Below are 113,957 nucleotides of genomic sequence, written 5' to 3'. Positions count from 1 at the left end.
TGCAGATGGTCAGCGCTTTTGCACCGAACTCCGCCGCCACGCCGTAGATACCGGCCGCTTCCATTTCCACGCCCAGAATGCCGTATTTTTCCATCACGTCAAACATCGACGGGTCCGGCGTATAGAACAGGTCGGCGGAGAAGATGTTGCCGACGCGCGCGTCAACGCCCAGCGCTTTTGCGGCATCAACGGCGTTGCGCACCATGCCGAAGTCGGCGATAGCGGCAAAGTCATGGTCTTTAAAACGCAGACGGTTCACTTTGGAATCGGTGCAGGCACCCATACCAATAACCACGTCACGCAGCTTCACGTCAGCGCGCACCGCGCCGCAGGAGCCGACGCGAATGATTTTCTTCACGCCGAAATCGGTGATCAGCTCTTTGGTATAGATGGAGCAGGATGGGATACCCATACCGTGGCCCATAACGGAGATTTTGCGGCCTTTGTAGGTCCCGGTGAAGCCCAGCATGCCGCGCACGTTGTTCACTTCACGCACATCTTCAAGGAAAGTTTCCGCAATGTGCTTCGCGCGCAGCGGGTCGCCCGGCATCAGCACGACGTCAGCGAAATCACCCATCTCGGCGTTAATATGTGGAGTTGCCATCGTTTTATCCTTTTATATTTGAATGCATGAAGGGCGGGAAACTCCCGCCCAAATCCATCAGAACATGGCTTTGCCGTAGTCCATCGCGGAAGTCCCGAAGTAGCTCGCCAGCGTTTGGCCGATGTCCGCGAAGGTTTCACGGTGGCCAAGCGAACCGGGTTTAACCTTCGGCCCGTAGACCAGTACCGGAATATGTTCCCGGGTATGGTCGGTGCCCTGCCAGCTTGGGTCACAGCCGTGATCGGCGGTCAGGATCAGAATGTCATCTTCCCCGACCAGCGCCATCAGCTCAGGCAGGCGGCGGTCGAACAGCTCCAGACCCGCGGCGTAGCCGGCGATATCGCGACGGTGGCCCCATGAAGAGTCGAAATCGACGAAGTTGGTGAAGACGATAGTCTTGTCGCCAGCCTCTTTCATCTCTTTGATGGTCGCGTCAAACAGCGCGTCCAGGCCGGTCGCCTTCACTTTTTTGGTGATCCCGCAGTTCGCGTAGATATCGGCAATTTTACCCACCGACACCACGTGGCCATCTTTCTCATCCACCAGCTTCTGCAGCACGGTGGCGGCAGGCGGCTCAACGGCGAGGTCATGGCGGTTACCGGTGCGCTGGAAGTTACCCGCCTTGTCGCCGATAAACGGACGCGCAATGACGCGGCCGATGTTGTAGCCGCCTTCGGTCAGCTCTTCGCGCGCGATTTCGCACAGCTCATACAGCTTATCGAGACCGTAGGTCTCTTCGTGACAGGCAATCTGGAACACCGAGTCAGCGGAGGTGTAGAAAATCGGCTTGCCGGTTTTCATATGCTCTTCGCCGAGCTGATCCAGAATGACGGTACCGGAAGAGTGGCAGTTGCCGAGGTAGCCCGGCAGGTTTGCACGCTTAACCAGCTTGTCCAGCAACTCCTGCGGGAAGCTGTTCTCGTGTTCCGGGAAGTAGCCCCAGTCGAACAGCACCGGCACGCCAGCGATTTCCCAGTGGCCTGACGGCGTGTCTTTACCGGAAGAGAGTTCGTGTGCCCACGCATAGGCACCGACAACTTCCGCATTTCCATCCATTCCAGCCGCGATGGAACCCGTAGAACCTTCATGCGCTTTTACCAGACCGAGACGGGTCAGGTTTGGCAAATTCAGCGGGCCTTTACGGCCGATGTCGGCTTCCCCTTTGGCACAGGCTTGCGCAATGTGTCCGAGGGTATCTGCGCCAACGTCGCCAAAGCGAGCAGCATCTTCAGTCGCACCGATGCCGAAGGAGTCCAGCACCATAATAAATGCACGTTTCATATTATTCTCCGTACCTTTTGCGCTGCAAAAAAGCGATCAGATCAGTATACAGCTATTCAGTAATGCGACGATAGACCGTCGGCGTTTCTTTCGCTGCGGTATCGCCCAGTTTTATTGCCGCCTTCACGGCTTTGGCGGCCTCCTGCCAGCTGGATTCATCTTTCGCGTGAATCACCGCCAGCGGCCGCTGCCCGTCAACGCTATCGCCCAGGCGGGCCATATCGGTAAAGCCGACGCTGTAGTCAATCGGGTCGGATGCCTGACGACGACCGCCGCCCATCGACACCACCGCCATGCCCAGCGCGCGGGTGTCCATTTCAGCGACAAACCCTTCACCATCGGCATAGACCGCCTTGCTCAGCATCGCGGTCGGCAGATATTTATCATAGTTTTCAACGAAATCGTTCGGGCCTTTCTGCGCAGCCACCATTCGGCCAAAGACCTCGGCCGCTTTACCGTTATCCAGCACCGCCTGCAGCTTCGCGCGCGCGTCGGCATCGTTCTGGGCCAGCCTGCCGGAAATCAGCATTTCGACGCACAGCGCCATGGTTACGTCAAACAGACGCGGATTGCGATATTCGCCGGTCAGGAACTGCACCGCTTCGCGGACTTCGACGGCGTTACCGGCGCTGGAGGCCAGCACCTGATTCATATCGGTCAGCAGCGCGGTGGTGCGCACGCCCGCGCCGTTGGAGACGCCAACGATCGCTTCGGCCAGCGCCGCAGAGAGTTCGTAAGTCGGCATAAAGGCGCCGCTGCCCACCTTCACGTCCATCACCAGCGCATCCAGGCCTTCAGCCAGCTTTTTCGCCAGAATAGAGGCGGTGATCAGCGGAATCGAGTCCACCGTCGCGGTAATATCGCGAGTGGCGTAGAAGCGCTTGTCGGCAGGCGCCAGCGAGCTGGTCTGCCCGATGATAGCCACGCCAACATCCTTAATGATGTCGCGGAAACGGCCGTCGTCCGGGAAAATATCAAAACCGGGGATCGCTTCCAGCTTGTCGAGCGTTCCGCCGGTATGCCCCAGTCCACGACCGGAGATCATCGGCACGTAGCCGCCGCAGGCGGCAACCATCGGGCCAAGCATCAGCGACGTGACATCGCCCACGCCGCCGGTGGAGTGCTTATCCACGATCGGCCCGTTAAGATTGAGGCTTTTCCAGTTCAGTACGGTTCCTGAATCCCGCATCGCCATGGTCAGCGAAACGCGTTCTGGCATAGTCATATCGTGGAAAAAAATGGTCATCGCCAGCGCGGCTATCTGCCCTTCGGAGACGGTGTTATCGCGGATCCCGTTGATGAAGAAGCGAATTTCATCATCGCTCAGCGCATGACCATCACGTTTTTTACGAATAATTTCTTGTGCGAGAAACAAGGTAACCCCCTGAGGAATAAGGTCAAACACGACGGGCGGCGTTATCTGCGCCCGTGCTAAAATCCTGAAGCCCGGCCGCACGTTGCGCCGCCGGGGATCTCCCGGCCTCGGCGCTAGCGCGCCTCGTCCGGGATACGGTTATGTCACCGTTACGCCTTAGTAGCTGCTGGCGCTCTTACCATCGCCGTGGCCCAGCGCTTTCAGCAGGCTAGCCAGCAGGCTGGAGGCGCCGAAGCGGTAGTGGCGCGAGTCGGCCCACTCTGCGCCGAACAGCTCATCGGCAATCGCCAGGAACTGCTGCGCGTCTTCCGCGCTGCGTACGCCGCCCGCTGGCTTAAAGCCTACGGTTTCCTGAACGCCCATATCGCGGATAACTTCCAGCATGATGCGCGCGCTTTCCGGCGTGGCGTTTACCGGCACTTTACCGGTAGAGGTTTTGATGAAATCCGCGCCCGCTTTGATGGAAATTTCGGAAGCTTTGCGGATCAGCGCTTCTTCTTTCAGCTCGCCGGTTTCGATGATCACTTTGAGCAGAACGTTAGCCGCCGCACAGGCCTCTTTACAGGCTTTAACCAGGTCGAATCCAACCTGCTCGTTGCCGGCAATCAGCGCGCGGTACGGGAATACCACGTCAACTTCATCGGCGCCGTAGGCGATCGCGGCGCGGGTTTCCGCCAGGGCGATATCGATATCGTCATTACCGTGCGGGAAGTTGGTCACCGTGGCGATATGAATATCCGGCGTGCCCTGCTCATTCAAGGTTTTACGAGCAATCGGGATAAAGCGTGGATAGATGCAGACTGCCGCCGTGTTACCGACCGCCGTTTTCGCCTGATGACACAGCGCGATCACCTTCTCATTGGTGTCGTCGTCATTCAGGGTGGTCAGGTCCATCAGCTTCAATGCGCGCAGGCTGCTTGCAGATAAATCAGTCATTTCATACTCCGACGGCGTATTGCCGGTTCAATAGTTTGTCACCTTGCGAGTCTGTTACTATTGTAACATCACCTCGCCGCTACACTTCGACACCCATCACAGTTAATGAAAACTAATTACTAACTTGCATAACCATAATGAGATGTAAATCACATAAAAATGCCAGTACCCACCATCTCAGCGACAAGTTTTCTTTAAGCATAATCAGAATTCCTCATCGCGCGACAATGTTATTATTATAACATACAAGCAGCCTGAAACTCGACACCAGCGCGCACATATTGTGCTAAAGAAAGAGGGGTTACGTGATTATAGATTGAAAAACAACGATTTTAATCAAAACCGGGAAATGATGGAATTCTAACAAACACAGGAACCGTAGCGTGAGTTTTGCCGCCGCGACGGCCGAGAGGGCGGGTTTCGCTTGTTAAGCGAGATGTTATAGCGTGCCGAACAGCGCTTCGGTGTTGCTCAGGAGAGCCTGGGCGATAACATCTGCCGGCTCCTGGCGCAGCTCGCACAGGGTGGTAAAGACCCGAGCCGCCTGCTCCGGGCGGTTTGGCTCTCCCTGAAAGCCGTTTAGCGGCATATCCGGCGCGTCCGTTTCCAGCAGCAGAGCCGACAGCGGCAGACGCGACATGACCTCGCGCGTTTTACTGGCGCGGGGATAGGTAATGGTGCCGCCAACGCCAATTTTGTATCCTGACTGCACGAAACGCTCCGCCTGCTGCAGGCTGCCGGCAAAGCCATGCACCACCCCGGTACGCGCCAGAGCGTGCTTTTTCAGCAGCATCGCCAGCTTATCGTGGGTGCGTCGCGAATGAAGGATAACCGGCAAATCATAGCGCTTTGCCAGCCGCAGCTGCGCCTCAAGCACCGCCTGCTGGCGATCAAACTGCGGATCCTCACGATAGAGATCGAGGCCAATTTCCCCAATCGCCACCACCTTTGCGCTGCGCTGCTGCAGGCACGCCTCAAGCCGCTGAAGGCTGCTCTCATCATGACGCTCAATCACTATCGGATGTAGGCCCAGCGCGGCATACAGCGCATCATGCTGCGCAGCCAGGGCCAGCACGCGGGGAAAATTGTCCGCCTCGGTGGCGGGAACAATAATCCGCATCACTCCTTCACGCGCGGCCCGGGCGATGCTGTCCGTTTCATCATCGGCAAACGGCGGGAAATCGAAATGACAGTGGGTATCGATAAATTGTCGCATCACGCCAGATCCTCATTATCGAAGCTGGCATCGTTGGCCTGCGCGGCGTCAATCAGGGTTGCCTGGTGCGCATCGTTGGCCACGGAAGCCGGCGGCACCACCACCGGCGCGGGCACCGCGAGACGCGGCATATGCCGCAGCAGCGGCGGACGGTCGGCCAGCAGCTTGCCCACCGTTGCCAGGAAATAGCGGCCGCACTGACGGCCGGTTTTATAGTCCTCAAGCAGCGCCGGCAGCCGGCTCCCCAGGGCCATACTCTTTAACGGCTTCTGCGGGTAGATTTCGAGGATCCGCAGCTTATCCGGCGGCTTGTCAATAAACTGCTGGGTGGCGCGGTAGGTGGCCTCATGGTGCTGGACCAGATTGACAAACGGCTGCAGGCTGCTTTCGCCGAGCCAGCGCTCCATACGTTTAAACCACTGCGGGGTATAGTACATCTGCGACGGAACCGTGCGGATCACCACAATCGTCTGCGCGCCGCGTTTTGCGGCCTCCTGCACCGGGATAGCGTCGCTGACGCCGCCGTCGAGATAGCTGATACCGTCAAGCATCACGCCGCTGCGATAAAAACCGGGGATCGCGCTGGAGGCGCGGATCTGATCGAGCCACGTGGACTGCGTCGGGGAAAAGTAGTTAGGGGTATAGTCATCACCGCGGCAGGCGCACATCCACAGCTCTTTGCCCTGCGCAAACCGATCTTCGGCGTAGCTCATCGCCAGAGGCATTTTTTGCGCCGTGGTCCCCACCAGCCAGTCGAGGTCGATAAGATTTCCGCCGCGCACGAAGCGCATCGGGTCAAAAAACTCGCGGGCGGTGGTGTAACGCGTGATGACCTTGCGCGCGTAGCCCTGCTGGTTGCACATATAGGCTGACAGATTTTGCGCCCCGGCAGAGGTGCCGAGCATAATGTCAAAAGGGTTGAATCCGGCGCGCATGAACTCATCCAGCACACCGGCAGTAAAAATCCCCCGTTGCCCTCCCCCCTCACACACCAGGCCAAGCTTGCCCGGGTGAAAAGGTTTAACCGATAATGGCGCAATGTTGCCAAGCGTGACGGGAATTCGATGCCCCACTCTGTCTTCCTGTTTGCTTATTCTATCGCCTCAAAGTAACGCAATTTTTAACCCCCTGATACAGCAAAAGCCAGTCATATAGACTGGCTTTATGTAAAACACTATTTCATCAATACGCTTAATGCCACTCTGGCCTTAGCATCTACGGGCGCCGGCGCCCGGTAAACAGGCTGACCAGGAACAGAATAATACCGACGACAAAGACAATTTTTGCCGCCCAGGCTGCCGTACCCGCCAGGCTACCGAATCCTAAAGCGGCGGCAATTAAGGCGATGACCAGAAAAATAATGCCCCATCGAAACATAATGCTCTCCTTACCATAGTGGATAACGGTCGCTTTTCTACGCGCTCAGGTCGCGCAGGCACCAACCCTGTCGTGCTCTGATTAAACGGCAGTCGCCGAAAAATTTATTTAGTGAACGGTGTTATTGGACGCTGAGGTCATTTTTCACGGTTTTTACGCCGGTGACGGCTTTAGCTATCTCAACGGCGCGTTCTGCCTGCTGACGAGACGCCACCGTCCCTGACAGACGCACGGTACCGGCGCTGGTTTCAACCGTCACCTTCCGCGAAGGGACAATATCGTCGGCCAGCAGCTTTGCTTTGATTTCACTGGTAATCGCCGTATCGCCAGCGTAGCCCTTCAGGCTTGCAGGCTGCTCGTTGGCGACGCTCAGCTTGTCGTTGACCGTCGAGACGCCCTTAACCTCTTTCGCTATTTTGACCGCCTGCTCTTTCTGCTCGGTACTCTCTACCGAGCCGCTCAGGGTGACCGCTTTATTCTCGGTTTTCACCGAGATATCCGTGCTGCGGATGCTTTTATCATCGATCAGCGCCGCCTTAACTCTGGCGGTAATGGTGCTGTCGTCCATAAAGTCGCCGACTTTATTCATCGAGCTATCGACAGCCTGCCCGGCGCTGTTGGCAACGGACTTTGCGCTGTCCGTCGTTGAGTTGTCCGCATATGCCGAGGCGCTGATCATAGCCGAGCCCAAGAAGAGCGCCAGCATCTTGCTGGTATTCTTTCGTCTTGTCATGGTGATCTCCTCGTTATTTCTATATCGGTAAAGCTAAATAAGTAGTTTATTAAGCCAGCATTTTGAAAATTGCTTATTAAATATAGTAGAAGGTCGCAAGGAAGGAGGGAAATATGCATAAAAAAATGGGCGAACGGAAAAAATTAAGAACTTTCTTTAGCGGCGGGGACGGCGGGAAAATCGAGCAGAGCGCGGCACAGGCCGCGCTCCAGAAGGGATTAGTGCTCGCGCGTTTTGCGGAACATCACTTCAGGGTAACGCTCCTGAGTCAGGTTAAGGTTCACCATCGTCGGCGCAATATAGGTCAAGTTATCGCCGCCATCGAGAGCCAGCTGAATTTCGTTTTTACGTTTAAACTCTTCGAATTTCTTCACGTCGGTCGATTCGACCCAGCGGGCGGTCGCCACGTTGACCGATTCGTAAATCGCTTCCACGTTATATTCGCTCTTCAGGCGCGCAACCACCACGTCAAACTGCAGCACCCCGACGGCCCCGACGATCAGATCGTTATTGGCGATCGGACGGAAGACCTGTACCGCACCCTCTTCAGAGAGCTGAACCAGCCCTTTGAGCAGCTGTTTCTGCTTCAGCGGATCCTTCAGACGAATACGACGGAACAGCTCCGGCGCGAAGTTCGGAATGCCGGTGAACTTCATCATCTCGCCCTGGGTGAAGGTATCGCCAATCTGAATGGTGCCGTGGTTATGTAAGCCGATAATATCGCCAGGGTAGGCTTCTTCAACGTGCGAGCGATCGCCTGCCATAAAGGTTAGCGCGTCGGAAATCACCACGTCTTTGCCAATACGCACCTGACGCAGCTTCATGCCCTTTTCGTACTGCCCGGAAACCACGCGCATAAAGGCGACGCGGTCGCGGTGTTTCGGGTCCATGTTGGCCTGAATTTTAAACACAAAGCCGGTGAACTTCTCTTCTTCCGCGCGGACTTCGCGCGTATCGGTCTTACGCGGCATCGGCGCGGGCGCCCAATCCACCAGGCCATCCAGCATATGATCGACGCCGAAGTTACCTAAAGCCGTCCCGAAGAAGACCGGGGTGATTTCCCCTGCCAGGAACAGCTCTTTATCAAATTCGTTGGAAGCGCCCTGCACCAGCTCCAGCTCATCGCGCAGCTGCTGCGCGAGGTCTTCACCGACCGCGCTGTCGAGATCCGGGTTATTCAGGCCCTTAATAATGCGGACTTCCTGAATAGTGTGGCCCTTACCGGTCTGATAAAGATACGTTTCATCTTTATAGAGATGGTACACGCCCTTAAACAGCTTCCCGCAGCCAATCGGCCAGGTGATCGGCGCGCAGGCGATGCGCAGCTCGTTTTCAACTTCGTCCAGCAGCTCCATCGGATCGCGGATATCGCGATCGAGCTTGTTCATGAACGTCAGGATCGGCGTGTCGCGCAGACGGGTCACTTCCATCAGCTTACGGGTGCGATCTTCGACACCTTTGGCCGCATCGATAACCATCAGGCAGCAGTCCACCGCCGTCAGCGTACGATAGGTATCTTCAGAGAAGTCTTCGTGGCCCGGGGTATCCAACAGGTTAACCAGGCTACCGTGATATGGGAACTGCATCACCGACGTGGTAATAGAGATACCACGCTGCTTTTCCATCTCCATCCAGTCCGATTTCGCGTGCTGGTTGGAGCCGCGGCCTTTAACGGTACCGGCGGTTTGAATCGCCTGTCCGAACAGCAGCACCTTTTCGGTGATGGTAGTTTTACCGGCATCCGGGTGAGAAATAATGGCAAAAGTGCGGCGCTTGGCCACCTCCTGCAGATAAGGAGACAACGTCATAATTGAATCTTCTTAGTAAACGCGGCAACCGGCCACGCATGTTAAATACGAAAAATTGCGGCTATTTTACCCATCAACGGGGGGGAGGCAATCAGTGTTTACACAGGAGCTGCTCCAGTTCGCTTAACGAGGTTACCGTCCAGTCCGGGCGGAGACCCTCAGGCAGCTCGCGCTGATGGGCGTTGAGCCAGCAGGTCGCGAGGCCGGCGTTGACGCCGCCGCGAATATCAGACTCTGCGGTATCCCCTACCATCAGCACGCGGGAACGATCCGGGAAGCCCGCCTGCGCCAGGGCGTAGTCAAAGATCCGCGCATCCGGCTTTGCGACGCCGACTTGTTCAGAAATAATCAATAAATCAAAGTGATCGCGCAAACCGGTGCGTTCCAGACGGATCTGCTGCAGCGAGGTGAAGCCGTTGGTAATAATCCCCATTTTCACCTTACCCTGCAGCGCGTTCAGCAGCGATACCGCCCCGGGAAGCGGCGAGCAAATCTCGGCCATGGCGTTCATAAACGCGTCGTTAAGCTCGCCCGGCGGTACGCTCAGGCGGCTGGCCCAGCTATCAAAACGCTGATGCTGCAGCTGAAGCGAAGTGATGGCGCCGTTTTGGTAGTCCACCCACAGCGGCTTATTCACGGCCTGATAGTCCTGAAAATCTTCAGCGGTAAACGTCACGCTATAGTCGAGGAACATCCGCTGTAAACCGGTGAAGGAGTCAAACGTAAACAGCGTTTCATCGGCATCAAAGAAAATCCAGTCCCACTTCATCGTATCACCTTGTCTTACATGCTTAGCGGTAGAGCCATAATGAGTGCATCCTCACGGCCGTCGGCGGTGGGGTAGTAGTTGCGGCGGATGGTCGCCTCGTTGAAGCCCAGGCTTTCATACAGCGCAATGGCCGTAGCGTTAGAGGCGCGAACCTCCAGCCACAGCGTGGCGACGCCGCGTTTTTCGACCTCATCAATCACCCGCTCCAGCAGCTCTCGGCCGAGGCCGCGCCGCTGGAAGGCCGGATCGACGGCGATGTTAAACAGGGTCGCCTCGTCCAGCACAATTTGCGTAATGGCAAAGGCCGCCATTTCACCATCGACCGCCAGCTGGAGATTCAGGTAGCGTTCTCCCTGATTGCTGGCGAAGGTTTGCTCGCTCCACGGAAAAGCGTGGGCGCGGGATTCTATTTGCCAGGCTCGGGGCAAATCAGCCGTGTTGAGGGTAGAAATCGTGTTCATGTGCGCAGATTTGTTGCCAGAGCGCCATACGGGCAGGCGCGCTGGTCTGGAGTTCATCAAAAGCGGGCGAGGTTACCTGTGCGCCCGCCAGCAGCAACGGTGCGTCCGTGCCTAACCGCCAGCTGTTACAGCGGCCGTTCTGTGGCAGCATGGCCACGCGGTCTGGCGTCAGCTGCAGCACCTGATCCGGCGTCAGCGCCAGCGCCCGTAGAACATCGCCGATTAGCGGTTCGCTGAGCGACGGCGGATTTTCCGCCACCATCACCAGACGAATATGCCCAGCCAGTGAGATAGCGATTTCGCCCTGCAACGCCCCGGGGCGACGCAGCGACCACTGGGTAATGCCCAGCTGCTGTAATTGCCAGTCTCGTCGGGATGTCATAGCGAAACACTCCTGTTAATCAAGCGCGCAATATAGCAAATCCGTCGTATTTGCGCCAACAAACTCCGCCCCCGTCGGCGGCAGAATACGGCGATGCTCGCAGGGACAGCCAACAAAGAGGCAGCGCTAAGGATAACGTGTATAATCGGCGCCAGTCTTAATGAAGGAGTGTTTCATGTCTGCTTTTACCCCGGCAAGTGAAGTCTTGCTGCGCCACAGTGATGATTTCGAGTCCGCCCGCGTTCTGTTTGCCGGTGACCTGCAGGATGACCTGCCCGCACGTCTGGACACCGCCGCCAGCCGCGTCCACACCCAGCAGTTTCACCACTGGCAGGTGCTGAGCCGCCAGATGGGCGAGAGCGCCAGCTTTGGCCTGGTGGCGCAGGCCAGCGACGTCGCCGATTGCGATACGCTGATTTACTACTGGCCGAAGAACAAGCCGGAAGCCCAATTCCAACTGATGAACCTGCTGTCGCTGCTGCCGACCGGTATCGATATTTTCGTGGTCGGTGAAAACCGCAGCGGCGTGCGCAGCGCCGAGCAGATGCTGGCCGACTATGCGCCGCTGACCAAAATTGACAGCGCCCGCCGCTGTGGGCTGTATCATGGTCGTCTGGAAAAACAGCCAACCTTCGATCCTGAGCAGTACTGGGGCGAATATCCGCTCGACAACCTGACGATTAAAACCCTGCCGGGCGTATTCAGCCGCGACGGGCTGGACGTCGGTAGCCAGCTGCTGCTCTCAACGCTGACGCCGCATACCAAAGGTAAAGTGCTCGACGTCGGCTGCGGAGCGGGCGTGCTGGCGACCGTACTGGCAAGCCATTCGCCGAAGGTCCGGTTAACCCTTTGTGACGTCAGCGCGCCAGCGGTAGAAGCCAGCCGCGCCACCCTCGCCGCCAACGGCATTGAAGGTGAAGTCTTCGCCAGCAACGTCTTCTCCGAAGTTAACGGCCGGTTTGACATGATCATTTCCAACCCGCCGTTCCATGACGGCCTGCAGACCAGCCAGGAAGCGGCGCAAACCCTGATTCGCGGGGCGGTACGCCACCTCGGCAGCGGCGGCGAGCTGCGCATTGTCGCTAACGCCTTCCTGCCTTATCCGGACGTGCTTGACGAAATCTTCGGCTTCCACGAAGTTCTCGCGCAGACCGGCCGCTTTAAGGTCTACCGCACCGTGATGACCCGCCAGGCGAAGAAATAACGCCTTGCTACCGTCCGGCGACGTCACCGCGCGTCGCCGGCCTTTTACCGCCTCCCGCCGCGCCTTTTTGCAACAATCAATTCCGCCAGCACAATTAACTATTGACGAATAGCTGAAAACCACTAGAATGCGCCTCCGTGGTAACGATACTTTCATAGTGTCGATGGTATGCGAAGGTGGCGGAATTGGTAGACGCGCTAGCTTCAGGTGTTAGTGTCCTTAGGATGTGGGGGTTCGAGTCCCCCCCCTCGCACCATCATCCACGTAGATATCGCTCGCACTGTGCGAAGGTGGCGGAATTGGTAGACGCGCTAGCTTCAGGTGTTAGTGTCCTTAGGATGTGGGGGTTCGAGTCCCCCCCCTCGCACCAACGAAGCGATATCGAAATTAAGAATACTGTGCGAAGGTGGCGGAATTGGTAGACGCGCTAGCTTCAGGTGTTAGTGTCCTTAGGATGTGGGGGTTCGAGTCCCCCCCCTCGCACCAATATTCTTACTCTCCCCTGAATTACCCCATCAGCCTTAAATTCAACGTCATCAGCATAATCCCGCTGACCAACGCCACGCATGACGGTAGCAACACGAAATGACGCAGCTGTCGGTGCCAGATCATCACGGCAGACATCAGCAGTCCCAGGGTTACCAACCCGCGCCAGGCATCCAGCGACAAATCAGCAAATCCAAGAGCAGCAATGACTGCGCCCGGAAGCAGCACGCCCCACCCGCTGCCTAAAGTCCGCTGCAACATGTTTTCACCTCTCATAACGATAATGATAACCAATATCATATGATAGCTTTTATCATTTGTCATGTTAACCAGAACGGATACTTTATTCTTTACGTTTGCGGTAATGACATACATTCATGAAGGTGATAAATTAAGCGCGAAACGCTTATATATTAAAACATTTGATTATTTCGCAAAAACCTTATATTGCGCATTGCTTTTTATTGTTCATTTTTGGCAGCCATCATTTTGAAATTTAACGACTAATAATGATATCCCCCATATGACTGCACAATCCTGGCGAGCTCATTACGAAAAAAAATATCAGTATTCCTTACGGCTTTTTTTAGTCCTCAATTTGATTTCAGCACTCTTATCCCTGGCCAGCCCGCTCTTTACCGTCGTGAGCTTTACCCTGCCCTGCACCCTGATTTTTGCCTGCAGCGCCGGTTTATTGTTATGGCACTGGAAATTCACCCAGCGCAGAATAAATATTTCCTTTATTTCTCTGATATTTGGTCTGCTGTGGGCCTGGCACGTTTGCGAAAAATCATCAATGATGCCGCCACCGCATTTTAACTTTCTGGTGATCGCCCTGTTAAGCGTCCTGTTTATTGGCGCAATCGCTTTTTCCAATAATATCATTGCGTTTACCCTGCACTCCTTACCCACTTTTATTGCCTGTCTGATCCTTGCGGAAGGCGAGCAGTGGCTGCGCATGCTCTACTGCTTTATGCTGCCCATTGCCGGCATCACGATGCAAAACCTGATTCAGAAACGCAGCGATACCTTTACCCAGGGGCTGATGGATAAGCTGCTGAAGGAACGTAATACGCTGAATGACCTGAGCATGCTCGACCCGCTTACCGGGCTGTACAATCGCCGCGGTTTGCAAAACCGGCTGGATACCCTCCTGGCCCTGGATGGGAATAGCCATCATGTGCTGCTGCTGGATATCGATCACTTTAAAGCCTACAACGATCACTACGGGCATATGATGGGCGACCAGGCGCTGATTCAGGTCTCCGCCGCGATCCGTAACGCCGTTCGTTCACGGGATATTGTGGCCCGTTTCGGCGGGGAGGAGTTTATGGTGCTGCTGACCAACAGCACGGCGGAAACCGCTCAGCAGGCAGCGGAACGGATCCGCCAGCGGGTCTACGATTTGAAAATCGCCCACATGTTTAATGAAAGCGTCGCCACCAACGTTACCATCAGCATCGGGTTGACGCCGCTCGTCGATGCCGATATCGACGGCGCCCTGAAACGAGCGGACAGCGCGCTCTACGAAGCCAAAAACCTGGGCCGTAATATTATTCTCGCCAGCTAACCCCACCTCCGCGCCGCCAGGGAAGCGCCGCGCGGACAAAGATCTTGCCATCCTTTACGCAAGCAACTAGTATCAGCAATCATTATCATTTAGATTTGTATCTGGCGATCTGATGGCTTACCGTTCAATTCCATTCAGCAACGACATTATCTGGCAGGCCCCGTTTCAGCCGGCTGAGCATGCGCTGGCGGACGCCATACGGGAAAAAATCACCGCCTTGCGCCCGCATCTGCTGGATTTTCTCCGTCTGGATGAAGAGGCCCCGTCCTGCGCGCTGACGCTTGCAGAGTGGTCCTCACCGGTTACCCTGAGCTCCCTGCTCGCCACCTACTCCGATCATATCTATCGCAATCAGCCAACGCTGCCGCGGGAGCAAAAACCGCTGCTCTCGCTGTGGGCGCAATGGTATATCGGTCTGCTGGTGCCGCCGCTGATGCTGGCCGTGTTAAGCGAAGAGCAAACCATCAGCCTGGCGCCGGAACATTTCCGCGTCGAGTTCCATGAAACCGGCCGGGCAGCCTGCTTTTGGATCGACGTCCACTCCGCAACCATCGGTAGCGGGCAGTCGCCGCAGTCGCGGATGGAAACGCTGGTCAATGACGCCCTGCAGCCGGTGATTCAGGCGCTGGAAGCGACCGGAGATATCAACGCGAAGCTTATCTGGAGCAATACCGGCTATTTGATTAACTGGTATCTGGGTGAGATGAAGACGCTGCTGGGAGAGGAGCGGGTAGCGGCTCTGCGCCAGCACTGCTTCTTTGAAAAGCAGTTTGCCGATGGCCGCGATAACCCGCTATGGCGTACGGTCGATATCCGTGAAGGCGCGCTGGTACGGCGTACCTGCTGCCAGCGCTACCGCCTGCCGGACGTCCAGCAGTGCGGAGACTGTACGCTAAAATAATCCGCTTTTTCACGCGGGCGGCCTTAGCGCCGCCCGCCTGCTTTTATGCCGTTTGCTGGCTCTCTTCCGCCACGCGCTGGGCCTCTTCCGCCTCCTGCTCTAACAGCTGTTTCTCGTATACCTTAAAGAACGGGAAGTAGATGATGGCTGAAACGCAGGCCAGAAGAATCACCAGGACCGCCGCGCGGAAATCCCAGCCCAGCGCCCATGCTGCGCCAATCGGCGCCGGGGCAGTCCAGGGGACAACCGAAATAACCCGGCCGATCAGATCCAGCTTCATTGCCGCCCAGGCGAGCACGGCGTTCACCATCGGCGACAGCAGGAACGGAATAAAGAACACCGGGTTCATGACGATGGGCGTGCCGAAAATAACCGGTTCGTTAATGTTAAACAGGCTCGGTACCACGCTCAGACGGCCAATAGACCGCAGATGGGCCGAGCGGCTGCGCAGATAGCAGATAACCAGCCCCATGGTGGCGCCAGAGCCACCTATCACAATGAAGAACGTCCAGAACGCCTCCATAAAGATGTGCGGTAACGGCGCGCCCTGTGCCAGAGCCTGCTGGTTCATACCCAGGTTGGTCAGCCAGAACATCTGCAGCATACCGGAGACAATGGCCGCCCCGTGGATCCCTGCAAACCACAGCAGATGACCGATCAGCACCGCCAGTAAAATTGCCGGCAATGAATCCGCGGCGGAAACCAGCGGTTTAAAGACGGACATAATGGCCTGCGGAATAAGCATGTCAAACTGATGCTGAATAAACAGGCTGAGCGGATAGAGCGTCAGCACCACCACCAGCACCGGGATCAGCAGGTCAAACGAGTTTTTAATCATCGGTGGAACCTGATCCGGCAGGCGGATCCCGATGTTATGCGCCTTCAGAAAGCGCATCATCTCAACGCAATAGATCGCGACCAGGATCGCGGTAAAGATCCCCGTTCCGCCGAGGCTATCCACCGGTAAAGTGCCGCTCGTTTTCGGTGCCGCAACCAGCAGGAATGCCATAATTGACAGCATGCTGCACATAAAGGGATCGAGCTGGTGAGATTTTACGTAATGCTTGCCGAGATTATAAGAAATCGCCGCGCAGATGTAGATAGACATAATGCCCATCGTCATATCGAACGGCGTCAGAATGCGTCCTTCAAACTCTTTTGCCAAATCCAGCCAGGCGCGCGCGAAGCCCCAGGTGGTATCAGGGGAAAACGGCGGATAGGCAAACACCAGCAGAAATGAACCGACGATCATAAACGGCATGGCCGAGATGAAGCCGTCACGGATAGCCATCACGTGGCGCTGCGACGAGATTCGCCCGGCGACAGGGCTAATATAATTTTCTACAAAGCGGAATATCAGATTAAACGCAGCATGGTTAGCAGACATAGCAGCCCTCCTGACAGGCTATAGAAACAGGCCCAACAACGATTATCCTGCCGTTGTGATGAAACATGTTCTGTGAGCGAAAAAGCACATTAGCCATTCGCCCAGCTATACTGCTCAAGTCAGTACGATTCATACACGGCTCTTTGTTATAAGTGACGCAGGGAAGTTACCCATTCAGTATTCATCTGAGCGACCATAACCGCAACCGGTTACAGTAACCGGTTGCGGTGATTGTGAAGAAGATCCAGAAATTGGAAAAATTCTCGATTATCAGCCGGCAATATTTACACTCCACGAGGCTTATGCCAGATTAAAATGGGCATTAATCAGGAGATCCTAATGAGTCTGCAGTCCGTACGGCAGTTTTTTGCCGAACACGCCCCCGATATCGAAATCATCGAGCTCACGCAAAGCACCGCGACCGTGGCCCTCGCCGCTGCCGCGCATCACGTTGAGCCGGGACAAATCGCCAGGACCCTGTCGTTAAAGGTGAAAGACCGGGTGATACTCGTCGTCTCTCGCGGCGACGTGCGTCTGGATAATAAAAAGCTGAAGGACGCGTTTGGGGCGAAGGCCCGCATGCTGAGCAGCGATGAGGTCGTCACGCTAACCGGCCATCCCGTTGGCGGCGTATGCCCTTTCGGCCTGGAAAATCCGCTGACGGTCTATTGCGATATTTCGCTGAAGCAGTATCAGGAAGTCCTGCCCGCGGCCGGCGCCATCCACAGCGCGGTACGCATTTCTCCTGACCGGATGGCCCAGCTCACCGGCGCGACCTGGGTTGACGTTTGCCTGTAAAAACGGGCGGAGGGTTACCCGAGGCACTCCTCCGCCGCGTCCTCGTCGAGGGCCGATAAATGCATCAGGATATCGGCCGCGCTCAGCAGGCCGAGATCTGAACTGACGCCGAGCTTATTCATGGCGTTGAACTTATGGGCGCGGATGGTTTTGATATTACGATCCAGCCGGGCCGCTATTTCTGGCAACGAATAGCCGTAGGTCATATAGCGAAGAATATGCTGTTCCGTTGGGCTCAGAATTTGGCTGCCGAGGCCCGGTCCTGGGCTAATCAGCACCTCGTCCGCCTGCGGCGTCGGGTTAATCAGCTGAATAAGCTGCTCCTGCAAGCGCAGGCGGCAGATCGATTTATTCAGCACGCCGTGCAGCATGGAGGGCGTCAGCTGGCAGACTAAACGCGCTTCAGCGCTATCATGCGCTAAAACGATGCGCCGTATTTCAGGACTGGAACTGGCGATTTCATGAAGAAAAAGCAGGCTCTCCATGCGGAAGAGGCGATTGCTGAAAAGTGAAAAAATAACGGCGATAGCGTTTGTCGACTGCAGCGTCCGGCGCAGCGATTGGGTATCTTTAAAAAATCGCACAATATAATTACCCGACCCCGCGCCGGTTAATATATGGCGCAGCGCCAGTTTGGTCAGCATGCATTTTTCTACGACAGCGACATATCGAGGTGAGGTGTTTTTTTCCATTGCTTTTGTTCTCCAAAAGCGGCGTAGATATTCAGCTCCTTCATTCCCTGAGCGCTATTAATCCAGGCATACATCTGCGCATTGCTGCGCAAAGAGAGGCGGCGCATAGCGCTATTTTTCTGCGCGCTAATCGTTTTATTACTCTTTTTCAACAGCGCGGCAATTTGATTAATTCCCCAGCCTTTCGCCAGCAAACGTAAAACCTTACGTTCAGAAAGCGTCAGAAAAACTGCCGTTGGCCGATTTTCTTCACTATTTCCTGACGCGGCGGATAAGAGCGTCTGGCTGATTCTCTCCCGCGTCGTGCCATCCGCGTGAATAACCTCAAGCAGATGTTTTACGGAGTCGTGGCTGGAAACGAGGGTGCTTTGCGCGCAGACTAATATCTCCATGGCCTGGAGATCGCAGGCATGGCCAATCATATAGACCCAATGAATATCGCTATATTGGGTCATCAATGAGTGATACTCCCCGCACACCTCGCGGAGCTGATGGCTTTCACCTGATAAATCAGCGATAACCAGCGCTGCCTGCCGTAGCTGAAGCAGAGTCAGCTCCTCCGGAGAGCCGCAAACGCCGAAGGCGTATTCGGGAAGGTGCTCCCCGGCAATTGCCTTCAGCCCACGCTGCATAACCGGTATTTTACTGATAATAATGCCGTATTTACCCTGTCCCGGTAACATAAACCCTCCGCTTCCCATCGAAGACTCGCGCCTTTAACAATAAAGATAAATAATTTGGCGGCCGTTGTATTACTGTGCCAGATAGATCTTTATTAGTCTGGCGAGGAATTGAGTCTGACCTTGCCAACCATCAACGCTAACACAGGCAATAACGCTCAATAAGTTAGAAAAATTTAAAATCAAAGTTAGAAAAAGTAATTTATTGCGGGGCAGAATAACGCTATTTCATTTGATGCTATTTCTGAAGGCCTTTGGCGACACGCCGCTGTAGCGTCGGAAAAAACGAGAGAAGTAGGTTGAGTCGGAAAATCCTAGGTAATCAGACAGTTGAGCTATCGTCATCCCGGTATACTGCAGATTACGCCGCGCTTCAAGCATTAGCCGATGGTGCAAAACCTCCAGCGCGCTGCGGCCATGAAATTCACGGCACAAATAATTAAGGTGCGTCGCCGATATACCCACCCGCCTGGCGTACTCTGCCAGCGGGAGATGTTCGCGATAGTGGCTCTCAATCAGACGAGAAAAGTGACGCATGGCGCTGCGTTTCTTCTCCGCTCTGTCTGCCGTTACCGGAGCCGGGAGGCAGCGTCGGTTCAGCCACACCAGCAGCGCGCCGAGCAGCGAATGGAGCATCATTTCACGCGCATCAAGCTCTTCACAGTACTCCTCGCGCAGCGCCGTAAACAGCGCCCGAACGTGGCCTCGGGAGCGCCTGACCGGCACGCACTGCGGCTGGCTAAGCACATCGAGCTGGCGGCCAAACTGGTTTTCAAAACGGCTGAGCAGCGGCAGCGCCAGCGAGAGCACGAATCCCTGGGTGCCAGGTGAAAAGCGAAATCCGTGAACGCACAGCGCCGGTACCACCTGGATGCAGGCTTCCGTCATCACGGTGGTCACGCCCTCAATCTCAATCTCAGCGCTTCCCTTATGGAGATACAGCAGCTGCACCAGCTCGGCGTGCTGATGCATGCGGATATGCCATTCGTACAGGCTGCTGCGCTGCAAAATAGACTCGCAGTGCAGGAGATCCGGCGTCGGCCAGTCTCGTTCTTCCCCATACAGCTTAAATACGGGAACGCTATTCGCTGCCTGCATCACGACTCCTGCCCTTTTCAACGCTACGCCACGCGCTCCATTGGCAGACCGACATAGTTTTCCGCAATGGTGGTCAGCCCGGCCCGTGAGCCAAAATAATAGCGGCGATCGGCCGCCTGCATTTTTTTATCAAACTCGCTCTGCTGCGGGAAATCATGCAGCAGGCGGGTCATAAACCAGCTGAATCGCTCGCCTTTCCACACGCGATCCAGCGCAAAACGCGAGTAGCTCGCCAGCAGGTCGTCACGACCGTGGTGATAGTATTCGCGCAGGATCCGCCACAAATAGTTGACGTCTGAGGCGGCGAGATTCAGCCCTTTCGCCCCGGTTGGCGGCACGATATGCGCCGCATCCCCGACGAGGAAAAGCCTGCCGTACTGCATCGGCTCCACCACGTAGCTGCGCAACGGCGCGATGCTCTTCTCAAGTGAGTGACCAGTCACTAACTTTGTAGAGAGCTCGTCCGGCAGGCGGTTCTTCAGCTCTTCCCAGAAGCGTGCGTCCGACCACTGCTCCACCTTATCGCTGAGCGGTACCTGTAAATAGTAGCGGCTACGAGTTAGTGAGCGCTGACTACATAGTACAAATCCGCGTTCATGATGAGCATAAATCAGCTCGGGGTTCACCGGCGGCGTATCGGCCAGCATCCCCAGCCAGCCAAACGGCCAGACGCTTTCATACTCTTTAAGGAGCTCACGCGGAATGCTTTGCCGCGACACGCCGTGAAAACCATCGCAGCCGGCGATGAAATCACAGCTCAGCCGGTGCGTTTCCCCGCCGCTGACGAAGGTGATGGCCGGCCGATCGCTTTTCGCATCCTGAATCACCACATCGCTGACGCCATAAACGATCGGCGCCCCGCAGTCGGCACGGGCCGCCATTAAATCCCGGGTCACCTCGGTCTGGCCGTACACCATCACGCTTTTCCCACCGCTGAGCGCCGTCAGGTCGAGCGGAACGCGCTGCCCCTCAAACAAAAACTCAACCCCGTGATGCACCAGCCCTTCCGCGTCCATCCGCTGCGCCACACCTGCTTCACGGAGCAGATCGACGGTGCCGCTTTCGAGGATACCTGCCCGGATCCGCCCGAGGACGTATTCAGGCGTCTGCCGTTCGAGGATAACGGTTCGAATCCCCGCATTATGCAACAGCTGCCCCAGCAGCAGCCCGGAGGGGCCGGCACCGATTATCGCGATCTGAGTTTTCATAGGGGTATCTCGCTCTCGAATGGTTAATTATTTGTTTGTTTTTTGTTTATTAAAAGTTTTCATGTGCATTTTTGATAAGTCAGGTGGGAAAAAGAAGGCAATAACGGCGGTAAAAACTGCACTTTTCAACAGTTTTAGCAAAGTGTGGTGCAGTTCAAAATTTATCCATACCGCCGGGAGCCGGCTTTTTGCACATTGTTTGATCCCGACCCCCTCAGGCAAAGCGAGAGTTCAGGTTAAAGTAGCGACGGACACTACGGCATCGGGCGTTACTGACGGCAGGTATTTATGCAAGCAGATCGGACAGTTCAGCGCACAATTACGCGATTGTGCATTCAGTGTGGTCTTTTCTTACTGCAACACGGGGCGGAGAGCGCGCTGGTTGAGGAGCTTTCTACTCGCCTGGGGCGGGCGTTAGGCATGGACAGCGTCGAGAGCGCCATTTCCTCGAATGCGATTGTCCTCACCACCATCAAAGACGGCGAATGCCTGACCTCAACGCGCAAGAATGTCGATCGCGGTATTAATATGCACGTAGTGACCGAAGTGCAGCATATTGTGATCCTTGCCGAGCATAAGCTGCTGGATTATAAAGATGTGGAAAAGCGCTTCACCCAGATAAAACCGCTGCGCTACCCGCGCTGGCTGCTGGTGCTGATGGTCGGGCTCTCCTGCGCGTGCTTCTGCAAATTAAACAACGGCGGCTGGGACGGGGCACTGGTCACCTTCTGCGCCAGCACTATCGCCATGTATATCCGCCAGCTGCTGACCCACCGCTCGATGCATCCGCAGATTAACTTTTGCATCACCGCCTTTGTGGCCACCACTATCTCCGGGCTGATGCTACGCCTGCCGACGTTTGCCAGCACGCCCACCGTGGCGATGGCCGCCAGCGTGCTGCTGCTGGTGCCCGGCTTTCCGCTGATCAACGCCGTGGCGGATATGTTCAAAGGGCATATCAACACCGGCCTTGCGCGCTGGGCGCTCGCCAGCCTGCTGACCCTTGCCACCTGCATTGGCGTGGTGATGGCGATGACCATGTGGGGGCTGCGCGGATGGGCATAATCACATATCTGTTTGCGCTGGCTCAGGACATGGCGCTGGCGGCCATCCCTGCCGTTGGCTTCGCGATGGTCTTTAACGTCCCGCAGCGGGCGCTGCGCTGGTGCGCGCTGTTGGGCGCCATTGGCCACGGTTCACGAATGGTGATGATGACGGCGGGCTTTAACATCGAGTGGGCCACCTTCCTTGCCGCCCTACTGATTGGCTGTATCGGCATTCAGTGGTCGCGCTGGTACCTGGCCCACCCGAAGATCTTTACCGTTGCCGCGGTGATCCCGATGTTCCCCGGCATATCCGCCTATACGGCGATGATCTCGGCGGTCAAAATCAGTCATTTTGGTTATTCTGAAGAGATGATGATTATGCTGTTAAGCAACTTTTTAAAGGCATCGTCTATCGTTGGTGCGCTCTCTATTGGCCTTTCTATTCCTGGCCTGTGGCTGTACCGCAAGCGTCCGCGGGTATAGCAAGCGGAGCCGCCGGGATGGCTCAGCCGCTCCATCCCGGCCGGGCGCTGTGCTACTATGTGTGCTATTCCCCCTCTCTATCGTTGTTCAGAGTTGAGATAGTGTTATGTCTTCGCGAATTTTAACTACCGATTTTAGCGGCCTGGATGATTTCATTCAGGATCCTGCGGCCATTCTCGCAAAATCGGCCGGCGGTGCCGTTGCCGTTTTTGCCAACAATACTCCCGCCTTCTACGCGCTGACGCCGGAACGCCTGGCCCAGCTGCTTGAACTGGAGAGTAAGCTGGCACGCCCTGGCAGCGATATCGCGCTTGATACGCAGTTCTTTGACGAGCCGACCGCCGCGCCGGCCGCGATCCCTATGGGGAAATTCGCCATGTACGCCGACTGGCAGCCGGACGCCGATTTTCAGCGCCTCGCGGCGCTGTGGGGTATCGCCCTCAGCCAGCCGGTGACGCCGGAAGAGCTGGCGGCATTCGTTGCCTACTGGCAGGCGGAAGGCAAAGTTTTTCATCACGTGCAGTGGCAGCAGAAGCTGGCGCGTAGCGTGCAAATCGGTCGTGCCGGCAACGGCGGCCAGCCGCGTCGTGATGTGAATACGGTCAGCGAGCCGGATAACCATATTCCACGAGGGTTCCGAGGATGAGCATGAAAAACGTTGGCGAACTGATGAAGCGCCTGCAAAAAATGATGCCTGCTCATGTCGAACCGGCGTTTAAAACCGGCGAAGAGCTGCTGGCGTGGCAGAAAGAGCAGGGCAAGCTGCGTTCTGAAGCCCTCGAGCGGGAGAACCGGGCGATGAAAATGCAGCGGACGTTTAACCGCTCCGGCATCCGCCCGCTGCACCAGAACTGTTCGTTTGAGAACTACCGGGTTGAATGCGAAGGCCAGATGAACGCGCTCTCCAGAGCGCGCCAGTACGTTGAAGAGTTCGACGGCAACATCGCCAGCTTTATCTTTTCCGGCAAGCCCGGCACCGGTAAAAACCACCTTGCGGCCGCCATTTGTAACGAGCTGCTGCTGCGCGGTAAATCGGTGCTGATCATTACCGTCGCCGACATCATGTCGGCAATGAAGGACACCTTCGGCAACCGGGAGATCAGTGAGGAGCAGCTGCTGAACGATCTCAGCCGGGTCGATCTGCTGGTGATCGATGAGATCGGCATGCAAACCGAATCGCGCTATGAAAAGGTGATCATCAATCAGATCGTCGATCGCCGCTCCTCATCAAAGCGCCCGACCGGGATGCTAACCAACAGCAACATGGACGAGATGAACAAGCTGCTCGGCGAGCGCGTGATGGACCGCATGCGCCTCGGCAACAGCCTGTGGGTGATTTTCAACTGGGATAGCTATCGTCACCGGGTCACCGGCAAAGAGTATTAAGACATTTCCGATCTCAGGCGGCGTTATACTCAAGAAATTCTTATATAACGACGAAGAGTACCGTTTATGAAATCTGCTAAATCCCTGTTCCGCTGCAGCGTCGCTGCCGCGGCATTTCTTGTCACCGGCGCGCAGGCTGCCTCGTGGCAGGACTCTCTCTCCAGCGCCGCCAGCGAGCTCAGCAGCCAAAGCGGCTCGCAGCAAAGCGGCGCGCTGTCGATGTCCTCGCTGACCGGCCTGCTGAACGGCGGGAGCCAGTCGCTGACCGCCAGCAGCATGAATAATGCCGCCGGCATTATGTCGTACTGCGCGAAGCAGAAGCTCTCCTCGGTGACCAACACCGAAAACGTCAAAAACCAGGTGCTGGATAAGCTCGGCCTCGCCACCCCGGAAAAACAGAAACAGGACACCGGTTATCTTGAAGGTTTGCAGGGTCTGCTGAACAGCAATAACGGCCAGCAGCTGAACCTGAGCACCCTCGGCAGCAGCCCGCTGGCGGAAAAAGTCAAAACGCAGGCCTGCGATCTGGTTCTCAAACAGGGCGCGAAATTCCTCTCCTGATCCTTTCCCCAGATGCCGCGTTTGGCGCCTTTGCCTGGCCAACGCGGCCGCAGCCCCATTTTTTAACATTGATGGCCTCATTTTCCCCCGTAGGGAAGGATGAGACGTCGCTCAAAAATACCAATTTATAAACCAATTCTGAACCACAGCACAGTTTCATGACTCTACAATTGCAGCAATATGGCGCTGCCATTACAGTATATCGTGGAAAGTGATCTATTCGGCTAGCGGTCAGCTGGCGCTAATGAGGGTAAGCTGTGTCAGAGTTGTTATCCATCGCCCTGTTTCTCACCTCGGTGGTGATTTATGCCTTGAAGGCCGGTCGCAATACCTGGTGGTTTGCCGCTACGCTAACGGTGCTGGGCCTGTTTGTGGTCCTCAACATCACCCTCTACGCCAGCGATTATTTCACCGGCGACGGCATTAATGACGCGGTGCTTTATACCCTGACCAACAGCCTGACCGGCGCGGGCGTCGGCAAATATATCCTTCCCGGCGCCGGGATTGTCGTGGCGCTGGTGAGCGTTTTCAGCGCCCTGGGCTGGATACTCCGTCGACGCCGTCATCATCCTCACCACTTCGGCTATAGCCTGCTGGCGCTGGTCCTCGCGCTGGCCTCCGTTGACGCCAGCCCGGCGTTCCGCCAGATTAGCGAGCTGGTGAAATCCCAGTCCCGCGACGGCGATCCGGATTTTGTCGCCTACTATAAAGAGCCGTCGAAAAGCATCGCCAACCCCCAGCTCAACCTGGTCTATATCTACGGCGAAAGCCTTGAGCGCACCTATTTTGATAACGACGCGTTTCCCGACCTGACGCCCGAGCTCGGCAAACTGAAAAGCGAAGGCCTCGATTTCAGCAACACCGTGCAGCTGCCTGGCACCGACTACACTATCGCCGGGATGGTCGCCTCGCAGTGCGGCATCCCGCTGTTTGCGCCGTTTGAAGGCAACGCCTCGGCCTCGGTCTCCAGCTTCTTCCCGCAGAATATCTGCCTCGGCGATATTCTGAAAAACTCCGGCTACGAAAACTATTTTGTGCAGGGTGCCAACCTGCGTTTCGCCGGAAAAGACGTGTTCCTCAAGTCTCACGGCTTCGATCATCTGTACGGCGCTGAAGAGCTGAAAACCACCGTTGCCGACCCCGCCTACCGCAACGACTGGGGCTTCTACGACGACACCGTGCTGGATGAAACCTGGAAAAAATTCGAGCAGCTTTCGCAGTCCGGTAAACGCTTCTCGCTCTTTGCGCTAACGGTGGACACCCACCATCCTGACGGTTTTATTTCCCGCACCTGCCAGCGAAAAAGCTATGAAATGGGCGGTAAAAAGAACCTCTCCTTCAGCGCGGTAAGCTGCAGCCAGGAACACATCGCGGCGCTTATCGAGAAGATCAAAGCCTCGCCCTATTTCAAAAACACGGTGATTGTGGTCTCTTCCGATCACCTGGCGATGAAAAACAGCGCCTGGGAATACCTGAACAAGCAGGATCGCAGCAACCTGTTCTTCGTACTGCGCGGCGACCAGCCGCAGCAGGATACGCTGGCGGTGAAGCGTAATACCATGGACAACGGCGCCACGGTGCTGGATATCCTCGGCGGCGATAACTACATCGGCCTTGGCCGCAGCAGCCTCTCCGGGCAGTCGCTTTCCGGCATCTTCCTCAATATGAAAGATAAGGTGCTGGCCTGGAAGCCGGACGTCATCCGCCTGTGGAACTTCCCGAAAGAGATGAAAAACTTCACCGTCGACGCGCAGAAAAGCATGGTCTCCTTCTCCGGCAGCCACTTCCGTCTGCCGCTGCTGCTGCGGGTCTCCGATAAACGCGTCGAGCCGCTGCCGGAGAGCGAATACTCCGCGCCGCTGCGCTATCAGCTGGCCGATTTTGCCCCGCGCGATAACTTTGTCTGGATCGACCGCTGCTACAAGATGGGCCAGCTGTGGTCCAGCGAGCTGGCGCTCTCGACCGACTGGTGCGTATCGCAGGGCCAGCTCGGCGGCGAGCAGACCGTCCAGCGCGTCGATAAGGCCCAGTGGCAGGGGAAAACGGCGTTTAAAGATACCCTTATCGATATGGAGCGCTACAAAGGCAACGTCGATACGCTGAAAATTGTCGATAACGATATTCGCTATAAGGCCGATAGCTTCGTGTTTAACGTCGCCGGCGCGCCGGAAGAGGTGAGGCAGTTTAGCGGCATCTCCCGGCCGGAATCCTGGGGCCGCTGGTCCAACGCGCAGCTCGGCGGCGAAGTCAAAATCGAGTTTAAGAACCCGCTGCCGGAGAAATTCGATCTGGTGATCACCGCCAAAGCCTACGGACCCAACGCCAATAAGCCGATCCCGGTTCGCGTCGGGGATAGCGAACAAACGCTGACGCTGGCCAATGACGTCTCCACCACCACGCTGCATTTCGACAACCCGTCGCGCAGCGATACGCTGATCATCGTCCCGCCTGACCCGCAGTCCACCAACGAAGGCAATATTCTCGGCCACGCGCCGCGCCAGTTGGGCATCGGCATGGTGGATATAAAAATCGTCAAGCGCGAAGGCTAAGCCCGTCCGTCCGGCTCTCTGCGGGCCGGACGGCGCGGCGTAAAACCGCCGGCGACCCCGTTTTATTACCGCCCGGCAGAAGCCTCGCCGGGGAACTCCACGCTCATCTCATACTGCTGCAGCGCCATGGCCGCATATCCCGCCGCGCTAAACAGCGGCGTAAACGACTGCGGAACGCTGACCGAGGTGCCAAGACCGGGGAACTGCCGGGCAAGGGCAATAAGCAGCTCGCGCGCCAGGCCGCGGCCGCGGGCGGCAGGTTCGACCCACAGCAGCTGGAGCTGCGGCTTAGCGGTGAGCGTCGCCAGCACCGCGAACGCCTGCTGATTAAGCGTCAACGCGCGGCACGGCAGCGTATTGAAGGTCATCGGGTCTATCAGCCACGGCAGCCGGCCGTTGATTTCCGCCCCCGCCCTGCGCGTCAGCGCCAGCACATCGTACGGCTGCAGCAGCGGCGCGCCCTCGCCCTCCGGCTGCGCGCTCAGATAGCCGCAAAGCCCGTGACGAACGCGAAAGCCCAGCGATTGATACAGCGCAACCGCGGCGTGATTATTACGGATCACCTCCAGCCACATCCGCCGCACGCCCCGGGCCTGTAACGAGGCCATCAGCGACACCATCAGCGCGCGGCCGGTTCCTTTTCCCCGCCAGGCCGGCCGCACGGCAAAGGCCGCCAGCCTGGCCGCATCGCCACGGCGGGTGATAATGGCGATTGCCGCCGGCGTATCCCCCGCCAGCCAGACGCAGGAATCCAGCAGGCTCAGCCCTTCAGCGCTGAAGCGCTGCACAAACACCTCGACCGACAGCGAAACGGGCACCAGATAATCTTCAAAACAGTCGCTAAGGATCGTCGTCAGCTGTTCGCTGCTAAAGCAGGTGGCGGGAACGGCGGTCAACTCCATACGTTTCTCCCAAAGGTGCTATGCTGAGGCAATGAAAACTAACACTATAACTGCCGAAGTGACATTGCGCCTGACCGGGGAAAGCGATATTCCCCGGCTGCCCGCTATTGAGCGCTCGGCAGCGCAGGCTTTTCGTCAGATCCCCGCTCTCGCCTGGCTGGCAGACAGCGCGGTCATCAGCGCCCGGGAGCATTATCAGTATCTCGAAACGGACCACAGCCTGCTGGCCATCGGCGGCGGCGAGCCCGTTGGCTTTCTGCTGAGCGAGCCGCTCGATGATGCGCTGTTTATCGTGGAGATCGCCGTCCATCAGCAGTGGCAGGGGCGCGGCATTGGCCGGATGATGCTGACGCGGGTCGCTGACACCGCCCGCGCTATGGGCTATCCGGCGCTGACGCTGACCACCTTCCGCGAGGTCCCGTGGAACGCCCCGTTCTACACCCGCCTGGGATTCTGCATGCTCGATGAGCAGCACCTGCCGTCCGGGCTGGCGGCCAAAAGGCAGCGGGAAACGGACCACGGCCTGCTGCCGGAGACCCGCTGCACCATGCGCCTGGCGCTGTAGCCCACATTGCCGCTCCGGCGCTGCTTTTTCCACCCTGAATATGGTACAAAGTATCATTACACATTTAGCGACTGATACCCGTATGGCCTACTCGATCGATATCATCTCCTGCATCACCGATCGCTTTCTCGAGCTGACCGTTACCGAAAAGCGGATTGCCCAGTTTATTCTCGACGACGTCGCCGCCGCGGCTGAGCTGCCGATTGCCGAAATTGCCCGCCTGACCAGCACCAGCCAGGCCTCCGTCACCCGCTTTGCGCGGGCGCTGGGGTGCAAGGACGTCCGCGAGCTGAAAATGAAGCTCGCGCAGTCGCTGGCGGTCGGGCAGCGCTTTATCCTGGATGTCCCGGATCTGGAGGGCGTACAGGGGATCTACGAGTCAATCATTGGCGTCCTCGAGACCAACCGCCGGGCGCTGGATATTAACGCGCTGAAGCGCGCCGTCTCCTGGCTTAGCGACGCCCGGCAAATACTGGCGCTCGGGATGGGCGGCGGCTCGACCATCTGCGCGCAGGAGATCCAGTATCGCCTGTTCCGCCTCGGCCTGCCGGTCGTCAGCCAGAACGACGGCCTGCTGGTGCGCATGATGAGCTCGGCGGTAACGCCGAAGGACGTGGTTATCGTGCTGTCGCTGGGGGGCTATACCAAAGAGATCATTGAAAGCGCGGCTATCGCCAGGCAGTACGGGGCGAAGGTGATTGCCATCACTCCGGCGGATACGCCGCTGGCGGAGCAGGCCGATCTGCTGCTGCCGCTGCTGGTGCGCGAAAACGACTATATTTTCAAACCCAGCACCTCGCGCTACGCCATGCTGGCGATGGTCGACGTACTGGCTACCGAGCTGGCGATGGCCAACAAGCCGCAGGCAAAAGACCGCCTGCGGCGCATCAAGCTGGCGCTCGACAGCCACCGCGGCGGCGTCGACCGTCAGCCGCTAGGCGACTAGCTCCCGGCCGGCGGCAATAAAGCGCTGCGCCTGCTCGCGGGTGCGCGCTGCCGGCTGCCCGGCGCGGTAGAGATCGCTCCCCAACCCCGCGCCGGCGCATCCGGCCTGCACCCAGGCGGCGAGGTTATCCGGCGTCACGCCCCCCACCGCCAGCACCGGCACCTCCGGGGGCAGCACCGCCTTCAGCGCCCGAATATAGTCGGGACCAAACGCGGAAGAGGGAAAAATTTTCAGCCACTGCGCGCCAGCGTCCAGGGCGTTAAACGCCTCGGTCGCGGTAGCGCACCCGGCGCAGACCAGCATCCCCTGCGCCACCGCCCGGCGGATCACTGCCGGCTGCGTATTCGGCGTCACCACCAGCTTCGCCCCCGCCGCGGCGAGAAAATCCACCTGCTCGACGTTAAGTACCGTCCCCGCGCCAATCACCGCCCGCTCGGCAAAGCGGCCGACCGTCTGCGGAATACTCTGCTGCCAGTCAGGTGAATTCAGCGGGATTTCAATATAGCGAAAACCGGCGTCCACCAGCGTCTCAACGTGTTCCGCCGCCTCTGCGGGGCCAATACCGCGCAAAATCGCGACCAGCTTAACTGCGTTCATCCATTATCCTCGCCATACCGCTCAAAAATGCCTCATCGCCGCTGCAGCTCTGTACGACCCGACCTTGCGCCGACATTGCCCGCCGGTAGCGGGCAGTCAGCGCCGGATCGCCCACCAGGGTGACGGCGGCGCTGCGGTAGCGCTCGCCAAAGGCCGCCACCTCGGCGCCAATCAGCAGCCCGGAGAGATAGTCGCTGACCGAAGCCGGCGCCAGCGCCCCCAGCAGTCGGGCGGCGCGAGCGGTAAACAGCTCGCCCGCCAGCGCTGAGGTCATGCCTTTTTCCAGCCCCTGCTCAAAAGCGGCGTCGTCCGGCCGCTGCTCGGGAAGCTGCCTGCCAATCAGCGACTGGCTCAGCAGCAGATGATGCAGCTCCCCGGTCATGGCGGTGGAGAAATGCTGCACGACTCCGCGCTCTACCTGCACCCACTTGCTGTGGGTGCCCGGCATAATATAACAATCGGCGGGGGCGATTTGCCCGGCGCCCAGCAGCTGGGTCTCTTCACCGCGCATCACGCCGTACTCCCCGGCCTGCTCGACCTTGAGACCAGGTACAATCCACACCTTTTCGGCGACGCCGAACAGCCGGCGTCCCGGCGCGTCGATGGCGGCGGGACAGGCCAGGTACGGGACCGGGCACCAGCCGGCGTCGCTGCCGACCATCCCGGCCATTAATACCGGCAGCGCCCGTTCGCCGCGCCAGGGCGCCAGGTGCTGGCGGAATATCTCCGCCGGCGCCTCGCCGTTAAGCCGGGAGATCCCCAACGGCAGCTGTTTCGTTGCCACGCATTTCCCGTCGCGTATCAGCCAGCCGCGCAGCTGGGTGGAGCCCCAGTCGACGGCAATATAGTCCTGCATTCGCGCCCCCTTAGCCCTGCGACGTATTGCGTTTGCCGATCGCCAGCGGCGGTGCCGCCGGGGTGCTTTCCCGCTCGCGAGTGATCATCTCCAGCGCCTCTTCGCGGCTCATGCTGCTCGCCGGCGTCAGCAGCGTAACGACCACCGAAGCCACCAGGCTGGTGAGCACCGACGGAATACACGGGTTGCCCCAGAACGCCAGCCAGTCGCTGTCCATCAGCACGGCGACCGATGCGCCGGCGCCGCCGGCCAGCGCGGCAACCGCTCCCTGCCAGTTAAAGCGCGTCCAGAAGCGGCCGAGCATGGTGCAGATAAACATCCCGGACATAATCATCGAGATCATTTTGGTGATGTAGCTAATGATGTCGTTGGAGGTCAGGGCGAACACCAGTGCCAGGGCAATAACCAGCACGAGGAACATCCGCGACAGGCGAATCGCCCTTTCCGGCGCGGGCATATGGCCGGTCACCAGGGTGTAAAGGTCGCGCAGCATAATCGAGACGGCGGCGATGGCGTCAGAGCTGCCGGAGGACATGTTGGCCGACATCCCGGCGATCAGAATCGCCATCGCCAGCACCGGCGGCAGGACCTGGGTGGCAAACAGGAAGGCAAAGCCGCTGTTTTCGAGATTAGCGTTCATCGTCCATACCGCCATGCCGATAATCGCCGGCAGGAACGAAAAGCCGAGATAGAGCAGGCCGGTGATGGTGAACGACTGGCGCACGGAGGAGACGGTTTTTGCCGAGTAGATACGCTGGCGGTAGGACGGCGTTGCCAGAACCCCCACGCCAATCACCACCGCCAGAGAGAGCGCGGGCAGCACGCCGAGCTTATCGACGGCAAACAGGCTCTGGGCCGCCGGATCAACCGCCTGCTGAATATGGCTCCAGCCGCCGACGTGATGGACCGCGAGGATCGCCATTAAAATAAAGCCGACGAACAGGACAATCGATTGAATGGTGTCGATCCACACCACCGCCGAGTAGCCGCCGATACCGACGTAAACCACAAAGGCCAGCGCAATAATAACTTTGGCGACGTTGATATCAATGCCGCTGGCCCACGCGAGGTACAGACCGCCGCCCAATATATGGGCGCCGAGCCAGCCGATCGAGGCAATAAAAATAAGGATCGCCACCAGGTTTTTAATAATTTTGCTGCCGCCGGTGTAATACGACATCTCTTCGCTCATGGTCATAAAGCGAAATTTACGCACCGGGGCAAAGAGCCACGCCACTAGCAAAATGCCGACCGCGCCGCCGAGGCCGTACAGCATCCCCGCCCAGCCGTTGCTGTAGCCAAAGCCTACGGCACCGACGCTGGAGCCGGTTCCGACCATGGTGCCGACCGTCGACCCCAGCGTCAGGAACATCGGCAGGGAGCGCCCGCCCAGCAGAAAGTCGTCGCCGTTCTTTTGCTTGCGCGAAACGTACCAGCCTAAGGCGATCATCGCGCAGGCATAAACGGAAAACCAAATCAGGAATGACATATTATTCATTGCTCACATCCAGGCGTAATAAATAATATTCGTACCGCTGAATATTATGAGTTAATAGTAACGATGCCGAAAAAAGGCAAAGCAATCCTGGTCGCGCCGGCCGATGTATTCGACCTGGCGCTACTCTCACATTGTTATGGGCTGCTCCCCGGCCAGCGGCGGGGAGCTATTATTTACACGCGGGCAGCGTTATAGCAGGTCACATCCACTTCAACTTTGCAGTCCACCACCAGATCGGCCACGCAGCAGATCCGCGCCGGCGGATTATCGCCAAAGAACTCGCGGAACACTTTGTTGAAAGACTGGAAATAACGCGAGTCGGTGAGGATCACCTTCACGTGCACCACGTCGGCAAGGGTATAGCCCGCTTCGCTCATGATATCGACGCAGTTCTGAATCGCCAGTCGGGACTGATCGACAATGCCGCCCTCCACCACTTCGCCGTTTTTCATCGGCGTCTGGCCGGAGACATACAGCCAGCCGCCCGCTTCTACCGCGCGGGCAAACGGCAGATGCTGCCCGCCGGTGCCGGTTCCACCTTCCACGCCGTAACGTTTAATGCTCATATTCAACTCCTTAGTCCATCCGGCGGCGCAGGAAACGCCCCGCGCGCCCGGTAATTTTCTTATCGCTGCCGTAGCTCATGACGCCGTTGACCATCACCGCCTCAATGCCGTCTGCCGGCTGCTTGGGGTCGGCAAAGCTGGCCACGTCGCGCACCGTCTGTGGGTCAAACAATACCAGATCGGCAAAGTAACCGATTTTAACCAGCCCACGTTCCGGCAGTTGGAAGCGCGCCGCCGACAGCCCGGTCATTTTGTGAATGGCGGTGGTCAGCGGGAAAAGCTGCTCGTCGCGGCTGTAGTGCCCCAACACCCGCGGGAAAGCGCCCCACAGCCGCGGATGCGGCATCGGATCGTTCGGCAGGCCGTCGGAGCCGATCATGGTCACCGGATAGCGCATCACCCGCCGCACGTCCTGTTCGTCCATGTTGTAGTAGATAGCGCCCGCCGGCATCAGCTGCGCCGCGGCGTCGTGCAGGCTCACCTGCCACTCGTCGGCGATCTGCCGGAGCGTTTTTCCCGCCTGCTCCGGCCGGGACTCTGACCAGGTGATCACGATGTCGAATTCATCGGTCACCTGCTTCATATCCAGCGTCGAGGAGCTGGCGGAATAGGGATAGCAGTCGCAGGCGATCTCCTGGCGCTGGCGCATTTCATCGAAGAAGGCCAGCGTCTCGCGCGTGCGCCCCCAGTTCTTCGCCCCGGCGCACTTGTGATGAGACACCACCACCGGAACGTTGCCGTGACGGCCGATGCGAAACGCTTCGTCGAGAGCCTCGAGGATAGGCTCAAACTCAGAGCGCAGATGTGTGGTGTAGATCCCCTTCTCCGCCGCCAGCTCTTCCGCCAGCGCCATCACCTCTTCGGTGGTGGAGTGGAACGCGCTGGCGTAGGCCAGGCCGGTGCTCAGGCCCAGCGCCCCTTCACGTAGCGCGTCGCGCAGCTGGACGCGCATGCCAGCAATCTCCGTCTCCGTCGCCGGGCGGAACAGATCGTCCATATGGTTATTACGCAGCGCGGTATGACCAATCAGCGTGCCGACGTTGAGCGAAGGCCTGGCCACTTCCACCGCGTGGGCATAGGCCTGCACGGTGGGATAGATAAACTGCGCCTGCTCGCCCAGCAGGTTCATCGGGTCAGGCACCGCGCCGCGCATGGTCGCCATTGCCGCGCTGATCCCGCAGTTGCCGACGATCACCGTCGTCACGCCCTGGCTGAGCTTCGGCAGATATTCCGGCATCCGGATGACGTTAATATCGTCATGGGTATGCACATCGATAAAGCCGGGCGCCAGCACGCGCCCCTGGCCTTCGATTTCGCGCTCTGCCGCCACCTGCAGCGCCGGAGCGATAGCCACAATACGATCGCCCTTCACCGCCACGTCGCCGCGATACTGCGGCCCGCCGCTGCCGTCAATGACCGTGACGTTCTTAAAAAGCCAGTCAACCTTCATAGCAATTACTCCCTTTCGACTATGCCGACAAGTTAACCATTTACACGGCGTAAAAACAGTGGAAAACTACGCAAAATCCAGATCGTTTTGTGATACTTTTATTCACAACGAATAATGATTAAGTATTAAAATAATATTTATCAAACAGTTATAAATGATACCCATTCCAAATTCGAACGTAAAACCTGAAAGGATAGTGTTATGAAATACCACCACACAACGCTTGTCCCGCATAAATCAGCGCCGATGAAATCGCCGGCAAACCTGCTGGCGGAAGAGGTCTGCCTTCCCGCCGCGCTGCTGAAAAAAAGCGCGCTGGAAAACAATATTGCCTGGATGCAGCGCTACGCCGACGCCCGCGGCGTCTCGCTGGCGCCGCACGGCAAAACGACGATGACGCCGTGGATTTTTCAGGCCCAGCAGCGGGCCGGCGCCTGGGGTATCGGGGTCGGCAGCGCCTGGCAGGCCGCCGCGGCGATGGCCAGCGGCGTTCAGCGCGTGTTGATGGTTAATCAGCTGGTCGGCAAGGCCAACATGCAGACCGTTTCGCAGCTGAAAACCCACTACCGCAGCGTCGATTTCATCTGCTGCATCGATAGCCTCGCTAACGCCCGCGCGCTGTCGGCCTTTTTTGCCGAACGCCGGCAAACCCTGGACGTGCTGATTGAGCTTGGGGTGCCCGGCGGGCGCTGCGGCTGTCGCAGCGTAGAGGACGCGCTGGCGCTGGCACAGGCCGCGGCCGATCTGCCGGGCCTGAAGCTGCGCGGGCTGGAGCTGTATGAAGGGGTGCTGCACGGGGACGATCCGCAGCCGCAGGTTGAAGCGCTGCTGCGCCAGGCCGCCGACCTCGCCTGCCGGATGGAGCCGCTGGTTAACGGCGAGTTTATCCTCACCGGCGCCGGCACCGTGTGGTATGACGTGGTGTGCAACATCTGGCTGGCGGCCAAAAAGCCGGCGCGCTGCCGGATTGCGATCCGCCCCGGCTGCTACATCACGCACGACAGGGGGATCTACGATGACGCTCAGCAGGCGCTGATCGCCCGAGATCCGATCGCCTGCGATCTGGCCGGCGATCTGACCTCAGCCCTCGAGCTGATGGCGATGGTGCAGTCGGTTCCGGAAGCGGATCGCGCGGTGGTTAACTTCGGCAAGCGCGACTGCGCTTTCGATGCCGGGCTGCCGCAGCCCATCGCCCACTATCGCGACGGCGAGCCGCTGGCGCTGCGCGCGGAGGAGATCGTCAGCGTCGGGATCATGGATCAGCACTGCATGCTGCGCCTGGCGCCGGGCAGCGATGTGCAGGTTGGCGATATCCTGGTCTTCGGCACCTCGCATCCGTGTCTGACCTTCGACAAATGGAAGACGCTGCTGCTGGTCGACGACGACTACAACCTGCTGGAAGAGCTGGATACGCTGTTCTGATTCAGTCCGAATGACGGCCCGCGCCGTCTCCGGGAAACCGGGCCCCCTGCGAGCGCATGGCGCTAAACAGCCTCTCCGCTCGCGCCAGGTGCTCGTCTGCCTGCGGCCCGAGAAAGCGCTGCGGCAAGCGCTGATTTACTCCTCCTGCCGATCGTCGCGCGCGGCGCCGTTACGGTTGCCGAGCGCGATAAACTCCTCCAGCAGCGCGGTCAGCTGCTGCATTTTTTCGCTGGTAAACTCTTCTTCGATCAGCCGATAGGCCTCTTCAACCTGGGCCTGGGCGCTTTGATACAGCCGGGTCCCTTCCGCCGTCAGCGAAACGTACAGCTTGCGCTGGTCGTTGACCGGCTTTAAGCGCAGCACCAGGCCGTCGCGCTCCATGCGGGTCAAAATACCGGTCAGGCTCGGGCGCAGAATGCAGGCGCGGAAGGCGAGATCGTGGAAATCCATCGACGGGCTTTCGGCAAGGATGCGCACAATACGCCACTGCTGCTCGGTGAGATTATGGCGTTTGACGATCGGCCGGAAATGGCCCATCGCCGCTTCCCGCGCCTGCAACAGCGCAATGGTTAACGAATCATGCATCACATACCCTCTACATCATATTTCAGAATCTATTAACAAGTTAATAATTAGCGTTTATTTGCCGATGGCGCAACCGGTTTCTGCTGCTGAAAAGTACCAGTCCTTTTATGATTTAAAACTAATACATTGATTATAAACAATTAAATATTAAAAGTGTAAATTTATTGTTAATCAGATCACAAAACATTCACTTCTGTTTGCCAAACCCGTTCGCAAGGAATAAAAGGTAATCATTAACATATTAATGAAATCCCTTAAGCTTCAGAAATCAGTACCAGAGGAGTGGTGAATGAAAGGTACCATCTTCGCCGTTGCGCTTAACCACGGCAGCCAGCTCGACGCCTGGCGCGAAGCGTTCCAACAGGCCCCGTACAAAACGCCGCCGAAAACTGCGGTATGGTTTATCAAACCGCGCAACACCGCGATCGGCAGCGGCGACGCAATCCCTCATCCGCAGGGCGAAACCGTGCAGAGCGGCGCCACCGTAGCGCTGATCGTCGGTAAAACCGCCCGTGGCGTCTCCGTCGAAGAGGCCGCCTCCTGCATCGCCGGCTACGCGCTGGCCAACGACGTCAGCCTGCCGGAAGAGAGCTTTTACCGCCCGGCGATCAAGGCGAAATGCCGCGACGGTTTCTGCCCGCTGGGTGACCTCGTCCCGCTACGGAGCGTCGATAACCTGACCATCATCACCGAGATCAACGGCCGCGAAGCGGATAGCTGGAACACCGCCGACCTGCAGCGCGGCGCCGCCGAGCTGCTGAGCGCCCTGAGCGAGTTCGCCACCCTCAGCCCCGGCGACGCCATTCTGATCGGCACTCCGCACGCCCGCGTCACGCTGCGCCCCGGCGATCGCGTACGCATTCTCGCCGAGGGTTTCCCGGCGCTGGAAAACCCGGTCGTCGCAGAAGGAGAGCAGGTATGAAACAGGCACGTATTGAGTGGCAGGGCCAGGTACGCAGCGCGCAGGTCGACGATTGCGAGCAGGTCATTCTCGATGACGGCACCCGGCTGCAGGAGGGCCAATTCCGCTGGCTGCCGCCCGCCGAGGGCACCCTGTTCGCGCTGGGGCTGAACTACGCCGACCACGCCAGCGAGCTGGAATTCAAGCCGCCGGAAGAGCCGCTGGTGTTTATCAAAGCGCCGAACACCTTCCTCGGCCACCGCCAGGAGTCGGTGCGTCCGGATAACGTCGAATATATGCACTACGAAGCCGAGCTGGTGGTGGTGATTGGCAAAACCGCGCGCAGGGTCAGCGAGGCCGACGCCCTGGACTACGTCGCCGGCTATACCGTTTGCAACGACTACGCCATTCGCGACTATCTCGAGAACTACTACCGGCCGAATCTGCGGGTAAAAAGCCGCGACACCCTGACCCCCATCGGCCCGTGGATCGTCAGCAAAGAGACGGTTCCGGACCCGCACAACCTGACCCTAAGCACCTGGGTCAACGGCGAGCTGCGCCAGCAGGGCACCACCGCCGATCTGATCTTCAGCATCCCGTTCCTGATCGCGTATTTGAGCGAGTTTATGACCCTGCAGCCCGGCGACATGATCGCCACCGGCACGCCGAAGGGGCTGTCTGACGTGGTGCCGGGTGACGAAGTGATCGTCGAAGTCGAGGGCGTGGGCCGCCTGGTCAACCGCATCATCAGCCAGCAGGCGTATGAGGAGAAGCTGTCATGAAAAAAATTAACCACTGGATCAACGGCGAAAGCGTGGCAAGCGCGGAGTACTTCCACACCACCAACCCGGCCACCGGCGAAGTGCTGGCAGAAGTCGCTTCCGGCGGTGAAGCCGAAGTGAATCAGGCGGTCGCGGCGGCCAAAGCGGCGTTCCCGAAATGGGCCAACCTACCGATGAAGGAGCGCGCGCGCCTGATGCGCCGACTGGGGGATCTGATCGACCAGAACGTTCCGCAGATCGCAGCGATGGAGACCGCCGATACCGGCCTGCCGATCCACCAGACCAAAAACGTGCTGATCCCGCGCGCCTCGCACAACTTCGAGTTCTTCGCCGAAGTGTGCCAGCAGATGAACGGCAAGACCTATCCGGTTGACGACAAGATGCTCAACTACACCCTCGTGCAGCCGGTCGGCGTCTGCGCGCTGGTGTCGCCGTGGAACGTGCCGTTTATGACCGCCACCTGGAAGGTGGCGCCGTGCCTGGCGCTGGGCAACACCGCGGTGCTGAAAATGTCCGAGCTGTCGCCGCTCACCGCCGACCGCCTCGGCGAGCTGGCGCTGGAAGCCGGTATTCCGCCGGGCGTGCTGAACGTGGTGCAGGGCTACGGCGCGAACGCCGGCGACGCGCTGGTGCGTCATCACGACGTGCGCGCGGTCTCGTTTACCGGCGGCACCGCCACCGGGCGCAACATCATGAAAAACGCCGGGCTGAAGAAGTACTCGATGGAGCTGGGCGGCAAATCGCCGGTGCTGATTTTTGAAGATGCCGATATCGAGCGCGCGCTGGATGCCGCCCTGTTCACCATCTTCTCAATCAACGGCGAACGCTGCACCGCCGGCTCGCGCATCTTCATTCAGCAGAGCATTTACCCGGAGTTCGTCAAGCGCTTCGCTGAACGCGCCAACCGCCTGCGCGTCGGCGACCCGACCGACCCCAACACCCAGGTCGGGGCGCTGATAAGCCAGCAGCACTGGGAAAAAGTCTCCGGCTATATCCGCCTCGGCATCGAAGAAGGCGCCACGCTGCTGGCCGGCGGCCCGGATAAGCCCGCCGACCTGCCCGCGCATCTTCGCGGCGGCAACTTCCTGCGCCCGACGGTGCTGGCGGACGTTGATAACCGCATGCGGGTTGCCCAGGAAGAGATTTTTGGCCCGGTGGCCTGCCTGCTGCCGTTTAAAGACGAAGCCGAAGGCCTGCGCCTCGCCAACGATATCGAATACGGCCTGGCCTCCTATATCTGGACCCAGGACATCAGCAAGGTCCTGCGCCTCGCGCGCGGGATTGAAGCCGGCATGGTCTTCGTCAATACCCAGAACGTCCGCGACCTGCGCCAGCCGTTCGGCGGCGTGAAGGCCTCCGGTACCGGCCGCGAAGGCGGTGAGTACAGCTTCGAGGTGTTCGCCGAAATGAAAAACGTCTGTATTTCCATGGGTGACCATCCGATCCCGAAATGGGGCTTATAAGGAGCACAAAATGGGCAAATTAGCGTTAGCCGCCAAGATTACTCACGTACCGTCCATGTATCTCTCCGAGCTGCCGGGGAAAAACCACGGCTGCCGCCAGTCGGCGATCGACGGCCATAAGGAGATCGGTAAACGGTGCCGGGAGATGGGCGTCGATACGATTATCGTCTTTGATACCCACTGGCTGGTGAACAGCGCCTACCACATTAACTGCGCCGACCATTTTAAAGGGGTCTATACCAGCAACGAGCTGCCGCACTTTATTCGTGACATGACCTACGACTACGACGGCAACCCGGAGCTGGGCCACCTGATTGCCGACGAAGCGGTCAAGCTCGGCGTGCGCGCCAAGGCGCACAACATCCCGAGCCTCAAGCTGGAGTACGGCACCCTGGTGCCGATGCGCTATATGAACAGCGATAAGCATTTCAAAGTGGTGTCGATCTCCGCTTTTTGCACCGTTCACGACTTCGCCGACAGCCGCAGGCTGGGGGAAGCCATCGTCAAGGCCATTGAGAAATATGACGGTACCGTGGCGGTCCTCGCCAGCGGCTCGCTGTCGCACCGCTTTATCGACGACCAGCGCGCCGAAGAGGGGATGAACAGCTACACCCGCGAGTTTGACCATCAGATGGATGAGCGGGTGGTGAAGCTGTGGCGCGAAGGCAAATTCAAAGAGTTCTGCACCATGCTGCCGGAGTACGCCGACTACTGCTACGGCGAAGGCAATATGCACGATACGGTAATGCTGCTCGGGGTCCTCGGCTGGGATAAATACGACGGCAAGGTCGAGTTTATTACCGACCTGTTCGCCAGCTCCGGGACCGGCCAGGTTAACGCCGTCTTCCCGCTGCCGGCTCAGGCTCAAGGGGTCCGCGATGCCACATTTTATCGCCGAGTGTACCAGCAACATCCGCGAGCTGGCCGACCTGCCGGGCCTGTTCGCCGAGGTTAATCAGGCGCTGGCCGCCACCGGGATTTTCCCGATCGGCGGCATCCGCAGCCGCGCCATCTGGCTGGATACCTGGCAGATGGCCGACGGCAGGCACGATTATGCCTTCGTGCATATGACGCTGAAAATCGGCAGCGGGCGCAGCCTCGAAAGCCGCCAGCAAACGGGAGAGATGCTCTTTGCCCTGATCCAGGCGCATTTCGCCGCGCTGATGGAGAGCCGCTACCTCGCGCTGTCGTTCGAGATTGAGGAGCTGCACCCGACCCTGAACTACAAGCAGAACAACGTCCACGCGCTGTTTAAATAATTAACGTCATCCGGCAGGCGTAGCGCTGACGCGGGCTTCCCGACGTCGGCGCTCTCGTCCGGTGCCCGGGAGACCCGATGGTACCCATTTGCAGGCAATGTCACAGGAAGCCCTATGCTCGATAAACAGACCCGCACCCTGATCGCCCAGCGGCTGAACCAGGCCGAAAAGCAGCGTGAACAGATCCGTGCCATCTCGCTCGATTATCCCTCAATCACCATTGAGGATGCCTACGCCGTCCAGCGCGAGTGGGTCGAGCTGAAAATTGCCGAAGGCCGGGTGCTGAAGGGCCATAAGATTGGCCTGACCTCGAAGGCGATGCAGGCCAGCTCGCAGATTAGCGAGCCAGACTACGGCGCGCTGCTCGACGATATGTTTTTCCACGACGGCGGCGATATTCCCACCGACCGCTTTATCGTTCCACGCATCGAGGTCGAGCTGGCCTTCGTGCTGGCGAAACCGCTGCGCGGCCCGAACTGTACGCTGTTCGACGTCTATAACGCCACCGACTACGTGATCCCGGCGCTCGAGCTGATCGATGCCCGCTGCCACAACGTCGACCCTGAAACCCAGCGCCCGCGTAAGGTGTTCGACACCATCTCCGATAACGCCGCCAACGCCGGGGTGATCCTCGGCGGCCGGCCGGTTAAGCCTGACGAGCTGGATCTGCGCTGGATCTCCGCCCTGCTGTACCGCAACGGGGTCATCGAAGAGACCGGCGTCGCCGCCGGCGTGCTGAATCACCCGGCCAACGGCGTAGCCTGGCTGGCGAACAAGCTGGCGGCGCACGATGTGCAGCTGGAGGCCGGGCAAATTATCCTCGGCGGCTCGTTTACTCGTCCGGTGGCGGCGCGCAAAGGCGATACCTTCCACGTCGATTACGGCAACATGGGCGCGATTAGCTGCCGCTTTGTGTAGGGGAAAGAAGATGAATAATGCGTTTAAAGATGCGCTGCAGGCCGGGCGCCCGCAAATCGGCCTGTGGCTGGGACTCTGCAGCAGCTACAGCGCCGAGCTGCTGGCCGGCGCCGGATTCGACTGGCTGCTGATTGACGGCGAACACGCGCCAAACAACGTGCAGACGGTGCTGACCCAGCTGCAGGCGGTGGCACCCTACGCCAGCCAGCCGGTGGTTCGCCCTTCGTGGAATGACCCGGTGCAGATTAAGCAGCTGCTGGACGTCGGGGCGCAAACCCTGCTGGTGCCGATGGTACAAAATGCCGACGAAGCGCGGCTGGCGGTGAAGGCCACGCGCTATCCGCCGGCCGGCATTCGCGGCGTCGGCAGCGCCCTGGCCCGCGCTTCGCGCTGGAACCGCATCCCGGATTATCTCCACCAGGCCAACGACTCCATGTGCGTGCTGGTGCAGATTGAAACCCGCGAGGCGCTGAAAAACCTGCCGCAGATCCTCGACGTTGAGGGGGTGGACGGCGTGTTTATCGGCCCGGCGGATCTCAGCGCCGATATGGGCTTCGGCGGCAATCCGCAGCACCCGCAAGTGCAGGCGGCAATTGAAAGCGCCATCGTTCAAATTCGGCAGGCGGGCAAAGCGCCGGGGATCCTGATGGCCAACGAGCAGCTGGCAAAACGCTATCTGGCGCTCGGCGCGCTGTTTGTCGCCGTCGGCGTCGATACCACCCTGCTCGCCCGCGCCGCCGAAGCCTTAGCCGAGCGCTTTGGCGCCAGCGGAACGGCAGCCCAGTCCGGCGTCTATTAATAACGCCACATCGCGACCCTACAAAAATTCCCATCAGAGGAAAGACCATGAGCGACACATCATCAGCTATTCCGGAGACGCGCGATCCCGCCAATCAGCACAAGCAGCTGACGGCGCAGCAGCAGTCGGTTATCAATAAGCTGTTTCGCCGCCTGATCGTATTTTTGTTCGTGCTGTTTATCTTTTCATTTCTCGACCGCATCAATATCGGCTTTGCCGGGCTGACGATGGGCCAGGATCTGGGGCTCAACGCCACCATGTTCGGCCTGGCCACTACGCTGTTCTACGCCACCTACGTCATCTTCGGTATTCCGAGCAATATCATGCTCAGCATCGTCGGCGCCCGCCGCTGGATAGCCACCATCATGGTGCTGTGGGGGATCGCCTCCACCGCCACGATGTTCGCCACCGGCCCTAATAGCCTGTACGTGCTGCGCATGCTGGTGGGGATCACCGAGGCCGGCTTTCTGCCCGGCATCCTGCTCTATTTAACCTACTGGTTTCCTGCATTTTTCCGCGCCCGCGCCAACGCCCTGTTTATGATTGCCATGCCGGTGACCACCGCCATCGGTTCGATTGTTTCCGGCTATATTCTGTCGATGGACGGCCTGTTCAATCTCCACGGCTGGCAGTGGCTGTTTTTGCTCGAAGGGTTCCCGTCGGTGCTGCTGGGCATCATGGTCTGGTACTGGCTGGATGACTCTCCGGCAAAAGCCAAATGGCTGACTGCAGAGGACAAAAAGTGCCTGCAGGAGATGATGGATAACGACCGGCTGACGCTGGTACAGCCGGAAGGCGCCATCAGCCACCACGCGATGCAGCAGCGCAGCCTGTGGCGTGAAGTCCTAACGCCGATCGTGCTGATGTACACCCTGGCCTATTTTTGCCTGACCAATACGCTCAGCGCGATCAGCATCTGGACGCCGCAGATCCTCAAAAGCTTTAACGAGGGAAGCAGCAACATCACCATCGGCCTGCTGGCGGCGATCCCGCAGATCTGTACCATTCTGGGGATGATTTACTGGAGCCGACACTCGGATAAATGCCAGGAGCGCAAGCACCATACCGCCCTGCCGTTCCTGTTTGCCGCCGCCGGCTGGCTGCTGGCCTCGGCGACCGATCACAGCCTGATCCAGATGCTGGGGATCGTCATGGCCTCAACCGGATCGTTCAGCGCAATGGCCATCTTCTGGACCACTCCGGACCAGTCGATCAGCCTGCGCGCGCGGGCTATCGGGATCGCCGTGATCAACGCGACCGGCAATATCGGCTCGGCGCTCAGTCCGTTTATGATCGGCTGGCTGAAGGATCTGACCGGCAGCTTTAACAGCGGCCTGTGGTTCGTCGCCAGCCTGTTGGTGATTGGCGCCGTGATTATCTGGGCCATTCCGATGAAAGCCTCGCGCCCGCGCGCCACGCCTTAAGGAGCGGCTATGCCCCAGCGTTCGATCGCCAATATCGATATCAATAAAGAGTACGATGAAAGCCTGGGCACGGAAGACGTGCACTACCAGTCGTTCGCCCGCATGGCGGCCTTTTTTGGCCGCGACATGCAGGCCCATCGCCACGACCAGTACTTTCAGATGCACTTTCTCGATACCGGGCAGATTGAGCTGCAGCTCGACGACCACCGCTACTCGGTGCAGGCGCCGCTGTTCGTCCTGACGCCGCCGTCGGTGCCGCATGCGTTTATCACCGGCTCCGAGAGCGATGGCCACGTGCTAACCGTGCGGGAGGACCTGATCTGGCCGCTGCTGGAGGTACTCTATCCCGGCACCCGGGAGGCCTTTGGCCTGCCGGGAATGTGCCTGTCGCTGGCCGATAAGCCGGACGAGCTCGCGGCGCTTGCCCACTACTGGCGGCTGATTGAGCGCGAATCGACCGCGCAGCTGGCGGGGCGCGAGCATACGCTGGTGCTGCTGGCGCAGGCGGTGTTCACCCTGCTGTTGCGTAACGCCAGGCTCGACGACCACGCCGCCAGCGGCATCCGCGGCGAGCTCAAGCTGTTCCAGCGCTTTAACCAGACCATCGACAGCCACTACCACCAGCACTGGACGGTGCCGGATTACGCCAATGAGCTGCACATTACCGAATCAAGGCTGACCGACATCTGCCGGCGTTTTGCCAACCGGCCGCCGAAGCGCCTTATCTTCGACCGGCAGCTGCGCGAGGCCAAGCGGCTGCTGCTGTTCTCCGATAGCGCGGTCAACGAAATCGCCTGGCAGCTGGGGTTTAAGGACCCGGCCTATTTTGCCCGCTTTTTTCATCGCCTGGTCGGCTGCTCGCCCAGCGCCTTCAGAACGCAAAAAGTACCGGTCTCCTGAGCTTTCCCTGCCGGCGGCACCCGGGCGATAAGCGCCAGGCCCCGGCAGGCGAAGCGCGGCCGGAGAAGTCCGCTGCCGCAATCCCCGGCGCGCGGCGGCAAAAAAGCGAAAAACCAACCCGGATCACAGAACGCCATCCCGCCTGAAAAGTACCTGCCGTTGACCTAAAAGTCTCTTCACGGAACCCACGTAAACCGCTTCAATTAAACAACAAAAAGAAAACATAAATTTAACCTTTGTACCCTGAATGCTTCGAGCCGCAGCCGAAAAGGCGCCGCCCGAGTATGACGGGATATGCCGCTTAATACTGAAGAGGTCCCGATGAAACCTGAAGATTTCCGCGCAGACGCTAAACGCCCATTAACCGGGGAAGAGTACCTGAAGAGCCTGCAGGACGGCCGCGAAATTTATATCTACGGCGAGCGCGTCAAAGACGTCACCACGCACCCGGCGTTCCGCAACGCCGCCGCCTCCGTCGGCCAGCTGTACGATGCGCTGCACAAACCGGCGCTGCAGGACTCCCTGTGCTGGAACACCGATACCGGCAGCGGCGGCTATACGCATAAGTTCTTCCGCGTGGCGAAGAGCGCCGACGATCTGCGCCAGCAGCGCGACGCCATCGCCGAGTGGTCGCGCCTGAGCTACGGCTGGATGGGCCGCACCCCGGACTACAAAGCCGCCTTCGGCTGCGCGCTGGGCGCCAACCCGGCGTTTTACGGCCAGTTCGAACAGAACGCCCGCAACTGGTACACCCGCATTCAGGAAACCGGCCTGTACTTTAACCACGCCATCGTCAACCCGCCGATCGACCGCCATAAGCCGGCCGATGAGGTGAAAGATGTCTACATCAAGCTGGAAAAAGAGACCGATGCCGGGATCGTGGTCAGCGGGGCGAAAGTCGTCGCCACCAACTCGGCGCTGACCCACTACAACATGATTGGCTTCGGCTCCGCGCAGGTGATGGGGGAAAACCCGGACTTCGCGCTGATGTTCGTCGCCCCGATGGACGCCGAAGGGGTGAAGCTTATCTCCCGCGCCTCCTACGAAATGGTCGCCGGCGTCACCGGATCGCCGTATGACTACCCGCTCTCCAGCCGCTTCGACGAGAACGATGCGATCCTGGTGATGGATAAGGTGCTGATCCCGTGGGAGAACGTGCTGATCTATCGCGATTTCGATCGCTGCCGCCGCTGGACCATGGAGGGCGGCTTCGCCCGCATGTACCCGCTGCAGGCCTGCGTACGCCTGGCGGTTAAGCTCGACTTTATCACCGCCCTGCTCAAGCGCTCGCTGGAGTGTACCGGCACCCTGGAGTTCCGCGGCGTGCAGGCGGATCTCGGCGAAGTGGTGGCCTGGCGCAACATGTTCTGGGCGCTGAGCGATTCGATGTGCTCCGAGGCGACGCCGTGGGTGAACGGCGCGTACCTGCCGGATCACGCCGCGCTGCAAACCTACCGCGTGATGGCGCCGATGGCCTACGCCAAAATCAAAAACATTATCGAGCGTAACGTCACCAGCGGCCTGATCTATCTCCCGTCCAGCGCGCGCGACCTCAATAATCCGCAGATCGACCAGTATCTGGCGAAATACGTGCGCGGATCCAACGGCATGGATCACGTCGAACGCATCAAGATCCTCAAGCTGATGTGGGATGCGATCGGCAGCGAGTTCGGCGGCCGCCACGAGCTGTATGAAATCAACTACTCCGGTAGCCAGGATGAGATTCGCCTGCAGTGCCTGCGCCAGGCGCAGACCTCCGGCAACATGGACAAAATGATGGCGATGGTCGATCGCTGCCTTTCCGAGTATGACCAGCACGGCTGGACGGTGCCGCACCTGCACAATAACTCTGATATCAATATCCTGGATAAGCTGCTGAAGTAATTCACAGCGGGAGGTCACAATGCAATTAGATGAACAACGCCTGCGCTTTCGCGATGCCATGTCCAGCCTGTCGGCGGCGGTGAACGTGATCACCACCGAAGGCGATGCCGGCCGCTGCGGCATCACCGCCACCGCGGTGTGCTCGGTAACCGATACTCCGCCGTCGGTGATGGTGTGTATCAACGCCAACAGCGCAATGAATCCGGTGTTCCAGGGCAACGGCAGGCTGTGCATTAACGTCCTGAACCATGAGCAGGAGGTGATGGCGCGCCACTTTGCCGGAATGACCGGGGTGACGATGGAGGAGCGCTTCAGCCTTTCGTGCTGGCAGAAGGGCGTGCTCGGGCAGCCGGTGCTGAAGGATTCGCTGGCCAGTCTCGAAGGCGATATCAGCCAGGTGCAGACTATCGGCAGCCACCTGGTCTATCTGGTCGAGATCAAGAACATCACCCTAAGCCAGGAAGGCCACGGGCTGATTTACTTCAAGCGTCGTTTCCATCCGGTGATGATGGAGATGGCGGCCGCCGTCTAGCCAGGCCCGCTCTCCCCCCTGCTGCCAGGGGGGAAATTCTTGTGATCTCAATCACATATTATCCCGCTGTTCATTTCCTGCCCAACCGCTTACTCCCGCAAGTGACCGCTTAACCCGCCATACAACCACTCGTTGATTTACCCAACTTTACGCGCGCAAAGTTCTGGCAAGATCCTCCCCAGCATAGTGACTCAATACCTCCTCAAAATTACGTTCAGACGGCTTCGGCCAATTATTCAACTCATAACGCCAGGTTTTACTATGGATACTAAAAAACTATTCAAGCACATACCCTGGGTGATTCTTGGAATCATCGGGGCATTTTGCCTTTCGGTCGTCGCCCTGCGTCGCGGGGAGCACGTTAGCGCCCTGTGGATTGTCGTCGCATCGGTATCGGTCTATCTGGTGGCCTACCGCTACTACAGCCTGTACATCGCCCAAAAGGTGATGAAGCTCGACCCAACCCGCGCGACGCCGGCGGTCATTAACAACGATGGCCTGAACTACGTGCCGACCAACCGCTACGTGCTGTTCGGCCACCACTTTGCCGCTATCGCCGGCGCGGGCCCGCTGGTTGGTCCGGTACTGGCCGCGCAGATGGGCTACCTGCCCGGCACGCTGTGGCTGCTGGCCGGCGTGGTGCTGGCGGGGGCGGTGCAGGACTTTATGGTGCTGTTTATCTCCTCGCGCCGTAACGGTTCGTCGCTGGGTGAAATGATCAAAGAAGAGATGGGCCCGATTCCGGGGTCGATTGCCCTGTTCGGCTGCTTCCTGATTATGATTATCATCCTTGCGGTGCTGGCGCTGATCGTCGTGAAGGCGCTGGCTGAAAGCCCGTGGGGCGTCTTTACCGTCTGCTCAACCGTACCGATCGCGCTGTTTATGGGGATCTACATGCGCTTCCTGCGTCCGGGACGCGTGGGCGAAATTTCGGTTATCGGTATCGTGCTGCTGGTGGCGTCTATTTACTTCGGCGGCGTGATTGCCCACGACCCGTACTGGGGCCCGGCGCTGACCTTTAAAGACACCACCATCACCTTCACCCTGATCGGCTACGCGTTTATCTCCGCGCTGCTGCCGGTATGGCTGATTCTGGCGCCGCGCGACTACCTGGCGACGTTCCTGAAAATTGGCGTTATCGTCGGCCTGGCGCTGGGTATCGTTATCCTTAACCCGGACCTGAAAATGCCGGCGGTCACCCAGTACATCGACGGTACCGGCCCGCTGTGGAAAGGCGCCCTGTTCCCGTTCCTGTTTATCACCATCGCCTGCGGCGCGGTCTCCGGCTTCCATGCGCTGATCGCTTCCGGCACCACGCCGAAGCTGCTGGCGAACGAAACCGACGCGCGCTTTATCGGCTATGGCGCAATGCTGATGGAGTCCTTCGTGGCGGTCATGGCGCTGGTAGCGGCGTCTATCATCGAGCCGGGCCTCTATTTTGCGATGAACACCCCGCCGGCCGGCCTCGGTATCGTGATGCCGAACCTGCATGAAATGGGCGGCGAAAACGCCGCGATGATTGCCGCGCAGCTGAAAGAAGTCACCGTCCATGCGGCGGCTACCGTCAGCTCCTGGGGCTTTGTGATTTCGCCTGAGCAGATCCTGCAAACGGCGAAAGACATCGGTGAACCGTCGGTGCTGAACCGCGCGGGCGGCGCGCCAACCCTGGCCGTCGGTATCGCCCACGTGTTCCACAAAATCATCCCGATGGCGGACATGGGCTTCTGGTACCACTTCGGTATTCTGTTTGAGGCGCTGTTTATCCTGACTGCCCTCGATGCCGGTACCCGCGCAGGCCGCTTTATGCTCCAGGATCTGCTGGGCAACTTCGTGCCGTTCCTGAAGAAAACCGATTCACTGGTTGCCGGTATCGTAGGGACCGCGGGCTGCGTAGGCCTGTGGGGCTACCTGCTGTATCAGGGCGTGGTCGACCCGCTGGGCGGCGTGAAGAGCCTGTGGCCGCTGTTCGGTATCTCTAACCAGATGCTGGCCGCCGTGGCGCTGGTTCTTGGCACCGTGGTGCTGGTCAAAATGCAGCGCACCAAATACATCTGGGTTACCGTAGTTCCGGCCCTGTGGCTGCTGCTGTGCACCACCTGGGCGCTGGGTCTGAAACTGTTCAGCACCAACCCGCAGATGGAAGGCTTCTTCTTTATGGCCCAGCAGTACAAAGAGAAGATTGCCGCCGGCGGCGAGCTTAGCCCGCAGCAGATTGCCAACATGAACCATATCGTGGTCAACAACTACACCAACGCCGGTTTAAGCATCCTGTTCCTGGTGGTGGTCTACAGCATCATCTTCTACGGCATCAAAACGTGGATCAACGTGCGTAACAATAAGGTACGCACCGACAAAGAGACCCCGTACGTGCCGGTGCCGGAAGGCGGCGTGAAGACCTCTTCACACCACTAATCCAGCCCCGTTCAGCCCCGCTTCGGCGGGGCTTTTCAGTGAGCGACGCGGCATTATTGTCATCCCTGCGCAGCGGGCGCGCGCTACCTGAGAACGGCGGGCGCAACCTGGATGCAAAATGGCAGGTCACATCGCCTGCATCAGCGAACTTTATGCCTGTAAGGATAATTTGATGTTTGGTAACTTAGGCGAAGCAAAGAAGTACCTCGGTCAGGCGGCGAAGATGCTGATTGGCATTCCGGACTACGACAACTACGTTGAGCATATGAAAGCCAACCATCCGGATAAGCCGTATATGACCTACAACGAATTCTTCCGCGAGCGCCAGGAAGCGCGCTACGGCGGGAGCGGCGAAGGCGGCGTACGCTGCTGTTAATGGAGGCACGCATGACACCGATTGCAGTCACCCTGCTGACCGGATTTCTTGGCGCAGGCAAAACCACCCTGCTGCGGCATATTCTCAACGCGCAGCACGGCTTTAAAATCGCGGTGATCGAAAACGAATTTGGTGAAGTCTCCGTTGATGACCAGCTGATTGGCGATCGCGCCACCCAGATCAAAACCCTGACCAACGGCTGCATCTGCTGCACCCGTTCCAACGAGCTGGAAGACGCCCTGCTCGACCTGCTCGACAGCCGCGATCGCGGCGCGATTGCCTTCGACCGGCTGGTGATTGAGTGCACCGGCATGGCCGATCCCGGCCCGATTATTCAGACCTTTTTCTCCCATGAGATCCTCTGTGAACGCTACCTGCTGGATGGGGTGATTGCGCTGGTTGATGCGGTCCACGCCGACCAGCAGATGAATCAGTTCACCATCGCCCAGTCGCAGGCGGGCTACGCCGACCGTATTCTGCTGACCAAAACCGACGTCGCGGGCAGCAGCGAGGCGCTGCGCGAGCGGCTGGCGCGCATCAACGCCCGGGCGCCGATTTACGCGGTTACCCACGGCAATATCGACCTGAGCCAGCTGTTTAATACCGGCGGCTTTATGCTGGAAGAGCGGGTGGTGAGCGCTAAGCCGCGCTTCCACTTTATTGCCGACCAGCAAAACGATGTGTCGTCGATCGTGGTGGAGCTGGACTACCCGGTGGATATCAGCGAAGTGTCGCGGGTGATGGAAAACCTGCTGCTCTCATTCGCCGAGCAGCTGATGCGCTACAAGGGGATGCTGTGGATTGACGGCGAGCCTAACCGCCTGCTGTTCCAGGGCGTCCAGCGCCTGTACAGCGCCGACTGGGACCGCCCCTGGGGTGAAGACCAGCCGCACAGCACGCTGGTATTTATCGGCATTAACCTGCCGGAAGAGGAGATTCGGGCGGCGTTTGCCGGATTGCGGAAGTAGCGGTTCGCAGGGGCCCTCTTCCCGTGGAAGAGGGCTAGCGTGAAGGCATCAGGAAGTGCAGAACTCATTCCAGGTATCACGATAGATAACGTTTCCTTCGGTGTACTTCCAGGTTATGGCCTCATAGCGCAGCTCGAGGGTTTCAAGGTGGGTGCTGCTCAGGCCGTTGGGAGAAAGGTACGGCGAAACCGTGGTGATTTTGACGTTTTCGAGGATGATATTGAAATACTCGGACTCAATGCCTGACTCCATAATGCGGTACATCCTGATGGTGGCTTTCTTCAGAGTCCGCCCCTCACACACGGCGCGATAGAGAACGGGCGTCGCCCGGTCGAACTCTTTCACGATGGCGATCGGCCGATGAATGCGCGTGCCGGTAAGTTTGCCCCGGTTCGTATCAACGGGAATGGTGACGCCGTGCGAGAATGATTTTAATTCGATGGAGCCTAAACGCAGAGGCATTAAACAACCGCCAACAATCGGAGAACCGTTTTCATCCTCAAGCCACAGGTGTGCAGGAGTAGACATATTTCATTTCCTTATATACCCGTCAGACTTCAAGCCGCATGCGCGCTGGCTTTACTACTCGGCGCATGCATGATGCCTCGCCCTTATGGGCCGCCGTGGCACCGCGTTCCGGCGGCTAGAAATATTTAGGGTATAAATCAATTTGATAAAAAATTTATTTTTGGTGCTACCATTTCACGTAGCGCGCAAATATATAGATTATTAATATTATGAACAATCCTACAGGCCAGAATGGACCATCAGGAAACAAAGGTATATAAATCAATATAAAGATGATTACGCAAATCGAAGGCGCGTATAAAGAAAATAATTGACAGCATAGCCACAAAAGCATTCTCCTGATGTATATCACCATTCCACCAATCACGCTGAAAACACCATATAATATCCTCATTTTCTTGCACTACCATTTCACATAGCGCCCAACCATCACTATCACTAATATGGCGAACACGCCTACAGGCCAAATGGGGCTACCTGGAAAAAAGTACTGTGCAGCCATTGCAAATACCAGAGTGAGCAGTCCAGGCCCATACATGGAAAATAGAAAACAACACTGCCACCTTAAAAACCTCTTTATATAACTCATTATAACAATCAACTAGTTCTGGCGATAACAAAGACAATGTGTATGATATGATCATGAATAAGATCTTACATATTCACCTGACCATTATTACTATTTTACGTAGCGCGCAAATATATAGATTATGAATATAGCGAACAAACCCACAGGCCAAATTTGGCCATCAGGAAAAAAAGGAACAAAGACAATTGCAAATACAAAAGTCAGTAATGCAGGGCCATGTAGAGAAACTAAGGAACGAAATAGTCGCCTGAAAAACCTTCTGATAATATTTATTATCATTATCTAATCATCCTGATGATTATATCTGCAATGTCGCCGTCCGATGCCCATTGGGCCTTAAGCGCCTCAGCTCGCTCAAACAACGGTTCTATCAGGAAATACATCATTTCCAGTCCCTGAGCGTAGAGTGCGGAGTAATAGGCCGGCCAGGTAAACTGAAGTCGGTGGGAGCTATCAGCTGCCTTCTGGACAATCCCATATATGCCAGAGATTGTGATCGCCATCCCCGTTGCGCGCCCCACTAAGACTCTCATATCAAGGCTTAGGTTCATACCGGCCGTAACCACGGAGGTTACCGCTAATATGAAACCATGACCAGTTAGGGAACTAGCGGCAATATGCACATTGACCGCCATTAGCATCTTTTTGATATGCTCAATTTGATCGGACGTTTTGTATTTAAATATTTCTTCAAAATATATTTTGAGCATTTCATAGACAACATCGCCATGCTGTAAAAGCTGGGTCACACCCATCGTAAACCGGCCATCCTCACTCTTCTGCCGCTGACATACCTCCTGATACTCATCCGTAAAGCAGGATGTATAATACAGCGCACGTTTAGCGCCCGCGCCCGTCAATTTAATCTGTTCTGATACCGTCCTTCCGACGCCCGTTAATGCATGGTCAAGCTTCAATGCGAGAATTCTGTTAGCCTGTAAATAACTGATAACTTCATTTCGATAGTACATAGCCGCTCCTTGCGATCGCTAACTCCATGAACAAAGTTTAAACACTCTATATTTTCGGGTAAACGTCTATTTAGAGATAGGCTTGCGATCGCGGTCGGATATTAAGCAGATAAAAATGCAGTTTAAATAACGCAACAATTACAAGATTATCACATCATCTGTTTTAGATTTCTCACGCACCAGCACAACAGGCAGGGATATATTCACACCATCAATTTAATAATTACCAGAACGTTAAATAATAAAGAGGTAAGATAAACTGCACCGACAACAGTAAAGGCATTAGCCGGATGCCGTTTCTCCACATCAATAAGGCTCATCACTATGCACCATGCCTCTTCGGCAGAGCCTGTTTTAAGGTATCGCTGCGTCATTTTTAATCACAAAAATGTAAATTTAAGTTTTTACTTGTAACTATAGAAACATTTTTGGAAATTATTAGAAAGCGAATTAGTTCAGCGCCAATCAATATCTCCCGCCTCGTTCAACTGATGTTTAGGAAAAAAATTAAACTTAGTCTAAACGCCAAAACGTTACTCATTGACGCTGCGATAAATCAACTAATCAACAACATCAATAGAGGGTTTTAATAACAACCTCAGCATAAAACCGCGACAGATATCACATTTGCAGTCGTAAACGTCACTTGTTAGGGTGTCCTCAGATTAATTTAATGACGAGGCATAAACCATGAAAAAGCTCAATATCCTTATCCTTTCTGCTCTGACCGCCGTTTCCGGCTCAGCAATGGCGATGGGCTTTACCGTCGAACAGGGGAAAAACTTTACCAACCTCAATATGGAACTGGGTAAATCCTCCTCGGGCGTTTATGCCGAAAGTAACTGGCTCAAAAACACCGACGATGGTACCCAGACCGGCGGCGTTGGCGCGGGTTATAACCTGGAAGTTGGCCCGGTGATGTTCAATGCCGGCGCAAAAGCCATCTACCTTGGGCCGAAAAAAGGCGATAACGGCGTGGCGTTCCCAATCGGCGGCGGCGTTAACGTTGCGCTGACCGACAGTATCCACGTATTCGGTGAAGGCTATGCCGCACCGGAAGGACTGAACAACAGCGTGAAAAACTACGTTGAAGCCAACGGCGGCGTGAGCTGGAGCCCAATTACCCCGGTGACGCTGAAAGTGGGTTACCGCCACGTGAGCGTCGACGGCAAAGACGGTCGTCCGAACCATACCCTGATCGATGGCGCCTATGTTGGCGGCGGCGTTACCTTCTAATAACCCCGATAAAAGCGCAAAAAACCTGCCGGACGGCAGGTTTTTCTTTTTGCATCCTAACTTAGCGACGGATCACCACCAGCTTCTGGTTCACAAACTCTCGAATCCCCAGATCCGCCCGCTATTGATGCTGTATCTAAAGTGCGTCCTGCTGAGATATCCAGTTCAACTCTAAGAGATCAACAAGACCCGGAAATTCGAGTCTATGATAGCCAGTATCCCGTTAGGTAGTGGCTCGCTCGTTCCAGCCATCTTTAAAGATGATGTTCCCATCCGTATACTTCCACTGGATGGTTTCATAACGCATTTCAATATTTTCCAGATGTGTTCCAGATGCAGCTCCCGGATGCAGACCTGGAGTGAAGCCTGTTACCTTTACATTTTCTAAAAGCATGTTGAAATACTCGACCTCAAACCCTGCCTCGTTAGTACGATACATCTTTATCTCAGCCGACTTGAGCGTAACTCCTCTGCAGATAGCCCGAGCCAACAAAGGTGTAGTGCGGTCGAACTCTTTTTGTATCAGTATTGGGGTGTGAATACGCGTACCGGTTAACTTCCCCGTGTTACGGTCAGTCGGAATAGTCAGGTGATGAGAGAGCGATTTTACCTCAATTGAACCTTCACGCCCGAGTACCATGGAACCTCCAACAATTGGAGATCCATTTTCATCGATAAACCACAAATAGGCTGGATTTGACATGCGATATCCTTAATTTATATTTTTACCTTTTTTACGATACTCGTCTAAACGATCGACGAGTTTTGATATGGCCCAGGCAGTAATGAACCATACGGTCATATAGACAAATTTCATCGGCCACACCACTGGCAGCATGATGCAAACAATAAAGCCACCGATAAAAATGATTGACTGGATAACGTCCCAGATATTTACGATGGCAAACAGCAGCATGTCTAACAAGTCGCGTGATACCTTATTGAAGGACATGTAGTTTCTCTCCAACCATATTTATTATTTTTTTAAATTCGGGCTGTCCGCGGGTAACGGCAATGTGAATCGCATCCACGAAAGGTTTGACGGCAGGTTCAATGAGGAAATATATCAGGTCGTAATCGTGTGGACGCAGTATCTCGTACACTTCTGGGGCTTCATTGGCAAGATTTTCAGAAGTCCTAATCGAGCGCTCACTCATTCCACCAATGAGCAATAGCATAGCTATTTGACCGGAGGCTCTTGTCCCACTTTTAGCGCTGACAAATGAAAGGCGTGCGAGAACGGCACCAGCAATAGTAGAGGTAATTTTCGCTGCCAGGAATCGACCTGCAATGGATGAAACAACGGCTCGATACACGGCATCTTGTTGGTGAATAGTCAGGTATTTATTAAATTTTTCGAAGATAAGCTCTACGGCATTGATGATGTGGTCATAGTTAAGAATGTCATTATGAATAGCCTGTGCCATTCTGATCCGTTGTGTCTGGTAGGCAAATCGATTATCGGTATCAAAAAAACCGCGGGCAAGGTATGCAAGATCGAGAGGTACAGTTAAAGCGCCATTTATCAGTCCCGCTATGGTATCTGGAGACAGGAAAATATTCGCAATCCTGTCCGCTATTTTTTCACTACTTCCTGTTTCCATCATGTCTCCCTCATATTTTCAATATGTGCTGACCATCCCGCCCCCCCTGCTTTTATCGCACATGCTCAGTAATAGAAATATTATCCTCCACACCAGACTCATCATTTAATACTAAACTATTTAAAGGGTTACATTTTTCGCTTCGATGAATACACAGTTTGGCATTGACCAAATGACATAAGATCATCCATTCCAGTTTCATCAGCTATAGTTACCTGTAATATTAACTGGAGCATGATACATACCATAAAATATATTGAAGTAGACACAATTATTATTTTTAAGAATAACACATCTTATGATGTCGACCATTTTTACATAGCCACAAGCATTTTTTAATATACAAAATCGCATCACGCCAACTTACACAATAAACGTTCACACTTGCAAATATCATTTTCACAGTACTAATTTGACAGTTAATCGTTTATATTCCGCATAAAAATTTTCGTTTCGCATAACTCTTAATAGATCATTCTAAAAACATACAACCCGCATTAAATAAGATCTAAGTTGATGTATATCAATTAATCAAATATCAATAAAACTCTAAACAAAGAGACTGATTGATGGCGCCGGTGTTGGCGATGGAGTTACCTTCCGATCGTCCCAATAGGCGCAAAAAAAACCTGCCGGACGGCAGGTTTTTCTTTTTGCATCCTAACTTAGCGACGGATCACCACCAGCTTCTGGTTCACAAACTCTCGAATCCCCAGATCCGCCAGCTCACGGCCAAAACCGGAGCGCTTCACGCCGCCAAACGGCAGCTCCGGCGCGGTATCGGTCAGCCAGTTGATATAGACCATCCCGGTCTCAATTCGTGACGCCATCCGTTTCGCCCGCTCGGTATCCTGGCTGAATATCGCGCCGCCGAGCCCGTAGTGCGAATCGTTCGCCAGGCGGATCGCCTCATCGTCATCCTTCACCACATAAATTTGCGCCACCGGGCCGAAGAACTCTTCAAAGTACGCCGGATTATCGCGGGTGATGCCGGTCAGAATGGTCGGTGAAAAATAGTTGCCCTCGCACTGTGCCGGCTTGCCGCCAAGATGCAGCCTGGCACCATGCTTCACCGCCTCATCCACCTGTTTGGTCAGCGTCTCCAGGGCATCTTTGGAAGAAAGCGGCCCCAGCGTGGTACTCTCATCCAGCGGATCGCCGATCTTCACCTGACGGAACGCCTCGGTAAACTGGCTCAGGAAGCGCTCGGCGATTTTTTCGTGCAGGATAAAACGCTTCGCCGCGGTACAAACCTGACCGGCATTGTTGAGCCGCGCCTGTACGCCAGTCTTCACCGCCTTGTCGAGGCTGGCATCATCCAGCACCACAAAGACATCGTTGCCACCCAGCTCGAGAGTCGATTTCTTAATGTGCTTCGCCGCCTGCGCCGCCACGACGCCACCCGCTTTTTCCGAGCCGGTTAACGCCACTCCCCGCACGCGATCGTCGGCAATAATCTTCGCCACCTGATCCTGGGAAATAAACAGGTTGGTCCACGCTCCCTCCGGCGCGCCGGCCTCTCGCACCAGATGAGCGAAGGTTTCCGCGCAGTGTGGAACGATGCTGGCGTGCTTGGCGAGAACCGGATTCCCCGCCGCCAGGTTAGGCGCCAGCACGCGCATCAGCTGGTAATAGGGGAAGTTCCACGGCTCCACCGCCATCAGCACGCCGATCGGATGGTGTTCAACCCACGCCTCGCCGAGCTCAGAGGGATACTTCACCGGGGCGAGAAAGCGCTCGGCGTTATCGGCGTAATAGCGGGCGATCTGCACGCAGAGCTTCACCTCACCGCGGCTTTGGCCTATGAGCTTGCCCATCTCCTGGCTGGCAATTTTCGCCAGCTCCTCAACCCGACTATCGATAAGGTCCGCCAGCCTGTGCAGGATAGGTAAGCGCTGGGCAATATCGCCCTTCGACCATGCAGAGTGGTAGAGCGCATCCGCTTTCTGCAGCGCCGCCTCCACGTCGGCATCGCTGTGCGGGGCGTACTCTTTAATAAGCCGATTATTTGCAGGATTCACCGTCTGATAGGCCATGTCGTATGTCTCCTTAGTATCGTCATTAATGCAGTCATAAATACCGCTCAGGACATTAAGGTTAGTAGAGATAGCTGGACGTAAAGGTAAAGTTAGGTATTTACGGAGGATTCCGGCCGGAGATCGTCAGGTGATATCCGGCGCAGAGCGGGATTAAGAGAAATGAATCATCGCGGCTATACCACCTAATAAAGCCATGCCGCGACACAATCAATGCTTCGCGGCGGTAACCTCTTCTTCTGATAGACCGGTGATGCGCAGCACCGTCTCCAGAGCGATGCCGTTCGCCAGCATGGTACGGGCAATGCGCAGCCCTTCGGCTCGCCGCCCTTCAAGCCGACCTTTTCTACGCCAGACTTCCCTTATTCTTTCCGCAATCGTCATCAGCCTCTCCTTATGATGTTGCGGTGCCCGCCGGGCAAGCTCACGAATAAACCTGCCAAAACGGGGGGCATCGCCGGAATATACCAGGTAATTAAACAGCGTTTTTAGCTGGCTGTCATTAGTGTATTCCTTAACCAAAATGGTGGTTATCTGTTCAACCAGCTTCGTCAAATCGCGCTGGCGGACATGCTTTTGCATGAACTCCAGCAACGCTACGCGTCGGTGCTGGACGATTTCGTCATCCGGGATCGCCGTAATATCCACCAGCGGAAAAGCGGTCGCATATAACCTGCGGGCATGTATCGGATGGGTAAAGCCATCCAGCCAGCACAGCGAGTAAGGGTAAGGCGTGGCGATGCCGTGATAGAACAGCATGGGCACCACCAGCGGCAGGCGCTTGTGGCCGGCATCCAGATGGCGCTGCATCGCCGCAATGGCATAGCGCATCAGCCTGAAGGCCATATGGGCGTCCGGCGAACTTTGGTGCTCAATAACGACGTAAATATAGCCCTCGCCGGCGGTGGTTTTCAGCGACCAAAGCACATCGGAATAGCAGGCACGCAGGTCCTCCTCAATAAAACTTGCGGATTCCAGCCGCAGCGTCTCCAGATCGCAGAGCGGGCGTAGTGAGGACGGCAGGTGGATGTCCAGAAAATCCCGCGCGGTATCCGCATGCCTGAGAAACTTTTTAAAAACCGCATCATGCGGCGTCGACGTCGGGCTTTTTTCCATTGCAATCAGCCTGCGCGGAGGAGTGCTAAAGCGACTCTACCTGCCGGTCACCCCGCCTACACGCCGCCGTTTATCTCTTTGCATGCCGGGACGGAGGATATTTTTATCCAGCGGTAATAACGACATTTTTTCGCCTGCCCGCTCGCAAAACTCCCGCCGGAGACAGCCGCCGGTGGGCGTGCTATAAATCCATAATCCTTTCGCTACAGGAGCTTTTGTGAACCACACTCGCGATATCCCGCAAACCTTCTGGCGCGACGCCGCGCTTCCCTGGCTGGAGCTGCGCAGCACCTGGGGCAGCCGCCGGGCGTATAAACGTCACAGCCACCCGCAGCTTTCGCTGGGGGCCATTATTGAGGGGGAAACGCGCTGTATCTGCGAGGGACGAGAGTACCTGCTGCAACCCGGTGACCTGATAGCGATCCCGCCCGGCGCGCCGCACAGCTGTAATCCCCTTGCGGGACGGCCGCGCAGCTACCACATGCTCTATCTCGACGTTGACTGGTGCCTGGCACAGCTTCCTGCCCTGTCCGGCGCCGTGCGGCTTGCCGCGCCGCAGCCGATGCTGCGCGGCGCCGATCTTTTTCTTCAGTATCAGCATATCGTTCAGCTGACGCAGCAGCAGCGGACTGCCGAGGTACCCGCCGCCATCGCGCGGCTGCTGCGGGAGCTGCCGCTATGCCCGATGCCGCCGGAACGCCTTCACGGCAGCAGCGAACGGCTGCTCGACAGGGTGACCGCAAGCCTGCCGGAACCGCTTTCGCTGGATGCGCTGGCCGACGAATTTGCGCTGCGCAAAGAGACCCTGATCCGCATCTTTAAGCAGGATACCGGCCTGACGCCAGCCAGCTTTATCAATATGGCGCGGATCGAGTATGCCAGGCGCCGCCTGCGCGCCGGGGATGAGATAGCCGACGTCGGCTATCAGGCCGGATTTGCCGATCAGAGCCACTTCCATAAAACCTTCGTCAGCTACACCGCCGCCACGCCGCGCCAGTACGCGCTTGGCCGATCAATATCAGACAATAATTAGCGCCGAGCCTTGCGTAGGGTGATCTCAGATTTATTCCGAGGTCACTATGGACATGCTTACTTCGCTTTTCCCGCCCGCGTTTCCGGCGCTGGCGCTCTCCCACTTCGTTGCCCTGCTGAGCCCCGGGCCAGATTTCTTTCTCCTGATGGGCTACGCCATCCGCTATCGCCTGCGCGGTAGCGCCGGCCTGTGCATCGGCATCGCGCTGGGTAACGGACTGTATATTGCCGTCGCTATCGTCGGCTGGAGCATGGTGCGTCACGCCCCGCTGCTGTTTAGCGCAATCGCGCTGCTGGGGGCGGCCTGGCTGCTGTGGCTCGGCGGCCAGCTGTGGCGGAGTCGGCCCGGCGCATTCACCCTGGAAGCGGCGGCAGCCCGGTGCCCTTCGCTTGCCAGACAGCTGCTGCTGGGGCTGGCGTCGGCGTTGCTTAACCCCAAAAATGCCCTGTTTTATCTCGCGCTGATGACCTCCCTGCTTGGCCCGCAGGTGACCCTCGCCCAGCAGATAACCAGCGGTGTCTGGATGACCAGCGTCGTGCTGCTGTGGGATTTACTGCTGGTCTCGCTGATCGCCCTGCCGCAGGTGCAGCGCCGCCTTGGCGCCGTCATCTGGCGGGTTGAACGGGCGGCGGGCGCGGTACTGATGGGCTTTGGCGGCTGGATTATCTGGCAGTTTTTGCATGAGTTAGCCGTCAGGTTATATGCTTAAGACTATGGAAAAACTTGCTGAACTAAAACGGGCCAAACTGCTGGCCCTGTCGCTGCTGCTGGTGGCGGCCGCGATTTTTGTCGCTACCCTACTGCTGCCGCCGACGCCGTGGGTTAGCGCGCTGAAGGCTATCTCCGAAGCGGCGATGGTCGGCGCGCTGGCGGACTGGTTTGCGGTGGTGGCGCTGTTTCGCCGCATTCCGCTGCCGTTTGTCTCGCGACATACGGCGATTATCCCGCGTAATAAAAACCGAATTGCCGATAATCTCGGCTTTTTCGTGCAGGAAAAATTCCTCGACACCCCCTCGCTGGTGGCGCTGATCCGCCGCTACGAGCCGGCGCTGATGCTCGGCAACTGGTTTAGCCAGCCGGAGAACGCCCGGCGGGTGGGCCAGCATCTGCTGCAGGTGATGAGCGGCTTCCTCGAGCTCACCGACGATGCGCGCATTCAGCGCCTGCTGCGCCGCGCGGTGCACAAGGCCATCGATAAGGTCGACCTGACGCAAACCAGCGCTATGATGCTTGAAGGGCTAACCCGCGATAACCGACACCAGAAGCTGCTGGATTCCCTTATCAGCCAGCTTATCGCCCTGCTGCAGCGCGACAGCTCCCGCGCCTTTATTGCCCGCGGCATCATCCGCTGGCTGGAGACCGAGCATCCGCTCAAGGCCAAAATTCTCCCCACCGAATGGCTGGGCGAGCACAGCGCCGAAATGGTCACCGATGCGGTGAATACGCTTCTTGACGAGGTGAGCCAGGATCGCACCCATCAGATCCGCCAGGCCTTCGATCGCGCGGCGCAAAAGCTGATCGATAGCCTGAAAACCGATCCGCTGATGGCGGAAAAAGCGGACAACATGAAGGCCTATCTGAAAAACGACGAGACGTTTAACCGCTATCTCGGCGAGGTGTGGGCCGACCTGCGCGGATGGATTAAAAATGACGTGAATAGCGACGATTCGCGGATCAAGCAGCGGATCGCCGAGGCCGGGCAGTGGTTTGGGGAAACGCTGCTCCACGATGACGCCCTTCGCGAGTCGCTGAATGAGCATCTGGAGCAGGCGGCGCACCGGGTGGCGCCGGAGTTTGCCACCTTCCTGACTCGTCATATTAGCGATACGGTGAAGAGCTGGGACTCCCGCGATATGTCGCGGCAGATCGAGCTGAATATCGGTAAGGATCTGCAGTTTATCCGCATTAACGGTACCCTGGTCGGGGGTACTATCGGCCTGCTGCTGTGGCTGCTCTCGCAGGTCCCGTCGCTGTTTTTACGCTAAGCGGCCCGCGCTTAGCCGATACGGATAAAGCCGGCAGCGCGAATGCTGCCTGAGACGAATCGCCAGTGAAACGCATGCGCTCTATTTTCCCGGCAAATACGGCAATCCTAAGGTAGGATCGTTTATCGACTTTCTGGCGGCAGAGCCAGGACCGCTACCGGCGTCGGATCGTGGGATCCCCCGCCGAGCTTGCCGCGGATCCAGAGCACTTTTTAAGGAGTAAAAATGGCTGAAATCAATCTGAGCCCCGGCGAGCGTGAGCAGCTTCGCGAAAAGCTATGTACCTACTGCGAAAGAAATTTTGACCTTGAGCTGGAACAGTTTGATGCCGAGTTCTTCGTGGATTTTATCGCCGAACAGCTGGGGCCCCTGTTTTATAACGCCGGTATTGAGGAAGCCATTCGCACCCACGTGGCCTACAGCGAGCGGATCCAGGAAGAGATGGACGCGAAGAAAGTGTTCTGATGTTGCCCCGCAATAGGCCGACATCGGCGGGAGATCAATAAACACGCACTATTGACATGGTTATAATGTGACTCTTTCATTATCTCCCGTGTACGGGGAAGGAAAACCATGTCGCTAATTACCGATCTACCCGCCATTTTTGACCAGTTCTCCGAGGCCCGCCAGAAGGGCTTTCTCACGGTGATGGACCTGAAAGAGCAAAATATCCCCCTGGTCGGAACCTACTGCACCTTTATGCCCCAGGAGATCCCGATGGCGGCAGGCGCCGTCGTCGTCTCGCTGTGCTCAACCTCGGATGAAACCATCGAAGAGGCGGAAAAAGATCTGCCGCGTAATCTCTGCCCGCTGATTAAAAGCAGCTACGGGTTTGGCAAAACGGATAAATGCCCCTACTTCTATTTTTCCGACCTGGTAGTGGGTGAAACCACCTGCGACGGCAAAAAGAAAATGTATGAGTACATGGCCGAATTCAAGCCGGTGCACGTAATGCAGCTGCCGAACAGCGCCAACGACGATGCCTCCCGCGCGCTGTGGAAAGCCGAGATCCTGCGCCTGCAGCGGGCGGTCGAGGAGCGCTTTGGCCGCACAATCAGCGAAGCCGCGCTGCGCGACGCCGTGCGCCTTAAGAACCGCGAGCGGCGGGCGCTGGCGAACTTCTATCGCGTCGGGCAGCTCAATCCTCCCGCCCTCAGCGGCAGCGATATTCTGAAAGTAGTGTACGGCGCGACCTTCCGCTTTGATAAAGCCGCACTAAGCGACGAGCTCGACGATATGGCCGATCGCGTGCGCCAGCAGTGGCAGGATGGTCAGCGGCTGGCGGCTCGTCCGCGCATTCTGATCACCGGCTGTCCGATTGGCGGCGCGGCGGAAAAAGTCGTGCGCGCCATTGAAGAGAACGGCGGCTGGGTGGTGGGCTTTGAAAACTGCACCGGCGCCAAGGCCACCGAGCGCTGCGTGGAGGAGACGGGCGACGTTTACGATGCGCTGACCGATAAGTATCTCGCCATCGGCTGCTCGTGTATCTCGCCAAACGACCAGCGCTTAACCCTGCTTAGCCAGATGGTTGACGAGTATCAGGCCGACGGCGTGGTGGACGTCATCCTGCAGGCCTGTCATACCTATGCGGTTGAATCGATGGCGATTAAGCGCCACGTTCGCCAGCGGCACAACCTCCCCTACATCGCGATTGAGACCGACTATTCGACGGCGGACATCGGCCAGCTCAGCACCCGCGTCGCGGCCTTCATTGAGATGCTGTAAGGAGCGCGCGTGACTTTTACGGTAGGTATTGATTCCGGCTCCACCGCCACCAAGGGCATCCTGCTGAAAGAGGGCGCTATCCAGCGACGCTTTCTCTGCCCGACGCCCTTTCGCCCGGCCGACGCCATCAACGAGGCGTGGCAAACCCTTAGCGCCGGACTTAGCGAGCGGCCATTTTTAACCTTAACCGGCTACGGGCGTCAGCTGGTGGATTTTGCCGATAAGCAGGTGACGGAGATCTCCTGCCACGGCCTCGGCGCGCGTCTTCTGGCACCCGACACCCGCATGGTTATCGATATTGGCGGCCAGGATAGCAAGGTCATCCAGCTCGACGAAGACGGCAATCTCACCGACTTCCTGATGAACGATAAATGCGCGGCGGGCACCGGGCGCTTTCTGGAGGTTATCTCGCGCACCCTCGGTGCCAGCGTCGGGCAGCTGGATAGCATCACCGAAGGCGTCGAGCCACACGCGATCACCAGCATGTGCACGGTATTTGCCGAATCCGAAGTGATTAGCCTGCGCTCGGCGGGCGTCGCGCCGGAAGCGATTCTGGCCGGCGTGATCAACGCCATGGCCCGCCGCAGCGCCAACTTTATCGCCCGGCTTTCAGCCCAGGGACCGCTGCTGTTTACCGGCGGCGTCAGCCGCTGCGCGGCTTTTGCGCGCATGCTCGAAGGCCACGCCGGGATCGCGGTGCACACCCATCCCGATGCCCAGTTTGCCGGCGCGGTTGGCGCGGCGCTGATAGGCCTGCGCCAGAGGCGCCGCGGATGACAGAGTATCTGTTTTTATTTCACTCGACGCCGGGGGTCGTGCGCACCCGCAAGGCCCTGCAGGCGGCGGGGATCGCCTTCCAGGTGCAGGATATCCCGCGCCAGCTGCGCGGCGGCTGCGGCCTGTGCATCTCTCTTCGCTGCCTGCCGGGAGAGGAGCAGCGGTGGGTCATTCCCGGTGCCACGGAGGCGATTTATCGCTACGTCGCCGAAGAGTGGCGCTGCATCGCCACCTTCCCTGCCTGATCCTATTCGCTAATAATGAACCGCGTCGGCGCAAAGCAGTTCAGGATGCGGTGGACGAGAAACACCAGCGTCAGGGTGACGATAAGCGAGATAGTGACCGAGCTTATCCGGTACAGATCGCTGAAGATCAGGTCCTGATCCGGGTGCAGGTTCTGACCAAACATGATGCCGATGGTAGTGATGCTGGCGAAGCCCACGCCGGCCCCGACTTTCTCCATCACATGGAGGCGCGCGCTGAAGGCCAGGCCGAGCGCGATCAGCGGCATCATCAGCACCATATGGTTGCTGAAATCATAAATAAGCAGCTGCACCACCAGAATGTAGAGACAGGCCAGCACCACGCCCACCACGCGCCAGATGGAGCTGATCACCGCGCCGCGGTAGTGCATCGGGAAGAGGATCAGGATCCCGGCCATCAGCGCTGACAGCGAATCGCTGAGATCGCAGATCTGAAAAACGACGAAAATCATTGTCGCAACGGTGCCGGAAAGCAACGATTCATGGCGAATGCGGGCGGCATCCTTCTCGATCCGCGGCGGCGGCCGGCGCGGCTCAACGTCCGGGATCAGATAGTTCAGCAGCGCGCTGAGAGCCACCGCCATCACGCAGGCTTCGATATTGGAAAACATCAGCGTATGCCAGTTGCTGGTGGGATAGCTCATAAAGTTGAGCATCGTGCTTTGACAGACCACGCCCATCGAGCCCAGCAGAAACAGCGGCCCCTGACTCATAAAACGAAAGCGCATCACGTAGAGGCCGAAGACCACCAGCGTCATAATCACCGGCCACTGCGACAGATAGCCGACGATCAGCACCATTTCCACGCAGTTTACCGCCGCGCTGAACAGAAACTGCCGCGCGACGTGGCGGTTAAACACCGGCACCAGCGACAGCAGCATCAGCGGATAGACCACGAAGAAAACCCCGTACTGCACGTCATAGAAGGTCGAAATGCTCAGGGCGATAGTGCCGGCGACGGCGATGCGCAGCGTCTGGCGAAAATCATTCGCCGTATAGACGATATTGCCGTGCGGCGTAAAAACCCGGGCCAGCGTATTAATAGACATAGTGCAGCAGGCTCACCAGATGGATCTGCACGCCGGCAAAGGTGCGGGCAAACGGACCGTCGCTGTTGTACAGCTGTACCGTCGCACGGGCGCCGGTCGGCAGCGGTTTGTCGAGCGGCTCGTCAAGCTCGACGTGAATACGCATCCGCTGGGCGTCACGTACCCAGCGCGTGGACTGCTCCGGCTGCGACAGCTGGCCGTTAACCTGCTCCTGGCCGGCCAAAATCCCGGCGTCGCTGCTGGTGACGTGCGCCGGGTAAACTTTGCCCGGCAGCGCATCAAAGACCACCGCGGCGTCGGTATTCACGCCGGTATGGCGCAGGCTCTTCTCGCGAAAATCGGCGACGATATCCGTATGGTTGCTCACCAGCGCCAGCAGCGGCGTGGCGGCGGTAGCATACAGGCCGGGGCTAAGCTGAAGGTTGCTGACCATGCCGTCGGTTTCGGCGTAGATCCTGCTCCAGGCGAGGTTCAGCTGCGCCTCCTCCAGCGCGTTGCGATATTTTTGCAGCGTCACGTTGCGCGCATCGTCGCGTTCGCCGCGCTGGATCAGCAGATTCTGAATGCTGGCGTTGAGCGCGCTGACCGACTGCTCGCTGGTCTGCCAGGTGGTGCGCACCTTATCCAGATCCGACTGCGAGACGCTCTGCATCGTGCTCAGGCGCTGATAGCGATCGAGCGTAACTTTGTCGTTACGGGCGGTGAACTGCGCGGTACGCAGGTTGGCGCGGGCGGCGGCGATCTGCGCGTCCAGCTGCTGGTTGCTCAGCTTCGCCTGCGCAAAGGCGATTTGCGCAGCCTGCACTTTATTGCTAAACGGCGTTGGGTCCAGCTCGTAGAGCAGATCCCCTTTCTTCACCTGGCTGTTGTTGTGCACGTGGACCCGTGCGACATAGCCTGAAACCCGCGGCGATACCGGCGTCACCACGCGCATCACCGTGGAGTCCGGCGTGAGCGGGATCCAGATATCGGCAACGATAAACCAGGCGAAGATCGCCAGGAAAGCGGCAATACTCACCCTTACCCAGCGGGCAAATTTTTGTTCTGGCGTCATCATAGTTTTTTAGATCTTGTTATCTTCTTCGCGGATTATCCGCAAATTGCAGGCGATTTGATTTAAGGTGGTGCTGAAGGTGGCGAGGTCTGCTTCCGGGATGGTCCGGGTGACGCGCGATTGATAAGTTTCAATCACGCGATTCAGATCCTCCAGTTTCGTCAGGCCTTCCGCCGTCAGCGTCAGCAGGCGTATGCGTTTGTCATAGGGCGATGTGGAACGCAGCAGATAGCCCTGCTTTTCCAGCTGAGTAAGGGTGCGCATCAGCGGCGGCAGTTCAATGCCCTGCACCTCCGCCAGTTCGCTAACCGAGACGTTGCACCCCAGCTGATGTAGCTGCATCAGCACCGTCCAGCTTGACTGGGTCATACCGGTATCGTTGAGAGCGGCGTCGATAGTCGCACGCCACTGGCGTACCACCATCGCCATGCGCATCCCCATCGGACGGCGGGCAAACAGTTCGTCTTCGGTCATCTTTCTTTCCTCATTTAGCGCCAATCCCACCAGGCGTTGTTGGCGCGGGCAGTTTGAACGCGGACAGCGCGGAGAAACCGGAACGTACAGTTAGTACGTAAGGAGTGACTCGCTACGCTCACCCTCCGGGCCGCCCTGAAGGGCGTGCAAAATACTTTCGTATTTTGTCGAGCACAGCTCGGGTTCAAAATGACAAGCAGAATAGCCCTGGTGGCCAGGCTTGTCGCTGTGAGGAAAATAATACTTATCAGGGTAAGTATCAAGAAACGAAGGGAGAAGAAGCATTAATTGATAAATACGGTGAATGTAACCATCCCGGGTGACGCCAGCTTCCCGCCCGCGCCGGGCCAGGCCAGGCAGACTGCTGGCCTCGACGGGGACAGCTCGCAGCCTGCGGGGAGCAGGCCGGTCGCCCGGACAGCACGTTTGCGTCGCAGTCCGGGGACAAGCGCATTTTTTAATTGAGCTGATCCCGCCGCAGCCCAACGTCTTTCAGCTGTTCGTCGCTCATTCGCTGCAAAACACGGCGCGTTTGCATCCGAAGCCACCATTTTTTCATCGCTCTACCCGCCAGGACAAACCCAATAAACGGCTGCCTTACCCGGTTCTCATGAAATTCCATACTCCACCTCCTCACCATGCCAGAGGCTTTATCTTCGCGGATCCGAGGGCAAACAATACAGATTCAAAAAACGCTTTTCTTTAACATACAGATTGGCTAAAACAGTATCTGCGTGGGATTTTCACCGCCCATCTGTACTGGTTTATCAATCTGTATGGCGACAATAAGGGATACAGCATGACGCGTTACCAACATCTGGCCAGCCTGCTGGCGGAGCGTATTGAGCAAGGGCTGTATCGCCACGGGGAGAAGCTGCCTTCGGTTCGCAGCCTGAGTCAGGAGCACGGGGTGAGCATCAGCACCGTGCAGCAGGCCTATCAGACGCTTGAACAGCAGCAGATGATCGTCCCCCAGCCGCGTTCCGGCTACTTTGTCGCCCCGCGTAAAGCCCAGCCGCCGGTACCGCCGATGTCGCGCCCGGTCCAGCGCCCGGTGGAAATCACCCAGTGGGATCAGGTGCTGACCATGCTCGACGCGCGCAATGATAAAAGCATTATCCCTTTCGGCGGCGGCTCGCCTGACGTCACCCAGCCGAGCCTGAAGCCCATCTGGCGCGAGCTGAGCCGGGTTATCCAGCACAATCTCAGCGAGGTGCTGAACTACGACGAGCTGGCCGGACGCCGCGAGCTGCGCGAACAAATCGCCCGCCTGATGCTCGACGGTGGCTCGGTGCTCACCGCCGACGATCTGATCATCACCAGCGGCTGCCACAGCGCGCTATCGCTGGCGCTGCTCTCGGTGTGCCAGCCCGGCGATATCGTCGCCGTCGAATCTCCGTCCTATTACGGCACCATGCAGCTGCTGCGCGGTTTGGGGCTCAAGGCCATTGAGATCCCCACCGATCCGGACAGCGGGATCAGCGTCGAAGCCCTGGAGCTGGCGCTGGAGCAGTGGCCGATCAAGGGCGTGATCCTGGTGCCGAACTGCAACAATCCGCAGGGCTTTATCATGCCTGACGCCCGCAAGCGCGCGGTGCTGACTCTTGCCCAGCGCCACGATATCGTCATTTTCGAAGATGATATTTACGGCGAGCTGGCCACCGACTACCCGCGCCCGCGCACCATTCATTCGTGGGATATCGACGGCCGGGTGATGCTCTGCAGCTCGTTTACCAAAACTATCGCGCCGGGCCTGCGCATCGGCTGGATCGCGCCGGGCCGCTACTACGATCGCCTGCTGCAGATGAAATACGCCGCCAGCGGCACCAACGTGCCCTCAACCCAGCTGGCCGCCTGTAACTTTATCCGCGAAGGCCACTACCACCGCCACCTGCGGCGGATGCGGCAGATCTACCAGCGCAATATGGAAATTTACACCTGCTGGCTGCGGGAATACTTCCCCTGCGGCATCTGCGTTACCCGGCCGAAGGGCGGCTATATGCTGTGGGTCGAACTGCCGGAGCACGTCGATATGGTCTGCGTCGCGAAGCAGCTGTGCCAGCTGAAAATCCAGGTCGCGCCGGGTTCGCTGTTTTCAGCCTCAGGGAAATACCGCAACTGTTTAAGGATCAACTGCGCCCTGCCGCCAATCGATAAGCACCGGGAGGTGATGGTGAAGCTGGGAGATGCGGTGAAGGCGGCGATGGAGTGAGTTTTTATTTCAACTAATTGGAACAATATATGCACAGTAACCTAAAGTCATTCCTGATAAATGCATTAAGTATTATGCCAGGATATGATTTCCTCTCGGAAATGTATATATTCATTAAACACCCGGAGATATATGATGGCACTCATGAATATGCTCCACTGGTAAACTCTGGCGCTAATCTTTTCAAGTCGATACTAATTGTAGGATCCTTGATAGCGGCATTCAGTTTCCTTTCAATAAAAGTAGCCCCCATAGCTGGCTTTAAATTAATATTTAATCAACTATACTGGTACATTCTTTTGTTAATTCAACCTATAAAGTTTGGTGTGTTTTTCTGGCTGTGTATGTCTACAGTAACCAGATTCAAAAAAAAAGTGTGGCACAGTGTTTATTTCTTTCAAGTAATTCAAACCTACGCGGTTATCAACATAATAGCTTTCTTCTTATTTTGCATCGCAATCAACAGAATTTTCCTTACTGGAGATTTTAACAAACCATCTGGAAATATTGATCTAACCATAGGTTTTATACTGGCGGTGCTTGCTCTTATACTTACATACAGATTATTAATAACCCCATCATTCAATTACTTATCGATATACTACAAAAGACCAGTCAGTGCAGTCATCCTACTTTTATCAATAATCATCTCTTATTATTCATCCAGTCAAATAAGATTAGTAGATGGAAAGGAAATAATAAACAAAAAAGAACTCTGCGAATTATCTTATACTTTAAAAGCCAATTCTTCATACATTAATGAAATAAACAAAAACTTATTCTTGAACGCGTGTATCAATACCTTCTCACGGTATTGATAATTATGTAAAATCAGAAAGTTCCTGTTCACGTAAAGAGAGCACTATGGCCGACCTGAACCTGAGTACCCTGACGGAAGCAGACATCATCACCAAACGCGTTATGCCCGCCATCCTCGATGCTGGCTGGAACGACACAACGCAAATCAGACAAGAAGTCAAACTCCGGGACGGTAAGGTCATCGTGCGCGGTAAAGTCGCAGCGCGTAGAACGGTGAAATCCGCCGATATCGTTTTGTATCACAAGCCGGGCATTCCGCTGGCAGTCATTGAAGCCAAAGCCAACAAGCACGAAATCGGCAAGGGGATGCAGCAGGGCATCGAGTACGCGCGCCTGCTGGACGTTCCTTTCGTCTTCGCCACCAACGGCGACGGTTTTATTTTCCGCGATGCCACGGCAGCCGAAGGCGAGCTGCTCGAAAAACACATTACCCTGGACGAGTTTCCGTCGCCAGATGAACTCTGGCACAAGCTCTGCGTCTGGAAAGGCTACACCGCAGCCCAACTCCCGGTGATTACCCAGGACTACTACGACGACGGCAGCGGTAAATCGCCGCGTTATTACCAGCTACAGGCCGTCAATAAAACCATTGAAGCCGTCTCTGCCGGGCAAAACCGCATTCTGCTGGTGATGGCTACCGGGACGGGGAAAACCTACACCGCTTTCCAGATTATCTGGCGCTTATGGAAAGCCAAAAGTAAGAAGCGGATCCTGTTCCTCGCCGATCGCAACATTCTGGTCGATCAGACCAAAAATAACGACTTCCTGCCGTTTGGCGCGGCGATGACCAAAGTCACCGGGCGCACTATCGATCCGGCATTTGAAATCCACCTCGCACTATACCAGGCCATCACCGGCCCGGAAGAAGATCAAAAAGCCTTTAAACAAGTGGCGCCGGATTTCTTTGATCTGATTGTGATCGACGAATGCCATCGCGGCAGCGCCTCGGAAGACAGCGCCTGGCGCGAAATCCTCGACTACTTCAGCGCCGCCACGCAGGTTGGTTTAACCGCCACGCCGAAAGAGACTCATGAAGTCTCCAGCACCGATTATTTCGGTGATCCGGTGTATATCTACTCGCTTAAAGAAGGTATCGAAGACGGCTTCCTCGCCCCGTATAAAGTGGTGCGCGTCGATATCGATGTCGATCTTCAGGGCTGGCGTCCGACCAAAGGCCAGACGGATAAAAACGGCGAGCTGATCGACGACCGTATCTACAACCAGAAAGATTTTGACCGCACGATGGTGATTGATGAGCGTACCGAACTGGTGGCAAAAACCATCACGGATTACCTCAGGCGCACCAACCCGATGGATAAAACCATCATCTTCTGTAACGACATCGATCACGCGGAGCGGATGCGCCGTGCGCTGGTCAATCTCAACCCGGAACAGGTGAAAAAGAACGACAAGTACGTGATGAAAATCACCGGCGATGACGACATCGGCAAAGCCCAGTTGGATAACTTTATTAACCCTAAAAAGGCCTATCCGGTTATCGCCACCACCTCCGAGCTGATGACCACCGGCGTGGATGCCAAAACCTGCAAACTGGTGGTGCTGGACCAAAACATTCAGTCGATGACCAAATTCAAGCAGATTATCGGCCGCGGTACCCGCATCGATGAACGCTATGGCAAGCTGTGGTTCACCATCCTCGATTTCAAAAAGGCCACCGAACTGTTCGCCGATGAGCGCTTTGACGGCATCCCGGAAAAGGTGATGGAGACCACACCGCAAGATATCGCCGACCCGGACTCTGATTTTGAAGAGCAGTTCGACGAGCACGAGGAAGAGGCCGAAGACGATATTATCGGCGCCGATGAAGATCCTGCTCCATATACCGTCACCGGTTCAGACGATGTTGGTCCGTTGCCGGAAGGCGACGAGAACAAGATGCGTAAGTTTCACGTCAACGGTGTCGCCGTCGGCGTGATCGCCCAGCGCGTGCAGTATTACGACGCCGACGGCAAGCTGGTCACCGAATCCTTCAAAGACTACACCCGTAAAACGCTGCTCAAAGAGTACGCCTCGCTGGATGATTTCACCCGCAAATGGCAGGGCGCCGAGCGCAAACAGGCCATCATCAAGGAGCTGGAACAGCAGGGTATAATCTGGGAAGTACTGGCGGAAGAGGTCGGTAAAGAGCTCGACCCGTTCGACATGCTGTGCCACGTGGTGTATGGTCAGCCACCGTTAACCCGCAAAGAGCGGGCGGAGAACGTGCGTAAGCGCAACTATTTCACCAAATACTCCGACGCCGCGCAGGCGGTGCTGAATACGCTGCTGGATAAATACGCCGACGCGGGCGTGCAGGAAATAGAGAGTATTCAGGTGCTGAAGCTCAAGCCGTTCGACAGCATGGGTACGCTGCCGGAGATCATTAAAAGCGGATTCGGCGACCGTAACGGGTATAATCAGGCCATCAGCGAGCTGGAGAGCGAAATCTACCACTTACCGCCCCGCTCCGCGTAACCACTCCCCTTTTGCGCCTTCTGCTGCCACCGCGTAGCAGAAGGCCTTATTGTTAATGAAACATGGAACACATCATGTCGATCAGCTCCGTTATCAAATCCTTACAGGACATTATGCGCAAAGACGCCGGCGTGGACGGCGATGCGCAGCGTCTCGGCCAGCTCTCCTGGCTGCTGTTTCTGAAAATATTTGACGCCCAGGAAGAGGCGCTGGAACTAGAGCAGGATAACTATCAGTACCCGATCCCGCAGCGCTACCTGTGGCGCACCTGGGCGGCGAACGCCGAGGGCATTACCGGCGATTCCCTGCTGGAGTTCGTCAACGACGATCTGTTTCCGACGCTGAAAAACCTCACCGCGCCGATTGATAAAAACCCGCGCGGCTTTGTGGTCAGACAGGCGTTCAGCGATGCCTATAACTACATGAAAAACGGCACCCTGCTGCGTCAGGTGATTAACAAGCTCAACGAAATCGACTTTACCAGCGCCAGCGAGCGCCACCTGTTCGGCGATATTTACGAACAGATCCTTAAAGATCTGCAATCGGCAGGCAATGCCGGTGAATTTTATACCCCGCGCGCCGTCACCCGCTTTATGGTCGATCGCGTCGATCCGAATCTCGGTGAGTCGATTATGGATCCGGCCTGCGGCACCGGCGGCTTCCTCGCCTGCGCATTCGATCACGTAAAAAACAAATACGTGAAAAGCGTGGCCGATCATCAGACGCTGCAACAGCAGATCCACGGCGTGGAGAAAAAGCAGCTTCCGCACCTGCTGGCGACCACCAATATGCTGCTGCACGGTATCGAAGTGCCGGTGCAAATTCGTCACGACAACACCCTCAACAAGCCGCTGTCGTCGTGGGATGAACAGCTGGATGTCATCGTCACCAACCCACCGTTCGGCGGCACAGAAGAGGACGGCATCGAGAAGAACTTCCCGGCAGAGATGCAGACCCGCGAAACGGCGGATCTGTTCCTGCAATTAATTATTGAAGTGCTGGCGAAAAACGGCCGCGCGGCGGTGGTGCTGCCGGACGGCACGCTGTTTGGCGAAGGCGTGAAAACCAAAATCAAAAAGCTGCTCACCGAGGAGTGCAACCTGCACACTATCGTGCGTCTGCCGAACGGCGTGTTTAACCCGTACACCGGGATTAAAACCAACCTGCTGTTCTTTACCAAAGGTCAGCCGACCAAAGAGATCTGGTTCTACGAGCACCCGTACCCGGCGGGCGTGAAGAACTACAGCAAAACTAAGCCGATGAAGTTTGATGAGTTCCAGGCCGAGATCGACTGGTGGGGCAACGAGGCCGACGGCTTCGCCAGCCGCGTCGAAAACGAGCAGGCATGGAAGGTCAGCATCGACGAGGTGATTGGCCGCAACTTTAACCTCGATATCAAGAACCCGCATCAGGCGGAAACCGTCAGCCACGATCCGGATGAATTGCTGGCGCAGTACGCGAAGCAGCAGGAAGAGATCCAGACCCTGCGCCACCAGCTGCGCGATATTCTCGGCAAGGCACTCTCCGGCAAGGAGGCCAACTGATGGCGGTGGAAAAACTGATTGTTGACTATATCGACACATGGACCACGGCGCTGCAAACCCGCTCCACGGCCGGGCGCAGCAGCTCGGGCAAGATCGACCTGTACGGCATTAAGAAGCTGCGCGAGCTGATTCTGGAGCTGGCGGTGCGCGGCAAGCTGGTGCCGCAGGATCCGCACGATGAACCGGCGTCGGAGCTGCTCAAACGCATTGCGGCGGAAAAAGCCGAGCTGGTGAAGCTGGGGAAAATTAAGAAGCCCAAGCCGCTGCCGGAGATTAGCGAGGAGGAGAAACCGTTTGAGCTGCCGGCGGGGTGGGAGTGGGTGCGATTAGAAGATGTTACAGATAATATCCATTATGGATATACCGCGTCAGCCGATGTAACAAAAAAAGTAAAGTTATTGAGGATTACTGATATCCAAGATGATAAAGTCATCTGGCGTAATGTTCCGGGTTGTGAAATAAAGGATAGCGATATTGAACAATATCAGCTCCAACCTAATGACATTGTTATTGCCCGGACTGGCGGAACGGTTGGAAAATCTTATCTTGTTGATGACCTTCAATATATTTCTGTTTTTGCTTCATACCTAATCCGCCTTAAATATATAAAGTTCACAAATGCAAACTATACTAAGATCTTCTTAGGCAGCCAATTATACTGGTCACAATTATATAACGGAGTTACTGGTACTGGTCAGCCTAATGTAAATGGAAATACATTAAAAAAAATTTTTTTCCCACTGCCACCAAGTAGTGAGCAAAATAAAATATGTTCAAGAGTTCAAACATTATTGAACTTCTGCGACCAACTGGAGCAGCACTCTCTGACCAGTCTGGACGCTCATCAACAGCTGGTTGAAACTCTGCTAACCACGCTAACCGACAGCCACAACGCCGATGAACTGGCCGAAAACTGGGCGCGAGTCAGCGAGCATTTCGACACACTGTTTACCACCGAAGCTAGCATTGACGCCTTAAAACAGACCATTCTACAACTGGCGGTGATGGGCAAACTGGTGCCGCAGGATCCGAACGATGAACCGGCCTCTGAACTGCTCAAACGTATTGCGCAGGAAAAAGCGCAGCTGGTGAAAGACGGGAAAATTAAAAAGCAAAAGTTGTTGCCACCGATTGGTGATGAGGAAAAACCGTTTGAGTTGCCGGAGGGGTGGGAATGGTGTCGTTTAGGTGAATGCATCAACCTAATTTCTGGACAGCACCTGAAACCAGATGAATATGAAGAAGAGTGCCATGCTGAAATGCTTCCTTATATTACTGGACCGGCCGAATTTGGACTAATCAGCCCGACTTATTCCAAATATACAAATGAAAAAAGGGCTATTGCTGCTAAGGGCGATATTCTAATTACATGTAAAGGTGCAGGGCTTGGAAAGCTTAACGTCGCTGATACCAATATAGCCATTAGTCGTCAACTAATGGCTATTAATGTAATTAGCATGAATTCAGAATATCTTAAAATTGTACTTGATAGCATGTATGGTTATTTTCAATCTAAAGGGGTTGGTATAGCTATACCTGGAATATCACGAGAAGATGTGATGGAGCCATTAATTATGCTTCCTCCATTCGAAGAACAAAAAAGGATAATGGAAAACTTATATAAATTAAGTTTTCTTATTGAAGATATAAAATTCAGGATTAAATCCGCCCAACAAACCCAGCTTCACCTGGCCGACACCCTCACCGAGGCCGCCATAAATTAACCCTTCCCCAGAAACCAATAAAGCGGCTAAATAGCCGCTTTATTCCCATTACCATAAATAATACTTCCCTTTGTCTCCACCGTTATTTTCATTCATTTTCAGCTGGACTTTTCTTCTATTTCCTGATGATATGTACAGGTATTTATACCCGTCATACTTCAAGTTGCCTGTGCGTTGGCTGCGCTCGTTCACCCCAGTCACGTACTCATGTACGCTCCTGGGGATTCACTCCCTGGCCGCCTTCATGCAACTCGAATTATTTTGGGTATAACGCAAGACGCCCGTGCTGCAACACGAGCGTCCCGCTAATCACAATCACTATTCTCGGAGAATAGCAGTTATGACTATCGAGCATTCTATTGCAGATTCAAGCGTTCCAGAAGTCTCCCCCACGAATAGCCGTCATTTAACCGTGAGCTATGCGACGCGTCATCCTGATTACCAGCGTATTCCGGCGTTGACCATGAAGGGTCAGTGGCTGGAGGCAGCGGGTTTTGCCACCGGCACCGAAGTGGATCTTAAGGTGATGAACGGCTGCATCGTCATTACCGCCAGGCAACCGGAGCCGGAACTCGCCGCCTCTCTGCGCCGGGTCGGCAAGCTGTCGGCGCGTAAGCAGAAACAGGTGCAGGTGTTAATCGACGCGATCGCCGGGCAAAAACCTAAGCTGGCATAAGCTAAATCCCCCGGTGGCGCTACGCTGGCCGGGACTACAAGTTTACCACTATCTGCAGGTTCGGAATCCCTGACAGGTGCGCAACCCCGCCTCTAGGAAGCCTGGTTCCCTTAGGCCCACGCTCGTATATCCCTTCGCTGACACAGCGATCGCTTTTTCTTTTTTTCAGAAAGGGTATGCTTCGTATGATAAAAACCATTTGTAAAACGGATATCACTCGGGGAGAACGGAATGGAGTCACATCAGCAGACTTTGGCACTATTTTTTAAATCACTGACTCAGAAAAATAGTGAGTTTGACCCCGAATGGGGGGCCGGATACCGGGACATGACCTCCCGGGTGCGGCGTGAAAATCCAGATTTTAGCCCCCGGACCATCCAGGATTTGTGGTACACCCGCGACAACAGAGTGGCCAGCCTCAAACAGGGTGGTATGTCTTATGAAGAATTTACTCAAGCACAGGACCAGCTTCGCGAATTAACAAAAATTATTGCCTCGGGCTGTACAGCGGAAAATTTTGATCGTGCCTATCAGTTTTTACAACAGTTAAAAGAGAATGGCGTCATAAAGAAGTTTTATCGTGCGCTTCTTTGCCGTACCTTTTCTGCATTTTATTCTGACCAGCTAACCAGTATCATTAAGGAAGATGTTTTCTTCCGGGTTTATAATTACTGCAACAATAAATTCAGTCTCGGACTCCCGGAAGACTATAACTGGGATACGGCAACCTGGTTCAGGTTAAATCTGTTACTAAAAAAAGAGCTTCAGCAGCAGCTCCATGATGAACAGGATGATATTGAGTTAAATATGTCTCTCTGGCATCTGTATAACCTGGAAATTGCCGAAGAGAGCAATGTTGCAATCGAAGCAAATATTACAGAATCGACGACGGCAGAGCAAGATGATGAACCCATCGATATTTTACCGCCAAAAAACCTAATTCTTTACGGCCCTCCGGGTACCGGTAAAACCTACAAGACCATTGAAATTGCGGTACGTGCCTGCGAACCTCAGGCATTCTCCCGTCTCGATGGTAAAGAAAGAACCGAACGTCGGGTAGAGCTCAAAAAACTCTACGACGCGCTGGTTGAAGAGAAGCGCATTCGCTTTATCACATTCCATCAAAGCTTTGGTTATGAAGAATTTATTGAAGGATTAAGAGCGGAAACCAGCGACGATGGCAGCGTGCGCTATGATATTAAACCGGGCGTGTTTAAGCAGATCTGTGAAGACGCTTCTTTCGGTGACTCTGGAATGCAGCTCGCGCTGGACGAAGCCGTAGAAAAGCTTAAAGAGCAATGCGCCGAGCAAAATGGCGTGACGCTCAAAACGACAAATGGCAGTATGTTCAAAGTGACCTACGCCAATAACAGCACCTTCCGCATCTTCCCTTCACAATCGAAGAACGACCGACTTGAAAGCGGCTACCCGGCGTCTATCGAGAATATTCGTCGCTTATATCAGGGAGAGAAGGAAAATATTTACAACATCTCCTACGTTCGCGGCATTCTTAATTATCTCATTCATCATTTCAACATTCCCGCCACGCCACGGACAATAACAGCAAAGAAAAAACAAAACTACGTCCTCATTATTGATGAAATAAACCGCGGAAATATTTCTAAGATTTTCGGCGAGCTCATTACGCTGATTGAGACATCAAAACGAGCGGGAGAAGCCGAAGCGCTGAGCGTAAGTCTCCCCTACTCCGCTAAACCGTTTTCTGTTCCTGGCAATCTCTTCATTGTTGGCACCATGAATACCGCAGACCGTTCTCTAACCGCTTTGGATACAGCGCTGCGTCGACGCTTTGAATTTGAAGCGCTGATGCCCGATGCCTCGGTGCTAAATGATACTCATATTCATGGTATCGACCTCAAAGCGCTGCTGATTACCCTGAACGCACGTATCCAGACCCTCTACGACAGTGAACATACGCTAGGGCATGCCTTTTTCATTCCGGTGGTACAGGCCAAAGATAATCCCGTCGAGGCGCTAAAAAGATTAAAACGCGTAATGAAAAATAAGGTTCTTCCGTTACTGGAAGAGTATTTCTACAACGACTGGCAGAAAATCCGCCTGGTCCTCGGCGATAATCAAAAAGCGGACCAGACGCTGCGCTTCATCCGTTCCGTCGCTAATCAAAACGACATGTCAACGCTGTTTGGCCAGACGGCAATTGAGGACCTTGAAGAAGCCGGCGTGAGCTATCAGCTGTGCATGGATAACGACCCGGTATGGGATAACCCGCAGGCTTACCAGCAGATTTATCAACCGCAGGCTAAAGCCGCGGAGCAGCGCTGATGGCGGGCACCTCGTACTCTATTTTCGAATACGGCTACCTGGTTAACGAAGAGGACAGCGGCAAATTAACCGATTCGGTCTCTTTACCCGCATCGGCGTTTCATTGGTTGGAACAACGCTGCCTGAACGATGAGGACAGTGAGGATCGGCGTTTGCTGTCCTTACGCGCCCTGAACGGCATCAAAGTCATCCAGGTGAAGAATTATGTTGGCGTCATCGCACTCCCCCAGCAGAGAATGATTGAAGTTCTGCCGAAGGCGGATAAGAGACAGGAAAACGCATCGCACGCGCGTTCCCGACTGCTGATGATGCTGTCGACATTACAAAATTTTCGTCATATCGAGACAACGGCAGCGAGCATCATGACGTCAAAGATGACCTTAATGGATATCTTCGTTCAGCAATTTGTGACCAGTCTCGAAGCTATCGTCCGCAAAGGTCTTAAACACGATTATCTTCGTCAGCAGAACAATTTGCCGTGGCTGAAGGGAAAACTCCTGGTCAGCGAGCAGCTGAAAAAAAACAGCGTCCGCCGCGATCGTTTTTATGTCGAATATGATGAATACCGCGTCGAGCGGCTTGAAAACAGATTGCTGAAAACCGCGATCGATAAGGTGTATGGCTACACCAGTAGCCCCGCTCTGCTGCAAAAATTGAATCGCCTACAAGCGCTATTTGAACCCATCCCCGGGATCGGTAATATTGATATGGCTTTCCGACAGATTCACCTCGATCGCCACATGCAACATTATTCTCCGGCGCTGGAGTGGGCAAAGCTCATTCTAAAAGGTCATTCACCGCACTGTATGCAGGGGCATGCTCAGGCCATTTCACTTCTCTTTCCTATGGAGGCAGTGTTTGAATCCTTTGTCACTGCCTGGCTGCGTTATCGTTGCCATGCTCACTGGCAGGTGAAACCGCAATCAAAGTCACATTATCTTGTCCACCAGGGCGGAACGCCCAGATTTCAGCTCCGGCCAGATGTATGGCTTATCCCGCGTAACGGCCCGGAGGCTTCTGCCGTCATTTGCGATATGAAATGGAAAATAGTGGATGCCGCGCAAGATAAGCTTAACCTCGCACAAAGCGATTTGTACCAAATGCTGGCATACGGGATAAATCATCTACGCGGCGAGGGGGATATGTTGCTGATCTATCCGCACCATAGAGGCTTCACGGCGCCGCCGATTCATCCGTATGAGTTCCGCCATTCCGAGAGTAAAACGCTACGGCTGTGGGTCGTTCCCTTTGAAACAGGAACCAGCCTGAATACCTCAATGCTGCATATGCCTGAAAACTTTACCCTTGCGGGCATAAACTAACCCCGGCGGCGCCGTGCTGAGCGGGTTGCTCGTCCGGATAAGGCGCGACAAGCTCAAGCGCCGGGAACGCGCAGGCCAGGCGGATAGAGGCTTATTTCTCACCCAGATCGCGGTTCATCGCTTCTCTTAAAATCGCGTTCAGCCGGGTTTGATAGCCTTTTCCCGGGCGTTTAAGCCACTCCATCACATCGGCATCAATCCGCACAGAGGCCTGGGTTTTCAACGGTCGGTAGAATTTACCGCGCACCGCGTCCGGCCACTGTTCATCACCTGAAGCGGGGATATCGCTGTAATCAATTTCGCCATCCGCTTTGTTCGCCAGCGCTCTGAGCTCGTCTTCACGCTGAGCGCTAAGCCCGGCCGGATTGTCGCGCTTGTATTTAACTGTGCTCATAACGACTCCTCTCTTTGCCGTCCGCCTTCCGGGCGCTGATGATACGAATCACCTCAGCCCCGCTTTCAAAGCGGACCAAATGCACCACAAGAATAACGATAATTCCATGAACGAGGCCGATGGTTTGCCATCGATGCTCACCGTTTTCATAACGATCCTGGTGGGAAAGGTGCTGCGGATCGTCAAAAACCAGTACCGCCTCCTCGAACCGAATCCCATGTTTTCTTAGATTGCTTGCTGCCTTGTTTGCATCCCATTCAAACTCCATTGGCATAGCATTCATCCCAATTGTATATACAAAAACGTATATACAATTATCAGGCAAGTATACGATCAATGTTGGAAAAAACCTCACATTTTCAGGGGCTGATTTGTAAAGGTTATGCCCTGTTCACTCGTCGAAAAACACCATCCCCTTATACGGCTGCTCGCGGCACGCCGCCAGGCGCTGAGTGAGGCTGCCGACGTGCAGCTCCAGCTTGTGGCCGTCCGGGTCGAGGAAATAATATGACGCCCCTTCGCTGCGGTTCACTTTCCACACCTCCACGCCGGCCGTTTCCAGACGCGCGCTGAACCCGGCGAAATCGGCCTCGGCGACGCTAAACGCGTAGTGGGTGTAGTCGCTCTCCTCAGGCGGGGTAATGCGTCGCTGCGGATCGAGGGACAGGCACAGCCACAGGTCGCCGCAGGAGAGATAGGCGCCGCTATCCCAGCGCGCGTGCAGCTTCATCCCCAGCAGCTGCTGATAAAACGCCACGCTCGGCGCCAGGCTGCTGACCGCCAGGGTCAGGTGATTCAATCCGCTTAACATGGCTTAATCCTCCAGTGAACTCACAATTTGCTGGCGCAGCCAGCCGTGCGCCGGGTCGCGGTGCCAGCGCTCGTGCCACAGCATCAGCATATCAAACCCGGCAATCGCCAGCGGCGGTCCGATAACCGTCAGCCCGCTCATCCCGCGCAGCAGCCGCTCCGGCAGCATGGCGACCAGATCGCTGCTGCGCAGCGTTTCCAGCATAAACAGGAAATGTGGCACCGAGAGGACAACCCGCCGCGAAAGCCCAAGGTTGGCCAGCGCGATATCGGTCGCGGCGCTGAAGCCGCCGCCGTCCGGGGAGACCATAACCTGATCCAGCTGGCAAAACTGCGCCAGGCTCAACGACGCCGTTAGCGCTGGATGCCCCACTCTGCCCGCCAGCACGTAGCGCTCGCTGAACAGCAGCCGCTGATGCAGCTCCGGCGGAGCGCCGTCGCGGGTATGAAAGAACAGATCGACCTCGTCACGCTCCGCCTGCTGCACCAGGCGCGAAGGCTGAAGCTCGAAGACCGCCAGCCGACTCGACGGGGACGCGCGACGCAGGATATTCAGCGCCGGCAGCAGGATCGCCGAGGCCATATAGTCCGTCGCCGCTATGCGCCAGGTCTGCGCCGCCGTCAGCGGGTCGAAACTGTCGGCGGGGGCGACCGCCAGCTCCAGCGCCTGCAGGGCATCACGCAATGGCCCGCGTAGCGCATCAGCGCGGGCGGTGGGCAGCATCCCGCGCGGACCAGGCAGCAGCAGCGGGTCGGCAAAAATTTCCCGCAGGCGCGCCAGCTGGATGCTGACCGACGGCTGCGACAGGTTCAGCCGCTGCGCCGCTCGGGTGACGTTATTCTCGCTCAGCAGCACGTCGAGGGTGCGCAGCAGGTTGAGATCCAGACGATGTAAATTAATCACGGCTATACCTGAGATTTAAGTAATTAATTTCTACTATAGCGGCCAGCCGCCTACTCTGCAGCTCTCCATGACTCAGAGGTGATTCTCATGAAAGTACTGCTGATTTACGCCCATCCGGAACCGCGCTCCCTGAACGGCACGCTAAAGGATTTTGCCGTCCAGCATCTGCAAAACGCCGGCCACGAGGTGCAGGTTTCCGATCTCTACGCCATGCGCTGGAAAGCGGGCTTTGATGCTGACGACAGCAGCGCCCCGCCGGTCGGCGAGTTCTGGCGCTCGACCCTCGATTCAAAGCAGGCCTTTGAACAGGGAACCCAAAGCGCGGATATCGTTGCGGAACAGGAGAAGCTGCTGTGGGCGGATACGGTGATTTTCCAGTTTCCGCTGTGGTGGTTCTCGATGCCCGCCATTATGAAAGGCTGGATTGACCGGGTTTACGCCTATGGTTTCGCCTACGGCGTCGGGGAGCACAGCGACCGCCACTGGGGCGACCGCTACGGCGAAGGCACCCTGGCAGGCAAACGGGCGATGCTGGTGGTCACCACCGGCGGCTGGGAGGAGCACTACGCCCCGCGCGGCATTAACGGACCGATTAACGATATCCTGTTTCCGATCCAGCACGGGATGCTGTTTTATCCCGGCTTCGAGGTGCTGCCGCCGCTGGTGTTCTACCGCACCGAGAAAACGGACGAGCAGCGCTTTGTGCAGCAGTGCCGGGAACTCGGGCAGCGGCTGGATACGCTGGCGAGCACCGCGCCAATCCCCTTCCGCCGGCAAAACCACGGCGACTATCTGATCCCCTCCCTGACGCTGCGCCCGGAGCTGGCGGTCGGGGAGAGCGGGCTAACCATCCATCAGCGGGCGGATTAAGCGCAGCAAGGCGATGCCCGGCCGCCCGGCGTCGCCGCTCAAATAGGCTGATTTAGTCCCTGACGGGCTGATTTGTCCCGAAACGGCTATTTGTTGCGGTCAGAGGCCCGCAACTTCGCTTCCCGTCTCTTTCTCATCGGCCAGGATGGTGTATGTTCTCAAGCATCACCTTTAATCAATCCGGTAACGAGATGAGACGTATTGAGGTAGTACTGCGTGAACTGGAGCGGCTGACGCAGACCATCAGCCGGGACGATCTGACTGCTGGCGCCGGCGCCTTCACCGCGGAGCAAATCGGTTTTAACCTCGGCCTGGCGCGCAACTCGGTTAGTAAAGATTTAAACCAGCTGTGGAGCGACGGGCTGGTTATCAAAACCCGCGGGCGCCCGGTATTCTTTCTGCATCTGCAGGCCACGCAAACCCTGCTGGATCGGCAGCTGGCTGAGTCGGAGCGCGAGATCGGCGCCATTAGCGACCTGCTGCCCGACCGGGATCTGCCGTCGGTCAGCGATCCGTTCACGCTCTTAATCGGCCACGACCGCAGCCTGCGGGATGCGGTGGAAAAAGGCAAAGCGGCGGTGCTCTACCCGCACGGGCTGCACGTGCTGCTGACCGGCCCCTCCGGCGTCGGAAAGACGTTTTTCGCCGAGCTGATGCATCGCTACGCCTGCGAGCACACCGACGATAGCCCTCCGCCGCTCGTCTACTTTAACTGCGCCGAGTACGCCAACAACCCGGAGCTGCTCTCTTCCCATCTCTTTGGCCATCGGCAGGGGGCGTTTACCGGCGCAACGGAGAGCAAGACCGGCCTGGTTGAACAGGCCGACGGCGGCTACCTGCTGCTCGACGAAGTCCACCGCCTGCCCTATGAAGGCCAGGAGAAGCTCTTCTCGCTGCTGGATAAAGGCGAATATCGCCCGCTGGGCGCCAGCGGCCCGGCGCGAAGCATCACCGTACGCCTGATCTGCGCCACCACCGAACCGGTGAGCTCGTCGCTGCTGCGCACTTTTCAACGGCGCATTCAGGTCGCCATCGATCTTCCCGGCATCCGTCAGCGTTCGCTGGAGGAGCAGACAGAACTGATTATCGGCTTCCTGCAGCGGGAGAGCCGCAAGATCGAGCGCTCGGTAAGCATCGATAAAACGCTGCTGCTGTGGCTGCTGAATAAGCCGCTGGAAGGCAACATTGGCCAGCTAAAAAGCGACATCCAGTTTTTATGCGCCCAGGCCTGGGCATCGGGGATGGCGGCGCAGCACGATGTCCTGCTGCTGGATGGCAAGCTGGCGGACAGCGCCACGAACCCCACCCAGGAGCAGCGGATGCTGGTCGACGCGCTGTTCAACGGTAAACCCCTGCTCAGTATTGACGCCCGCACGCTGCCGCAGCTTAAAAGCCCGGCAGGTGGTGACGGCGGCATCGAAGAGAGCGATCTGTTCTATAGCTTCCTGACCCGGGAATACGTCAATCTGCGCAACAGCAACGTTCCGCCCGCAGAGACGCTGGCCATTCTCAAAAACAAGCTCAGCTCCATTTTCGAATATGGCCTCTACAGCCGCGACAGCGGCACGCGTTCGCCGCGATATGGCGATCAGATTGAAGAGCGCGTCGCCCTGCTGATTAGCTACGTCGAGCAGATACTGGGCTTTTCCCTGCCGGAAAATCTGGTCAACCCCCTGCGCAAGCACCTGCTGGCGCTGATCGGCTACGTCCAGCGGGGGCTGATCCCGCAGCTCTACTCCTCCAGTTTGATTCTCGATCGCTGCAAAGATGAATACGAGAACGCCACCCAGCTATGCAGGAAAATCAACGACCTGTTGAATATCCAGTGTCCGGCGACGGAGGTGGTCTGGCTGTGCCTGTTCCTCAAGGAGTGCCGCCATTACCGCCAACGGATCGGCGCCAGCCCCGACTGCGGAGTGATACTGATAGCCCACGGCGCCACCACCGCCACCAGCATGGCGCAGTACGTCAATCGGGTGCTGGAGCGTGAGCTGTTCTGCGCCATCGATATGCCGTTCGAACAGTCGGTGCACGACACCCTGGATGCGTTAATCCGGCTGATGCAGGCGCGGCGCTGGCAGCGGCTGATCCTGATCGTCGATATCGGATCGCTGGTGCATTTTGGCAGCACCATCAGCAAGCTATTCCAGATAGACGTCTTGCTGATGCCGAATATCACCCTGACCAGCCTGCTGGAGATAGGCCTCGACCTGAGCTATGAGACCAGCGACCTGCCGCGCCTGGCGGCGCTTATGCAGGAAAAAGGCATCCCCAGCCAGCTGTGCACCCCGCAGCAGGAAAACGTCGGCAAGGTGCTGGTCATCTCCTGCATTACTGGCATGGGTACGGCGGAGAAAATTAAAACGGTGCTGGAGGAGAGCTTCGGCGAGCTGATGTCGCAGGATACCCGCATGGTGATCCTCGACTATAACGAAGTTCGCAGCCCGGAGCGCGTGCAGCAGGCCATTAGCGCCCACGAGCGGCTGGCGGGCATCGTCGGGACCTTCCAGCCCGGGCTGCCGGATATTCCGTTTATCTCGCTGGAGGAGCTCTTTTCCGAGCAGGGCCCGGAGCTGGTGTTAAGCCTGCTGACCCCCGATCTCTCCAGCGCCGAGCGGCGGCTGGAGATGGAGCGCAGCGCGTCCCGGTTTATCAGCGCCCTGACCATGGAGAGCATCATCAACCATATTTCGGTGCTCAACCCGCAGCGCATCCTCAAAGAGATGGAGGGCGTCCTCAGCCAGCTGCGCGCGACCCTGGCAATCGCTCCCAGCCGCCAGGTGACACTACGCTTCCTGATCCACTGCTGCTGTATGGTCGAGCGTATCGTGATTAACCGCAAACCGTTACAGATGGCGCTGGAAATGAAGCCCGATATGGATACTCACGCCTTTAGTGTCATTAAATCCGCCTTCCACCCGGTGGAAGAGGCCTACGCCATCCGCTTATCGGATGCGGAATATATTTATATCTACGAATTATTGTATAGCTAATCCCTTTGCTGGCGCGGCCCATCGGCCCGCCAGCCCTCCTCATCTCCCGCAGATGACACTAATGCTGGCACGGCCTTTGCTCTATCCATAGCGTCTATAAAACGGCGCCAGGAGGCCACCTTGTCATCTACTGTACCTGCACACCCATTACCGCAAATTCTGCTGCTGACGCACGGCGGCTGGGGTACGCCCCTTTGCAACAGCCTGCGCATGGTCACGGGCGAAATTGAAGGCGTGACGGAAATCGCCCTGCTGCCCGTCGATACCCTCGGCGAGTATTACCAGCGCGTTGAGGCGACGGTGAAGTCGATGCCAGAAGGCTCGCTGATCCTCACCGACTTTATCGGCGGCACCACCTCTAACGTCGCCGCCCGCCTGAGCGCCGATTATCCGATCGCCGTGATTTGCGGCCTCAACGCTTCGCTGCTGCTGGAAGCGCTGGATAAACGCGAGCAGGGGCCGCTGACCGGCTGCGTTAGCGAGCTGGTGGAAGCCGGACGCAGCAGCTGCCGCGACGTCGTCGCCCACGTGAACCAGTTAAACCATTAAGGAGCCCATCATGGCAAAAATCGTTTTATGTCGTATCGATAGCCGTCTGATTCACGGCCAGGTCGTCACCAAGTGGGTCGGCCAGTCGCAGGCTAACCGTATCGCCGTGGTCAGCGACGAGCTCGACGCCGATCCGTTTATGAAAAATATCTACCTGATGGCGGCGCCGCCGAATATCAAAGTCGACTGTTTCAGCAACGCCAGCTTTACCGCAGCCTGGCAGGAGAACCAGCTCGGCGAGGGGAACGTGCTGGTGTTGTTTCCGTCCCTCAGCGCCATCCAGCAGGCGGTGCAGCAGGGCTTCGACGTCGCCTCGATTCAGGTCGGCGGGCTCGGCGGCGGGCCAAACCGGAAAGCGGTATTTCAGAACATCACCCTCGATGAAAAAGACGTCGGCATCCTGGGTGAGCTGAAAAACAGCGGAATTCAGGTGGTCTTCCAGACGATCCCGGAAGATAAGCCCCAGTCACTGGACGACATCCTGAAAAAATTCTAACCAGTTGATAAGCAGGTAAAAACTATGGACACATTACTTTTTGCGAGCCTGATGGGACTCTATTACTGGTTCGCTCGATTACGTTTAGGCTATACCTTCTCCGCCATGCTGCTGCAGCCCGTGGTGATTGCCGTTTTCGTCGGCCTGCTGCTGGGCGATATGAAAACCGCGATGATCATCGGCGCAGGTATGCAGCTGGTCTATCTGGGCGTCACCTCCACCCCGGGCGGTAACGTCCCGTCGGATCCGGCGCTGGCCGCCTGTATCGCCATCCCGATTGCCGTGAAGGCGGGGATGGAGCCGAACCTGGCGATCGCCCTGGCGATTCCGTTCGGCGTGATCGGGGTATTCCTCGATCAGCTGCGCCGGACGCTGAACGCGGCGTGGGTGCACATGGCCGATAAACATGCCGAAAGCGCCAACATGACGGGGATCATGCGCTGCGCCTTCATCTACCCGGCCCTGCTTGGGCTGCTGCTGCGCTTCCCGGTGGTCTTCGCCGCCAACTACTTCGGGCAGAGCGTGGTCGAGAAATTCCTCAAGCTGATGCCGCACTGGCTGACCCACTCGTTTGAAATTATGGGCGGCATCCTGCCCGCGCTGGGCTTCGCCATCACCATCATGGTGATTGGCAAGAAGAGCCTGCTGCCGTGGTTTATCGGCGGATTCTTTGCGGTGCTCTACCTGAAGGTGGACATCATGGCGATGGCGATTTTCGGTACCTGCGTGGCCTTCCTGATTAAAGGCCTCGCCAAAAATGAAGGGGCGGCATAATGAGTAGCGATGTCATGCAACATGAGCTGGTTGAACGGGCCCGCGAAAGCCGGGCGCTGAGCAAGGCTGATATCACCAAGGCCTGGCTGATTTACTGGCTGGGGGCGGAAGTCTCCAGCTCCTACGAGCGTCTGCAAAGCCTGGTGTTCTGCGCCTCGATGACGCCGATTATCAAAAAGCTGTATCCGGAGAAAGAGGAGCAGGCCGAGGCCCTGAAACGCCACCTCAACTTCTTTAACTCCGAGCAAACTTTCGGCGCGGTTATCCAGGGGATCGCTATCGCCATGGAGGAGCAGAAAACCCGCGGCGAACCGATTAGCGACGCCTCCATTACCGGTATCAAAACCGGCCTGATGGGGCCGCTGGCCGGGATGGGCGACTCCATCATCTGGGCCGCGGTCATGCCGCTGCTGATTGCGATCTTTATCCCCTTTGCCGCCAGCGGCAGCGCCTTTGGAGGTATCGCGCCGCTGATCCTCTACCCGGCGATCACCATGGCGATAAGCTACGGGCTGGTGCATAAAGGCTACACCCTCGGGCGAGATTCGATAATCGGCCTGCTGCAGGGGGGGCGCATCAAGGAGCTGATCTACGGCGCCAACGTGCTGGGGCTGATCATGATGGGCGCGCTGTCGGCAAGCTACGTCAAAATCACCACCCCGCTGAAAATCAGCGCGCTGAAAGGCTCCGAGGTGGTGGTGCAGCAGATCCTCGACTCTATTGCCCCGGGCCTGCTGCCGCTGGCGGCGGTCTTTGCCGTCTACTTCTATCTGCTGAAAAAGGGTCCGCGCTACACCACGATTTTACTGTCGATTGTCGCGATCAGCATCGCTTGTTCGCTGACGGGAGTGCTGTAGGCCATGAACGGTAATATTTATCAGCAGCTCGGGCTGAAGCGGGTGATTAACGCCTGCGGCAAAATGACGATCCTCGGCGTCTCGTCCGTTGATCCGAAGGTGATGCGGGCCGCGGCCGAAGCCGCCGCAGCGTTCGTTGAAATCGATAAGCTCACCGAGCGCGCCGGGGAGCTTATCTCCACCCACACCGGCGCCGAGGATAGCTACCTGACGTCCTGCGCCTCGGCAGGCATTGCCATCGCGGTGGCCGCAGCGATCACCCGCGGCGAGCCGGATAAGGTGGCGCTGATGCCGGACAGCAGCGGTATGGCCAACGAAATCATTATTCTGCGCGGCCACAACGTCGATTACGGCGCGCCGATAACCAGCGCGATTCGCCTCGGCGGCGGACGGGTTGTCGAGGTCGGCTCCAGCAATCTCGCCGCGCGCTGGCAGCTGGAGAGCGCCGTCAGCGAGCGCACCGCGGGGCTGCTGTTTGTGAAATCGCACCACTGCGTGCAAAAAGGGATGCTCGCCATCGATGACTTTGTACAGGTCGCCCGGCACCACAACCTGCCGCTGATTGTCGATGCCGCCGCCGAAGAGGATCTTCGCCGCTGGGTCGCCACTGGCGCGGAGATGGTGATTTACAGCGGCGCCAAGGCCTTCAACGCTCCCACCTCCGGCTTTATTAGCGGAAAACGCACCTGGATCGCGGCCTGCAGGGCACAGCATAACGGCATCGCCAGAGCGATGAAGGTGGGAAAAGAAAATATGGTGGGCCTGGTGTACGCCCTCGACCGCTATCAGGCGGCCGCGCCGGCGCCCGATGCGGCCGTCCTGCGCCCCTTCGCCGAGGCGATATCCGCCTTACGCGGTCTGAAGGCGGATATCGAACAGGACGAAGCCGGACGGGCGATCTGGCGCATTCGGGTCAGGGTCGATAAAGCGGCCCTCGGCCTCGACGCCGGCGAAGTCGAAGCCCGGCTGCGCGGCGGCGAAATCGCCATCTATGCCCGCCGCTACGCCCTGCACCAGGGCGTGTTTAGCCTCGACCCGCGGACCATTGCCGAAGGTGAGATGGCGCTTATTATCGCGCGACTCAAGGAGATTATCGAACATGCAGCAGATTAACTTTTACCGCCGGCGGGTCGCGATTAACGTTCTGGCAAAAGATATCGCCAACGCCCGGGAGATTCACGACGCCGCCGAAGGCCATGCGGTAATTGGCGTGCTATCGGCGCAGTTTGCGACCGCGGATGAGGGCGTGACGGAGGTGCGCCGCTGGATGGAGGAAGTTCCGTCGATTTCCGTCGGCCTGGGGGCGGGCGATCCGGCCCAGTTCTATAAAGCGGCGATGATTGCAGCGCGGCTTCATCCCGCCCACGTCAATCAGACCTTTACCGGCTGCGGCTTTGCCGCAGGCGCGCTGGCCGCCACCGGCGGGCAGAACACGCGGATTAACGCGCTGATAAGCCCGACCGGCAGGCCCGGTGAGGTGCTTATCTCCACCGGGGTTAGCAGCGCGCAGGGAACGCCGGCCAGGGTCTCCGCCGATGCGGCGGTGAGGATGATTCAGGATATGGGCGCGCACGCCGCTAAGTTCTTTCCCATGGGCGGCGAACGCTCTCTGGACGAGCTAAAGGTCCTCGCCCAAAGCGCCGCGCAAAACGGCATGACGCTGATTGAGCCCACCGGCGGTATCGACCTGAATAACTTCGCCGCCATTCTGCAGGCCTGCCTGCAGGCCGGCGTCGCGCAAGTGATGCCGCATATCTACAGCTCAATCATCGACCCGCAGAGCGGGAATACCCGCCCGGAAGATATTCGCCAGCTGATGAGTATCGTGAAGGATCTTGTCGATTAAAGACCCGGCCGCGTGCGGCAGCAACTGCCGCACGCCACGCGCTGATTTATATGACGAATTGTGAGCCCCCGCGCAATAACGGCATTCCACCGCCGCCCACTCCCCCGCACATTGATAGCGATCAAAAATAATCATACCGTCTGGTCGGTATGATTCAGGCCATGAACATGGAACCCCAACACCGAAAAAAAGACCCCGTCCGCCTGCATCAGCAGCTGCTGGAATCCGCGGCGATGATTGCCGGCAGAGACGGCATCGCCTCGCTGTCGCTGAACGCCGTGGCGCGCGAAGCCGGGGTGAGCAAAGGCGGTCTTTTGCACCACTTCCCCAACAAGCAGGCGCTGATTTTTGCCCTCTTCGCCCGCCTGCTGGCGATTATGGAAGAGGCGATCGCCGAGCTGATGGCCGCGGATAACGTCTCCTACGGCCGCTTTACCCGCGCCTATTTGCACTATCTGTCAGCCCCTGAGCTGACGGACACCCAGGAGAGCCGCCAGCTGATGGTGCTGTCGCTGGCGATGCCGGATGAGCCGGTGCTGCGAAAATGCTGGCGCGACTGGATGCTGGATCACCTCGCGCAGGGCGATGCGCTGGACAACGGCCACACCGGCACCCTGGTACGCTACGCGGCAGACGGCATCTGGCTATCGGAGTTAACCGAGGGGCGCACCATGAGCGCCGAACACCGGCGGTCGCTGGTCAGCGATCTGACGAGGATGACGCTTCCCGCGTGAAGCACGTTGAGCCTGATAAGTCAGGCGATTAGATTGAGGCCGCGATGCGCTACAACATCAATGGCCGTCTCATTTATGATGCAACGGACGGCACACTAATCCTACCGGGAAGCGATGAGGCGGACAGCCAGCTGTCGATCACCGCCAGCGCGCTGCTGTGGTTTTTCCTGCGTCATCCGGAGATTGTTAGCCGCGATGAGGTGCTCAAAAAAGTCTGGGACGACAACGGATTAACCTCCTCGAACAGCAACCTCAATCAGTACCTGAGCATGCTGCGTAAAACCTTCCGCCACTATGAGATAGACAATATCATCGTCACCGTCTCGCGCGGACTGCTGCAGCTAAACCCGGAAATCACCGTTCATCCGCTGGACGCCCCCGCGCCGCCGCAGCCGCAGGTGGAACCGCCGCCGTGTGAGGAGCCGGACGCCGTGCCCCCGGCCGCGACACAGAGCCCGAAACCAACCCGGCACGCGCGCGGCACCTGCTGGTATATCGCCGGCGTCTGCCTGCTGACCATCGCCCTGCTGCTGGTGCTTTTCAGCTTTTTCGGCAGCAGCGAATCGCGCCCCATTACCCTGACGCAGATGACCCACAGCCAGTGCGAACTGCTGGCCAGCGATGAGATGCTGCGCTCCGTGGCCGGCACCGCCTACGGCAAAAACTTTGACGCCGTGCGCCAGCGGCTGAAGCTGGAGTGCAAACCCGGCGAACGTTTTGTCTTCTTCTACGGCGATCGGCTGGAGACCAACGGCCTGGGCCGCGTCTTCCTCGCCCACTGCGCGATGCATGAAGACAACCCCTTCAGCTACTGCGACAACTATTTCTACTACTCCTGGAAACCGCAATGAGACTCGCACCCCGGCCTTTTTTCGCCCTCTCAGCCCTGGCGTTTATCACCGCCGCCGGGCTCAGCGCCTGGAAGCTGCTGCCGGCGGAAAACGACGGGGCGATGAGCTGCTCGACCAAAGCCATCATGCGCTTTGAAAACATGGATAAAGAGAACGTTAACGGCAACATTCACTTCAATTTTGCCGCCCACGGCAAAGGCTCAATGGTCGTTGAAGGCTATACCGATTCCGCCGCCGGCTGGCTCTACCTGCAGCGCTACGTTAAATTCAGCTACACCAGTAAACGCATCTCCTCAACCGAGCGCCACTACCGCATCAGCCGGTGGGAATCCAGCGCCTCATCGATCGACGAATCCCCTGACGTCATCTTCGCCTACTTTATGCGCGAGATGTCCGACAGCCACGACGGGCTGTTTCTCAACGCCCAGAAGCTCAACGAGAAGGCGATTCTGCTCAGCTCGATCAATTCGCCGCTCTACGTTTGTACCCTCAAATCCGGCAGCAAGCTTGACTGACGGCCTACCCCGCCCGCGCCGGCCCCATCCCATTTTTTCCCCGCGCCGCCTCATGCTGTAAAACCGCACTTTTTGCGTTTAGCTCCCGGCGGAAAACATGACCATAACCACACTTAACCGATGGGTATATTACCCGACCCCAGCATTAAATTAGCAAACTGTTAACATTTACCGCCGCCGGTCAGGATGGCGAAAAACGCGCCGCATCCGCAGCCAATTCCATCGCCCCACCTCAGCACAAAGAGATAAATACAGGCCCTTAAAACGCTAAATCACAGAGTAAAAAACTAAAAACATAACTCTCACGGATTTAAATTTCACTTCGCCCGCCAATCCCTATAGTGAACCTCGAACGCCGCTACCGCGTGTTGACGCCGTTACGCGGACGGTTTTCCCGAATCACAAACCTGTCTGGAGGAACAACCATGGGTGATGCATTGGGGCTTATTGAAACCAAAGGCCTGGTGGCCTGCATTGAAGCAGCGGATGCGATGTGCAAATCCGCCAACGTCGAGCTGATTAGCTATGAAAACATCGGCTCCGGGCTGGTCACCGTGATGGTGAAGGGCGACGTCGGCGCGGTGAAAGCGGCGGTGGATTCCGGCGTGGAATCGGCGCAGCGCATCGGCGAGGTAGTGACCTCGCTGGTTATCGCGCGTCCGCATAACGACATCAACAAAATTGTTATTAAACACAAGGCTTAAGGCCAGGAGAACGCAAATGGGTGATGCATTAGGTCTGATTGAAACCAAAGGTCTGGTGGCCTGTATCGAGGCGGCGGACGCGATGTGTAAAGCCGCCAACGTCGAGCTGATTGGCTATGAAAACGTCGGCTCCGGGCTGGTCACCGCGATGGTGAAAGGTGACGTCGGCGCGGTGAAAGCGGCGGTGGATTCCGGCGTGGAATCGGCGCAGCGCATCGGGGAAGTGGTGACCTCGCTGGTTATCGCGCGTCCACATAACGACATCAACAAAATCGTCGCACATTACAAAGTCGCGGAATAACGGGAGACAACATGATGAAAGAAGCGCTTGGTCTGATCGAAACCAAAGGTCTGGTGGCCTGTATTGAAGCCGCCGATGCGATGTGTAAAGCCGCCAACGTCGAACTGATTGGCTATGAAAACGTCGGCTCCGGGCTGGTCACCGCGATGGTGAAAGGCGACGTCGGTGCGGTGAACGCGGCGGTGGACTCCGGTGTGGAAGCGGCGAAACGCATCGGCGAAGTCGTCACCTCTCGCGTCATTGCGCGACCGCATAACGATATCGAGAAAATCGCGTCGCAGCACAAAGCATGACCTGACAGGGCGCGCCCCGTCTCCACTCTTTTCGTCTGATGAAGGATAGACTCATGATTGAACTGGATAACGATTTGCAGTCCCGCCAGAACGCGCGGGAACTGGTGCGCAGCGCCAAAAAGGCCCAGGCGATTCTGGCCACCTTTTCGCAGCAGCAAATCGACGCCATCGTGAAAAACGTGGCCCAGGAAGCGGCGCACCACGCCGAAGTGCTGGCGAAAATGGCCTCGGAAGAGACCGGATTTGGCAACTGGCAGGATAAGGTGCTGAAGAACCGTTTTGCCTCGCTGCGCGTCTACGACGCCATCAAAGATATGAAGACCGTCGGCATCATTCATGACGATCCGCTAAAAAAAGTGATGGACGTGGGCGTGCCGCTGGGGGTGATTTGTGCGCTGGTACCCTCAACCAACCCGACCTCAACCGTAATCTATAAAACGCTGATCGCCCTCAAGGCCGGCAACGCGATTATCTTTTCCCCGCATCCCGGCGCGCGCGAGTGCAGCTGGAAGGCGATAGAGATCGTTAAGCGCGCCGCCGAAGCCGCAGGCGCCCCGGCGGGCAGCGTCGGCGCTATCACCCAGCTGACCCTCGAAGCCACCTCCGAACTGATGCACAGCAAAGAGGTCTCGCTGATCCTCGCCACCGGCGGTGAAGGCATGGTGCGCGCGGCCTATGCTTCCGGCACCCCGACCATCAGCGGCGGTCCGGGTAACGGCCCGGCGTTTATCGAACGCAGCGCCGATATCCACCACGCGGTGAAAGATATCATCACCAGCAAAACCTTCGATAACGGGGTGATCTGCGCCTCCGAGCAGTCGATCATCGTCGAACGCTGCATTTACGACGAAGTCCATCGCGAACTGGAAGCCCAGGGCGCGTACTTTATGAACGAGGGCGAAGCGGCAAAAATGGCAACCCTGCTGCTGCGCGCCAACGGCACCATCAACCCGAAAGTGGTCGGCAAAACCGCGCTCTATCTGAGCCAGATGGCCGGCTTCAGCGTTCCGGCCAGCACCCGGGTGCTGATCGCCGAGCAGACCACCGTCTCGCACAAAAACCCCTATTCGCGCGAAAAGCTGTGTCCGGTACTCGGCCTGTACGTGGAAGAGGACTGGAAGGCGGCCTGCAATCGGGTGGTGGAGCTGCTGACCAACGAAGGCCTCGGCCACACCCTGGTGATCCACACCCGTAACCAGGACGTCATCCGCCAGTTCTGCCTCGAAAAACCGGTTAACCGCATTCTGATCAACACCCCGGCGGCGCTGGGCGGCATCGGGGCGACCACCAATATTACCCCGGCATTGACCCTCGGCTGCGGCGCCGTGGGCGGCGGTTCCAGCTCAGATAACGTCGGGCCAATGAACCTGCTCAACATCCGCAGGGTCGGCTACGGCGTGCGCTCCATTGATGAACTGCGCGCCCCGGGCAGCCGCCCTGAACCGCAGCCCACCCTCGTTGCCCCGGTCGATAACCCGCATCGCAGCATTGTTGACGACCAGCGCTTCACCGCCCCTGCCGCCGCGGCGACCCTTAGCGCAACGGCGGACGATCGCTTTGCGGTCCGCGCCGCCGTCGAGGCGGAAGGCGACATCAGCGAGCAAAACGTGGAGCGCGTTATCCGCCAGGTGCTGGAGCGCCTCGGTAAGTAATGCATTGAGATAAGGCGATAAAAACAATGATTCTCGCAAAGGTAGTCGGACATGTCGTCGCCACGCAGAAATGCGCTGAGCTACGCGGCAGCAACCTGCTGTTAATCGCCAGGTTAGACGATGAACAGCGGCCAATGAAGGACCAGACCTGGGTCGCCGTCGATAGCGTCGGCGCAGGCATGCACGACATCGTGCTGGCTGAAGAGTATTTCGCGCTCAACCGGGACCGCTATAAGGCCATGTCGGTGGTTGCCATTGTCGAGAACGTGTTTCGGGACGCTTAAGGAGTGAATAGTCCAATGAGTGAATTTTTGCTGAAACCCCGGATCCGCTTTGGTCAGGACGCGCTGGCGGTCCTGAGCGAGCTTCCCGCCCGCAGCGTCCTGCTGGTCACCGATAAGGCGATGGTGAAATTTGGCCTCGCCGATCGCGTGACCCGAGTCCTGCAGCAGCGCGGCATCACCTTCCAGGTCTGGGACGACGTGGTGGCCGACCCGGATATCGCCACCGTCGTGCGCGGTATGAAGCTGATGGACAGCCGCTATCCGGATCTGGTTATCGCCCTCGGAGGCGGTTCGGTGATTGATGCCGCCAAAGCGGTTATCTTCGCCCTGGCGCAAACCCGTCCGGACGCCCGCCGCGAGCGCCCCTGCTTCGTGGCGATCCCCACCACCAGCGGTACCGGCTCGGAAGTGACCGCCTTTTCGGTGGTGAAAGCCGGTGCCGAAAAGCTGGTGCTGGTGGACCCGTCGCTGCTGCCGGATATCGCCATTCTCGACCCGGCGCTGGTGGCCTCGGTGCCGCCGGCGATCACCGCCGATACCGGGATGGACGTGCTGTGCCACGCGCTGGAAGCCTACGTCTCGCTCAATGCCAGCGACTTTTCCGACGCGCTGGCGGAAAAAGTGGTGCAGCAGGTGTTTCGCTACCTGCCGACCTGCTGGCGCAGCGGCGACAACCTGCTGGCGCGGGAAAAGATGCATAACGCCTCCTGCATGGCGGGAATGGCCTTCACTAACGCCTCGCTCGGCGTGACCCACAGCCTCGCCCACGCGCTTGGCGGCGTCTTCCGCGTCCCGCACGGCCGCGCCAACGCGCTGCTGATGGCGGAAGTCGTGGCGTGGAACGCCGATTATCAGGGGCGGTGCGATACCGACGCCGCGCGCAAATACGCTCGCCTGGCTCATCTGCTGGATCTGCCGGCCGCCAGCCCCCGCGAGGGCGTCGCCAGCCTGCTGATCGCCATTCAGGCATTAAAAGATGAAATGACCATGCCGGCCGGCATCCGCGATACCGGCGTCGGCGCCGCTGATTTTGACCGGCGGCTGGCTGAAATGGTCGGCCAGGCGCTGCGCGATGGCTGTACCCCAACCAACCCGCGCGTAGCGGATGCTCACGCTTTAACCGAACTCTATCGCCGGGCGTGGACCGGCGGCGCCGTTCAGGGCCACTGATAACAAGAACTGGAGAACCTTACCCATGGCACACTACAGCTTAACGCCGCGCGTCAACGTGCTGGCAAAACGTTTACTCTCACAAAAAAGCACCCTGTGCACCGAACACGCCACGACGCTCAGCGCCCTTGATGGCGATATCGCGGGCGTCCCTGCCGCCGTTAAACCGGCGCGCCGCTTCTACGAACTGATGCGCCAGCTGCCGGTGTGCATCAGCGCCGACGAGCTGATCGTCGGCAACCAGACCCGCAAACCGCACGGCGCCATCTTTCACGATGAAAGCGCGGCCCATCGCCCGTCGGCGTTCCAGTTTCTCAATCTGAACGGCGACCTCGACTCCCCGGACTATAAGCTGGTCATCGAGAAAGGCGTACTGGCGATCAGGCACCAGCTCGAAGAGAAAACCCGCAGCCTGGGCAGCGCCGTCAGCCGCAGCGGCATGGATGAAGTCAACGGCTGCCGCGCGGCGATTTACGCCTGCGACGGGCTGCTGACCCTGGCACAAAACCTCGCTAACAGCGCGGAGACCCTGGCCGCCGGCGAAAGCAACGCTTATCGCCAGAGCGAGCTGCGCGACAGCGCCGCCATCCTGCACCAGGTTCCGGCCCACCCGGCGCGCAATTTTAAAGAAGCCTGCCAGGCCTTTTATCTGTTCCAGCTCGCGCTGCAGCTCGATAACGGCAGCTATGCGGTGAACCCGGAAGGCGCCGATAAGGCCCTGCTGCCGTGGTACCAGCGCGATATCGACAGCGGCGCCCTGACGCCACAGCAGGCCTATGAGATCGTCGAATGCCTGTGGTTCAAGCTGGCGGAGCTGAGCGAAGTCCGCGCCGCCTGCGCCATTGACGGCTACCCGATGTTTGACGCCCTGCTGCACGGCGCAAGCCTCGAGAACGCCAATATCAACGCGCTCTCCGCGATGTTCCTCAGCGCCCAGCACAACCTCAGCGCGCTGAACCTGCCGGTGCGCCTGTTCCGCGGCGCGCAGCAGATCTCCGCCGCCCCGTTCGCCGCCTGCGCCGATACCCCGGTGATGGAAGGCCTGACCCCGCGCATGCAGCGCCTGCGTAACCACTACCTGACCGTACGCCCGAGCGTCTCCATCTACCGCGCGCTGGCCTTTACCGAAGTGGTCAAAGCCAACCCGGGCATGCCGACCATTCTGCTGCGCGCAAAAGCGTTCCGCCACGCCTGCGAAACCGCGCCGATCCTGATTCAGGATGATGAGCTGATCGTCGGCCATCCGTGCGGCAAGCCGCGCGCGGGCGCCTTCTCGCCGGATATCGCCTGGCGCTGGGTCCGCGACGAGCTCGACACCATGAGCACCCGCCCGCAGGATCCGTTTGAGATCAGCGAAGAAGATAAAAAAACCATCCGCGAGGAGATCGTCCCGTTCTGGGAAGGCCGTTCGCTGGATGAGATTTGCGAAGCGCAGTATCGCGAAGCCGGCGTCTGGGCGTTCAGCGGCGAGACCTTCGTCAGCGACCTCTCCTATCACCAGATCAACGGCGGGGGCGATACCTGCCCGGGCTACGACGTCCTGCTGTTCACCAAAGGGATGAACGGCATTAAGGCCGATGCCCAGGCCCGCCTCGAGCAGCTGAGCATGGAGAACCCGGAAGATATCGACCGCATTTACTACTACAAGGCGGCGATCGAAACCTGTGACGGGGTGATTAACTACTCCCACCGCATCGCCGCCCACGCCCGGGAGCTGGCGGCCAGGGAGCAGAACGCCCAGCGTCGCGCCGAGCTGCTGACCATCGCCGAGGTTAACCAGAACGTGCCGGCCAACCCGCCGAAAACCCTGCAGGAAGCGCTGCAGAGCATCTGGACCGTGGAGTCGCTGTTCGAAGTCGAAGAGAACCAGACCGGCCTCTCCCTCGGCCGCGTTGACCAGTACTGCTACCCGATGTTTGAGGCCGACATTCGCGAAGGGCGCCTGACCCACGATGCTGCGCTGGAGATGATGCAGGCCTTTATCATCAAGTGCGCCGAGCTGATGTGGATGTCCAGCGAGCTGGGGGCGAAATACTTCGCCGGCTACCAGCCGTTTATCAACCTGACCGTCGGCGGCCAGAAGCGTACCGGCGGCGACGCCTGCAACGATCTCACCTATCTGATTATGGACGCCGTGCGCTTCGTGAAGGTTTACCAACCGTCGCTGGCCTGCCGCATTCACAACCAGTCGCCGCAGAAGTACATGGAAAAAATCGTCGACGTGGTCAAGGCGGGCATGGGCTTCCCAGCCTGCCACTTCGATGACTCCCATATCAAGATGATGCTGCGTAAAGGCTTCGATTTTGAAGACGCCCGCGACTACTGCCTGATGGGCTGCGTCGAGCCGCAGAAATCCGGCCGCATCTACCAGTGGACCTCCACCGGCTACACCCAGTGGCCCATCGCCATCGAGTTCGTGCTGAACCGCGGCCGGATGGTGCTGTTCGATAGCTATCAGGGGCTGGATACCGGCGATCTGCGCGACCTGCACACCTTCGAAGCCTTCGACGCGGCGGTGAAACAGCAGATTGCCCATATCGTGCGCCTGTCGGCAATCGGGACGGTGATCAGCCAGCGCGTGCACCGCGACGTGGCGCCGAAGCCGCTGATGTCGCTGCTGGTGGAAGGCTGCATGGAGAGCGGTAAAGACGTGGCGGCCGGCGGCGCGATGGTCAATCACGGGCCGGGGCTGATCTTCTCGGGCCTGGCGACCTACGTCGACTCCCTCGCCGCGATCCGCAAGCTGGTCTATGAAGATAAAAAATATACCCTCGAGCAGATCCGCGACGCGATGCTGGCGAACTTTGCAGGCTTCGAAGGGCTGCGCCGCGACTGCCTGAACGCGCCAAAATACGGCAACGACGACAACTACGTTGACCAGTACGCGCTGGATATTACCGAGTGGACCGAGCGCGAGTGCCGTAAGTACCAGATGCTCTACTCCACCCTCAGCCACGGCACCCTGTCGATCTCCAACAACACGCCGATCGGCGAGCTGACCAACGCCACGCCGAACGGTCGCCTGGCGTGGATGCCGCTCTCGGACGGCATCAGCCCGACGCAGGGCGCCGATAAGCAGGGTCCGACCGCGATAATCAAGTCGGTCAGCAAGATGAACGTGGAGACCATGAACATCGGCATGGTGCACAACTTCAAGTTCCTCAAAGGGTTGCTGGATACCCCAGAAGGACGCCATGGCCTGATCACGCTGCTGCGTACCGCATCGATTCTCGGCAACGGCCAGATGCAGTTCAGCTACGTCGATAACGAAGTGCTGAAAAAAGCCCAGCAGGAGCCGGAAAAATACCGCGACCTGATCGTCCGCGTGGCGGGCTACAGCGCCTACTTCGTCGAGCTGTGCAAAGAAGTTCAGGACGAAATCATCAGCCGCACGGTGATTGAGAAGTTCTAGGCGCCATTTGAGAAATATTTGAGCCCTATTTGAGAAATAACAGGAAGTTCTTCACCGAGGGTGGGCCGCAGATAAGGTTGCTGCGGCCTGCCGGAGGGCGAGGAGGAGGCAAGCGTGATCGCAACACAAGAATTAACCGGGCGCATCTTCAATATACAGAAGTATTCGATCTACGACGGGGACGGTATTCGCACGCTGGTTTTTTTCAAAGGCTGCAATATCCGCTGCCCGTGGTGCGCGAACCCGGAAGGGCTTACCAGCCAGTTTCAGGTGATGTTCTCGCAGGACAAATGCGTTAACTGCGGCGACTGCGTCAGCGTCTGTCCGGCGGGAATTCACTACCGGGCGGAAGAAAACGGCGCCATGAAGCACTTCGTCGACCGCAATAAGGACTGCATCGGCTGTCGTAAATGCGAAGAGATTTGCACCCAGAACGCGCTGGATATTATGGGGAAAGACGTCACCGTCAGCGAGCTGATGGAGATAATCATGCAGGATTACGATTTTTATATCGCCTCCGGCGGCGGCGTGACCATCGGCGGCGGCGAAATGAGCCTGCAGACCGATTTTGCCGTCGCCTTATTTAGCGAATGCAAAAAGATGATGCTCAATACCGCTGTCGAAACCCAGGGCACCACCCCGCTGGCTAATTATCAGAAGCTTGCGCCGGTCACCGACACCTTCTTATTCGATATTAAGCAGATCGATAGCGCGCACCATAAAGCGTTATTCGGCATTGGCAACGAAGGGATCCGCCGCAATCTGGAGTGGCTGGTGGACTCCGGCGCCAACGTGATTGTCAGGATGCCGCTGGTGCGCGGATATAACGACTCCTGGGAAGCCATTACCGGCGCCATTGATTACGTACAAAACCTTGCGAAGCGCGGAAATATCCGCCGCATCGATATGCTGCCGTACCACCAGCTGGGGCGTAAAAAATATGAACGCCTGGATATGCCGTACCCGATTACTCAGGACCCGTCTTATTCGCCCGAAGAGTTAGACCAGCTGGAAACGTTCTTCGCGCAGTTTGATTTTGATATTCGTTTAGTCCGCCATTAACAGGAGCTGACAATGAAAAGTTTAGGCGTAATTGAAACGCGAGGGCTGGTCGCCGCCATTCAGGCCGTCGACGCCGCCTGCAAAGCCGCAGGCGTAAGCTGCATCGGCTACCGTAAAATCGGCTCGGGGCTGGTCAGCGTCTGCTTTGAAGGCGAAATCAGCGCCATCCACACCGCGATTGAGCGCGGCGTCGAGGTCGTCGCCGCGGGCCAGGTCGTCGGCTCGCTGGCCATCGCCCGTCCGGAACGCAGCGTGGTCGATGCGCTGGGTAAATTAAAAGGCCGCCCGTCGCGTCCTGCCGCTCAGGCCGAGGCGCCGGCGGCTAAAGCCGACGCCTCGCTCCCGCCACAAGAAAAAGAGCCGGCCGCGCCCTACGCCACACAGCCGGCAGCGGACCAGGCGGAAGATAAAAACGCCGCGCAGAGGAGAGGGAAGAAGGCATGATCGACGCTCTGCTCCATGAAAAAATTGCCGCCCGCCTGAGCCGCGTCGCCCCGGAGATCCCGGTCGGCATCTCTAACCGCCACGTTCATCTGGCGCAGCAGGATGTCGAGGCGCTGTTCGGCAAGGGCTACGCGCTAACCCCGCTGAAGCCGCTGCGTCAGCCGGGGCAGTTCGCCGCCGAAGAGTGCGTCACCGTGGTCGGGCCGAAGGGCTCGCTGACCCAGGTGCGCGTCCTCGGCCCCACCCGGCCCTGCAGCCAGCTGGAAATTTCCCGCGCCGACTGCTTCACTCTCGGTATCAGGGCGCCGGTGCGCGAGTCCGGCCAGCTGGAGAACGCCGGCAGCGCGCTGCTGATCGGCCCGGCGGGCCACGTTGAGCTTCGTTCGCAGGTGATCTGCGCCTGGCGGCATATTCATATGTCGCCGCAGGACGCCCGCCGGCTGAACGTCAGCAACGGGCAGAAGGTCAGCGTCCGCAGCAACGGCGAGCGCCGGCTGACGTTTGATGAGGTAGTGGTTCGGGTGCGCGATGATTTTGCGCTTGAGTTCCACATCGATACCGAAGAGGCCAACGCCGCCGGACTGAAAAACGGCGCCCAGGTCGTCATCACCCAGCCCGCTTAACGGAGACCGGCCATGACCGACGAAGAGATCGAACGCCTGGTAACGCGGATTATCCACCGGCTGCAGCCGCCGGTGCTGGTGATGGTCACCGCCGCCGACGGCTACCGGCAGGCGATCCGTCGCCGCCTGGCGGCCTGCGGGCTGCCGCTGCATATCGCGCTGGACGAAGGCATCCCGGATGCCGCATGCTGGCAGGAAACCGGCGCAATCATCCCGCCGTCAGCCTGGCAGGAGGCGCTGCCAGCAATGGCCTGGCGCGCGGCGATCGTGCCGTTTCTCGACTATCCGCTGGCGGCCGACCTGGCGAACGGCAGCCTGCACAGCCCGTTCGCCAGACGCCTGCATGAGGCGCTGCTTAGCGGCCTGCCGGTGCTGGCGCTGCGCTACTGTTGCGATCCCGACAGCGAGCTCAATCAGCTGTACGGCGCGGCGGCCGGCTCGGCCTACGCCGGGCAGATGCGTGCGACGCTGGCCCGCCTGACGGAGTGCGGCATCACCCTGTGCGATATGAACGAGCTGCTGGAGCGGCTGACGTCGGGCAGCGCAGCGCCGCCGCCGGTGAACGCGACGCGGCGTTATCTTACCGTCACGGACGTCGTGAATAATCCGGCGCTAGCCGCCGCGCCCGATGCCGAGCTGACCGATGCCGCCATCGATTTTTTAAAAAACAGAAAAAAAGAACCTTACCTTAATAAATAGACCCGGAGTTTATTATGTCTTCTAAAACAAAATGTTGGCTATGGATGCTGCTGGTTATCCTCTCCGAAACCTCAGCCACTTCGACGCTTAAGATGTTCGGCAGCAGCGAAGGCTCAACCAAAATGATGCTGCTCGCGCTGCTGATTGTTCTCTACTGCACCTGCTACTACTCGCTATCCCGCGCGGTGAAAGATATCCCCGTCGGCCTGGCGTATGCCACCTGGTCCGGCACCGGCATCCTCGTCGTTTCCACCCTGGGCATGGCCTTTTACGGCCAGCATCCGGATACCGCGGCCATTATCGGCATGGCGGTTATCGCCAGCGGCATCGTCATCATGAACCTGTTCTCGAAAATGGGCAGCGAGGAGAGCGCCGCCGCGCCGGTTACGCCTCTCGACAAAAAAATCGCCAACTAACTGAAAGGAATAGCATATGTTTAATCTCGGATTTTTATGGCTGGCGCTGTCAATCGGCTCCGAAATCACCGGTACCTCGATGATCAAAAAGACCAACGGCTTTAGCAAACTGGCGCCGTCGGTGCTGGTGGTCTGCGCCTACGGGCTGTGCTATTTCGCCCTCACCCGCGCGATGAGCACCATCCCGGTGGGCGTGGCCTACTCGCTGTGGTGCGGCTTTGGTATCGTCGGCGTCACCATCTGCTCCATGATCCTCTACAAGCAGAAGCCGGATCTGCCGGCCATCTTCGCGATGGTGCTGATTATCTCCGGCGGCATTATCATGAACGTCTTCTCTACGATGTAACGCTTGCGGGGCGCGGGTTTACCCGACGCCCGTTTCGTGGCAGGATAGTCCGATGAACAGAAACGTTGTCGTTACCCGCTCCCTTCGCTGGTGGCTGCCTGCATAAAGGCGGCACGATTCACGTTTCCATTTCAAAGCCGCCGGAAGGCGGCTTTGTCATTTCTCAGCAGCGCCTTTCGGCTTAACCGCATCGTAAGGAGTTTCTGATGAACGCAAACCACACCATTCTTACCGGCGATCGCCCGACCGGCCCGCTGCACCTCGGCCATTACGTGGGGTCGCTGCGCCAGCGCGTGCAGCTGCAGCATGACCACCAGCAGTTTATTCTGGTCGCCGACCTGCAGGGATTAACGGACAACGGCAGCAACCCGCAAAAGATAAGCAGCAATATCTTTGAAGTGATGGCCGACTATCTGGCCGTCGGCATCGATCCGCAGAAAACCACGATTTGCCTGCAGTCGGCCCTCCCGGCGCTGGCGGAGCTGAGCGCCCTGTACATGAATATCGTCACCGTTGCCCGCGTCGAGCGCAATCCCACCGTCAAGCATGAAATTGCGCAGAAAGGCTTCGCCCGCTCGCTGCCGGTGGGGTTTCTGGCCTACCCCATCAGCCAGGCCGCCGATATCACCGCCTTTAAGGCCGGGCTGGTGCCGGTCGGCGACGATCAGCTGCCGATGATCGAACAGACCAACGAAATCGTACATAAGATGAATAGCCTGACGACGGCGCCGGTGCTGCAGCACTGCAGGGCGCTGCTCAGCGAGGTCGGCCGCCTGCCGGGCGTTGACGGCAGCGCAAAAATGTCAAAATCGCTGGGCAATACGCTGACGCTTTCGGCCAGCGAAGAGGAGATCCATCGCGCGGTCAGCGCCATGTATACCGATCCGGACCACCTGCGCGTTGCCGACCCGGGCCGGGTGGAAGGTAACGTTGTCTTTACCTATCTCGATGCCTTCCACCCCGACAAGCCGCTGGTTGCCGAAATGAAGGCGCACTATCAGCGTGGCGGACTGGGCGACCGGCAGTGTAAAGACGCGCTGGAGGCGTGTTTGCAGACGCTGCTGGCGCCGATCCGCGAACAACGGGCGCGGTTTATTGCCGATAAAGGCATGCTGCTGGAACTGCTGCGTCAGGGCAGCGAGCGGGCGAACGGCCTCACGCAGCAGACGCTGCATGAGGTGAAACGGGGTCTGGGACTGCCGATACTGTTCTGAGCGAAGAGGCTTCGGGCTTGCGCCATCGTGCTTCGCCGGCGGGAGCCACCCGGCAAACGGCTTAGCCGCCGCTGCCGCCTTCATGCATCTTCACGCAGTTGCGTCCGTCGCGCTTGGCGGCATAGAGCGCGCTATCGGCGTCGCGCAGCAGCAGGTTGTAATCAGGGTGGCCGGTATGGATGGCGTAGCCGATGCTGGCGGTAATGGCGATTTCGGTCTCGCCGCCCACGTTGAAGGCGAGCTGGCTGATATTTTTGCGCAGGCGCTCAAGGAGCACGTGGGCCTCGTGGGCACCGGTTTCCACCAGCACCAGCAGAAACTCTTCGCCACCGTAGCGGAAGATATAGTCACTGGAGCGGATATTATCGCTGAGCAGATCGGCAACGTGCTTAATCGCCCGGTCGCCCACCTGGTGGCCCCAGCTATCGTTAATCTCTTTAAAATGGTCGATATCGACGATCGCCACCGTCATCGGCCGCTCATACTCGATGGCGAGCGTGACCTCATGCTTGAGGACCACCGGCAGATAGCGACGGTTGAGCAGGCTGGTGAGGGCGTCTTTGCCGTTTTGCATTTGCGTCAGGCTGCTAAAAATCACCCCCAGCTGGCTGCCGATCTGCTGGCAATGAATATGAATGCCCTGCAGCAGGTTTTGCGTCTCTTTATATCCCGTATGGCTATCCGTTGATTTCCAGCCGCTAATTAGGTTATCGACCTCAGCGATTAATCCGCCAATCTCTTCCATCTGCGCGTTCTTATTAAAATAGCGCACGCATTTATGGCGGAACCACAGGCCAAATTCGGATTCAGATAATAACGTGGCGTTAATATCGTTTTTATTTTCGCTAACGATATTAAAAATAACGGTATTTTCCCAGCCGGAGAGCGCGGCCTGCTGTTTACCGTACTCCATCGGTACGTTATCCATCAGACTGTACAGGCGATAGGCCTCTTCGTTTTTGGTGGCCCGATAGTGCGACAGAGTGTAGGCATGGCACATCATCTCGATCGCCATATTAAACGCCATAATCGCATAGTAGATCGCGGCCACGCCGGTTTGGCGGTCTATCGCGCTGTCGCGAATATATTCGATAACTCCGGCCTTGAGCTGCCTGGCACCGCGCAGCACGGCCTCGGCAGGAATGCCGATCCGCGAGTGAATGCTGCCGATATGGTATTGCCGCTCCGCCAGCGCCTGCAGGCCGTCCCTCTCGCAGGTCAAAATATCTTTGACCCAGCCGGCCAGCGAGCGGCTCAGACGTTCCTGAACCAGGTCATAGGTGAGGTGCCTGGCAATATCCGGGTCCTGAAAAATAAAGTCATAAAAGCGGGCCGCCAGCGCTTCAGCCTGCTCGGCGGCAATATTATTAAGCACCGCCTTTACTTCCGGCGTCAGGCCGTCGTGCAGCGGCAGCCATTCCTTAAAAATAACCGCGATATATTTTTTGCTTTCATCTTTCATTGAATAAAGCACTCGCTGACGTTTGTCTCTTTTCAGGGCCGCAGATCATACAACAGTTAGCTATGACCAACCAGATTGAAAATGCAGCAACCGCCGTTTACGCCAGGCCGCGGCGGGCGATTGGCGACGCGGCGTCAATACCCCACACTTATCGTATGGACATACTCAATACAAATGCTAGTATCCCATAGACAGTAGCTATATTTATGCGTGTTTCATTTAAGGCCAGGATTGCTGATGATGACCACATTCGTAGCACATCTTTCTCACCGGTTTGCCGCGCAGCTGGATCCGCGCGCCGGTCGGCCTTGCCCCTCCACTCCCCTGTCTTTCAAAGAGAGAATGCTCCGTATGGCGGAGGACAGAAACGCGCATCACTCAGCAATATGGAACAGAGCGAGTAGCGTATGGACAAAATCAAACAGCACTGGGCCTGGTGCCTTGTCGGCCTGCTGGCGGTCATCGCCGCCCTGATAGTATGGGCGCTGCGTCCGCCGGGACTTCCGCAGGGTTTTGCCGGCAGCAACGGCAGGATCGAAGCCACCGAGGTGGATATCGCCAGCAAAACCGCCGGACGCATCGACGCCATTCTGGTCAAAGAGGGGCAGTTCGTTCGCAAGGGCGAGGTGCTGGCGCGGATGGATATTCGGGTGCTTAACGAACAGCGCCTCGAGGCCGCCGCTCAGATCAAAGAGGCTGAAAGCGCGGTCGCCGCCGCGAAAGCGCTGCTGGATCAGCGGCAAAGCGAAATGCGCGCCACCGAGGCGGTGGTCAAACAGCGGCAGGCGGAGCTCAACTCCACCGCCAAACGGCACGTGCGCTCCAGCGCGCTGTCGCAGCGCGGCGCGGTTTCGGCCCAGCAGCTCGACGATGACCAGGCGGCAGCGGAAAGCGCCAGGGCGGCGCTCGAATCCGCCAGAGCCCAGGTGTCTGCGGCGAGGGCGGCAATTGAAGCCGCCCGCACCAGCATTATTCAGGCACAAACCCGCGTCGATGCCGCGCAGGCGACGGAGCGACGCATCCTCGCCGATATCGACGATAGCGAGCTCAAAGCACCGCGCGATGGCCGAATTCAGTATCGCGTCGCCGAGCCGGGCGAAGTCCTGGCCGCCGGCGGCCGGGTGCTGAATATGGTCGACCTCTCCGATGTCTATATGACCTTCTTCCTGCCCACCGAGCAGGCTGGCCTGCTGGCGCTGGGCAGCGAGGCGCGCATCGTGCTGGACGCGGCGCCAAACATGGTCGTTCCCGCCCATATCAGCTTTGTCGCCAGCGTCGCGCAGTTTACGCCGAAAACGGTAGAAACCAGCGATGAGCGCCTGAAGCTGATGTTCCGCGTGAAGGCCCGCATTCCGCCGGAGCTGCTGGAGCAGCACCTGGAGTATGTCAAAACCGGCCTGCCCGGCATGGCATACGTTCGCCTGGATAGCCAGCAGGCCTGGCCCGATACGCTCACGGTGAGGTTGCCGCAATGAGAGGCTCTCAGCAGGATACTTACCCACCGGTCGCCCTGCTGGAACACGTTGGCCAGCGCTTTGGCGCCACCGTCGCGCTGCGGGATATCACGCTAAGCATTCCCGCCCGTCGGATGGTGGGCCTGATTGGCCCTGACGGCGTCGGCAAATCCAGCCTGCTGTCGCTGATTTCCGGGGCGCGGGCGATTGAACAGGGCAACGTAATGGTCCTCGGCGGCGATATGCGCGACCCCCGGCATCGGCGGGATGTCTGCCCCAAAATCGCCTGGATGCCGCAGGGGCTGGGCAAAAATCTCTATCACACCCTGTCGGTGTATGAAAACGTCGATTTCTTTGCCCGGCTATTCGGTCACAACAAGGCCGAGCGCGAGAAGCGCATCGATGAGCTCCTGCACAGCACCGGGCTGGCCCCTTTCCGCGACCGTCCTGCCGGGAAGCTGTCCGGCGGGATGAAGCAGAAGCTCGGCCTGTGCTGCGCCCTGATCCACGATCCGCAGCTGCTGATCCTTGATGAGCCCACCACCGGTGTCGATCCGCTTTCGCGCGCCCAGTTCTGGGAGCTGATTGACAGCATTCGCCGGCGCCAGCCGGAGATGAGCGTGCTGGTGGCAACGGCCTATATGGAAGAAGCGGAGCGCTTCGACTGGCTGGTGGCGATGAACGCCGGGGAAGTGTTGGCGACCGGCAGCGCCGAAGAGCTCAAAGCGCAAACCCGCAGCCAGACGCTGGAGCAAGCGTTTATCGCCCTGCTGCCGGCAGCCCAGCGCGAGGCGCACAAAGAGGTGATCATCCCGCCGCGCAGCGCGCAGGATGATGACATCGCGATTGAGGCCCGTGACCTGACCATGCGCTTTGGCAGCTTCGTGGCGGTCGATCGCGTAAATCTCCGCATCGCCCGCGGCGAGATTTTTGGTTTCCTCGGCTCAAACGGCTGCGGTAAATCAACCACCATGAAGATGCTTACCGGCCTGCTGCCCGCCAGCGAAGGCGAAGCCTGGCTATTCGGTCAGCCGGTCGATCCGAAGGATATCGAAACCCGCCGCCGCGTCGGCTATATGTCGCAGGCCTTCTCCCTCTACAGCGAGCTGACCGTCAGGCAGAACCTCGAGCTGCACGCCCGCCTGTTCCACATCCCGGATGGCGAGATCCCCGCTCGGGTGGCGGAAATGAGCCAGCGCTTTATGTTAACGGAGGTCGAAGATACCCTGCCCGCTTCTCTGCCACTGGGCATTCGTCAGCGGCTCTCTCTCGCCGTGGCGGTGATCCATCGCCCGGAAATGCTGATCCTCGATGAGCCAACTTCCGGCGTCGATCCGGTCGCCAGGGATATGTTCTGGCAGCTGATGGTCGATCTCGCCCGTCAGGATCGGGTGACCATTTTTATCTCGACCCACTTTATGAACGAAGCCGAGCGCTGCGATCGTATTTCGCTGATGCATGCCGGGAAGGTGCTGGCCAGCGATAGCCCGCAGGCGCTGGTGGCCCGGCGCGGTGCGGCAACGCTTGAAGAGGCGTTTATCGGCTGGCTGCAGGATGCTCAGCAGCCCGTTGCTGAAACAGCGCCCGTTCCGCCGGCTAGCGCTTCGTCCGTGACGACGGCGGCGCAGCAGGCGTTCAGCCCTGGACGGCTCTTTAGCTACAGCCGGCGCGAAGCGCTGGAGCTGCGGCGCGATCCGGTACGATCGACCCTCGCCCTGCTGGGTACCGTTATTCTGATGTTCATCATGGGATACGGCATCAGCATGGACGTGGAAGATCTGCGCTTCGCGGTGCTCGATCGCGACCAGACCCTCAGCAGCCAGGGCTGGTCGCAGAATATTGCCGGCTCGCGCTACTTTATTGAGCAGCCGCCGCTGCAGAGCTATGACGAACTGGACAGGCGGATGCGCAGCGGCGAGCTGGCCGTGGCCGTTGAAATCCCACCTAATTTTGGCCGCGATATTGCCCGCGGTACGCCGGTGAAAATTGGCGTCTGGGTGGACGGCGCCATGCCTAATCGTGCCGAGACGGTGCGCGGCTACATTCAGGCCATGCATCTGGCATGGCTACAGGAGATGGCCGGGCGGCAGGCCTCTCCCGCCCGCGATACATCGCTGATATCCATCGAGACGCGCTATCGCTATAACCCGGACGTGAAAAGCCTGCCGGCCATCGTTCCGGCGGTGATCCCGCTGCTGCTGATGATGATCCCGGCGATGCTCAGCGCGCTGAGCGTGGTACGTGAAAAAGAGCTTGGCTCAATCATTAATCTGTACGTCACCCCGACCACCCGCAGCGAGTTTCTGCTCGGCAAGCAGCTGCCCTATATCGTGCTGGGAATGTTTAACTTTTTCCTGCTGTGCGCGCTGTCGGTGTTGGTGTTTGGCGTAGCGCATAAGGGCAGCTTTCTCACCCTGACCCTGGCGGCGCTGCTCTATGTCACCATCGCCACCGGGCTGGGGCTGCTGATCTCCACCTTTATGAAAAGCCAGATTGCGGCCATCTTCGGCACCGCCATTATTACGCTGATACCGGCCACCCAGTTTTCCGGCATGATTGACCCGGTCGCGTCGCTGGAGGGGCCCGGCCGCTGGATTGGTCAGATCTACCCGACCAGCCATTTTCTGACCATCGCCCGCGGCACCTTCTCAAAAGCCCTGAGCCTGACGGATCTGTGGGCGTCCTTTATACCGCTGCTGATTGCCGTTCCGCTGGTGCTCGGCCTCAGCGTGTGGCTGCTGAAAAAACAGGAGGGATGATGCGCGGATTACGCAATATTTATAATCTCGGCGTCAAGGAGCTGCGCAGCCTGCTCGGCGATAAGGCGATGCTGACCTTAATCCTCTTCGCCTTTACCGTGTCGGTCTATTCCTCTGCGACCGTGATGCCAGGCTCGCTGCATCTGGCGCCTGTGGCGATTGCCGACATGGATAAATCGCAGCTCTCTTCGCGTATTATCAACGGCTTTTATCGGCCGTGGTTTTTACCGCCGGAGCTGATTAACGAAGATGAGATGGATGCCGGTCTGGATGCCGGGAACTATACCTTTGCCATTAATATTCCCCCCAACTTTCAGCGCGACGTGCTCGCCGGGCGGCAGCCGGAAATACAGGTTAACGTCGACGCCACGCGGATGAGCCAGGCATTTACCGGCAATGGCTATATCCAGAATATTATCAGCGGGGAGGTGAACGGCTTCGTTGCCCGCTATCGGGATAACGCCACTCTGCCGGTCGAGCTGGCGGTGCGCATGCGCTTTAACCCCAATCTTGAGCAGGAGCGCTTTGGCGCGGTCATGGCCATCATCAACAACATCACCATGCTGGCGATCGTGCTGACCGGCTCGGCGCTGATCCGCGAGCGGGAGCACGGCACGGTCGAGCACCTGCTGGTTATGCCGGTGACGCCGTTTGAAATTATGCTGGCAAAAATCTGGTCGATGGGGCTGGTGGTGCTGGTTGTTTCCGGGCTTTCGCTGCTGCTGATGGTTCAGGGGGTGCTGCAGGTGCCGATTGAAGGCTCGATCCCGCTATTTATGCTGGGCGTGGCCCTGAGCCTTTTCGCAACCACCTCCATCGGGATCTTTATGGGGACAGTAGCGCGCTCGATGCCGCAGCTGGGGCTGCTGATGATCCTCGTACTGCTGCCGCTGCAGATGCTTTCAGGCGGCTCAACCCCGCGGGAAAGCATGCCCCAGGCAGTACAGGATATTATGTTAACTATGCCAACCACCCACTTCGTCAGCCTCGCGCAGGCGATTCTGTATCGCGGTGCCGGATTTGCCATCGTCTGGCCGCAGTTTTTAACCCTGATGGCGATTGGCGCAGCGTTTTTTGCCATCGCCCTGCTGCGTTTTCGTAAGACCATCGGCGCGATGGCGTGAATGAGCCGTACCGGCCGTCACCTTAGGCGGCCGGTAGACTATTTTTTGCTGTTTATCACGCGGCGCAGCAGCCAGGTAAAGCCCATCGCCATGCTAAACAGAATGAACAGCAGCACGACCCAGCTCACCGAGATGCGGACCAGCGTGCCGAAGGTCATCAGCGGCTGCAGATAGACGGTAAACGAGTCGCTTAACGGCTTATCCATCAGCATATAGGCGCTATCGGCCAGCCAGACGCAGACGCGACACGCCAGCCAGATAATTGCCGGCCAGCAGAGCAGGACCAAAAAGGTAAGGCGTTCTTGTACGTAGCGGGTGAGCCGGCGCAAAGGGGGCCAGCCAAGCAGGATTTTCATTTATATTCTCATATTGCCACCCGGTGACAGGGGTTATTTAGCCCCGGGAGTGACCGAAACAGGCATTAATATCGGCAGTACGCTTGATATTTTATATCACAATTCGGTTAATCCGAACCCGATCAAGTTAACAAAGTGTTAAGGACAGTAAATCATTTGATTGGCAAAGTCCAGTTATTACGATTTTACGTCTGGAATAGCGAAGCGTTATTTTGTAAATAATTGATAATATTAATTAAATATAATTCAGGAGTGAATTAAAGATATTCAGAGAATTAATTAAAAACCGTGGTTTTATATTTAAAACATAGCTGGTTTATATTTTAAATATAGCATCAGGGGTGCGAAGGGACTGTTCTTATCAGAAGAGTACGGATTGCGGGGGGAGGCCCGCGCGGCGTGAGGCCATTGTTTGTTTCAGGGGATGGTTTGATTGCTGGCCGCTGGATATTCCCGGATTGCGCAGCGCCCGATCCGGGCGGCGTCCGGCCGTTTTTCCTTAAACCGCAGACGACAAAAAAACCCCATGCTTTCGCATGAGGTTTCTTTGTTTGTTTGATGCCTGGCAGTTCCCTACTCTCACATGGGGAGACCCCACACTACCATCGGCGCTACGGCGTTTCACTTCTGAGTTCGGCATGGGGTCAGGTGGGACCACCGCGCTATTGCCGCCAGGCAAATTCTTGTGCTCAAAACGAATATTTTACCCTGATGCTGCGTTGCCTTCGCTTGTAAAGTCAGTCACATACTTCAGTATGCTCCTTCCTTTCCTGCGCTTGCCGCCTTGCCTCAGCGTAAACTCTTTCGTTTTCGCTAATCTGTATCTAAGCTGAAAATCTCTCAAATTCATCACACCAAACAGCTTTGGCGTTGTAAGGTTAAGCCTCACGGTTCATTAGTATCGGTTAGCTCAACGTATCGCTACGCTTACACACCCGACCTATCAACGTCGTAGTCTTCAACGTTCCTTCAGGACTCTCAAGGAGTCAGGGAGAACTCATCTCGGGGCAAGTTTCGTGCTTAGATGCTTTCAGCACTTATCTTTTCCGCATTTAGCTACCGGGCAATGCCATTGGC

111 protein-coding genes, 3 tRNA genes, 2 rRNA genes and 2 pseudogenes (1 of these 118 running past the window's edge) are annotated in these 113,957 nt (G+C 57.6%); 74 read left to right on the top strand and 44 right to left on the bottom strand.

The window, feature by feature from the left end; genetic code table 11:
• The 12 genes from deoD to M2416_RS12020 form a co-directional block, all read right to left on the bottom strand.
• Positions 1-604, bottom strand: partial view of a purine-nucleoside phosphorylase gene (gene deoD / locus M2416_RS12075; protein WP_004857662.1) — the 5' portion only. The gene continues 116 nt to the left of window position 1, outside the view; 604 of the gene's 720 nt are visible here — the first part of the coding sequence; its start codon is at positions 602-604; its stop codon lies off the left edge, out of view.
• Positions 605-661: 57 nt separating this feature from the next.
• The gene (gene deoB, locus M2416_RS12070; protein ID WP_076946445.1) at positions 662-1,885 is read right to left on the bottom strand and encodes a phosphopentomutase; all 1,224 of its coding nucleotides are present in this window, start codon (positions 1,883-1,885) and stop codon (positions 662-664) included.
• Between the two features lie 52 nt (positions 1,886-1,937).
• Entirely contained in the window at positions 1,938-3,260 is a 1,323-nt protein-coding gene (gene deoA / locus M2416_RS12065) for a thymidine phosphorylase (RefSeq protein ID WP_259224155.1), read from the bottom strand.
• A gap of 156 nt (positions 3,261-3,416) precedes the next feature.
• Complete coding sequence (deoC, locus tag M2416_RS12060) at positions 3,417-4,196, bottom strand: deoxyribose-phosphate aldolase (RefSeq protein WP_259224153.1); 780 nt, start codon at positions 4,194-4,196, stop codon at positions 3,417-3,419.
• Between the two features lie 439 nt (positions 4,197-4,635).
• Positions 4,636-5,415: a TatD family hydrolase gene (locus tag M2416_RS12055; RefSeq protein WP_259224150.1), complete on the bottom strand. Its 780-nt coding sequence runs from the start codon at positions 5,413-5,415 to the stop codon at positions 4,636-4,638.
• On the bottom strand, positions 5,412-6,485 hold the full coding sequence (locus tag M2416_RS12050) for a patatin-like phospholipase family protein (RefSeq protein WP_041143945.1): 1,074 nt from the start codon (positions 6,483-6,485) through the stop codon (positions 5,412-5,414). Before M2416_RS12050 ends, M2416_RS12055 begins: the two co-directional genes overlap by 4 nt.
• 142 nt (positions 6,486-6,627) lie before the next feature.
• Complete coding sequence (locus tag M2416_RS12045) at positions 6,628-6,789, bottom strand: DUF1328 domain-containing protein (protein WP_004857650.1); 162 nt, start codon at positions 6,787-6,789, stop codon at positions 6,628-6,630.
• A 121-nt stretch (positions 6,790-6,910) separates the two neighbouring features.
• Complete coding sequence (osmY, locus tag M2416_RS12040; protein WP_259224148.1) at positions 6,911-7,522, bottom strand: molecular chaperone OsmY; 612 nt, start codon at positions 7,520-7,522, stop codon at positions 6,911-6,913.
• A 218-nt stretch (positions 7,523-7,740) separates the two neighbouring features.
• Positions 7,741-9,330: a peptide chain release factor 3 gene (gene prfC, locus M2416_RS12035; protein ID WP_041143943.1), complete on the bottom strand. Its 1,590-nt coding sequence runs from the start codon at positions 9,328-9,330 to the stop codon at positions 7,741-7,743.
• Positions 9,331-9,421: 91 nt separating this feature from the next.
• On the bottom strand, positions 9,422-10,099 hold the full coding sequence (yjjG, locus tag M2416_RS12030) for a pyrimidine 5'-nucleotidase (RefSeq protein WP_259224145.1): 678 nt from the start codon (positions 10,097-10,099) through the stop codon (positions 9,422-9,424).
• Positions 10,100-10,113: 14 nt separating this feature from the next.
• On the bottom strand, positions 10,114-10,560 hold the full coding sequence (rimI, locus tag M2416_RS12025; protein WP_259224143.1) for a ribosomal protein S18-alanine N-acetyltransferase: 447 nt from the start codon (positions 10,558-10,560) through the stop codon (positions 10,114-10,116).
• Positions 10,529-10,942, bottom strand: coding sequence for a DNA polymerase III subunit psi (locus M2416_RS12020; RefSeq protein WP_041143940.1), 414 nt, complete (start codon positions 10,940-10,942; stop codon positions 10,529-10,531). Before M2416_RS12020 ends, rimI begins: the two co-directional genes overlap by 32 nt.
• 175 nt (positions 10,943-11,117) lie before the next feature.
• Here M2416_RS12020 and rsmC point away from each other — a divergent pair, with 175 nt between their 5' ends.
• The 4 genes from rsmC (at position 11,118) to M2416_RS12000 (ending at position 12,632) form a co-directional block, all read left to right on the top strand.
• Positions 11,118-12,146 (top strand): 16S rRNA (guanine(1207)-N(2))-methyltransferase RsmC, encoded by a 1,029-nt coding sequence (gene rsmC, locus M2416_RS12015; RefSeq protein WP_041143939.1) that lies wholly within the window; start codon positions 11,118-11,120, stop codon positions 12,144-12,146.
• Positions 12,147-12,316: 170 nt separating this feature from the next.
• Positions 12,317-12,402 (top strand) — tRNA-Leu (locus tag M2416_RS12010).
• A 28-nt stretch (positions 12,403-12,430) separates the two neighbouring features.
• Positions 12,431-12,516: transfer RNA gene (locus M2416_RS12005), tRNA-Leu, on the top strand.
• 30 nt (positions 12,517-12,546) lie between these two features.
• Positions 12,547-12,632 (top strand) — tRNA-Leu (locus M2416_RS12000).
• A gap of 21 nt (positions 12,633-12,653) precedes the next feature.
• On the opposite strand, the gene M2416_RS11995 is transcribed toward M2416_RS12000, so the two are convergent.
• Positions 12,654-12,893 (bottom strand): DUF1435 domain-containing protein, encoded by a 240-nt coding sequence (locus M2416_RS11995; protein WP_041147516.1) that lies wholly within the window; start codon positions 12,891-12,893, stop codon positions 12,654-12,656.
• A gap of 262 nt (positions 12,894-13,155) precedes the next feature.
• On the opposite strand from M2416_RS11995, the gene M2416_RS11990 reads away from it, so the two are divergent.
• Both M2416_RS11990 and fhuF read left to right on the top strand, forming a co-directional pair.
• Complete coding sequence (locus tag M2416_RS11990; protein ID WP_076946450.1) at positions 13,156-14,202, top strand: GGDEF domain-containing protein; 1,047 nt, start codon at positions 13,156-13,158, stop codon at positions 14,200-14,202.
• 112 nt (positions 14,203-14,314) lie between these two features.
• Positions 14,315-15,103, top strand: coding sequence for a siderophore-iron reductase FhuF (gene fhuF / locus M2416_RS11985; RefSeq protein ID WP_259224141.1), 789 nt, complete (start codon positions 14,315-14,317; stop codon positions 15,101-15,103).
• Positions 15,104-15,146: 43 nt separating this feature from the next.
• Here fhuF and M2416_RS11980 read toward each other — a convergent pair whose 3' ends face one another.
• Positions 15,147-16,490: a PTS sugar transporter subunit IIC gene (locus tag M2416_RS11980; RefSeq protein WP_259224139.1), complete on the bottom strand. Its 1,344-nt coding sequence runs from the start codon at positions 16,488-16,490 to the stop codon at positions 15,147-15,149.
• Between the two features lie 339 nt (positions 16,491-16,829).
• On the opposite strand from M2416_RS11980, the gene M2416_RS11975 reads away from it, so the two are divergent.
• Entirely contained in the window at positions 16,830-17,288 is a 459-nt protein-coding gene (locus M2416_RS11975) for a YbaK/EbsC family protein (protein WP_041143935.1), read from the top strand.
• A gap of 14 nt (positions 17,289-17,302) precedes the next feature.
• Here M2416_RS11975 and bglJ read toward each other — a convergent pair whose 3' ends face one another.
• The 4 genes from bglJ to pobA form a co-directional block, all read right to left on the bottom strand.
• Positions 17,303-17,980: a DNA-binding transcriptional activator BglJ gene (gene bglJ, locus M2416_RS11970; RefSeq protein WP_259224137.1), complete on the bottom strand. Its 678-nt coding sequence runs from the start codon at positions 17,978-17,980 to the stop codon at positions 17,303-17,305.
• Positions 17,941-18,663 carry a helix-turn-helix domain-containing protein gene (locus M2416_RS11965; protein WP_076946453.1) on the bottom strand — a complete coding sequence of 241 codons (723 nt, stop codon included), beginning with the start codon at positions 18,661-18,663 and terminating at the stop codon, positions 17,941-17,943. Before M2416_RS11965 ends, bglJ begins: the two co-directional genes overlap by 40 nt.
• Positions 18,664-18,888: 225 nt before the next feature.
• Positions 18,889-19,758: a helix-turn-helix domain-containing protein gene (locus M2416_RS11960; RefSeq protein ID WP_259224134.1), complete on the bottom strand. Its 870-nt coding sequence runs from the start codon at positions 19,756-19,758 to the stop codon at positions 18,889-18,891.
• Positions 19,759-19,781: 23 nt separating this feature from the next.
• Positions 19,782-20,966: a 4-hydroxybenzoate 3-monooxygenase gene (gene pobA / locus M2416_RS11955; protein WP_259224133.1), complete on the bottom strand. Its 1,185-nt coding sequence runs from the start codon at positions 20,964-20,966 to the stop codon at positions 19,782-19,784.
• A 288-nt stretch (positions 20,967-21,254) separates the two neighbouring features.
• Here pobA and M2416_RS11950 point away from each other — a divergent pair, with 288 nt between their 5' ends.
• The 6 genes from M2416_RS11950 (at position 21,255) to opgB (ending at position 26,991) form a co-directional block, all read left to right on the top strand.
• Positions 21,255-22,031: a threonine/serine exporter family protein gene (locus tag M2416_RS11950; protein ID WP_076946456.1), complete on the top strand. Its 777-nt coding sequence runs from the start codon at positions 21,255-21,257 to the stop codon at positions 22,029-22,031.
• The gene (locus tag M2416_RS11945) at positions 22,022-22,495 is read left to right on the top strand and encodes a threonine/serine exporter (protein WP_041143930.1); all 474 of its coding nucleotides are present in this window, start codon (positions 22,022-22,024) and stop codon (positions 22,493-22,495) included. Before M2416_RS11950 ends, M2416_RS11945 begins: the two co-directional genes overlap by 10 nt.
• A gap of 106 nt (positions 22,496-22,601) precedes the next feature.
• Positions 22,602-23,141, top strand: coding sequence for a primosomal protein DnaT (dnaT, locus tag M2416_RS11940; RefSeq protein ID WP_041143929.1), 540 nt, complete (start codon positions 22,602-22,604; stop codon positions 23,139-23,141).
• Positions 23,142-23,143: 2 nt separating this feature from the next.
• The gene (gene dnaC / locus M2416_RS11935; protein WP_041143928.1) at positions 23,144-23,881 is read left to right on the top strand and encodes a DNA replication protein DnaC; all 738 of its coding nucleotides are present in this window, start codon (positions 23,144-23,146) and stop codon (positions 23,879-23,881) included.
• A gap of 66 nt (positions 23,882-23,947) precedes the next feature.
• A complete protein-coding gene (locus M2416_RS11930) occupies positions 23,948-24,442 on the top strand; it encodes a YjjA family protein (protein ID WP_259224127.1) in 495 nt (164 codons plus the stop codon).
• Between the two features lie 257 nt (positions 24,443-24,699).
• Entirely contained in the window at positions 24,700-26,991 is a 2,292-nt protein-coding gene (gene opgB / locus M2416_RS11925) for a phosphatidylglycerol--membrane-oligosaccharide glycerophosphotransferase (RefSeq protein ID WP_076946458.1), read from the top strand.
• A 65-nt stretch (positions 26,992-27,056) separates the two neighbouring features.
• Here the strand turns inward: opgB and M2416_RS11920 are convergent, their stop codons facing one another.
• Entirely contained in the window at positions 27,057-27,893 is an 837-nt protein-coding gene (locus M2416_RS11920; protein WP_259224125.1) for a GNAT family N-acetyltransferase, read from the bottom strand.
• Positions 27,894-27,924: 31 nt separating this feature from the next.
• Between M2416_RS11920 and M2416_RS11915 the strand changes: the two genes are divergently transcribed.
• Both M2416_RS11915 and M2416_RS11910 read left to right on the top strand, forming a co-directional pair.
• Complete coding sequence (locus M2416_RS11915) at positions 27,925-28,458, top strand: GNAT family N-acetyltransferase (protein WP_045860116.1); 534 nt, start codon at positions 27,925-27,927, stop codon at positions 28,456-28,458.
• Between the two features lie 82 nt (positions 28,459-28,540).
• Positions 28,541-29,404, top strand: a complete 864-nt coding sequence (locus tag M2416_RS11910) for a MurR/RpiR family transcriptional regulator (protein WP_041143923.1) — start codon at positions 28,541-28,543, stop codon at positions 29,402-29,404.
• Here M2416_RS11910 and M2416_RS11905 read toward each other — a convergent pair.
• The 5 genes from M2416_RS11905 to M2416_RS11885 all read right to left on the bottom strand — a co-directional run bounded on the left by M2416_RS11905 (position 29,393) and on the right by M2416_RS11885 (position 34,371).
• Positions 29,393-30,001: a 2-dehydro-3-deoxy-6-phosphogalactonate aldolase gene (locus tag M2416_RS11905; protein WP_259224120.1), complete on the bottom strand. Its 609-nt coding sequence runs from the start codon at positions 29,999-30,001 to the stop codon at positions 29,393-29,395. The genes M2416_RS11910 and M2416_RS11905 overlap by 12 nt on opposite strands.
• Positions 29,988-30,857 (bottom strand): 2-dehydro-3-deoxygalactonokinase, encoded by an 870-nt coding sequence (locus tag M2416_RS11900; protein ID WP_259224119.1) that lies wholly within the window; start codon positions 30,855-30,857, stop codon positions 29,988-29,990. Before M2416_RS11900 ends, M2416_RS11905 begins: the two co-directional genes overlap by 14 nt.
• 10 nt (positions 30,858-30,867) lie before the next feature.
• A complete protein-coding gene (locus M2416_RS11895; RefSeq protein ID WP_132513420.1) occupies positions 30,868-32,355 on the bottom strand; it encodes a sodium:solute symporter family protein in 1,488 nt (495 codons plus the stop codon).
• A 173-nt stretch (positions 32,356-32,528) separates the two neighbouring features.
• The gene (locus M2416_RS11890; RefSeq protein WP_041143919.1) at positions 32,529-32,921 is read right to left on the bottom strand and encodes a RidA family protein; all 393 of its coding nucleotides are present in this window, start codon (positions 32,919-32,921) and stop codon (positions 32,529-32,531) included.
• 10 nt (positions 32,922-32,931) lie between these two features.
• A complete protein-coding gene (locus M2416_RS11885; RefSeq protein WP_259224116.1) occupies positions 32,932-34,371 on the bottom strand; it encodes an N-acyl-D-amino-acid deacylase family protein in 1,440 nt (479 codons plus the stop codon).
• On the opposite strand from M2416_RS11885, the pseudogene M2416_RS11880 reads away from it, so the two are divergent.
• A pseudogene (locus M2416_RS11880) lies at positions 34,334-34,493 on the top strand (hypothetical protein). The gene M2416_RS11885 and the pseudogene M2416_RS11880 sit on opposite strands and share 38 nt — an antisense overlap.
• Positions 34,494-34,572: 79 nt before the next feature.
• Positions 34,573-35,793, top strand: a complete 1,221-nt coding sequence (locus M2416_RS11875; RefSeq protein WP_259224115.1) for an amino acid deaminase — start codon at positions 34,573-34,575, stop codon at positions 35,791-35,793.
• Positions 35,794-35,928: 135 nt separating this feature from the next.
• Here the strand turns inward: M2416_RS11875 and hpaR are convergent, their stop codons facing one another.
• Positions 35,929-36,378: a homoprotocatechuate degradation operon regulator HpaR gene (gene hpaR, locus M2416_RS11865; protein WP_259224113.1), complete on the bottom strand. Its 450-nt coding sequence runs from the start codon at positions 36,376-36,378 to the stop codon at positions 35,929-35,931.
• Between the two features lie 289 nt (positions 36,379-36,667).
• Here hpaR and M2416_RS11860 point away from each other — a divergent pair, with 289 nt between their 5' ends.
• The 14 genes and pseudogenes from M2416_RS11860 (at position 36,668) to yjiA (ending at position 50,996) form a co-directional block, all read left to right on the top strand.
• Complete coding sequence (locus M2416_RS11860) at positions 36,668-37,300, top strand: fumarylacetoacetate hydrolase family protein (RefSeq protein ID WP_076946466.1); 633 nt, start codon at positions 36,668-36,670, stop codon at positions 37,298-37,300.
• The gene (locus M2416_RS11855; protein ID WP_076946467.1) at positions 37,297-38,061 is read left to right on the top strand and encodes a fumarylacetoacetate hydrolase family protein; all 765 of its coding nucleotides are present in this window, start codon (positions 37,297-37,299) and stop codon (positions 38,059-38,061) included. Before M2416_RS11860 ends, M2416_RS11855 begins: the two co-directional genes overlap by 4 nt.
• On the top strand, positions 38,058-39,524 hold the full coding sequence (gene hpaE / locus M2416_RS11850; protein ID WP_076946468.1) for a 5-carboxymethyl-2-hydroxymuconate semialdehyde dehydrogenase: 1,467 nt from the start codon (positions 38,058-38,060) through the stop codon (positions 39,522-39,524). The genes M2416_RS11855 and hpaE overlap by 4 nt, the downstream gene beginning before the upstream one ends.
• 10 nt (positions 39,525-39,534) lie before the next feature.
• Positions 39,535-40,383: pseudogene (gene hpaD, locus M2416_RS11845) on the top strand (3,4-dihydroxyphenylacetate 2,3-dioxygenase); the annotation flags it as partial.
• A gap of 19 nt (positions 40,384-40,402) precedes the next feature.
• A complete protein-coding gene (locus tag M2416_RS11840; RefSeq protein WP_076946469.1) occupies positions 40,403-40,783 on the top strand; it encodes a 5-carboxymethyl-2-hydroxymuconate Delta-isomerase in 381 nt (126 codons plus the stop codon).
• 114 nt (positions 40,784-40,897) lie between these two features.
• Positions 40,898-41,701 (top strand): 2-oxo-hept-4-ene-1,7-dioate hydratase, encoded by an 804-nt coding sequence (hpaH, locus tag M2416_RS11835; protein WP_041143910.1) that lies wholly within the window; start codon positions 40,898-40,900, stop codon positions 41,699-41,701.
• Positions 41,702-41,711: 10 nt separating this feature from the next.
• On the top strand, positions 41,712-42,500 hold the full coding sequence (gene hpaI / locus M2416_RS11830; protein ID WP_259224109.1) for a 4-hydroxy-2-oxoheptanedioate aldolase: 789 nt from the start codon (positions 41,712-41,714) through the stop codon (positions 42,498-42,500).
• Between the two features lie 47 nt (positions 42,501-42,547).
• The gene (hpaX, locus tag M2416_RS11825; RefSeq protein WP_259224107.1) at positions 42,548-43,924 is read left to right on the top strand and encodes a 4-hydroxyphenylacetate permease; all 1,377 of its coding nucleotides are present in this window, start codon (positions 42,548-42,550) and stop codon (positions 43,922-43,924) included.
• Between the two features lie 9 nt (positions 43,925-43,933).
• Positions 43,934-44,824 carry a 4-hydroxyphenylacetate catabolism regulatory protein HpaA gene (hpaA, locus tag M2416_RS11820; protein ID WP_076946471.1) on the top strand — a complete coding sequence of 297 codons (891 nt, stop codon included), beginning with the start codon at positions 43,934-43,936 and terminating at the stop codon, positions 44,822-44,824.
• Between the two features lie 321 nt (positions 44,825-45,145).
• Positions 45,146-46,708 (top strand): 4-hydroxyphenylacetate 3-monooxygenase, oxygenase component, encoded by a 1,563-nt coding sequence (gene hpaB / locus M2416_RS11815; RefSeq protein ID WP_132513445.1) that lies wholly within the window; start codon positions 45,146-45,148, stop codon positions 46,706-46,708.
• Positions 46,709-46,727: 19 nt separating this feature from the next.
• Positions 46,728-47,240, top strand: coding sequence for a 4-hydroxyphenylacetate 3-monooxygenase reductase subunit (locus tag M2416_RS11810; protein ID WP_041143905.1), 513 nt, complete (start codon positions 46,728-46,730; stop codon positions 47,238-47,240).
• A 261-nt stretch (positions 47,241-47,501) separates the two neighbouring features.
• Positions 47,502-49,652 carry a carbon starvation CstA family protein gene (locus tag M2416_RS11805; protein ID WP_041143904.1) on the top strand — a complete coding sequence of 717 codons (2,151 nt, stop codon included), beginning with the start codon at positions 47,502-47,504 and terminating at the stop codon, positions 49,650-49,652.
• 172 nt (positions 49,653-49,824) lie between these two features.
• Positions 49,825-50,028 (top strand): YbdD/YjiX family protein, encoded by a 204-nt coding sequence (locus M2416_RS11800; RefSeq protein ID WP_076946472.1) that lies wholly within the window; start codon positions 49,825-49,827, stop codon positions 50,026-50,028.
• Positions 50,029-50,039: 11 nt separating this feature from the next.
• Positions 50,040-50,996: a GTPase gene (gene yjiA, locus M2416_RS11795; protein WP_259224102.1), complete on the top strand. Its 957-nt coding sequence runs from the start codon at positions 50,040-50,042 to the stop codon at positions 50,994-50,996.
• A 48-nt stretch (positions 50,997-51,044) separates the two neighbouring features.
• On the opposite strand, the gene M2416_RS11790 is transcribed toward yjiA, so the two are convergent.
• Positions 51,045-51,524, bottom strand: a complete 480-nt coding sequence (locus M2416_RS11790) for an Hcp family type VI secretion system effector (protein WP_259224099.1) — start codon at positions 51,522-51,524, stop codon at positions 51,045-51,047.
• A gap of 867 nt (positions 51,525-52,391) precedes the next feature.
• Positions 52,392-53,084 carry a hypothetical protein gene (locus M2416_RS11785; protein WP_259224098.1) on the bottom strand — a complete coding sequence of 231 codons (693 nt, stop codon included), beginning with the start codon at positions 53,082-53,084 and terminating at the stop codon, positions 52,392-52,394.
• Positions 53,085-53,774: 690 nt separating this feature from the next.
• Here M2416_RS11785 and M2416_RS11780 point away from each other — a divergent pair.
• Positions 53,775-54,320, top strand: a complete 546-nt coding sequence (locus M2416_RS11780; RefSeq protein ID WP_045860186.1) for a YfaZ family outer membrane protein — start codon at positions 53,775-53,777, stop codon at positions 54,318-54,320.
• A gap of 223 nt (positions 54,321-54,543) precedes the next feature.
• Here the strand turns inward: M2416_RS11780 and M2416_RS11775 are convergent, their stop codons facing one another.
• The 5 genes from M2416_RS11775 to M2416_RS11755 all read right to left on the bottom strand — a co-directional run bounded on the left by M2416_RS11775 (position 54,544) and on the right by M2416_RS11755 (position 59,076).
• Complete coding sequence (locus tag M2416_RS11775; protein WP_076946478.1) at positions 54,544-55,023, bottom strand: Hcp family type VI secretion system effector; 480 nt, start codon at positions 55,021-55,023, stop codon at positions 54,544-54,546.
• Positions 55,024-55,032: 9 nt separating this feature from the next.
• A complete protein-coding gene (locus M2416_RS11770) occupies positions 55,033-55,272 on the bottom strand; it encodes a hypothetical protein (protein ID WP_076946479.1) in 240 nt (79 codons plus the stop codon).
• On the bottom strand, positions 55,259-55,924 hold the full coding sequence (locus M2416_RS11765) for a hypothetical protein (protein ID WP_076946480.1): 666 nt from the start codon (positions 55,922-55,924) through the stop codon (positions 55,259-55,261). Before M2416_RS11765 ends, M2416_RS11770 begins: the two co-directional genes overlap by 14 nt.
• Positions 55,925-56,589: 665 nt before the next feature.
• On the bottom strand, positions 56,590-57,960 hold the full coding sequence (locus tag M2416_RS11760; RefSeq protein WP_259224091.1) for an NAD-dependent succinate-semialdehyde dehydrogenase: 1,371 nt from the start codon (positions 57,958-57,960) through the stop codon (positions 56,590-56,592).
• 210 nt (positions 57,961-58,170) lie between these two features.
• Positions 58,171-59,076, bottom strand: a complete 906-nt coding sequence (locus M2416_RS11755) for an Rpn family recombination-promoting nuclease/putative transposase (RefSeq protein WP_259224089.1) — start codon at positions 59,074-59,076, stop codon at positions 58,171-58,173.
• 217 nt (positions 59,077-59,293) lie between these two features.
• Here M2416_RS11755 and M2416_RS11750 point away from each other — a divergent pair, with 217 nt between their 5' ends.
• From M2416_RS11750 to M2416_RS11720, 7 genes are all read left to right on the top strand, one after another.
• Positions 59,294-60,109, top strand: a complete 816-nt coding sequence (locus M2416_RS11750; protein WP_076946483.1) for an AraC family transcriptional regulator — start codon at positions 59,294-59,296, stop codon at positions 60,107-60,109.
• Between the two features lie 46 nt (positions 60,110-60,155).
• Positions 60,156-60,818, top strand: a complete 663-nt coding sequence (locus M2416_RS11745; protein ID WP_259224087.1) for a LysE family translocator — start codon at positions 60,156-60,158, stop codon at positions 60,816-60,818.
• Positions 60,811-62,094, top strand: coding sequence for a DUF445 domain-containing protein (locus M2416_RS11740; protein ID WP_259224085.1), 1,284 nt, complete (start codon positions 60,811-60,813; stop codon positions 62,092-62,094). The genes M2416_RS11745 and M2416_RS11740 overlap by 8 nt, the downstream gene beginning before the upstream one ends.
• Before the next feature lie 225 nt (positions 62,095-62,319).
• Positions 62,320-62,559 carry a DUF2164 domain-containing protein gene (locus tag M2416_RS11735; RefSeq protein WP_041143893.1) on the top strand — a complete coding sequence of 80 codons (240 nt, stop codon included), beginning with the start codon at positions 62,320-62,322 and terminating at the stop codon, positions 62,557-62,559.
• Between the two features lie 108 nt (positions 62,560-62,667).
• On the top strand, positions 62,668-63,819 hold the full coding sequence (locus M2416_RS11730) for a double-cubane-cluster-containing anaerobic reductase (RefSeq protein ID WP_076946486.1): 1,152 nt from the start codon (positions 62,668-62,670) through the stop codon (positions 63,817-63,819).
• A gap of 9 nt (positions 63,820-63,828) precedes the next feature.
• Positions 63,829-64,596: a putative 2-hydroxyacyl-CoA dehydratase activator YjiL gene (gene yjiL, locus M2416_RS11725; RefSeq protein ID WP_259224082.1), complete on the top strand. Its 768-nt coding sequence runs from the start codon at positions 63,829-63,831 to the stop codon at positions 64,594-64,596.
• Positions 64,593-64,841: a putative Se/S carrier protein gene (locus M2416_RS11720; RefSeq protein WP_259224081.1), complete on the top strand. Its 249-nt coding sequence runs from the start codon at positions 64,593-64,595 to the stop codon at positions 64,839-64,841. Before yjiL ends, M2416_RS11720 begins: the two co-directional genes overlap by 4 nt.
• Positions 64,842-64,843: 2 nt before the next feature.
• Here the strand turns inward: M2416_RS11720 and M2416_RS11715 are convergent, their stop codons facing one another.
• From M2416_RS11715 to M2416_RS11700, 4 genes are all read right to left on the bottom strand, one after another.
• Positions 64,844-65,908 carry a DUF2955 domain-containing protein gene (locus M2416_RS11715; protein ID WP_259224080.1) on the bottom strand — a complete coding sequence of 355 codons (1,065 nt, stop codon included), beginning with the start codon at positions 65,906-65,908 and terminating at the stop codon, positions 64,844-64,846.
• Positions 65,898-66,965, bottom strand: coding sequence for an HlyD family secretion protein (locus M2416_RS11710; RefSeq protein ID WP_259224078.1), 1,068 nt, complete (start codon positions 66,963-66,965; stop codon positions 65,898-65,900). Before M2416_RS11710 ends, M2416_RS11715 begins: the two co-directional genes overlap by 11 nt.
• 6 nt (positions 66,966-66,971) lie before the next feature.
• Entirely contained in the window at positions 66,972-67,436 is a 465-nt protein-coding gene (locus M2416_RS11705) for a MarR family winged helix-turn-helix transcriptional regulator (protein ID WP_115193641.1), read from the bottom strand.
• Between the two features lie 457 nt (positions 67,437-67,893).
• Positions 67,894-68,058, bottom strand: a complete 165-nt coding sequence (locus tag M2416_RS11700; RefSeq protein ID WP_259224075.1) for a DUF1127 domain-containing protein — start codon at positions 68,056-68,058, stop codon at positions 67,894-67,896.
• Between the two features lie 177 nt (positions 68,059-68,235).
• On the opposite strand from M2416_RS11700, the gene M2416_RS11695 reads away from it, so the two are divergent.
• The 7 genes from M2416_RS11695 to M2416_RS11665 all read left to right on the top strand — a co-directional run bounded on the left by M2416_RS11695 (position 68,236) and on the right by M2416_RS11665 (position 80,512).
• Positions 68,236-69,648, top strand: a complete 1,413-nt coding sequence (locus M2416_RS11695; protein ID WP_115193643.1) for an aminotransferase-like domain-containing protein — start codon at positions 68,236-68,238, stop codon at positions 69,646-69,648.
• A gap of 864 nt (positions 69,649-70,512) precedes the next feature.
• Positions 70,513-72,942: an EcoAI/FtnUII family type I restriction enzme subunit R gene (hsdR, locus tag M2416_RS11690; protein WP_259224072.1), complete on the top strand. Its 2,430-nt coding sequence runs from the start codon at positions 70,513-70,515 to the stop codon at positions 72,940-72,942.
• A 74-nt stretch (positions 72,943-73,016) separates the two neighbouring features.
• On the top strand, positions 73,017-74,486 hold the full coding sequence (locus M2416_RS11685; protein WP_259224070.1) for a type I restriction-modification system subunit M: 1,470 nt from the start codon (positions 73,017-73,019) through the stop codon (positions 74,484-74,486).
• Positions 74,486-76,210, top strand: coding sequence for a restriction endonuclease subunit S (locus tag M2416_RS11680; protein WP_259224068.1), 1,725 nt, complete (start codon positions 74,486-74,488; stop codon positions 76,208-76,210). Before M2416_RS11685 ends, M2416_RS11680 begins: the two co-directional genes overlap by 1 nt.
• Positions 76,211-76,550: 340 nt before the next feature.
• Positions 76,551-76,886 (top strand): endoribonuclease SymE, encoded by a 336-nt coding sequence (gene symE / locus M2416_RS11675; RefSeq protein WP_259224066.1) that lies wholly within the window; start codon positions 76,551-76,553, stop codon positions 76,884-76,886.
• A gap of 231 nt (positions 76,887-77,117) precedes the next feature.
• Positions 77,118-79,190 carry an McrB family protein gene (locus tag M2416_RS11670; RefSeq protein ID WP_259224064.1) on the top strand — a complete coding sequence of 691 codons (2,073 nt, stop codon included), beginning with the start codon at positions 77,118-77,120 and terminating at the stop codon, positions 79,188-79,190.
• Positions 79,187-80,512 carry an McrC family protein gene (locus M2416_RS11665; protein ID WP_374761790.1) on the top strand — a complete coding sequence of 442 codons (1,326 nt, stop codon included), beginning with the start codon at positions 79,187-79,189 and terminating at the stop codon, positions 80,510-80,512. Before M2416_RS11670 ends, M2416_RS11665 begins: the two co-directional genes overlap by 4 nt.
• Positions 80,513-80,603: 91 nt before the next feature.
• Here the strand turns inward: M2416_RS11665 and M2416_RS11660 are convergent, their stop codons facing one another.
• The 4 genes from M2416_RS11660 to M2416_RS11645 form a co-directional block, all read right to left on the bottom strand.
• Positions 80,604-80,906, bottom strand: coding sequence for a BrnA antitoxin family protein (locus tag M2416_RS11660; RefSeq protein ID WP_044348936.1), 303 nt, complete (start codon positions 80,904-80,906; stop codon positions 80,604-80,606).
• Positions 80,893-81,180 (bottom strand): BrnT family toxin, encoded by a 288-nt coding sequence (locus tag M2416_RS11655; protein ID WP_259224058.1) that lies wholly within the window; start codon positions 81,178-81,180, stop codon positions 80,893-80,895. Before M2416_RS11655 ends, M2416_RS11660 begins: the two co-directional genes overlap by 14 nt.
• Before the next feature lie 117 nt (positions 81,181-81,297).
• Complete coding sequence (locus M2416_RS11650) at positions 81,298-81,717, bottom strand: FosA family fosfomycin resistance glutathione transferase (RefSeq protein ID WP_259224056.1); 420 nt, start codon at positions 81,715-81,717, stop codon at positions 81,298-81,300.
• 3 nt (positions 81,718-81,720) lie between these two features.
• Entirely contained in the window at positions 81,721-82,620 is a 900-nt protein-coding gene (locus tag M2416_RS11645; protein WP_259224054.1) for a LysR family transcriptional regulator, read from the bottom strand.
• Between the two features lie 87 nt (positions 82,621-82,707).
• Between M2416_RS11645 and M2416_RS11640 the strand changes: the two genes are divergently transcribed.
• From M2416_RS11640 to trpS, 25 genes are all read left to right on the top strand, one after another.
• On the top strand, positions 82,708-83,490 hold the full coding sequence (locus M2416_RS11640) for an NAD(P)H-dependent oxidoreductase (protein ID WP_259224053.1): 783 nt from the start codon (positions 82,708-82,710) through the stop codon (positions 83,488-83,490).
• A 191-nt stretch (positions 83,491-83,681) separates the two neighbouring features.
• Positions 83,682-86,483, top strand: a complete 2,802-nt coding sequence (gene dagR / locus M2416_RS11635) for a transcriptional regulator DagR (protein ID WP_259224547.1) — start codon at positions 83,682-83,684, stop codon at positions 86,481-86,483.
• A gap of 120 nt (positions 86,484-86,603) precedes the next feature.
• Entirely contained in the window at positions 86,604-87,032 is a 429-nt protein-coding gene (locus tag M2416_RS11630; protein WP_076946498.1) for a PTS sugar transporter subunit IIA, read from the top strand.
• Positions 87,033-87,042: 10 nt separating this feature from the next.
• Positions 87,043-87,528: a PTS sugar transporter subunit IIB gene (locus tag M2416_RS11625; protein WP_076946499.1), complete on the top strand. Its 486-nt coding sequence runs from the start codon at positions 87,043-87,045 to the stop codon at positions 87,526-87,528.
• A gap of 24 nt (positions 87,529-87,552) precedes the next feature.
• Positions 87,553-88,302, top strand: coding sequence for a PTS mannose/fructose/sorbose/N-acetylgalactosamine transporter subunit IIC (locus tag M2416_RS11620; protein WP_045860234.1), 750 nt, complete (start codon positions 87,553-87,555; stop codon positions 88,300-88,302).
• Positions 88,299-89,159, top strand: a complete 861-nt coding sequence (locus tag M2416_RS11615) for a PTS system mannose/fructose/sorbose family transporter subunit IID (protein ID WP_164846786.1) — start codon at positions 88,299-88,301, stop codon at positions 89,157-89,159. The genes M2416_RS11620 and M2416_RS11615 overlap by 4 nt, the downstream gene beginning before the upstream one ends.
• A 3-nt stretch (positions 89,160-89,162) precedes the next feature.
• Positions 89,163-90,272, top strand: coding sequence for a D-glucosaminate-6-phosphate ammonia lyase (gene dgaE, locus M2416_RS11610; protein ID WP_076946501.1), 1,110 nt, complete (start codon positions 89,163-89,165; stop codon positions 90,270-90,272).
• Positions 90,259-91,005 carry a 2-dehydro-3-deoxy-phosphogluconate aldolase gene (dagF, locus tag M2416_RS11605; protein ID WP_259224051.1) on the top strand — a complete coding sequence of 249 codons (747 nt, stop codon included), beginning with the start codon at positions 90,259-90,261 and terminating at the stop codon, positions 91,003-91,005. Before dgaE ends, dagF begins: the two co-directional genes overlap by 14 nt.
• Before the next feature lie 149 nt (positions 91,006-91,154).
• Entirely contained in the window at positions 91,155-91,739 is a 585-nt protein-coding gene (locus M2416_RS11600; protein WP_259224049.1) for a TetR/AcrR family transcriptional regulator, read from the top strand.
• Positions 91,740-91,783: 44 nt separating this feature from the next.
• Complete coding sequence (locus M2416_RS11595) at positions 91,784-92,590, top strand: winged helix-turn-helix domain-containing protein (RefSeq protein ID WP_076946503.1); 807 nt, start codon at positions 91,784-91,786, stop codon at positions 92,588-92,590.
• A complete protein-coding gene (locus tag M2416_RS11590) occupies positions 92,587-93,105 on the top strand; it encodes a FidL-like protein (protein ID WP_076946504.1) in 519 nt (172 codons plus the stop codon). Before M2416_RS11595 ends, M2416_RS11590 begins: the two co-directional genes overlap by 4 nt.
• Positions 93,106-93,530: 425 nt before the next feature.
• Positions 93,531-93,809 (top strand): BMC domain-containing protein, encoded by a 279-nt coding sequence (locus M2416_RS11585; RefSeq protein WP_010634659.1) that lies wholly within the window; start codon positions 93,531-93,533, stop codon positions 93,807-93,809.
• Between the two features lie 16 nt (positions 93,810-93,825).
• Positions 93,826-94,110, top strand: coding sequence for a BMC domain-containing protein (locus M2416_RS11580; RefSeq protein WP_041143877.1), 285 nt, complete (start codon positions 93,826-93,828; stop codon positions 94,108-94,110).
• A gap of 14 nt (positions 94,111-94,124) precedes the next feature.
• Positions 94,125-94,403, top strand: coding sequence for a BMC domain-containing protein (locus tag M2416_RS11575; RefSeq protein WP_015585230.1), 279 nt, complete (start codon positions 94,125-94,127; stop codon positions 94,401-94,403).
• A gap of 53 nt (positions 94,404-94,456) precedes the next feature.
• On the top strand, positions 94,457-96,055 hold the full coding sequence (locus tag M2416_RS11570; RefSeq protein WP_259224041.1) for an acetaldehyde dehydrogenase (acetylating): 1,599 nt from the start codon (positions 94,457-94,459) through the stop codon (positions 96,053-96,055).
• A 26-nt stretch (positions 96,056-96,081) separates the two neighbouring features.
• A complete protein-coding gene (locus M2416_RS11565) occupies positions 96,082-96,339 on the top strand; it encodes a EutN/CcmL family microcompartment protein (protein ID WP_041143876.1) in 258 nt (85 codons plus the stop codon).
• 15 nt (positions 96,340-96,354) lie between these two features.
• Complete coding sequence (locus tag M2416_RS11560) at positions 96,355-97,509, top strand: 1-propanol dehydrogenase PduQ (protein ID WP_259224038.1); 1,155 nt, start codon at positions 96,355-96,357, stop codon at positions 97,507-97,509.
• Between the two features lie 25 nt (positions 97,510-97,534).
• Positions 97,535-100,921, top strand: coding sequence for a choline trimethylamine-lyase (gene cutC, locus M2416_RS11555; RefSeq protein ID WP_259224037.1), 3,387 nt, complete (start codon positions 97,535-97,537; stop codon positions 100,919-100,921).
• A 114-nt stretch (positions 100,922-101,035) separates the two neighbouring features.
• A complete protein-coding gene (cutD, locus tag M2416_RS11550; protein ID WP_259224035.1) occupies positions 101,036-101,983 on the top strand; it encodes a choline TMA-lyase-activating enzyme in 948 nt (315 codons plus the stop codon).
• 12 nt (positions 101,984-101,995) lie between these two features.
• Entirely contained in the window at positions 101,996-102,427 is a 432-nt protein-coding gene (locus tag M2416_RS11545) for a BMC domain-containing protein (RefSeq protein WP_259224033.1), read from the top strand.
• Positions 102,424-103,050 (top strand): phosphate propanoyltransferase, encoded by a 627-nt coding sequence (locus tag M2416_RS11540; RefSeq protein WP_041143872.1) that lies wholly within the window; start codon positions 102,424-102,426, stop codon positions 103,048-103,050. The genes M2416_RS11545 and M2416_RS11540 overlap by 4 nt, the downstream gene beginning before the upstream one ends.
• A 12-nt stretch (positions 103,051-103,062) precedes the next feature.
• A complete protein-coding gene (locus tag M2416_RS11535) occupies positions 103,063-103,749 on the top strand; it encodes a hypothetical protein (RefSeq protein WP_259224031.1) in 687 nt (228 codons plus the stop codon).
• A 14-nt stretch (positions 103,750-103,763) separates the two neighbouring features.
• Positions 103,764-104,165: a DMT family transporter gene (locus M2416_RS11530; protein WP_259224029.1), complete on the top strand. Its 402-nt coding sequence runs from the start codon at positions 103,764-103,766 to the stop codon at positions 104,163-104,165.
• A gap of 16 nt (positions 104,166-104,181) precedes the next feature.
• Positions 104,182-104,511, top strand: coding sequence for a DMT family transporter (locus M2416_RS11525; protein WP_041143869.1), 330 nt, complete (start codon positions 104,182-104,184; stop codon positions 104,509-104,511).
• Between the two features lie 206 nt (positions 104,512-104,717).
• Positions 104,718-105,725, top strand: coding sequence for a tryptophan--tRNA ligase (gene trpS, locus M2416_RS11520; protein ID WP_076946511.1), 1,008 nt, complete (start codon positions 104,718-104,720; stop codon positions 105,723-105,725).
• Positions 105,726-105,786: 61 nt separating this feature from the next.
• Here trpS and M2416_RS11515 read toward each other — a convergent pair whose 3' ends face one another.
• Positions 105,787-107,187, bottom strand: coding sequence for a GGDEF domain-containing protein (locus M2416_RS11515; RefSeq protein WP_259224024.1), 1,401 nt, complete (start codon positions 107,185-107,187; stop codon positions 105,787-105,789).
• 407 nt (positions 107,188-107,594) lie between these two features.
• Between M2416_RS11515 and M2416_RS11510 the strand changes: the two genes are divergently transcribed.
• From M2416_RS11510 to M2416_RS11500, 3 genes are read left to right on the top strand one after another with little or no spacing between them, the layout of a single operon-like run.
• Positions 107,595-108,662 carry an HlyD family secretion protein gene (locus tag M2416_RS11510; RefSeq protein ID WP_128879169.1) on the top strand — a complete coding sequence of 356 codons (1,068 nt, stop codon included), beginning with the start codon at positions 107,595-107,597 and terminating at the stop codon, positions 108,660-108,662.
• Positions 108,659-111,400, top strand: coding sequence for a ribosome-associated ATPase/putative transporter RbbA (gene rbbA / locus M2416_RS11505; RefSeq protein ID WP_259224022.1), 2,742 nt, complete (start codon positions 108,659-108,661; stop codon positions 111,398-111,400). Before M2416_RS11510 ends, rbbA begins: the two co-directional genes overlap by 4 nt.
• A complete protein-coding gene (locus M2416_RS11500; protein WP_041143864.1) occupies positions 111,400-112,524 on the top strand; it encodes an ABC transporter permease in 1,125 nt (374 codons plus the stop codon). Before rbbA ends, M2416_RS11500 begins: the two co-directional genes overlap by 1 nt.
• Before the next feature lie 38 nt (positions 112,525-112,562).
• On the opposite strand, the gene M2416_RS11495 is transcribed toward M2416_RS11500, so the two are convergent.
• From M2416_RS11495 to M2416_RS11485, 3 genes are all read right to left on the bottom strand, one after another.
• Positions 112,563-112,880, bottom strand: a complete 318-nt coding sequence (locus tag M2416_RS11495; protein ID WP_041143863.1) for a hypothetical protein — start codon at positions 112,878-112,880, stop codon at positions 112,563-112,565.
• Positions 112,881-113,440: 560 nt separating this feature from the next.
• Positions 113,441-113,556: ribosomal RNA gene (rrf, locus tag M2416_RS11490) — 5S ribosomal RNA — on the bottom strand.
• Between the two features lie 198 nt (positions 113,557-113,754).
• A 23S ribosomal RNA gene (locus tag M2416_RS11485) occupies positions 113,755-113,957 on the bottom strand; the annotation flags it as partial.

The sequence above is a fragment of the Klebsiella sp. BIGb0132 genome (assembly GCF_024810075.1).
GTDB classification, from domain to species: Bacteria; Pseudomonadota; Gammaproteobacteria; order Enterobacterales; family Enterobacteriaceae; genus Klebsiella; species Klebsiella terrigena.
This window is presented reverse-complemented; position numbering and strand designations above follow the sequence as displayed.

Excerpts from the sequence above, each read along its gene's own strand:
- deoB (WP_076946445.1), bottom strand. The coding sequence starts at position 1,885 with ATGAAACGTGCATTTATTATGGTGCTGGACTCCTTCGGCATCGGTGCG.
- deoC (WP_259224153.1), bottom strand. The coding sequence starts at position 4,196 with ATGACTGATTTATCTGCAAGCAGCCTGCGCGCATTGAAGCTGATGGAC.
- M2416_RS12045 (WP_004857650.1), bottom strand. The coding sequence starts at position 6,789 with ATGTTTCGATGGGGCATTATTTTTCTGGTCATCGCCTTAATTGCCGCC.
- osmY (WP_259224148.1), bottom strand. The coding sequence starts at position 7,522 with ATGACAAGACGAAAGAATACCAGCAAGATGCTGGCGCTCTTCTTGGGC.
- prfC (WP_041143943.1), bottom strand. The coding sequence starts at position 9,330 with ATGACGTTGTCTCCTTATCTGCAGGAGGTGGCCAAGCGCCGCACTTTT.
- yjjG (WP_259224145.1), bottom strand. The coding sequence starts at position 10,099 with ATGAAGTGGGACTGGATTTTCTTTGATGCCGATGAAACGCTGTTTACG.
- rimI (WP_259224143.1), bottom strand. The coding sequence starts at position 10,560 with ATGAACACGATTTCTACCCTCAACACGGCTGATTTGCCCCGAGCCTGG.
- M2416_RS12020 (WP_041143940.1), bottom strand. The coding sequence starts at position 10,942 with ATGACATCCCGACGAGACTGGCAATTACAGCAGCTGGGCATTACCCAG.
- rsmC (WP_041143939.1), top strand. The coding sequence starts at position 11,118 with ATGTCTGCTTTTACCCCGGCAAGTGAAGTCTTGCTGCGCCACAGTGAT.
- M2416_RS11995 (WP_041147516.1), bottom strand. The coding sequence starts at position 12,893 with ATGTTGCAGCGGACTTTAGGCAGCGGGTGGGGCGTGCTGCTTCCGGGC.
- M2416_RS11990 (WP_076946450.1), top strand. The coding sequence starts at position 13,156 with ATGACTGCACAATCCTGGCGAGCTCATTACGAAAAAAAATATCAGTAT.
- fhuF (WP_259224141.1), top strand. The coding sequence starts at position 14,315 with ATGGCTTACCGTTCAATTCCATTCAGCAACGACATTATCTGGCAGGCC.
- M2416_RS11980 (WP_259224139.1), bottom strand. The coding sequence starts at position 16,490 with ATGTCTGCTAACCATGCTGCGTTTAATCTGATATTCCGCTTTGTAGAA.
- M2416_RS11975 (WP_041143935.1), top strand. The coding sequence starts at position 16,830 with ATGAGTCTGCAGTCCGTACGGCAGTTTTTTGCCGAACACGCCCCCGAT.
- bglJ (WP_259224137.1), bottom strand. The coding sequence starts at position 17,980 with ATGGAAAAAAACACCTCACCTCGATATGTCGCTGTCGTAGAAAAATGC.
- M2416_RS11965 (WP_076946453.1), bottom strand. The coding sequence starts at position 18,663 with ATGTTACCGGGACAGGGTAAATACGGCATTATTATCAGTAAAATACCG.
- M2416_RS11960 (WP_259224134.1), bottom strand. The coding sequence starts at position 19,758 with ATGCAGGCAGCGAATAGCGTTCCCGTATTTAAGCTGTATGGGGAAGAA.
- pobA (WP_259224133.1), bottom strand. The coding sequence starts at position 20,966 with ATGAAAACTCAGATCGCGATAATCGGTGCCGGCCCCTCCGGGCTGCTG.
- M2416_RS11950 (WP_076946456.1), top strand. The coding sequence starts at position 21,255 with ATGCAAGCAGATCGGACAGTTCAGCGCACAATTACGCGATTGTGCATT.
- M2416_RS11945 (WP_041143930.1), top strand. The coding sequence starts at position 22,022 with ATGGGCATAATCACATATCTGTTTGCGCTGGCTCAGGACATGGCGCTG.
- dnaT (WP_041143929.1), top strand. The coding sequence starts at position 22,602 with ATGTCTTCGCGAATTTTAACTACCGATTTTAGCGGCCTGGATGATTTC.
- dnaC (WP_041143928.1), top strand. The coding sequence starts at position 23,144 with ATGAAAAACGTTGGCGAACTGATGAAGCGCCTGCAAAAAATGATGCCT.
- M2416_RS11930 (WP_259224127.1), top strand. The coding sequence starts at position 23,948 with ATGAAATCTGCTAAATCCCTGTTCCGCTGCAGCGTCGCTGCCGCGGCA.
- M2416_RS11920 (WP_259224125.1), bottom strand. The coding sequence starts at position 27,893 with ATGGAGTTGACCGCCGTTCCCGCCACCTGCTTTAGCAGCGAACAGCTG.
- M2416_RS11915 (WP_045860116.1), top strand. The coding sequence starts at position 27,925 with ATGAAAACTAACACTATAACTGCCGAAGTGACATTGCGCCTGACCGGG.
- M2416_RS11910 (WP_041143923.1), top strand. The coding sequence starts at position 28,541 with ATGGCCTACTCGATCGATATCATCTCCTGCATCACCGATCGCTTTCTC.
- M2416_RS11905 (WP_259224120.1), bottom strand. The coding sequence starts at position 30,001 with ATGAACGCAGTTAAGCTGGTCGCGATTTTGCGCGGTATTGGCCCCGCA.
- M2416_RS11900 (WP_259224119.1), bottom strand. The coding sequence starts at position 30,857 with ATGCAGGACTATATTGCCGTCGACTGGGGCTCCACCCAGCTGCGCGGC.
- M2416_RS11895 (WP_132513420.1), bottom strand. The coding sequence starts at position 32,355 with ATGAATAATATGTCATTCCTGATTTGGTTTTCCGTTTATGCCTGCGCG.
- M2416_RS11890 (WP_041143919.1), bottom strand. The coding sequence starts at position 32,921 with ATGAGCATTAAACGTTACGGCGTGGAAGGTGGAACCGGCACCGGCGGG.
- M2416_RS11885 (WP_259224116.1), bottom strand. The coding sequence starts at position 34,371 with ATGAAGGTTGACTGGCTTTTTAAGAACGTCACGGTCATTGACGGCAGC.
- M2416_RS11875 (WP_259224115.1), top strand. The coding sequence starts at position 34,573 with ATGAAATACCACCACACAACGCTTGTCCCGCATAAATCAGCGCCGATG.
- hpaR (WP_259224113.1), bottom strand. The coding sequence starts at position 36,378 with ATGCATGATTCGTTAACCATTGCGCTGTTGCAGGCGCGGGAAGCGGCG.
- M2416_RS11860 (WP_076946466.1), top strand. The coding sequence starts at position 36,668 with ATGAAAGGTACCATCTTCGCCGTTGCGCTTAACCACGGCAGCCAGCTC.
- M2416_RS11855 (WP_076946467.1), top strand. The coding sequence starts at position 37,297 with ATGAAACAGGCACGTATTGAGTGGCAGGGCCAGGTACGCAGCGCGCAG.
- hpaE (WP_076946468.1), top strand. The coding sequence starts at position 38,058 with ATGAAAAAAATTAACCACTGGATCAACGGCGAAAGCGTGGCAAGCGCG.
- M2416_RS11840 (WP_076946469.1), top strand. The coding sequence starts at position 40,403 with ATGCCACATTTTATCGCCGAGTGTACCAGCAACATCCGCGAGCTGGCC.
- hpaH (WP_041143910.1), top strand. The coding sequence starts at position 40,898 with ATGCTCGATAAACAGACCCGCACCCTGATCGCCCAGCGGCTGAACCAG.
- hpaI (WP_259224109.1), top strand. The coding sequence starts at position 41,712 with ATGAATAATGCGTTTAAAGATGCGCTGCAGGCCGGGCGCCCGCAAATC.
- hpaX (WP_259224107.1), top strand. The coding sequence starts at position 42,548 with ATGAGCGACACATCATCAGCTATTCCGGAGACGCGCGATCCCGCCAAT.
- hpaA (WP_076946471.1), top strand. The coding sequence starts at position 43,934 with ATGCCCCAGCGTTCGATCGCCAATATCGATATCAATAAAGAGTACGAT.
- hpaB (WP_132513445.1), top strand. The coding sequence starts at position 45,146 with ATGAAACCTGAAGATTTCCGCGCAGACGCTAAACGCCCATTAACCGGG.
- M2416_RS11810 (WP_041143905.1), top strand. The coding sequence starts at position 46,728 with ATGCAATTAGATGAACAACGCCTGCGCTTTCGCGATGCCATGTCCAGC.
- M2416_RS11805 (WP_041143904.1), top strand. The coding sequence starts at position 47,502 with ATGGATACTAAAAAACTATTCAAGCACATACCCTGGGTGATTCTTGGA.
- M2416_RS11800 (WP_076946472.1), top strand. The coding sequence starts at position 49,825 with ATGTTTGGTAACTTAGGCGAAGCAAAGAAGTACCTCGGTCAGGCGGCG.
- yjiA (WP_259224102.1), top strand. The coding sequence starts at position 50,040 with ATGACACCGATTGCAGTCACCCTGCTGACCGGATTTCTTGGCGCAGGC.
- M2416_RS11790 (WP_259224099.1), bottom strand. The coding sequence starts at position 51,524 with ATGTCTACTCCTGCACACCTGTGGCTTGAGGATGAAAACGGTTCTCCG.
- M2416_RS11785 (WP_259224098.1), bottom strand. The coding sequence starts at position 53,084 with ATGTACTATCGAAATGAAGTTATCAGTTATTTACAGGCTAACAGAATT.
- M2416_RS11780 (WP_045860186.1), top strand. The coding sequence starts at position 53,775 with ATGAAAAAGCTCAATATCCTTATCCTTTCTGCTCTGACCGCCGTTTCC.
- M2416_RS11775 (WP_076946478.1), bottom strand. The coding sequence starts at position 55,023 with ATGTCAAATCCAGCCTATTTGTGGTTTATCGATGAAAATGGATCTCCA.
- M2416_RS11770 (WP_076946479.1), bottom strand. The coding sequence starts at position 55,272 with ATGTCCTTCAATAAGGTATCACGCGACTTGTTAGACATGCTGCTGTTT.
- M2416_RS11765 (WP_076946480.1), bottom strand. The coding sequence starts at position 55,924 with ATGGAAACAGGAAGTAGTGAAAAAATAGCGGACAGGATTGCGAATATT.
- M2416_RS11760 (WP_259224091.1), bottom strand. The coding sequence starts at position 57,960 with ATGGCCTATCAGACGGTGAATCCTGCAAATAATCGGCTTATTAAAGAG.
- M2416_RS11755 (WP_259224089.1), bottom strand. The coding sequence starts at position 59,076 with ATGGAAAAAAGCCCGACGTCGACGCCGCATGATGCGGTTTTTAAAAAG.
- M2416_RS11745 (WP_259224087.1), top strand. The coding sequence starts at position 60,156 with ATGGACATGCTTACTTCGCTTTTCCCGCCCGCGTTTCCGGCGCTGGCG.
- M2416_RS11740 (WP_259224085.1), top strand. The coding sequence starts at position 60,811 with ATGCTTAAGACTATGGAAAAACTTGCTGAACTAAAACGGGCCAAACTG.
- M2416_RS11735 (WP_041143893.1), top strand. The coding sequence starts at position 62,320 with ATGGCTGAAATCAATCTGAGCCCCGGCGAGCGTGAGCAGCTTCGCGAA.
- M2416_RS11730 (WP_076946486.1), top strand. The coding sequence starts at position 62,668 with ATGTCGCTAATTACCGATCTACCCGCCATTTTTGACCAGTTCTCCGAG.
- M2416_RS11720 (WP_259224081.1), top strand. The coding sequence starts at position 64,593 with ATGACAGAGTATCTGTTTTTATTTCACTCGACGCCGGGGGTCGTGCGC.
- M2416_RS11715 (WP_259224080.1), bottom strand. The coding sequence starts at position 65,908 with ATGTCTATTAATACGCTGGCCCGGGTTTTTACGCCGCACGGCAATATC.
- M2416_RS11710 (WP_259224078.1), bottom strand. The coding sequence starts at position 66,965 with ATGATGACGCCAGAACAAAAATTTGCCCGCTGGGTAAGGGTGAGTATT.
- M2416_RS11705 (WP_115193641.1), bottom strand. The coding sequence starts at position 67,436 with ATGACCGAAGACGAACTGTTTGCCCGCCGTCCGATGGGGATGCGCATG.
- M2416_RS11700 (WP_259224075.1), bottom strand. The coding sequence starts at position 68,058 with ATGGAATTTCATGAGAACCGGGTAAGGCAGCCGTTTATTGGGTTTGTC.
- M2416_RS11695 (WP_115193643.1), top strand. The coding sequence starts at position 68,236 with ATGACGCGTTACCAACATCTGGCCAGCCTGCTGGCGGAGCGTATTGAG.
- hsdR (WP_259224072.1), top strand. The coding sequence starts at position 70,513 with ATGGCCGACCTGAACCTGAGTACCCTGACGGAAGCAGACATCATCACC.
- M2416_RS11685 (WP_259224070.1), top strand. The coding sequence starts at position 73,017 with ATGTCGATCAGCTCCGTTATCAAATCCTTACAGGACATTATGCGCAAA.
- M2416_RS11680 (WP_259224068.1), top strand. The coding sequence starts at position 74,486 with ATGGCGGTGGAAAAACTGATTGTTGACTATATCGACACATGGACCACG.
- symE (WP_259224066.1), top strand. The coding sequence starts at position 76,551 with ATGACTATCGAGCATTCTATTGCAGATTCAAGCGTTCCAGAAGTCTCC.
- M2416_RS11670 (WP_259224064.1), top strand. The coding sequence starts at position 77,118 with ATGGAGTCACATCAGCAGACTTTGGCACTATTTTTTAAATCACTGACT.
- M2416_RS11660 (WP_044348936.1), bottom strand. The coding sequence starts at position 80,906 with ATGAGCACAGTTAAATACAAGCGCGACAATCCGGCCGGGCTTAGCGCT.
- M2416_RS11655 (WP_259224058.1), bottom strand. The coding sequence starts at position 81,180 with ATGCCAATGGAGTTTGAATGGGATGCAAACAAGGCAGCAAGCAATCTA.
- M2416_RS11650 (WP_259224056.1), bottom strand. The coding sequence starts at position 81,717 with ATGTTAAGCGGATTGAATCACCTGACCCTGGCGGTCAGCAGCCTGGCG.
- M2416_RS11640 (WP_259224053.1), top strand. The coding sequence starts at position 82,708 with ATGAAAGTACTGCTGATTTACGCCCATCCGGAACCGCGCTCCCTGAAC.
- dagR (WP_259224547.1), top strand. The coding sequence starts at position 83,682 with ATGAGACGTATTGAGGTAGTACTGCGTGAACTGGAGCGGCTGACGCAG.
- M2416_RS11625 (WP_076946499.1), top strand. The coding sequence starts at position 87,043 with ATGGCAAAAATCGTTTTATGTCGTATCGATAGCCGTCTGATTCACGGC.
- M2416_RS11620 (WP_045860234.1), top strand. The coding sequence starts at position 87,553 with ATGGACACATTACTTTTTGCGAGCCTGATGGGACTCTATTACTGGTTC.
- dgaE (WP_076946501.1), top strand. The coding sequence starts at position 89,163 with ATGAACGGTAATATTTATCAGCAGCTCGGGCTGAAGCGGGTGATTAAC.
- dagF (WP_259224051.1), top strand. The coding sequence starts at position 90,259 with ATGCAGCAGATTAACTTTTACCGCCGGCGGGTCGCGATTAACGTTCTG.
- M2416_RS11600 (WP_259224049.1), top strand. The coding sequence starts at position 91,155 with ATGATTCAGGCCATGAACATGGAACCCCAACACCGAAAAAAAGACCCC.
- M2416_RS11595 (WP_076946503.1), top strand. The coding sequence starts at position 91,784 with ATGCGCTACAACATCAATGGCCGTCTCATTTATGATGCAACGGACGGC.
- M2416_RS11590 (WP_076946504.1), top strand. The coding sequence starts at position 92,587 with ATGAGACTCGCACCCCGGCCTTTTTTCGCCCTCTCAGCCCTGGCGTTT.
- M2416_RS11585 (WP_010634659.1), top strand. The coding sequence starts at position 93,531 with ATGGGTGATGCATTGGGGCTTATTGAAACCAAAGGCCTGGTGGCCTGC.
- M2416_RS11580 (WP_041143877.1), top strand. The coding sequence starts at position 93,826 with ATGGGTGATGCATTAGGTCTGATTGAAACCAAAGGTCTGGTGGCCTGT.
- M2416_RS11575 (WP_015585230.1), top strand. The coding sequence starts at position 94,125 with ATGAAAGAAGCGCTTGGTCTGATCGAAACCAAAGGTCTGGTGGCCTGT.
- M2416_RS11570 (WP_259224041.1), top strand. The coding sequence starts at position 94,457 with ATGATTGAACTGGATAACGATTTGCAGTCCCGCCAGAACGCGCGGGAA.
- M2416_RS11565 (WP_041143876.1), top strand. The coding sequence starts at position 96,082 with ATGATTCTCGCAAAGGTAGTCGGACATGTCGTCGCCACGCAGAAATGC.
- M2416_RS11560 (WP_259224038.1), top strand. The coding sequence starts at position 96,355 with ATGAGTGAATTTTTGCTGAAACCCCGGATCCGCTTTGGTCAGGACGCG.
- cutC (WP_259224037.1), top strand. The coding sequence starts at position 97,535 with ATGGCACACTACAGCTTAACGCCGCGCGTCAACGTGCTGGCAAAACGT.
- M2416_RS11545 (WP_259224033.1), top strand. The coding sequence starts at position 101,996 with ATGAAAAGTTTAGGCGTAATTGAAACGCGAGGGCTGGTCGCCGCCATT.
- M2416_RS11540 (WP_041143872.1), top strand. The coding sequence starts at position 102,424 with ATGATCGACGCTCTGCTCCATGAAAAAATTGCCGCCCGCCTGAGCCGC.
- M2416_RS11535 (WP_259224031.1), top strand. The coding sequence starts at position 103,063 with ATGACCGACGAAGAGATCGAACGCCTGGTAACGCGGATTATCCACCGG.
- M2416_RS11530 (WP_259224029.1), top strand. The coding sequence starts at position 103,764 with ATGTCTTCTAAAACAAAATGTTGGCTATGGATGCTGCTGGTTATCCTC.
- M2416_RS11525 (WP_041143869.1), top strand. The coding sequence starts at position 104,182 with ATGTTTAATCTCGGATTTTTATGGCTGGCGCTGTCAATCGGCTCCGAA.
- trpS (WP_076946511.1), top strand. The coding sequence starts at position 104,718 with ATGAACGCAAACCACACCATTCTTACCGGCGATCGCCCGACCGGCCCG.
- M2416_RS11515 (WP_259224024.1), bottom strand. The coding sequence starts at position 107,187 with ATGAAAGATGAAAGCAAAAAATATATCGCGGTTATTTTTAAGGAATGG.
- M2416_RS11510 (WP_128879169.1), top strand. The coding sequence starts at position 107,595 with ATGGACAAAATCAAACAGCACTGGGCCTGGTGCCTTGTCGGCCTGCTG.
- rbbA (WP_259224022.1), top strand. The coding sequence starts at position 108,659 with ATGAGAGGCTCTCAGCAGGATACTTACCCACCGGTCGCCCTGCTGGAA.
- M2416_RS11500 (WP_041143864.1), top strand. The coding sequence starts at position 111,400 with ATGCGCGGATTACGCAATATTTATAATCTCGGCGTCAAGGAGCTGCGC.
- M2416_RS11495 (WP_041143863.1), bottom strand. The coding sequence starts at position 112,880 with ATGAAAATCCTGCTTGGCTGGCCCCCTTTGCGCCGGCTCACCCGCTAC.